The sequence below is a fragment of the Domibacillus iocasae genome (assembly GCF_001750285.1).
Taxonomy (GTDB): domain Bacteria; phylum Bacillota; class Bacilli; order Bacillales; family Domibacillaceae; genus Domibacillus; species Domibacillus iocasae.
Map to the genome: position 1 here is coordinate 171,219 of NZ_MAMP01000012.1, position 115,343 is coordinate 286,561.

The 115,343-nt window shown below is 42.8% G+C and carries 113 protein-coding genes, 1 pseudogene and 2 other annotated features (2 of these 116 cut by a window edge); of the genes and pseudogenes, 37 read left to right on the forward strand and 77 right to left on the reverse strand.

Going from position 1 to position 115,343, the window contains the following annotated elements:
- On the forward strand, window positions 1-295 hold the final stretch of the coding sequence (gene nagE / locus BA724_RS05370; protein WP_069937635.1) for an N-acetylglucosamine-specific PTS transporter subunit IIBC. The gene continues 1,148 nt to the left of window position 1, outside the view; the window shows 295 of its 1,443 coding nt (coding positions 1,149-1,443); its start codon lies beyond the left edge, outside the window; its stop codon occupies window positions 293-295.
- A 305-nt stretch (window positions 296-600) separates the two neighbouring features.
- Here the strand turns inward: nagE and BA724_RS05375 are convergent, their stop codons facing one another.
- Complete coding sequence (locus BA724_RS05375; protein WP_141719887.1) at window positions 601-1,782, reverse strand: SAM-dependent methyltransferase; 1,182 nt, start codon at window positions 1,780-1,782, stop codon at window positions 601-603.
- A gap of 380 nt (window positions 1,783-2,162) precedes the next feature.
- Here BA724_RS05375 and BA724_RS05380 point away from each other — a divergent pair, with 380 nt between their 5' ends.
- A complete protein-coding gene (locus tag BA724_RS05380) occupies window positions 2,163-2,729 on the forward strand; it encodes a DUF2238 domain-containing protein (protein ID WP_069937637.1) in 567 nt (188 codons plus the stop codon).
- Window positions 2,730-2,753: 24 nt separating this feature from the next.
- A complete protein-coding gene (locus BA724_RS05385) occupies window positions 2,754-3,338 on the forward strand; it encodes a DUF2238 domain-containing protein (RefSeq protein ID WP_069937638.1) in 585 nt (194 codons plus the stop codon).
- A gap of 110 nt (window positions 3,339-3,448) precedes the next feature.
- Here BA724_RS05385 and BA724_RS05390 read toward each other — a convergent pair whose 3' ends face one another.
- The 5 genes from BA724_RS05390 to BA724_RS05410 form a co-directional block, all read right to left on the reverse strand.
- Entirely contained in the window at window positions 3,449-4,570 is a 1,122-nt protein-coding gene (locus BA724_RS05390; protein WP_069937639.1) for an NADH-dependent flavin oxidoreductase, read from the reverse strand.
- A 108-nt stretch (window positions 4,571-4,678) separates the two neighbouring features.
- On the reverse strand, window positions 4,679-5,701 hold the full coding sequence (locus tag BA724_RS05395; RefSeq protein ID WP_069937640.1) for an LLM class flavin-dependent oxidoreductase: 1,023 nt from the start codon (window positions 5,699-5,701) through the stop codon (window positions 4,679-4,681).
- Window positions 5,702-5,924: 223 nt separating this feature from the next.
- On the reverse strand, window positions 5,925-6,938 hold the full coding sequence (locus tag BA724_RS05400; protein WP_069937641.1) for an LLM class flavin-dependent oxidoreductase: 1,014 nt from the start codon (window positions 6,936-6,938) through the stop codon (window positions 5,925-5,927).
- A 63-nt stretch (window positions 6,939-7,001) separates the two neighbouring features.
- Window positions 7,002-7,967 carry a TIGR03571 family LLM class oxidoreductase gene (locus BA724_RS05405; protein WP_069937642.1) on the reverse strand — a complete coding sequence of 322 codons (966 nt, stop codon included), beginning with the start codon at window positions 7,965-7,967 and terminating at the stop codon, window positions 7,002-7,004.
- A gap of 22 nt (window positions 7,968-7,989) precedes the next feature.
- Entirely contained in the window at window positions 7,990-8,310 is a 321-nt protein-coding gene (locus BA724_RS05410) for an ArsR/SmtB family transcription factor (protein WP_069937862.1), read from the reverse strand.
- Between the two features lie 242 nt (window positions 8,311-8,552).
- Here BA724_RS05410 and BA724_RS05415 point away from each other — a divergent pair, with 242 nt between their 5' ends.
- On the forward strand, window positions 8,553-10,268 hold the full coding sequence (locus tag BA724_RS05415; RefSeq protein WP_069937643.1) for a methyl-accepting chemotaxis protein: 1,716 nt from the start codon (window positions 8,553-8,555) through the stop codon (window positions 10,266-10,268).
- Window positions 10,269-10,505: 237 nt separating this feature from the next.
- Here the strand turns inward: BA724_RS05415 and BA724_RS05420 are convergent, their stop codons facing one another.
- Window positions 10,506-12,128: an ABC-F family ATP-binding cassette domain-containing protein gene (locus BA724_RS05420; protein ID WP_069937644.1), complete on the reverse strand. Its 1,623-nt coding sequence runs from the start codon at window positions 12,126-12,128 to the stop codon at window positions 10,506-10,508.
- Window positions 12,129-12,323: 195 nt separating this feature from the next.
- On the opposite strand from BA724_RS05420, the gene BA724_RS05425 reads away from it, so the two are divergent.
- The 8 genes from BA724_RS05425 to BA724_RS18525 all read left to right on the forward strand — a co-directional run bounded on the left by BA724_RS05425 (window position 12,324) and on the right by BA724_RS18525 (window position 18,223).
- A complete protein-coding gene (locus tag BA724_RS05425; RefSeq protein WP_069937645.1) occupies window positions 12,324-13,040 on the forward strand; it encodes a phosphoadenylyl-sulfate reductase in 717 nt (238 codons plus the stop codon).
- A gap of 63 nt (window positions 13,041-13,103) precedes the next feature.
- On the forward strand, window positions 13,104-14,243 hold the full coding sequence (gene sat / locus BA724_RS05430) for a sulfate adenylyltransferase (RefSeq protein WP_069937646.1): 1,140 nt from the start codon (window positions 13,104-13,106) through the stop codon (window positions 14,241-14,243).
- 13 nt (window positions 14,244-14,256) lie between these two features.
- Entirely contained in the window at window positions 14,257-14,856 is a 600-nt protein-coding gene (cysC, locus tag BA724_RS05435) for an adenylyl-sulfate kinase (RefSeq protein WP_069937647.1), read from the forward strand.
- 31 nt (window positions 14,857-14,887) lie between these two features.
- On the forward strand, window positions 14,888-15,661 hold the full coding sequence (gene cobA / locus BA724_RS05440; RefSeq protein ID WP_069937648.1) for a uroporphyrinogen-III C-methyltransferase: 774 nt from the start codon (window positions 14,888-14,890) through the stop codon (window positions 15,659-15,661).
- On the forward strand, window positions 15,658-16,407 hold the full coding sequence (locus BA724_RS05445) for a sirohydrochlorin chelatase (protein WP_069937649.1): 750 nt from the start codon (window positions 15,658-15,660) through the stop codon (window positions 16,405-16,407). Before cobA ends, BA724_RS05445 begins: the two co-directional genes overlap by 4 nt.
- Window positions 16,392-17,012, forward strand: coding sequence for a precorrin-2 dehydrogenase/sirohydrochlorin ferrochelatase family protein (locus tag BA724_RS05450; RefSeq protein ID WP_069937650.1), 621 nt, complete (start codon window positions 16,392-16,394; stop codon window positions 17,010-17,012). The genes BA724_RS05445 and BA724_RS05450 overlap by 16 nt, the downstream gene beginning before the upstream one ends.
- 18 nt (window positions 17,013-17,030) lie before the next feature.
- Window positions 17,031-17,933: a sulfite exporter TauE/SafE family protein gene (locus BA724_RS05455; RefSeq protein WP_069937651.1), complete on the forward strand. Its 903-nt coding sequence runs from the start codon at window positions 17,031-17,033 to the stop codon at window positions 17,931-17,933.
- Between the two features lie 122 nt (window positions 17,934-18,055).
- Window positions 18,056-18,223 (forward strand): hypothetical protein, encoded by a 168-nt coding sequence (locus tag BA724_RS18525; protein WP_169818506.1) that lies wholly within the window; start codon window positions 18,056-18,058, stop codon window positions 18,221-18,223.
- A 126-nt stretch (window positions 18,224-18,349) separates the two neighbouring features.
- On the opposite strand, the gene BA724_RS18990 is transcribed toward BA724_RS18525, so the two are convergent.
- A complete protein-coding gene (locus BA724_RS18990) occupies window positions 18,350-18,481 on the reverse strand; it encodes a hypothetical protein (RefSeq protein WP_281181992.1) in 132 nt (43 codons plus the stop codon).
- A 321-nt stretch (window positions 18,482-18,802) separates the two neighbouring features.
- On the opposite strand from BA724_RS18990, the gene BA724_RS05460 reads away from it, so the two are divergent.
- Complete coding sequence (locus BA724_RS05460; protein ID WP_069937652.1) at window positions 18,803-19,138, forward strand: site-specific integrase; 336 nt, start codon at window positions 18,803-18,805, stop codon at window positions 19,136-19,138.
- Between the two features lie 412 nt (window positions 19,139-19,550).
- Here BA724_RS05460 and BA724_RS18530 read toward each other — a convergent pair whose 3' ends face one another.
- Window positions 19,551-19,715 (reverse strand): hypothetical protein, encoded by a 165-nt coding sequence (locus BA724_RS18530; RefSeq protein WP_169818507.1) that lies wholly within the window; start codon window positions 19,713-19,715, stop codon window positions 19,551-19,553.
- A 201-nt stretch (window positions 19,716-19,916) separates the two neighbouring features.
- Here BA724_RS18530 and BA724_RS05465 point away from each other — a divergent pair, with 201 nt between their 5' ends.
- Entirely contained in the window at window positions 19,917-20,231 is a 315-nt protein-coding gene (locus BA724_RS05465) for a hypothetical protein (RefSeq protein ID WP_069937653.1), read from the forward strand.
- 710 nt (window positions 20,232-20,941) lie between these two features.
- Entirely contained in the window at window positions 20,942-22,708 is a 1,767-nt protein-coding gene (locus BA724_RS05470) for a methyl-accepting chemotaxis protein (protein WP_069937654.1), read from the forward strand.
- A gap of 20 nt (window positions 22,709-22,728) precedes the next feature.
- Here BA724_RS05470 and BA724_RS05475 read toward each other — a convergent pair whose 3' ends face one another.
- The 5 genes from BA724_RS05475 to BA724_RS05485 form a co-directional block, all read right to left on the reverse strand.
- Window positions 22,729-23,106 carry a DnaJ family domain-containing protein gene (locus BA724_RS05475; protein WP_069937655.1) on the reverse strand — a complete coding sequence of 126 codons (378 nt, stop codon included), beginning with the start codon at window positions 23,104-23,106 and terminating at the stop codon, window positions 22,729-22,731.
- Between the two features lie 627 nt (window positions 23,107-23,733).
- Window positions 23,734-23,928 (reverse strand): hypothetical protein, encoded by a 195-nt coding sequence (locus BA724_RS18995; protein ID WP_281181993.1) that lies wholly within the window; start codon window positions 23,926-23,928, stop codon window positions 23,734-23,736.
- Between the two features lie 28 nt (window positions 23,929-23,956).
- Window positions 23,957-24,109, reverse strand: a complete 153-nt coding sequence (locus tag BA724_RS19000; protein WP_281181994.1) for a hypothetical protein — start codon at window positions 24,107-24,109, stop codon at window positions 23,957-23,959.
- 83 nt (window positions 24,110-24,192) lie between these two features.
- Window positions 24,193-25,224: an FUSC family protein gene (locus BA724_RS05480; protein WP_069937656.1), complete on the reverse strand. Its 1,032-nt coding sequence runs from the start codon at window positions 25,222-25,224 to the stop codon at window positions 24,193-24,195.
- A 95-nt stretch (window positions 25,225-25,319) separates the two neighbouring features.
- Window positions 25,320-26,000: a type 1 glutamine amidotransferase domain-containing protein gene (locus tag BA724_RS05485; RefSeq protein ID WP_069937657.1), complete on the reverse strand. Its 681-nt coding sequence runs from the start codon at window positions 25,998-26,000 to the stop codon at window positions 25,320-25,322.
- A 303-nt stretch (window positions 26,001-26,303) separates the two neighbouring features.
- Here BA724_RS05485 and qoxA point away from each other — a divergent pair, with 303 nt between their 5' ends.
- Genes qoxA through qoxD form a run of 4 tightly spaced genes read left to right on the forward strand, consistent with a single transcriptional unit; the run spans window position 26,304 to window position 30,091 of the window.
- A complete protein-coding gene (gene qoxA, locus BA724_RS05490) occupies window positions 26,304-27,230 on the forward strand; it encodes a cytochrome aa3 quinol oxidase subunit II (protein WP_069937658.1) in 927 nt (308 codons plus the stop codon).
- Window positions 27,231-27,261: 31 nt separating this feature from the next.
- Window positions 27,262-29,208 carry a cytochrome aa3 quinol oxidase subunit I gene (gene qoxB, locus BA724_RS05495; protein ID WP_069937659.1) on the forward strand — a complete coding sequence of 649 codons (1,947 nt, stop codon included), beginning with the start codon at window positions 27,262-27,264 and terminating at the stop codon, window positions 29,206-29,208.
- Window positions 29,205-29,807, forward strand: coding sequence for a cytochrome aa3 quinol oxidase subunit III (gene qoxC, locus BA724_RS05500; protein WP_069937660.1), 603 nt, complete (start codon window positions 29,205-29,207; stop codon window positions 29,805-29,807). Before qoxB ends, qoxC begins: the two co-directional genes overlap by 4 nt.
- Window positions 29,807-30,091, forward strand: coding sequence for a cytochrome aa3 quinol oxidase subunit IV (gene qoxD / locus BA724_RS05505; RefSeq protein WP_069937661.1), 285 nt, complete (start codon window positions 29,807-29,809; stop codon window positions 30,089-30,091). The genes qoxC and qoxD overlap by 1 nt, the downstream gene beginning before the upstream one ends.
- A 34-nt stretch (window positions 30,092-30,125) precedes the next feature.
- Here the strand turns inward: qoxD and BA724_RS05510 are convergent, their stop codons facing one another.
- The 4 genes from BA724_RS05510 to BA724_RS05525 all read right to left on the reverse strand — a co-directional run bounded on the left by BA724_RS05510 (window position 30,126) and on the right by BA724_RS05525 (window position 33,405).
- Window positions 30,126-30,362 carry a hypothetical protein gene (locus BA724_RS05510; protein ID WP_069937662.1) on the reverse strand — a complete coding sequence of 79 codons (237 nt, stop codon included), beginning with the start codon at window positions 30,360-30,362 and terminating at the stop codon, window positions 30,126-30,128.
- A gap of 138 nt (window positions 30,363-30,500) precedes the next feature.
- The gene (locus tag BA724_RS05515) at window positions 30,501-31,133 is read right to left on the reverse strand and encodes an MOSC domain-containing protein (protein WP_069937663.1); all 633 of its coding nucleotides are present in this window, start codon (window positions 31,131-31,133) and stop codon (window positions 30,501-30,503) included.
- Between the two features lie 288 nt (window positions 31,134-31,421).
- On the reverse strand, window positions 31,422-31,994 hold the full coding sequence (locus tag BA724_RS05520) for a spore coat protein (protein WP_069937664.1): 573 nt from the start codon (window positions 31,992-31,994) through the stop codon (window positions 31,422-31,424).
- 448 nt (window positions 31,995-32,442) lie between these two features.
- Window positions 32,443-33,405 (reverse strand): cation diffusion facilitator family transporter, encoded by a 963-nt coding sequence (locus BA724_RS05525; protein ID WP_069937665.1) that lies wholly within the window; start codon window positions 33,403-33,405, stop codon window positions 32,443-32,445.
- 161 nt (window positions 33,406-33,566) lie between these two features.
- On the opposite strand from BA724_RS05525, the gene BA724_RS05530 reads away from it, so the two are divergent.
- Complete coding sequence (locus BA724_RS05530) at window positions 33,567-33,935, forward strand: heme-copper oxidase family protein (protein ID WP_069937666.1); 369 nt, start codon at window positions 33,567-33,569, stop codon at window positions 33,933-33,935.
- Window positions 33,936-34,226: 291 nt separating this feature from the next.
- Here the strand turns inward: BA724_RS05530 and BA724_RS19005 are convergent, their stop codons facing one another.
- Window positions 34,227-34,361, reverse strand: coding sequence for a hypothetical protein (locus BA724_RS19005; protein WP_281181995.1), 135 nt, complete (start codon window positions 34,359-34,361; stop codon window positions 34,227-34,229).
- Window positions 34,362-34,523: 162 nt separating this feature from the next.
- On the opposite strand from BA724_RS19005, the gene BA724_RS05535 reads away from it, so the two are divergent.
- Window positions 34,524-35,375, forward strand: coding sequence for an STAS domain-containing protein (locus tag BA724_RS05535; RefSeq protein WP_069937667.1), 852 nt, complete (start codon window positions 34,524-34,526; stop codon window positions 35,373-35,375).
- A 198-nt stretch (window positions 35,376-35,573) separates the two neighbouring features.
- Here BA724_RS05535 and BA724_RS05540 read toward each other — a convergent pair whose 3' ends face one another.
- From BA724_RS05540 to fdhF, 8 genes and pseudogenes are all read right to left on the reverse strand, one after another.
- Window positions 35,574-36,836: a glycoside hydrolase family 18 protein gene (locus BA724_RS05540; protein ID WP_069937668.1), complete on the reverse strand. Its 1,263-nt coding sequence runs from the start codon at window positions 36,834-36,836 to the stop codon at window positions 35,574-35,576.
- Window positions 36,837-37,498: 662 nt separating this feature from the next.
- Window positions 37,499-38,434: an acetamidase/formamidase family protein gene (locus tag BA724_RS05545; protein WP_069937669.1), complete on the reverse strand. Its 936-nt coding sequence runs from the start codon at window positions 38,432-38,434 to the stop codon at window positions 37,499-37,501.
- 658 nt (window positions 38,435-39,092) lie between these two features.
- A pseudogene (locus BA724_RS05555) lies at window positions 39,093-39,880 on the reverse strand (glucose 1-dehydrogenase).
- A gap of 21 nt (window positions 39,881-39,901) precedes the next feature.
- Entirely contained in the window at window positions 39,902-40,762 is an 861-nt protein-coding gene (locus tag BA724_RS05560) for a GRP family sugar transporter (RefSeq protein ID WP_069937671.1), read from the reverse strand.
- Between the two features lie 599 nt (window positions 40,763-41,361).
- On the reverse strand, window positions 41,362-41,847 hold the full coding sequence (locus tag BA724_RS05565; RefSeq protein WP_069937672.1) for a hypothetical protein: 486 nt from the start codon (window positions 41,845-41,847) through the stop codon (window positions 41,362-41,364).
- A gap of 30 nt (window positions 41,848-41,877) precedes the next feature.
- Entirely contained in the window at window positions 41,878-42,936 is a 1,059-nt protein-coding gene (locus tag BA724_RS05570) for a P-loop NTPase (protein ID WP_083256086.1), read from the reverse strand.
- Between the two features lie 70 nt (window positions 42,937-43,006).
- Entirely contained in the window at window positions 43,007-43,480 is a 474-nt protein-coding gene (locus tag BA724_RS05575; RefSeq protein ID WP_069937673.1) for a helical membrane plugin domain-containing protein, read from the reverse strand.
- A 17-nt stretch (window positions 43,481-43,497) separates the two neighbouring features.
- Complete coding sequence (fdhF, locus tag BA724_RS05580; RefSeq protein WP_069937674.1) at window positions 43,498-46,434, reverse strand: formate dehydrogenase subunit alpha; 2,937 nt, start codon at window positions 46,432-46,434, stop codon at window positions 43,498-43,500.
- Window positions 46,435-46,719: 285 nt separating this feature from the next.
- On the opposite strand from fdhF, the gene BA724_RS05585 reads away from it, so the two are divergent.
- Together BA724_RS05585 and BA724_RS05590 are read left to right on the forward strand one after the other, a co-directional pair.
- On the forward strand, window positions 46,720-47,061 hold the full coding sequence (locus BA724_RS05585; RefSeq protein WP_211272213.1) for a Na-translocating system protein MpsC family protein: 342 nt from the start codon (window positions 46,720-46,722) through the stop codon (window positions 47,059-47,061).
- 260 nt (window positions 47,062-47,321) lie between these two features.
- Complete coding sequence (locus tag BA724_RS05590; protein ID WP_069937676.1) at window positions 47,322-48,131, forward strand: formate/nitrite transporter family protein; 810 nt, start codon at window positions 47,322-47,324, stop codon at window positions 48,129-48,131.
- 341 nt (window positions 48,132-48,472) lie between these two features.
- Here BA724_RS05590 and BA724_RS05595 read toward each other — a convergent pair whose 3' ends face one another.
- Window positions 48,473-48,667 carry a hypothetical protein gene (locus BA724_RS05595; protein ID WP_069937677.1) on the reverse strand — a complete coding sequence of 65 codons (195 nt, stop codon included), beginning with the start codon at window positions 48,665-48,667 and terminating at the stop codon, window positions 48,473-48,475.
- 201 nt (window positions 48,668-48,868) lie between these two features.
- Between BA724_RS05595 and BA724_RS05600 the strand changes: the two genes are divergently transcribed.
- Entirely contained in the window at window positions 48,869-49,573 is a 705-nt protein-coding gene (locus tag BA724_RS05600) for a hypothetical protein (protein WP_211272214.1), read from the forward strand.
- Window positions 49,574-49,616: 43 nt separating this feature from the next.
- Here the strand turns inward: BA724_RS05600 and BA724_RS05605 are convergent, their stop codons facing one another.
- Window positions 49,617-51,497, reverse strand: a complete 1,881-nt coding sequence (locus BA724_RS05605) for an ABC-F family ATP-binding cassette domain-containing protein (protein WP_069937678.1) — start codon at window positions 51,495-51,497, stop codon at window positions 49,617-49,619.
- A 74-nt stretch (window positions 51,498-51,571) separates the two neighbouring features.
- On the opposite strand from BA724_RS05605, the gene BA724_RS05610 reads away from it, so the two are divergent.
- Complete coding sequence (locus BA724_RS05610; protein ID WP_069937679.1) at window positions 51,572-52,135, forward strand: SLOG family protein; 564 nt, start codon at window positions 51,572-51,574, stop codon at window positions 52,133-52,135.
- An 89-nt stretch (window positions 52,136-52,224) separates the two neighbouring features.
- Complete coding sequence (locus BA724_RS05615) at window positions 52,225-52,647, forward strand: hypothetical protein (protein WP_069937680.1); 423 nt, start codon at window positions 52,225-52,227, stop codon at window positions 52,645-52,647.
- A gap of 35 nt (window positions 52,648-52,682) precedes the next feature.
- On the opposite strand, the gene purT is transcribed toward BA724_RS05615, so the two are convergent.
- Window positions 52,683-53,849, reverse strand: a complete 1,167-nt coding sequence (purT, locus tag BA724_RS05620) for a formate-dependent phosphoribosylglycinamide formyltransferase (RefSeq protein WP_069937681.1) — start codon at window positions 53,847-53,849, stop codon at window positions 52,683-52,685.
- Window positions 53,850-54,150: 301 nt separating this feature from the next.
- Here purT and BA724_RS05625 point away from each other — a divergent pair, with 301 nt between their 5' ends.
- A complete protein-coding gene (locus BA724_RS05625; protein ID WP_169818508.1) occupies window positions 54,151-54,957 on the forward strand; it encodes a CHAD domain-containing protein in 807 nt (268 codons plus the stop codon).
- Window positions 54,958-55,292: 335 nt separating this feature from the next.
- Here the strand turns inward: BA724_RS05625 and BA724_RS05630 are convergent, their stop codons facing one another.
- The 7 genes from BA724_RS05630 to BA724_RS05660 all read right to left on the reverse strand — a co-directional run bounded on the left by BA724_RS05630 (window position 55,293) and on the right by BA724_RS05660 (window position 66,299).
- Window positions 55,293-57,434: a sensor domain-containing protein gene (locus BA724_RS05630; protein WP_083256087.1), complete on the reverse strand. Its 2,142-nt coding sequence runs from the start codon at window positions 57,432-57,434 to the stop codon at window positions 55,293-55,295.
- A 27-nt stretch (window positions 57,435-57,461) separates the two neighbouring features.
- Complete coding sequence (locus BA724_RS05635) at window positions 57,462-59,003, reverse strand: sensor domain-containing diguanylate cyclase (protein WP_245676154.1); 1,542 nt, start codon at window positions 59,001-59,003, stop codon at window positions 57,462-57,464.
- Between the two features lie 395 nt (window positions 59,004-59,398).
- Window positions 59,399-60,058: a response regulator transcription factor gene (locus tag BA724_RS05640; RefSeq protein WP_069937683.1), complete on the reverse strand. Its 660-nt coding sequence runs from the start codon at window positions 60,056-60,058 to the stop codon at window positions 59,399-59,401.
- Window positions 60,059-60,071: 13 nt separating this feature from the next.
- Window positions 60,072-62,408, reverse strand: coding sequence for a sensor histidine kinase (locus BA724_RS05645; protein WP_425388995.1), 2,337 nt, complete (start codon window positions 62,406-62,408; stop codon window positions 60,072-60,074).
- Between the two features lie 357 nt (window positions 62,409-62,765).
- The gene (gene opuFB, locus BA724_RS05650; RefSeq protein WP_069937684.1) at window positions 62,766-64,283 is read right to left on the reverse strand and encodes an osmoprotectant update ABC transporter permease/substrate-binding subunit OpuFB; all 1,518 of its coding nucleotides are present in this window, start codon (window positions 64,281-64,283) and stop codon (window positions 62,766-62,768) included.
- Entirely contained in the window at window positions 64,280-65,215 is a 936-nt protein-coding gene (locus BA724_RS05655) for an ABC transporter ATP-binding protein (RefSeq protein ID WP_069937685.1), read from the reverse strand. Before BA724_RS05655 ends, opuFB begins: the two co-directional genes overlap by 4 nt.
- A 268-nt stretch (window positions 65,216-65,483) precedes the next feature.
- The gene (locus BA724_RS05660; RefSeq protein WP_069937686.1) at window positions 65,484-66,299 is read right to left on the reverse strand and encodes a TerC family protein; all 816 of its coding nucleotides are present in this window, start codon (window positions 66,297-66,299) and stop codon (window positions 65,484-65,486) included.
- 527 nt (window positions 66,300-66,826) lie between these two features.
- On the opposite strand from BA724_RS05660, the gene BA724_RS05665 reads away from it, so the two are divergent.
- Entirely contained in the window at window positions 66,827-67,876 is a 1,050-nt protein-coding gene (locus tag BA724_RS05665; RefSeq protein WP_069937687.1) for a tetraprenyl-beta-curcumene synthase family protein, read from the forward strand.
- A 189-nt stretch (window positions 67,877-68,065) separates the two neighbouring features.
- Here BA724_RS05665 and BA724_RS18535 read toward each other — a convergent pair whose 3' ends face one another.
- From BA724_RS18535 to BA724_RS05680, 4 genes are read right to left on the reverse strand one after another with little or no spacing between them, the layout of a single operon-like run.
- Window positions 68,066-68,236: an SDR family oxidoreductase gene (locus tag BA724_RS18535; RefSeq protein ID WP_169818509.1), complete on the reverse strand. Its 171-nt coding sequence runs from the start codon at window positions 68,234-68,236 to the stop codon at window positions 68,066-68,068.
- A 28-nt stretch (window positions 68,237-68,264) separates the two neighbouring features.
- Window positions 68,265-68,501 carry a universal stress protein gene (locus tag BA724_RS19210; RefSeq protein WP_083256090.1) on the reverse strand — a complete coding sequence of 79 codons (237 nt, stop codon included), beginning with the start codon at window positions 68,499-68,501 and terminating at the stop codon, window positions 68,265-68,267.
- A gap of 16 nt (window positions 68,502-68,517) precedes the next feature.
- On the reverse strand, window positions 68,518-69,840 hold the full coding sequence (locus BA724_RS05675) for an FAD-dependent oxidoreductase (protein ID WP_069937689.1): 1,323 nt from the start codon (window positions 69,838-69,840) through the stop codon (window positions 68,518-68,520).
- On the reverse strand, window positions 69,837-70,118 hold the full coding sequence (locus tag BA724_RS05680; protein WP_069937690.1) for a GNAT family N-acetyltransferase: 282 nt from the start codon (window positions 70,116-70,118) through the stop codon (window positions 69,837-69,839). The genes BA724_RS05675 and BA724_RS05680 overlap by 4 nt, the downstream gene beginning before the upstream one ends.
- 150 nt (window positions 70,119-70,268) lie before the next feature.
- On the opposite strand from BA724_RS05680, the gene trhA reads away from it, so the two are divergent.
- On the forward strand, window positions 70,269-70,922 hold the full coding sequence (gene trhA, locus BA724_RS05685; protein WP_069937691.1) for a PAQR family membrane homeostasis protein TrhA: 654 nt from the start codon (window positions 70,269-70,271) through the stop codon (window positions 70,920-70,922).
- A 30-nt stretch (window positions 70,923-70,952) separates the two neighbouring features.
- Here the strand turns inward: trhA and BA724_RS05690 are convergent, their stop codons facing one another.
- From BA724_RS05690 to BA724_RS05705, 4 genes are all read right to left on the reverse strand, one after another.
- Complete coding sequence (locus BA724_RS05690; RefSeq protein ID WP_069937868.1) at window positions 70,953-71,903, reverse strand: tripartite tricarboxylate transporter substrate-binding protein; 951 nt, start codon at window positions 71,901-71,903, stop codon at window positions 70,953-70,955.
- Window positions 71,903-72,583 (reverse strand): response regulator, encoded by a 681-nt coding sequence (locus tag BA724_RS05695; protein ID WP_069937692.1) that lies wholly within the window; start codon window positions 72,581-72,583, stop codon window positions 71,903-71,905. The genes BA724_RS05690 and BA724_RS05695 overlap by 1 nt, the downstream gene beginning before the upstream one ends.
- 19 nt (window positions 72,584-72,602) lie before the next feature.
- The gene (locus BA724_RS05700; protein WP_169818510.1) at window positions 72,603-73,865 is read right to left on the reverse strand and encodes a sensor histidine kinase; all 1,263 of its coding nucleotides are present in this window, start codon (window positions 73,863-73,865) and stop codon (window positions 72,603-72,605) included.
- Between the two features lie 98 nt (window positions 73,866-73,963).
- Complete coding sequence (locus tag BA724_RS05705) at window positions 73,964-75,289, reverse strand: CitMHS family transporter (protein WP_069937869.1); 1,326 nt, start codon at window positions 75,287-75,289, stop codon at window positions 73,964-73,966.
- 262 nt (window positions 75,290-75,551) lie between these two features.
- Between BA724_RS05705 and BA724_RS05710 the strand changes: the two genes are divergently transcribed.
- Window positions 75,552-75,818 (forward strand): hypothetical protein, encoded by a 267-nt coding sequence (locus BA724_RS05710; RefSeq protein ID WP_069937694.1) that lies wholly within the window; start codon window positions 75,552-75,554, stop codon window positions 75,816-75,818.
- Window positions 75,819-75,910: 92 nt separating this feature from the next.
- Here the strand turns inward: BA724_RS05710 and BA724_RS05715 are convergent, their stop codons facing one another.
- From BA724_RS05715 to BA724_RS05735, 5 genes are all read right to left on the reverse strand, one after another.
- Window positions 75,911-76,270: a replication termination protein gene (locus tag BA724_RS05715; protein WP_069937695.1), complete on the reverse strand. Its 360-nt coding sequence runs from the start codon at window positions 76,268-76,270 to the stop codon at window positions 75,911-75,913.
- 111 nt (window positions 76,271-76,381) lie between these two features.
- Window positions 76,382-77,821: a phospholipase D family protein gene (locus tag BA724_RS05720; protein ID WP_069937696.1), complete on the reverse strand. Its 1,440-nt coding sequence runs from the start codon at window positions 77,819-77,821 to the stop codon at window positions 76,382-76,384.
- 74 nt (window positions 77,822-77,895) lie between these two features.
- Window positions 77,896-78,960 carry an acetyl-CoA C-acyltransferase gene (locus BA724_RS05725; RefSeq protein WP_069937697.1) on the reverse strand — a complete coding sequence of 355 codons (1,065 nt, stop codon included), beginning with the start codon at window positions 78,958-78,960 and terminating at the stop codon, window positions 77,896-77,898.
- Window positions 78,957-80,360: an AMP-binding protein gene (locus tag BA724_RS05730; RefSeq protein WP_069937698.1), complete on the reverse strand. Its 1,404-nt coding sequence runs from the start codon at window positions 80,358-80,360 to the stop codon at window positions 78,957-78,959. The genes BA724_RS05725 and BA724_RS05730 overlap by 4 nt, the downstream gene beginning before the upstream one ends.
- 31 nt (window positions 80,361-80,391) lie before the next feature.
- Window positions 80,392-80,946, reverse strand: coding sequence for a biotin transporter BioY (locus BA724_RS05735; RefSeq protein ID WP_069937699.1), 555 nt, complete (start codon window positions 80,944-80,946; stop codon window positions 80,392-80,394).
- 164 nt (window positions 80,947-81,110) lie between these two features.
- Between BA724_RS05735 and BA724_RS05740 the strand changes: the two genes are divergently transcribed.
- Entirely contained in the window at window positions 81,111-82,274 is a 1,164-nt protein-coding gene (locus tag BA724_RS05740) for an aminotransferase class I/II-fold pyridoxal phosphate-dependent enzyme (RefSeq protein ID WP_069937700.1), read from the forward strand.
- 25 nt (window positions 82,275-82,299) lie between these two features.
- A complete protein-coding gene (locus tag BA724_RS05745) occupies window positions 82,300-83,646 on the forward strand; it encodes a TrkH family potassium uptake protein (RefSeq protein WP_069937870.1) in 1,347 nt (448 codons plus the stop codon).
- A gap of 30 nt (window positions 83,647-83,676) precedes the next feature.
- Here the strand turns inward: BA724_RS05745 and BA724_RS05750 are convergent, their stop codons facing one another.
- The 6 genes from BA724_RS05750 to bioB all read right to left on the reverse strand — a co-directional run bounded on the left by BA724_RS05750 (window position 83,677) and on the right by bioB (window position 87,549).
- Complete coding sequence (locus BA724_RS05750) at window positions 83,677-84,504, reverse strand: formate/nitrite transporter family protein (RefSeq protein ID WP_069937701.1); 828 nt, start codon at window positions 84,502-84,504, stop codon at window positions 83,677-83,679.
- Window positions 84,505-84,695: 191 nt separating this feature from the next.
- Window positions 84,696-85,367, reverse strand: a complete 672-nt coding sequence (locus BA724_RS05755; RefSeq protein WP_069937702.1) for an LrgB family protein — start codon at window positions 85,365-85,367, stop codon at window positions 84,696-84,698.
- The gene (locus BA724_RS05760) at window positions 85,364-85,732 is read right to left on the reverse strand and encodes a CidA/LrgA family protein (RefSeq protein WP_069937703.1); all 369 of its coding nucleotides are present in this window, start codon (window positions 85,730-85,732) and stop codon (window positions 85,364-85,366) included. Before BA724_RS05760 ends, BA724_RS05755 begins: the two co-directional genes overlap by 4 nt.
- Before the next feature lie 5 nt (window positions 85,733-85,737).
- A complete protein-coding gene (locus tag BA724_RS05765; RefSeq protein WP_069937704.1) occupies window positions 85,738-86,091 on the reverse strand; it encodes a MaoC family dehydratase in 354 nt (117 codons plus the stop codon).
- Window positions 86,084-86,479 carry an FAS1-like dehydratase domain-containing protein gene (locus tag BA724_RS05770; RefSeq protein ID WP_069937705.1) on the reverse strand — a complete coding sequence of 132 codons (396 nt, stop codon included), beginning with the start codon at window positions 86,477-86,479 and terminating at the stop codon, window positions 86,084-86,086. The genes BA724_RS05765 and BA724_RS05770 overlap by 8 nt, the downstream gene beginning before the upstream one ends.
- A 74-nt stretch (window positions 86,480-86,553) precedes the next feature.
- Window positions 86,554-87,549 carry a biotin synthase BioB gene (bioB, locus tag BA724_RS05775; RefSeq protein WP_069937706.1) on the reverse strand — a complete coding sequence of 332 codons (996 nt, stop codon included), beginning with the start codon at window positions 87,547-87,549 and terminating at the stop codon, window positions 86,554-86,556.
- A gap of 170 nt (window positions 87,550-87,719) precedes the next feature.
- On the opposite strand from bioB, the gene yidC reads away from it, so the two are divergent.
- The 3 genes from yidC to BA724_RS05790 all read left to right on the forward strand — a co-directional run bounded on the left by yidC (window position 87,720) and on the right by BA724_RS05790 (window position 90,453).
- A complete protein-coding gene (gene yidC, locus BA724_RS05780; protein ID WP_069937707.1) occupies window positions 87,720-88,484 on the forward strand; it encodes a membrane protein insertase YidC in 765 nt (254 codons plus the stop codon).
- Window positions 88,485-88,631: 147 nt separating this feature from the next.
- Complete coding sequence (locus tag BA724_RS05785) at window positions 88,632-89,321, forward strand: 5-bromo-4-chloroindolyl phosphate hydrolysis family protein (RefSeq protein WP_069937708.1); 690 nt, start codon at window positions 88,632-88,634, stop codon at window positions 89,319-89,321.
- Window positions 89,269-90,453, forward strand: coding sequence for a toxic anion resistance protein (locus tag BA724_RS05790; protein ID WP_069937709.1), 1,185 nt, complete (start codon window positions 89,269-89,271; stop codon window positions 90,451-90,453). Before BA724_RS05785 ends, BA724_RS05790 begins: the two co-directional genes overlap by 53 nt.
- Window positions 90,454-90,494: 41 nt before the next feature.
- Here the strand turns inward: BA724_RS05790 and brnQ are convergent, their stop codons facing one another.
- The 7 genes from brnQ to BA724_RS05825 all read right to left on the reverse strand — a co-directional run bounded on the left by brnQ (window position 90,495) and on the right by BA724_RS05825 (window position 96,759).
- Window positions 90,495-91,778: a branched-chain amino acid transport system II carrier protein gene (gene brnQ / locus BA724_RS05795; RefSeq protein WP_069937710.1), complete on the reverse strand. Its 1,284-nt coding sequence runs from the start codon at window positions 91,776-91,778 to the stop codon at window positions 90,495-90,497.
- Window positions 91,779-91,793: 15 nt separating this feature from the next.
- Complete coding sequence (locus tag BA724_RS05800) at window positions 91,794-93,683, reverse strand: cobaltochelatase CobT-related protein (RefSeq protein WP_083256092.1); 1,890 nt, start codon at window positions 93,681-93,683, stop codon at window positions 91,794-91,796.
- Window position 93,684: 1 nt separating this feature from the next.
- Window positions 93,685-94,554, reverse strand: coding sequence for an ATP-binding protein (locus BA724_RS05805; RefSeq protein WP_069937711.1), 870 nt, complete (start codon window positions 94,552-94,554; stop codon window positions 93,685-93,687).
- A gap of 96 nt (window positions 94,555-94,650) precedes the next feature.
- The gene (locus tag BA724_RS05810; RefSeq protein WP_069937712.1) at window positions 94,651-95,073 is read right to left on the reverse strand and encodes a Rok-like winged helix domain-containing protein; all 423 of its coding nucleotides are present in this window, start codon (window positions 95,071-95,073) and stop codon (window positions 94,651-94,653) included.
- Window positions 95,074-95,104: 31 nt separating this feature from the next.
- A complete protein-coding gene (locus BA724_RS05815) occupies window positions 95,105-95,314 on the reverse strand; it encodes a DUF6501 family protein (RefSeq protein WP_069937713.1) in 210 nt (69 codons plus the stop codon).
- A complete protein-coding gene (locus BA724_RS05820) occupies window positions 95,311-96,165 on the reverse strand; it encodes an NAD(P)H-hydrate dehydratase (RefSeq protein ID WP_069937714.1) in 855 nt (284 codons plus the stop codon). The genes BA724_RS05815 and BA724_RS05820 overlap by 4 nt, the downstream gene beginning before the upstream one ends.
- 93 nt (window positions 96,166-96,258) lie before the next feature.
- Entirely contained in the window at window positions 96,259-96,759 is a 501-nt protein-coding gene (locus BA724_RS05825) for an NAD(P)H-hydrate epimerase (protein WP_069937715.1), read from the reverse strand.
- Between the two features lie 186 nt (window positions 96,760-96,945).
- Between BA724_RS05825 and sda the strand changes: the two genes are divergently transcribed.
- Window positions 96,946-97,083 carry a sporulation histidine kinase inhibitor Sda gene (sda, locus tag BA724_RS05830; protein ID WP_069937716.1) on the forward strand — a complete coding sequence of 46 codons (138 nt, stop codon included), beginning with the start codon at window positions 96,946-96,948 and terminating at the stop codon, window positions 97,081-97,083.
- A gap of 38 nt (window positions 97,084-97,121) precedes the next feature.
- Here sda and odhB read toward each other — a convergent pair whose 3' ends face one another.
- Both odhB and BA724_RS05840 read right to left on the reverse strand, forming a co-directional pair.
- Window positions 97,122-98,375, reverse strand: a complete 1,254-nt coding sequence (gene odhB, locus BA724_RS05835; RefSeq protein WP_069937717.1) for a 2-oxoglutarate dehydrogenase complex dihydrolipoyllysine-residue succinyltransferase — start codon at window positions 98,373-98,375, stop codon at window positions 97,122-97,124.
- A gap of 83 nt (window positions 98,376-98,458) precedes the next feature.
- A complete protein-coding gene (locus tag BA724_RS05840; RefSeq protein ID WP_069937718.1) occupies window positions 98,459-101,278 on the reverse strand; it encodes a 2-oxoglutarate dehydrogenase E1 component in 2,820 nt (939 codons plus the stop codon).
- A 784-nt stretch (window positions 101,279-102,062) separates the two neighbouring features.
- Here BA724_RS05840 and BA724_RS05845 point away from each other — a divergent pair.
- On the forward strand, window positions 102,063-102,851 hold the full coding sequence (locus BA724_RS05845; RefSeq protein WP_069937719.1) for an ABC transporter ATP-binding protein: 789 nt from the start codon (window positions 102,063-102,065) through the stop codon (window positions 102,849-102,851).
- A gap of 185 nt (window positions 102,852-103,036) precedes the next feature.
- On the opposite strand, the gene trpA is transcribed toward BA724_RS05845, so the two are convergent.
- The 12 genes from trpA to BA724_RS05910 all read right to left on the reverse strand — a co-directional run.
- Complete coding sequence (gene trpA / locus BA724_RS05850; RefSeq protein WP_069937720.1) at window positions 103,037-103,801, reverse strand: tryptophan synthase subunit alpha; 765 nt, start codon at window positions 103,799-103,801, stop codon at window positions 103,037-103,039.
- Complete coding sequence (gene trpB / locus BA724_RS05855) at window positions 103,798-105,009, reverse strand: tryptophan synthase subunit beta (protein ID WP_069937721.1); 1,212 nt, start codon at window positions 105,007-105,009, stop codon at window positions 103,798-103,800. The genes trpA and trpB overlap by 4 nt, the downstream gene beginning before the upstream one ends.
- Window positions 105,006-105,620 carry a phosphoribosylanthranilate isomerase gene (locus BA724_RS05860; protein WP_069937722.1) on the reverse strand — a complete coding sequence of 205 codons (615 nt, stop codon included), beginning with the start codon at window positions 105,618-105,620 and terminating at the stop codon, window positions 105,006-105,008. The genes trpB and BA724_RS05860 overlap by 4 nt, the downstream gene beginning before the upstream one ends.
- Entirely contained in the window at window positions 105,621-106,391 is a 771-nt protein-coding gene (gene trpC, locus BA724_RS05865; protein ID WP_069937723.1) for an indole-3-glycerol phosphate synthase TrpC, read from the reverse strand.
- Window positions 106,388-108,004, reverse strand: a complete 1,617-nt coding sequence (locus tag BA724_RS17900; protein ID WP_083256095.1) for a bifunctional anthranilate synthase component II/anthranilate phosphoribosyltransferase — start codon at window positions 108,002-108,004, stop codon at window positions 106,388-106,390. The genes trpC and BA724_RS17900 overlap by 4 nt, the downstream gene beginning before the upstream one ends.
- Entirely contained in the window at window positions 108,001-109,395 is a 1,395-nt protein-coding gene (trpE, locus tag BA724_RS05875; protein WP_245676156.1) for an anthranilate synthase component I, read from the reverse strand. Before trpE ends, BA724_RS17900 begins: the two co-directional genes overlap by 4 nt.
- A 51-nt stretch (window positions 109,396-109,446) precedes the next feature.
- Window positions 109,447-109,653 (reverse strand) — a binding site (T-box leader).
- Between the two features lie 25 nt (window positions 109,654-109,678).
- Window positions 109,679-109,912: a binding site (T-box leader), on the reverse strand.
- 40 nt (window positions 109,913-109,952) lie between these two features.
- Entirely contained in the window at window positions 109,953-110,621 is a 669-nt protein-coding gene (locus BA724_RS05885; protein WP_069937725.1) for a GNAT family N-acetyltransferase, read from the reverse strand.
- Window positions 110,618-111,487: a carbon-nitrogen hydrolase family protein gene (locus tag BA724_RS05890; protein ID WP_069937726.1), complete on the reverse strand. Its 870-nt coding sequence runs from the start codon at window positions 111,485-111,487 to the stop codon at window positions 110,618-110,620. Before BA724_RS05890 ends, BA724_RS05885 begins: the two co-directional genes overlap by 4 nt.
- 335 nt (window positions 111,488-111,822) lie before the next feature.
- Window positions 111,823-112,713 (reverse strand): homoserine kinase, encoded by an 891-nt coding sequence (gene thrB / locus BA724_RS05895; RefSeq protein WP_069937727.1) that lies wholly within the window; start codon window positions 112,711-112,713, stop codon window positions 111,823-111,825.
- The gene (gene thrC / locus BA724_RS05900) at window positions 112,710-113,774 is read right to left on the reverse strand and encodes a threonine synthase (RefSeq protein ID WP_069937728.1); all 1,065 of its coding nucleotides are present in this window, start codon (window positions 113,772-113,774) and stop codon (window positions 112,710-112,712) included. Before thrC ends, thrB begins: the two co-directional genes overlap by 4 nt.
- Window positions 113,775-113,776: 2 nt before the next feature.
- On the reverse strand, window positions 113,777-115,075 hold the full coding sequence (locus BA724_RS05905) for a homoserine dehydrogenase (protein WP_069937729.1): 1,299 nt from the start codon (window positions 115,073-115,075) through the stop codon (window positions 113,777-113,779).
- A 179-nt stretch (window positions 115,076-115,254) separates the two neighbouring features.
- Window positions 115,255-115,343, reverse strand: the final stretch of a protein-coding gene (locus tag BA724_RS05910; protein WP_069937730.1) for a pectate lyase family protein. The gene runs 1,402 nt beyond the window's last position; only the last 89 of its 1,491 coding nucleotides appear in the window; its start codon lies beyond the right edge, outside the window; the stop codon is at window positions 115,255-115,257.

Sequence of the window (115,343 nt, forward strand, 5' to 3'; positions counted from 1 at the left end):
AGAAGATGAACCAATCGATGCGGTCGTGGCTGACACGGAGTCAGCCAGTGAGTTTGAACACATGGCCAAGGTTATTTATGACGGACTTGGCGGCGATGCCAATGTTACATCCGTTGATAACTGTGTAACAAGGCTGCGTGTGGAAGTAAAAGAAATGGACATGGTTGATCAATCAAAAATAAAATCAACGGGTGTGCCGGGCATTCATATTGTCGGTCCACAGAGCATTCAAGTGATCGTCGGAACAAAGGTCCAATTTGTCGCGGATGAAATTGCCCGTATCCGTAAAAAATAAAGGGCCTTGTCTTGGCCTTTATTTCCTGAAAAAATGTCGAGTTCCTCAAAATACAAGACACCGTTCGAATGAATGAACGGTGTCTTCTTTTCATTTTCCCAAATCCGTGTCCGGGGAAAATGTTTATGGAATTGATGTCTTGCTTCTTTCATGATGATTTTATAGTAAGAGCCATTTGGGTAGCGATAATGATTAACTGGCTGAGCAACGGGCGGTTTTCTAAGTTCATCCACAAACTTTGGAATGGTATTTGGATCTGATGGGTTCACGCTATTACTCAAGAGATCTAATGGTGTAGAAGAAGGTTATAAAAGATATAGATAATCCCTTGTGGTCGGTAATTCATTATTCACTCCTTTGCTGATAAGGAATTGATACAAATCTGAGTTTCCGATATGAAAATTGGCTGCGCAGGCATTTAAATAAAGACGCCACATGCGGATAAAACGATCATCGAATTTTTTTTCGACTTTATCGATATTCTTTTCAAAATTCATAATCCAGTGTTGAAGTGTCCGATAATAATGCAAACGGAGGCTTTCAATGTCGATGATTCGAAAATTATGAAGTGACATGTGATTGATCAGTTCTCTTACGGAAGGGATATATCCGCCGGGAAAAATGTATTTACCCAAAAATGTATTTACCTCTGTCTCAAATAGGCCCGTAATACAGTGAATCAGCGCGACGCCTTTTTCTTTTAAAAGCTTATCAACTTCATCCATAAAAATGGGGATATTTGCTTGTCCAACATGTTCAAGCATGCCAACACTGACGATCCTGTCAAACATCATTTTTTCTTTACTTAATTCACGATAATCGACTAAACGCACTTCTACTTGGCCGACAAGTCCATTTTCCTCAATACGCTTTTTTGTTTCCAGGTATTGCTCCTCGCTCAATGTAATCCCCACGGCCTTCACCTGATAGAATTTAGCCGCTTCGATAATCAAATATCCCCATCCGCATCCAATATCGAGTAATGTCTGGCTGGGTTTTAGATTTAATTTCTTTAATGTATGGTGAATTTTGTTCATTTGAGCTTCATATAAGGTGTCTTCTTTTGTTTTAAAATAAGCGCATGAGTAACTCATCGTCTCATCAAGCCATAAACGATAAAAATCATTACCTAAATCATAATGATAAGAAATGTCTTCTTTTGACTTCTTCACCGTGTTTGATTTGATTTTGGATATCTTTCCAAGGACTTTATGCTGGTGTAAGAAACTATCTTTATTACTGAAAATAGATTCAATAATTTTCTCTATGTTCCCCTCTATGACCAATTCACCGGACATGTAAGCTTCAGCAAGTGTCAACGTCGTGTCGCTTACTAATTTTTTTGTATTCAGCGGTTTTTTAAAAATCAGTCGAAAGGCAGGCTCCCCTTTATTGAAAGCTTTTTCTTCTCCGTCCCAGAAAGTAACAAGAAACGAGTCGTTAGAGGCTTTTTCTAAAATTTTTTTGTAAATGGGCTTTTCTAGGATTGCAGCCATATTTCATCTCCCTATTTTTTTGGAATTTTCAAAATTAAAACTCCGCATTAGGTTAAGTTAATTTTTCCCTTCAATAATAAGCTGATCGATCAAATAACTGGAGATTAATGTATTTTGGTTTAGTATGGGCTGTTATAAGTAAAATCATACATATTGGAAAGGTGTTTTAAAGTAATAGATAGTTATATGCAATCGATGTTTTAAAAAGAACACACTGTTAAGATACTATTCGCGCTTTCATTATTTTTTAGCGCCCAACATTTGGTTTATGCCGGATTTCATGCTTCATCATTCCCTGATTTCCTTTCTTATGATTGCCTCTTTTTTAGAAGGGACATAATGAGTATGAAATTTATAAATGAGGTGATGGGTTGAAACGTAAATTAATCATAATTCTAGGCGCGATATTTGTTCTGCTAATGACTGTTGCGTTGATCATTCATATCATGCATGATAATGAATCCGGCCGACGTGTAGCAATTGGGGGAATTACTGTCAGTGCTTTGCCCATGCTACTGTTATTTTTGAAAAATAATCCGTTTAATATTCCTATCATCATTGGTTATTATGTTTTCCTTTTTTGTGCCACTTTTTTGGGCGCCACTTTGCATTTTTACGTCACGTTCAAATGGTGGGATATGGCCCTTCATTTTTATGCGGGACTCTTCGCAGGGTTTATTGGGATTGCGCTTTATAAGCTTTTCATCCCGCCAGAGGTACGAAAAGTTGTGTCACGCTGGATTCTTTTTCTTTTTGTCCTTTCGCTCGGAACATTTGCGAATGCCCTTTGGGAGATCTATGAATTTGCAGGAGACCAGACGGTTACCCGCACTATGCAAAAAGGCGGAAATACAGATACTATGGGTGACCTGCTTTTTGGAATAGCAGGGGGTCTTCTGGCAGCAATTTATGCAAGCAGTCAAAAACAAAAGGTATGAGAAATAAGAGGGGAAGGCGAACAGATGAAAAGTAAAATAGTTATTTTCCTTAGTGTTGCATACGTTCTTTTCATGGCTGTATTAGCTTTTTTTTACTACACGGATGGTGATCATAAAAAGGCGCTTGTTGCAGCAAGCGGCGTTGTATGTGGAGCAATTCCTCTCATTTTGGCCCTTTTTATCAGGCTTCAATTTAATTTGCCCCTTATCATTTTTTATTTTATATTTCTCATGAGTTCACAATATTTCGGATCGATTTTAGGGTGGTATGGGCTTGGCTGGTGGGATTTCTTTTTGCACGTCATGAGCGGAGTCCTTCTTGCATTTGCAGGCATTGCCTTGTGTGAGCGCTTCGTTCATAGAAGAGCGGGCAAGGAGATCTCATCTTGGTTTGTCTTTCTATTTACTCTTTCTTTTGCTGTATTAGGCGGCGTTGTGTGGGAGATTTATGAATTTAGCATGGATCAATTTTTCGGAATGACTTTGCAAGGCGGCGGGAATAAAGATACCATGCTGGATTTAATAGCAGATACGCTTGGAGGAATCATTATTGCGTTACAGGCTGGTCGTTTGAATACGTCTAAAGACGAGGAAATGCAGGGGGGATAAGGGCATAACAGCGGCATATTTACTCCGTTTATTAGAGACAGGTAATGGTAAATTAATAAAGAAAAAACCCGAAATTTTGGCTCAAAAGGCCAAAATTTCGGGTTTTTCAATTACACGACCGGAATCCAGCCCGGGATACTTTGATAGTACTCCATCATTTCATCCGAAAGGACCAATTCTTTTTGATCTTTTTTCGGTAAAGTGGTACGAATTGTTTCTTCCTGACCTTTCTCTACCTTTTGTACCCACTGAGGTTCCATAATTAAGGCGCGGCCTAACGCAATTAATGGTACGCCCGTATCCATTGCTGCAATTACATCCTTTGGTGTGTGCAGCATGCCGACACCGATTACTGGAACACGGTCTCCTACACGTTCTTGAATCATTACGACACGAGATGTTTTGTCATTTGTATCACGGATGGATCCATTCCAAAACGCGCCAACGGAAATGTGGAGGTAATCCAATTGTTGATCAGCTAACTTATCCACTAATACCAATGTATCTTCCATGGTGATACCGGGATTTTCTCTTTCTTCAGGGGACAAACGGTAACCAACAATAAAAGGTTGTTCAGCGTGGTCAGCAACGGCTTTTTTCACTGCCTCTACAACTGCCAGCGGGAAAGCCAAACGCTTTTCAAGTGTGCCTCCCCATTTATCTGTTCTTCGGTTTGAATGCGGGGAAAAGAACTGCTGAAGCAAGTAAGTATTCGCTCCGTGAATTTCAACTCCATCAAATCCCGCTTCAATGGCTCTGCGAGTCGTTTCTCCAAAGGCTTGCACCATTTCCGTAATTTCTTCAGCTGTCATTTCACGAGGGACCATAGCGTCATCACGTTCTGCTGCTACTGCACTCGGGCTAATGGGCTGGCCATCCGGTAAAAGTTCAGGCGGACACATTCTCCCGCCATGAAAAATTTGCAAAATGGCTTTAGCGCCTTCTTCTTGAATGGTTGTTGCTAATCGTTTTAGACTCGGGATCAATTCGTCGGAATCGGCTCCAAATTCACCCGGGAATCCTTGGCCGTTTCTTTTTACATACGTGCAGGCAGTGATAACAGTACCAACGCCCCCAGAACGCGCGCGATAATAAGCGAGCTCTTCATCTGACACTTCTCCGTTATCGCAGGCAGCAGTATTCGTCATCGGTGCCATCACTATACGATTTTTAATTTCGACTCCAGAAGGGAAGGTAAAGGGTTTAAAAGCTGGTTCATATTTAGAATTCATTGTTAAACCTCCTTTTGGTATAGTGTGCTGCACACGTTTTCCACATATAAACAACGTGTGCAGCGTACTTAATTAATGAATAATCCAGTTGTTGCAAGTTGGTGTTTTTTATTTTGTAATATCGGCCACAATTTCATAAGAACGAAGACGTGCCTGATGATCAAAAATTTGACCGATGACCATCATTTCGTCCGCTTGGGTATCATCTAAAAACGCCTGCATTTTTTCTTTCACGGTTTCGGGGCTGCCAACGATGGAAGAGCCCAATTGATGCTGCAAAGCGTCGATTTGATATTTGCTCCAATGATCTTCCAAATTTTCTACAGGCGGCTGCAACGGCACTTCATTCCCTTGGCTTAAGTTAAGAAATTGCTGCTGCAGTGTAGTAGCCAAAAGCTGCGCTTCCGCGTCCGTGTCTGCGGCAATAACGTTAACTCCAACCATTGCATGCGGTTTGTCGAGCACATTCGAAGGCTGGAAGGAACGGCGGTATAAATCCAGAGCCCCCAGTGTGTTGTTTGGAGAGAAGTGGCTGGCAAAGGCAAATGGCAGACCGAGCTGACCGGCCAGCTGTGCGCTGAATCCGCTTGAACCGAGCAGCCAGACTGGAATATTCAGGCCTTCTCCAGGAATAGCTCGTACATGCATTTTCCCTGCCGCCAGAGACGGGTCAAAATAGGCGAGAAGTTCCATCAATTGTTCCGGAAAATCCTCACCATTACTTCCAAGGTTACGCCGTAAAGCCTGTGCGGTACGCTGGTCAGTGCCCGGTGCACGGCCAAGGCCGAGATCGATACGTCCTGGAAACAGTGATTCGAGTGTCCCAAACTGCTCGGCGATGACGAGGGAAGCATGATTTGGCAGCATAATGCCGCCAGAACCCACCCTGATTTTTGATGTGCCGGCTGCCACATGACCGATTACGACAGAAGTGGCCGAACTGGCAATGAAGGGCATATTGTGATGCTCAGCGAGCCAGTACCGGTTAAAGCCCCATTTTTCAGCATGCTGGGCAAGATCCAGCGTGTTTTGAAACGAAATGGCGGGAGTACCACCGACTACAATCGGCGAAAGATCCAATACTGAATATTTAATATCGCGTAGTTGTTTTGTGTTTTTAGAGCCAGACATAGTTTCAACTTCTTTCTATTTATAATACAAGCTAAAGGAAATTTTTTTGTCTTTTTAATTATTGTCCTGTAGAATACGTTCTTTTATTTTTCTTAAACAGTTTCATGCAACAATCAAGTAGTGGCCTGTAAACAATTTTGAGAATAGATGCGGAGCATTCATGATACGCATCTTTTAAATCGAAAGAGAACTTTTTAACTTCTTTGCCGCTGCGTTCAACCTTTTAGTGGTTGGCAGCTTCAGCCAAAATTTCATAAGAGCGCAGCCGGGCCTGATGATCAAAAATTTCGGTGTGGGCCATTATTTCGTCTGGTTCCGTTTTTTCAATCAGCTCTGCTAGTTGTTGTTTAATGCCCGATGGATCCCCGATGAGGGACGTAAAAAGCTGTTCTTCTACTGCTATGCGCTCACGCTCACTCCAAATGGTCTCCATGTTGTCCACAGGAGGCTGCAATGGTGCCGGCTGTCCACGGGTTAATAATAAAAATTTTTGATACATGGAGGTAGCAAGCCTCTGCGCTTCTTTCTCCTCATCTGCTGCAACTACTTGAACAGATAAAAGTACATATGGTTTATCAAGCATTTCGGACGGGCGGAAATGCTCCCGGTAAACGGCCAGTGCTTCCATCATATTGCCTGGAGCAAAATGGCCGGCAAAAGAAAACGGCAGCCCAAGTTTCCCGGCCAATTGGGCGCTGTAAAGCCCTGAGCCCAGCAGCCAAATCGGCACTTCCGAATTTTCGCCAGGAATCGCATGGAATGTATGTGATCCATTAGTCATTGCTGTTCCTGAACCGTATAAGTAAGCAGTAAGCTCTTGAAGCCGCTCTGCAAATTCTGGTTCTCCGGCAGCGCGGGGACGCAACACTTGGGCTGTGTAGGCATCGGTGCCTGGCGCGCGGCCTAAGCCAAGATCAATCCGGCCGGGAAAAAAGGCTTCCAGCGTCCCGAATTGTTCGGCCACCGATAATGGAGAGTAATGAGAAAGCAGCATCGCACCGGAACCAATACGCATTTTTTCGGTTACAGATGCGACTCTTCCAATGACAACCGGTGAAGCAGAACTGGCCATTCCCACCCAATTGTGATGCTCAGCCAGCCAAAACCGCTTGTATCCCCATTTTTCTGCTTTCTTAGCTAAATCAAGGGTGTTCTGAAGGGACAGCTCAGCAGAACCTCCTGCTATAATGGGAGAAGGATCAAGCACAGAAAGCGGTGTTTTTACTAAATCAGCCATAATTAACGTTATCCTTTCCTAAAACATATATAAATTTCTACACGTCATCTTTTTTTCTTACTTTTACTCTTTTTCAGCAGGGTTATGTGTAGGGAAGTAAGGTAAAACATACTCACCAAGCTCTTGAATAATATCTTCAGCCGGACGCTGCGCAAAGTATAAAACGAACGCCAGATGATTAACGCCTATTGCCTGAAACTCATGAAGCAGTTCGATTAAATAGTTGCGTCCAAGATGGAAACCCAGTGGGATTTTCATCGGTTGTTTATCGGGATTTTCCGATAAGTCGATAAACAAAGTTTGCGTAAAAGGCTTAAACACTCCTGGTGCTTTTACATCTGCCAGTCCGCGATAGTCCTGTACCAGCCTTGCTTGCTGTTTTATGTCTCTAGGGTATTGAATCCACCCGTCACCATGTTCGGCAATCCACTCAATCGACTGGCTGCTGAAGCCGGTCGGCATAATCGGAATAGAAGAGTAAGGCTTTGGAAACATTCTCATCTCTCTGCCGTCAATGACGCCTGAACCGGAATGGATAGTCGGGCTGTTCTCATGGAGCAGCCGGTCAAGCGTATCATAATTCTTATTAAAGAGGACGCCGCTTTTTTCTTTTGATACACCAAGAGCGAAGAAATCTTTTTCCCGGTCGCCAGAAGCGACCCCCATGATAAGACGTTCAGGAAACAATCGATCAATGGAGACGGCTTCCTTTGCGACTCGTACAGGATGGCGAAGAGGAAGGACGACGCTTGCTGTACCTAATGCAATTTGTTTTGTTTGTGCAGCCAGATACGTTAAATAAATCCAGATATCATACATTTGGCCATTATCATCAATCATAAGGTTCTGCATCGTCACATCCCGCAGCCAAAGTGCTGAAAATCCAAAGTCTTCAATTTTACGGGCCAGATTCAATTGATTTTCCATAATAGGCATCTTGCTCATTTTTGCAGTCGGCAGGACAAAGCCAAGTGTCATTTTGTTCTTTTGGTACATTCTTTGATAGGCTCGGTGTTCTAACAAGCTCATTTGGTTCCTCCTTCGCCATGTATCACAAGTTTAAACCGATATAGTGGTAGAATTGCTTAATCATTTCTTCGTTTCTTCGGTAATACGTCCATTGCCCAATTCTTTTCGATTCCAGCAGCCCGCTCTGCAGAAGGATGGATAAGTATTGGGAAGTTGTGGACTGAGAGGTGCCTGTTTTTTTATGAATATCGCTCACACAAACGCCGCCTTCAAAATCTGCCTCTTTAATCACATGTGCCTGCGCTGAAAAGTTTGTTTCCGCATCTTTAAGCATTTGGAGGATATTTAATCTTGTCTGATTAGAAAGTGCTTTAAAAATTTCAACTGCTTTTTCGTCATTCATCGCATGTAATTCCTGTTTCAAAATTGTCAGCACCCTTCTTTCTTCAGTATGTCCAGAGATTTTAAACTAACCATATGATAATATTTACATATCGGTAAATAACGATATGCCGATATTATGCCTGTTTTACCAAAATGTCAAATAGTATGAACTTTTTATGTACAGCCAAATAAATGCTAACAATGATGCTAAATTTGTCGATAAATAAATATGATAACAAAAAAAGAATGAGGTGCACAATTTTGAATTGGTTTTACAATTTAAAAACGTCGGTGAAATTAGTATCAGCGTTTGCAATTATGGCGATTATTGTCGGGTTAGTGGGTATTTTTGGTTTAACAAACTTAGGGAAAGTGAATGAACAGCTTACTTTCATGTATGATGAGCGGGTTGTCCCAATCAGTGATTTAGGGAGTACTGAAACGAATTATCAGCGTATTCGTGTTAATATTCGCGATATGGTGTTTGTAGCTAAAACACCAGAGGAAAAGAAAGAGTTGGAGGATAGGTTGAAGGAAATCCAAGCGGAAATTGATACCAGTATTGAAAAATTTGAAAATACATATGTGGTAGAATCTGAACAGCAGCTGCTTGATCAATTACATCCCGCATTAGAAGAATACTATGGCTATTTAGACGAAGCAAAAGGGTATGCTTATGCTAATGACACCGAAGCTTATCTTACATTAGCGCCTGCATTTAAAGCAGCTGGTGATAAAGTACAGGATATTCTAAAGGAGTTAATTCAATTAAATATTGAGCTTGGTCAAAAATCAAAGGCAGAAGCGGACGCATTAGCAAATTCTGCTCGTACAATAACAATAATAGTCATTGTTTTGGCGGTATTATTTAGTGTTGGATTCGGATATTCCATCGCTCGAATCATTTCAAAACCATTAAAGAATGTTGTGGCATTAGTGGAGAATGTTTCCAAAGGTGATTTAACTAAAACAACAGACATTCATACAAAAGATGAAGTGGGACTATTAGCAGTTTCAGTCAACAACATGATCATGAGTTTAAGACAAACAGTAGGAAGTATTATTGTATCATCTGAAAATGTGGCTGCATCCTCACAAGAAATTTCAGCTACGACCGAGGAAATCGCAGGCAGTGCCTCTAATCAAGCCAATGACGCGCAGACCATCACAGAATTGTTCCGGGACATTGCCAATAGCACAGAAAGTCAAGCCAATGATGCCCGTGTAATGAAAGAACAATTTAATGAGTTAAACGAGGCCATTAATTCCATCTCGAAAAGCGCAGAAGAAACATCAAATCTTTCAGAAGGAATGCTTCAGGTCTCAAATGAGGCAGGGAAAATTGTTAAAACATCTATGAATGGCATGAATCAAGTAAGTGCTCAAATGAGCCTTCTTGAGGAAGATGCAGAGAAAATTGGTCAGATTATCACCGTTATTAGCGGAATCGCGAATCAAACGAACCTATTAGCCCTAAATGCGGCGATTGAAGCGGCACGTGCAGGAGAGCAAGGGAAAGGATTTGCCGTAGTAGCAGATGAAGTTCGAAAATTAGCAGAACAGAGCAGTACGGCGACAAAAGAGATAACGGATATTATTAAAGAAATTCAAAGTAATACGAAACAAAGTGTTGTATACGTGAATGACGGGGTAAGTGCAACGAATGAGACGGAGAAAGCATTCGACTATATTTCTGAGATGGTTCGCGAGTCCGTTACAAAGATAAATGAAATTGCAGCAGCTAGTGAACAGCAGTCTGCACAGTCAAGTGAAGTAATGCGTTCTATTGAGAACATTGCAGCAGCCAGTGAGCAGCAGTCTGCTCAAACAGGGAATGTAATGCGTGCAATCGAAAGTATTGCCGGTGCAAGTGAAGAAGCAGCTGCAGCCAGTGAAGAAACGGCGGCAACAACCCAATCCCTTGCAAGTCTTGCCGAGGATTTGAATCAAACCGTGTCCGGTTTCAAACTACAATAAACGTACAGATCATTTTCTTGATTTGGTTTTAATTAATCGTCAGAAACACTCACCATGTCTGAAAACTTCTAGATATGAGGGCGTTTTTAAAATGAAAAATAGCTGCCGACAAAGTCGGCAGCCTGAAGCGGTCCCTTTGTAAGGGACCGCTATATATTTGTGCAGTTTTGAAGCTGCATTCTTAGCTTTTGTTCCTTCATTCGACCAGCTTGTGTGGCCGGTCATCTTGCGCTTTTCTTATGAGGCGTACATCGCTTTTACTTTTTTCTGAAGTTCCGCATCATCTAAATATTCATCGTATGTGACGGATTTGTCCACAATACCGTTTGGCGTAATGTCAATAATACGGTTGGCTGTTGATTGAACGAACTGATGGTCATGGGATGCGAAAATCATGGCGCCTTTAAAATTGATCAAGCCGTTATTAAGCGCGGTGATCGACTCCAAGTCCAAATGGTTCGTTGGCTCGTCCAAAAGCAGTATGTTTGAGCCGGACAGCATCATTTTTGACAGCATGCAGCGGACTTTTTCGCCTCCGGATAACACACTCGCTTTTTTCAATGCTTCTTCTCCAGAGAACAGCATCCGGCCAAGAAAACCGCGCAGGAAGCTTTCGCTTTCATCCGCCGGTGAAAATTGACGAAGCCATTCAACGAGCGTCATGTCTGATCCATCAAAATACTCCGAGTTATCTTTCGGGAAGTAAGCCTGTGTTGTTGTAACGCCCCATTTGTACGAGCCTTCGTCTGGTTCCATTTCGCCTGCTAAAATTTTAAAGAGTGCTGTTTTTGCGCCTTCGTTTGTTCCGACAAGGGCAATTTTGTCATTATTGTTCATAATAAAGCTGACGTTATCAAGCACTTTTACGCCGTCAATTGTTTTTGTTAAACCATCTACACGCAATACATCATTGCCGATTTCGCGTTCCGGTGTAAATTGTACATATGGATAGCGGCGGGATGACGGCTTAATATCATCAAGCGAAATTTTATCAAGTGACTTTTTCCGTGATGTCGCTTGTTTAGACTTTGATGCGTTAGCGCTAAAACGAGCGATAAACGCCTGGAGCTCTTTAATTTTTTCTTCTTTTTTCTTATTAGCATCCGACTGCAGCCTTTGCGCCAGCTGGCTTGATTCATACCAGAAATCATAGTTGCCTGCATAAACTTGAATTTTGCCAAAGTCAAGATCTGCTATGTGCGTGCATACCTTATTAAGAAAGTGACGGTCATGGGACACGACAATAACGGTATTTTCAAAGTTGATCAAAAATTCTTCCAGCCAGCGGATTGCCTGAATGTCAAGGTGGTTGGTCGGCTCATCAAGCAAGAGAACATCCGGTTTGCCAAACAGCGCTTGTGCAAGAAGCACTTTCACTTTGTCAGAACCATCCAAGTCCGCCATTAATTTATCATGCATTGCATCTGAAATGCCAAGACCTGAAAGCAAAATTGCTGCTTCCGACTCCGCTTCCCAGCCGTTCATTTCCGCAAATTCACCTTCAAGCTCAGCAGCGCGCATGCCGTCTTCATCTGTGAAGTCTGCTTTCATATAAATGGCGTCTTTTTCTTTCATCACTTCATATAAACGCGCATGGCCCATAATAACAGTTTCCATGACGCTGTACTCTTCATATTCAAAGTGATTTTGCTTTAACACAGCAAGGCGTGCATCTTTTGGCATTGATACATGGCCTGTCTGAGGCTCCAAGTCGCCAGCGAGAATTTTAACAAACGTTGATTTTCCTGCACCGTTTGCGCCAATCAAGCCGTAGCAGTTCCCAGGTGTGAATTTCAAATTAATATCTTCAAACAATTTTTTGTCGCCAAAGCGCAGGCTGACATCTTGTACTGTAATCAAATGTTTTTTCCTCCCAAAATAAATTCATCGCATCTGATTATATCATCCCTGCGGTAAAAAAAGAACAGACAGACAATTGAAAACGGAACCAAATCTTTTTTTAATCCCGAGTAAGCAAATAGGATTGACTTTGCATTATTTTCTGATAAACTAAACTCATTCATAAAGAAGAGAGAATGAAAGAGGTGGGCATGAATGATTACGTTTGAATCGTGGAATGAGCTTCAAAATCAAGTTCCTGATTTTCCAGCGGATTCAGAAACAAAGGGTGCACTCGAAACATTACAATGGGCATATGATACTTATGGAGAGAAATTAGTATATGCCTGTAGTTTCGGAATCGAAGGCATCGTATTAATCGATTTAATTGCACAGGTAAAACCAGATGCAGAAATCGTTTTTCTTGATACACATTATCATTTTAAAGAAACATACGAAACGATTGATAAAGTAAAAGCACGCTATCCGCAGCTGAATATTCGTATGCAGCAGCCGGAGATGACAATTGAGGAACAGGCTGCACAATTCGGGCCAGACTTGTTTGCGACAAACCCGAATAAGTGCTGTGAAATTCGCAAGATTATTCCTCTTCAAAAAGCATTGGCGCCATCAACGGCCTGGATCTCAGGGCTGCGCCGCGAGCAATCGGAATCAAGAGCCAATACAAACTATTTAAATCTTGATAACCGGTTTGAAAAAATTAAAGTGTGCCCGCTTATTCACTGGACGTGGAAAGAAGTATGGCGCTATGTGACAAAACATGAACTTGACTACAATGTGCTGCATGACCAAGGATACCCAAGCATTGGCTGTGCACCATGTACGAAACCAGCATTTTCAATGGACGATATTCGTTCCGGCCGCTGGAGCGGTTCTGGAAAAACAGAATGCGGTCTTCATACAACATCTTAATTTTTTTTCACACTAAAACCAAGTATTTAGATAAGATTTCATTACTATCGGAGGTATATTCTTATGACAAACATTGCTGCCCACGGAGGCCAACTTATTAACCAGTACAATCCAGATCTTGACTTGACTGGCATTATGAAAGAAGTAGAACTGGACGCAACAGCATTAAGTGATCTTGAATTAATCGCAACAGGCGCGTTCAGCCCGCTTACCGGCTTTTTAACTCAAAACGATTATGACAGTGTTGTAAAAGACATGCGCCTTGCGAATGGTACCGTTTGGAGCATTCCGATTACTCTTCCGGTTAAAGATGCGTCAGGCTACGATAAAGGCGATACAGTATTGTTAAAGCAAAACGGCACGGTTTATGGTGTATTAAAGATTGAAGACATTTACGAGCCGGACCAGCAGCTTGAAGCACAAAACGTATATAAAACAACAGAAGATGCACACCCGGGCGTGAAAAAAGTATATAGCCGCGGACCTGTTTATCTTGGCGGTCCGATTACACTTGTGAAACGCATTGAACGCGAACAATTTGCGGAATTCTATTTTGATCCATCTGAAACACGCCGTATTTTCCAAGAAAACGGCTGGAACAAAATTGTCGGTTTCCAAACGCGGAATCCTGTTCACCGTGCGCACGAGTACATTCAAAAATCAGCGCTTGAAATTGTCGATGCGCTTCTTTTAAACCCGCTTGTTGGTGAAACGAAGTCCGATGATATTCCAGCAGATATCCGTATGGAAAGCTATCAAGTGCTTCTTCGTGATTACTACCCGGCAGATCGCGTGAAACTAGCAGTATTCCCAGCGGCGATGCGTTATGCAGGTCCACGTGAAGCAATTTTTCATGCGCTTGTCCGTAAAAATTATGGCTGTACGCATTTCATCGTAGGTCGTGACCATGCAGGTGTTGGCGATTACTACGGCACATACGAAGCACAGGAAATTTTCTCAAACTTTACAGCAGAAGAAATCGGTATTACGCTTTTATTCTTTGAACATAGCTTCTTCTGCAAAAAATGCGGCAACATGGCGTCATCGAAAACATGCCCGCATACGAAAGAAGACCATGTTATTCTTTCCGGTACAAAAGTGCGTGAAATGCTTCGCGCAGGTGATATTCCGCCAGCAGAATTCAGCCGTAAAGAAGTTGTTGAAGTATTAATCCGTGGCATGAAACAAACTGCGAACGCATAAGGAGAGAATCGACATGACAAACAACAATATTGTGTGGCATGAACAGTCACTAACAAAAGAAGAGCGTCGTCAAAAAAACAAACACCACAGCGCGGTTTTATGGTTTACCGGGCTGTCGGGTTCCGGCAAGTCAACGGTCGCAAACGCTGCGGCCCGCCGCTTGTTTGACCTTGGCGTAAGCACATATGTATTAGATGGCGATAACGTCCGCCACGGCTTAAATAAAGACCTCGGATTTTCCGATGAAGCACGCAAAGAAAACATCCGCCGTATCGGTGAAGTGGCGAAATTGTTTGTAGATGGCGGCCAGCTTGTTTTCACTGCGTTTATTTCTCCATTCCGTGAAGATCGTGACACCGTCCGTGCGCTGCTCGGAAAAGATGAATTTATCGAAGTATTTGTAGAGTGTCCGATTGAAAAATGTGAAGCACGTGATCCAAAAGGCTTGTATAAAAAAGCAAGAGCAGGTGAAATTCCTGAGTTCACCGGCATCTCTTCTCCATACGAAGCACCGGAAAAGCCAGAATTGATTGTCAACACGGATCAATACTCCGTTGAAGAGTGCGTCGATCAAATTATCGGTTATTTAAAAGAAAAAAACATGCTACAATAGAGAGAAATGTACGATGAACGGAGGTGGCACGATGGGCAAAATATGGCTTGTCGGTGCAGGTCCGGGAGACCCGGATTTAATTACGGTTAAAGGGTTAAAGGCGATACAGGAAGCAGATGTCATTTTATATGATCGTTTGATCAGTATGGAGCTTCTCGAGCATGCAAAAGAAGGAACAGAACTTCTTTTTTGCGGAAAGCTGCCGGATCGTCATTTTGTTCAGCAGGAGAACATTAATGAACTTCTTGTTGAGCATGCGAAGCAAGGGAAACAGGTTGTCCGGTTAAAAGGCGGCGATCCTTATGTTTTCGGGCGAGGTGGCGAGGAAGCGGCATTTGCTGTGCAAAATGGCATTGAGTTTGAAGTTGTACCAGGTATAACATCTGGTATTGCAGCTCCTGCTTATGCTGGCATCCCTGTTACCCACCGTGATCACGGAGCGTCTTTTGCTATCGTGACAGGCCACCGTAAAGAAGGCGCAGGAGAAGAAATGAAATGGGCTTCCTTAGCAAAAGGAATCGATACGATCGCTATTTACATGGGCGTGAAAAACCTTCCTTATATTCAAGAACAGCTTCTGAAGTATGGAAAGTCTCCTGAAACGCCCGCGGCCCTTATTCATTGGGGAACGACAGCAAAACAGCAAACGGTCACAGGTACGCTTTTGGATATACATGATGTCGCACAAAAAGAAGGTATTACAAACCCAAGTATGATTGTAATCGGTGAGGTCGTGAAAATGCGCAGTGAGCTTCAATGGTTTAAAGAAAACACATTGAATGTCTCAGGAGGTGCAAAAGGATGAAAGCCGTACTTTACATTTGCCACGGAACGCGTGTAAAAGAAGGCGCGAAGCAGGCAGCTGATTTCATTAAAAAAACGATGCCGCTTGTTGATGCACCCATCCAGGAAATTTGCTACCTTGAATTGTCTCAACCATCTATTGAAGAAGGTTTGCGCGCCTGTATTGAAAGAGGAGCAACGGATATCATTGCGATTCCGTTTCTTCTTTTAACAGCAGGTCATGCAAAGGAAGACATTCCGACTGAATTGTCTCATGCCGCAAAACAATTTCCGGATGCCGTGATTCGATACGGTGAGCCGCTCGGTGTGCATGAACAAATTATTGATGTTCTGATTGACCGAATGAAAGAAGCAGCAACGATTCAGTCGGATGCGACCGTTCTACTTGTAGGCCGCGGTAGCAGCGATCCAGCGACCAAAGAAGATTTCAGCCGCATTCTTCACCTTTTTAAAGAAAAAACCAAGTTAACTGATGTGTATATTGGATATATGGCCGCCTGTGAACCTGCTTTTGAAGATGCGCTTGGGCAAGTGGCTGCATCAAATCCGAAACAGCTGTTTATTGTTCCGTATTTGCTGTTTACCGGCGTATTGACAAAATCAATGGATAGAGCCATCAAAAAGCTTGAATTGGATGGAGACGTCCATTTATGCAGGCATCTTGGCTACACCCCGGTGATCGGACATATATTAGCAGAGCGTGTGGAAGAAGCCGCACAGTCGGAGCCCGTATGTTTCCCATTATGATTGATTTAAGCGATCAAAAAGTCGTGATTGCCGGCGGCGGATCGATCGCATTTCATAAAGTTGAAAACCTGCTTCGCTTCGGCATCCGGCCGCACATTGTCAGCCCAAAATGCCATCCGGCCATTGAACAGCTGGCGGCTGATGGGAAAATTTTTATTCACCGTAAAAAAGTCGAGTGGACTGATCTTGAAGACGCGTTTTTAATTATGCTCGTCACGGACGACAAAGAGGTTAATGCCCAAATGGCGAAGCTTGCTGTTTTGCACGGAAAACTTGTCGTGCATGCGGAGCATAATGACCTTGGCAACGCGCAGATCCCCGCTGTATTAATTCGTGGCAAGCTGATGATCAGTGTGTCGACTGGCGGGGCAAGCCCGACATTGTCGACAAAAATACGGAACCAGCTTGAGCATGAATTTGATGAGCGGTATGAAGACTATTTGGATTTTTTATTTGATGCACGACAATACATTAAGAGTCACATTCATGATCGGCCAGAGCGGAGAATTTGGCTTAAAAAAGCGGTGGAAACCCGCTACTTAGAATATCCGGAGGAGCGGGAATACTATATGACAGAACTCTTTTCACGCTATCCCGCTTTTTAGACAACAGGAGGAACCAATATGGAACGTTTTTTAATTCTTGCACTCGTCGGGCTCGCTGCCCAGCTCGTTGACGGGTCGCTTGGAATGGGCTATGGCCTCACATCGACAACACTGTTGCTGACCGCAGGGATTGCGCCGGCCATTGCATCCGCTTCTGTTCATATGGCAGAAGTCGTTACAACGGCAGCATCCGGTATCAGCCACCGCAAGTTCGGCAATGTAGATAAAGCGATGCTGAGAAAACTCATTGTGCCGGGTGCAATTGGTGCATTCGCCGGCGCGACATTTTTGAGCAACCTGACGGGAGATTATGTACGCCTATACATTTCTGGATTCCTGCTTTGTCTCGGATTGTTTATTCTTGGACGCTTTCTTTTCTTAAAAGATGCAAGGAAACAAAAGCCAAAACCGCCAACGAACAGATTCTTTATTCCGTTAGGCTTTGTAGGCGGCTTTTTTGACGCCAGTGGCGGCGGCGGATGGGGACCGATTGCAACGCCTGCTTTACTCTCCCAAAAAGGCATGCAGCCGCGTATGGTAATCGGAACTGTTGCAGCCAGTGAATTTGCCGTTGCAACTGCTGCCACAATCGGCTTTATGATTTCACTTGGCCCGGACAAAATTAACTGGCTTTGGGCGGGTGCGATTATGCTTGGCGGTGTTATCGCCGCGCCATTTGCGGCATGGATAGTCAAAAGCCTGCCGACACGTGTATTAGCTGTCATCGTTAGTGGCATGCTTATTATGACTAATTTAAATGCTGTTCTAAATTACACAAGCATTTCAAATTCTGTGGAAACCGCGATCTTTATTGCACTAGTAATTATTTGGATTCCGCTCACAGGGTATGTAGTGCGAAAAGAAAAACGCATTGCGCAAAAAGAAAAGCAAGAAATGAATACAGTGAAAAGAACATCTTAAAGGCGGGGCCCATATAAATTGGGTCACGTCTTTTTTATCGCCAATTGGTTAAAATTAGCTTCTTTATTGCAGCTTCCGATACGTAAGCGCATGTTTAAGTTTGCCGGACTTTAACCGAGTATATGGCCAGCCATAATATAAAACCAGTAGTTGTAGGAGGTCTCACTGTTGAATTGTACACGTTGAACTACTACACAACGCACAATATTGATTTTATTTCCAGCGGGTGGGAGCAATTTGATAAGCTGCTGACAGAAGAACTCGGATTCAGCAGAACATCACGTGAGTAGTATCACGAAAACTTGAACTGGCCATTGAAATACCTTCCAGCCATTTGAAAGGCAGCGAAGAAAAAATCATTGAAATTGAATTAAAAAGCGGCTGCAGCATTTTTGTTATCGCTGTGGAAGATATTATTATTCACCGTCTGGAATCGGTTCTCGTGTCAAACGTTCAATTTCCCGAAGATCACGAAGATTATCAATAGGCGTACCGAATGTTTTTGCTTCATAAAGATGACTTAATTGATCATAGGTATTTAAAATCAAAAACAATCAATTGGATTGAAAAATGTTACTCATAAGCAAGTGAATTTTTTCTCTTTTTTCTCACTATTACAAGTATACTAAACTAATGAGAAAAAATATATTTAACTTTCTATAATAAATATTATGTTAACTTCGAAAGAAATTTGTTAAATCAGGCTTCATCCTCTCAACTCCCCATAATAATTGATATCGTTAACCTGTATTTCGCAAGTTAACGATAATTTGAGTGTTATCTCCTGTTTACATAACAGCCTGGCTTGTTTCAATAATCTGCTTATTTTTGCCGATAACCATCCACCATTTCTCAAGGAGGTTTTGTATTTGAACTTTCATCATGCCATCGATGAGTTTTTATTGTATTTACAGGTCGAAAAAAACTATGCAGCCAATACGCTGACCGGCTACGCATACGACTTAAAATCACTGGAACAATTTCTTCTTGCACATAACCGGCCGCTAGATGTATCACAGCTGCAGACATCGACGATCCGCCGCTTTATTCAGGATCAGGTCTTACAGCATAAAATAAGCCCTAAAACGGTACACCGGCGTATTTCCTGCCTTCATTCCTTTTCAAATTTTTGTCTTCATGAAAAACTTATTGAAACCGTATATATTCATCCATCTACATTAATCATCAATGCGTTCATTATATAATCTGAATCTTTTCCCTCTTTCAAGTGAATAGATACTAATTCTGCGAACCATTCATCCTTAACTGCTTGTTTAATGGCTTGTTTATCAATCAAAAAAATCTCTGTTCATCCAGAATTTTTTTGATTGATGTTCTCACTTCAGTGGAATCCCTGGGTTTAAAGTATTCTCTGATGATCATAAAATAAACATCATGTAAACTTCTAGATACTCAATGCTTTCCAGTTTTCCGCTTATCTTTTCCGGTAAAGTTTGTCCAAGCTGACCAATCACATTATCAATTAAATCACGATAAACTCGACATTCAACACACTCGATATAACCCAATTGTGTCTATCTTTTAAGGGGTTCTCTATCTCTGGAAGTTATTCAGATCAGTCTATTAAAACGGAAATCTCTTTCTTTTTTCATCTGCTTAAAATCCCCAAAGCCCTTTTATATAGATAAAAGCAATATAGACAACAAAACAAATGATTCCCCCAAAAGCCAATTTAACAATTCCGCTTACGATCCATTTAAATATACCTACTGCCAATAAAATCCCTGCTATCACGATAACTATTGCTATTATTTGTTCCAATGTTATTTCTCCCTCTAATCAGACTCCCTCCAATTTTATCGTACGCCAGCGAGGTTAGCTATAAATTGTGAGGGTAATATTTCAATCGATTATCCTGAAACATTTTCCATTTTTTCCATTTAACTTTACAATTTATCTGAAAATTAATATAATTTTAATTATAACTGGTCAGATCATTTATTCTAACAATGAGGTGATAATATGTTATATCTATATGAAATTAAGAAATTATATGACGACATTGATAATTTTAAGGTAAGTCCCTTAGAGACAATTGAAATCCTTCACATTAGAAGTGAAATGAATGAAGTTCAGCATCTTATGACTGAAAAAGAAAAGAAAGAACTCGAAAAGTGTGACTGCAAAATGCTTGCACATGCTGAGGCTTTATTACACCATCTTCAGGCAGCTTATGATTTTGCCGATACAAAGCGGCCAGTTGAAGAATGGTGGTGGCATTTAGGCGAAGTATCTCGCGGAGAGTTAACTGTTGCCCTCGAAATTAAATCCATTTAGCAGTTAAACCAACAATAAAATCACTAAGAATAAATCCTTGGCGCTTTATCTATGATGCTATTTTGGATAAAGCAGACTCCATGAAACAATATGAATACAAAGCAGCTTTGAATGTTATCTCCTGTTACCGTAACAACCCGGCTTTTTTTGATATCCTTTTTATTTTTGCGGATAACCATTCCCTATCTCTGAAAGAAGTTTTGGGTTTAAACTTTCATCATGCTGTTTTAAACTAATTTTTTCAGTAACATAAAACGGATCAGCGGTGGGCTCTTCCTTTTAAGGAAAGCTGACTAGAACTACTATTACGACTCAGCACGTTCCTTCCAACAACGTAAACGTAGTTGGAGAGGATTGTACTTTATACCAATCCCTAACGGCCGAGCTTTCGCGCACTCGGTCTTTTTTAATATATCGCTTAGGTATGTTGAAAAGATAAAAAAGAATGGCTTTTTCCCTCCAACCAATGGTCTTTCCTCTATTTCACACTTGTGAATGAAACAATGTGTCATATAAAAATCCTCATTCCATTAAAAAGCATAAACCTGATATAAGGAAAAGTTCACAGAAAATTTGATTTTTAAGGACTTTTCTACTAATTACCTCATTGTTGAATGACCGAATAGTCTGTATAATCCTAAAGGTAAATTAATAAAAGAGAATGCTAAAACGTATATTTAGTTTTAGTTAAAGGAGAAAATTGATTAAAAATGAAGCTGCAAACTCTTAAAGGGAAATTAGTTATCTTGTGCCTTTGTATATTAATAATTCCGGCTATGATTGTAGGTTTAAGTTCCTATAATCTTTCCAAAAATGAATTGGATCAATCCGGGGAAGCACAGCTCAAAAGCCAGGTGAAGATGACCATTGCGATGATTAATCTGCTTAATGAAGAAGTCGAAGCAGGCAATTTAACACTCGAAGAAGCACAAGAAAAACTCCGCCAGGAAATACTTGGTGAAAAAGACGCGGAGAATAAACGTCCTGTCAATACAGACTATACGGTTGGCGAAACCGGCTATGTGTTTGCCGTGAATGAGGACGCTGTTTCTGTTATGAACCCTGCAAATGAAGGAAATAGTATTATTGACCTTAAATCAGAAGACGGTGTTATGGTTGGAGAATCGTTTCTTGAAATAGGAGCAAGCGGCGGCGGTTATGTTACATATAAATATCCACTTCCAAACTCAGACAAAGTAGAAACAAAAGTAGTTTATGTCGAAATGGACCCTCATTGGGGGTGGATTGTAGGAACAGGAGCATACGTAACAGAATTTAGTGAAGGCGCAAATAACATCTTGCTGTTTTTATCCATTATTATGGTTGCAGCTGTCCTAATCGGCGCTTTTGCCGTTAATTATTTTTCAAACCGGCTGATAAAACCAATCATCCATATTGGAAAAGAATTAAACAAAGTAGCTGATGGGGATTTTACAGGCGAAAAAGTTGCTGTCCATTCCAAAGATGAGATTGGTCAGCTGGCTTTAGATTTCAATCATATGACGAATAATATGAAAAAATTAATTCAGCATGTCGCCATATCGGCCGAACAAGTAGCAGCCTCTTCTGAACAATTAACAGCTGGTGCAGACCAAACAACAGCCGCGACAGAACATGTGGCTTCTGCGATTCAAGAAATTGCGAGCACGGCGGAAGCCTCAACAGACAAACTGCAAAGAAATTCTAATTCATTAGACGAGGTATTGACAGGTGTTACACGAATTGCAGAAAGGTCCACAGCAGTGGCAGAGATAGCAAGAGAAACAGCATCTGAAGCGGAAGAAGGCGGTCATTCCGTTGAAAATAACCTAACTCAAATGAGATTTATTCATGAATCGGTTAGTGCGTCCAATAAAGTCATTGAATCCCTTTCCGAACGTTCAAAAGAAATAGGCAAAATTTTGGATGTGATAAGCGGCATAGCTGATCAAACGAATCTGCTGGCGTTGAATGCGGCTATAGAAGCAGCCCGTGCAGGCGAGCAGGGAAAAGGATTTGCCGTTGTTGCTGACGAAGTGAGAAAATTGGCGGAACAGTCGCAGTCCTCTACAAAATTAATTGCCGACTTGATCAACCATATTCAAAAAGATATGGAAAACTCTGTGAAAATTATGGGCGATGTTATGCAAAATGCGGAACAAGGTGTCGAAGTATCCATTGAAACGTCAACAAAGTTTCATCAAATTATAGAGAGAACAAGAAACATTACACCGCAAATAGAAGAAATTACCGCTACCGTACAGCAAATATCAACAAATGTAGAAGAAGTATCCCTTTCGGCCAATGAAATATCAAATCTTGCACAAGAAAATGCGTCCAGCTCAGAAGAAGTTGCAGCTTCAACCGAGGAACAGCTTGCTTCCATGGAAGAAATCAATACGTCCGCAAAAGCGTTAGCAGCAATGGCTGAAGAATTAAAAGAAGTAACCCATAAGTTTAAGCTGACGGGCAGTGCCATTCCCGATAATGAAATGTAAATTAAAAAATCAATCAATGCTTATTTACCAAAAAGCTTTTTCTCAATTCTCTGCTCATAATTTTTAAAAATGCTTGAATTTGTATTGATTCTTTTTTTCGACAGCATTTGATTGTAGCGAAGTAATTTTTCATCCAGCTGCTGTTTTAAGTCACGCTTTTGTTCAGGGTCTACACAGTCATTTATAAGCCGCTCGAGATTGCGCATGTCCTGGCGAAGATTTGCATCTTCTGGTGTAAATCCTGCGTTTTTCATCATTCTAACCGGCATGCGCAGCTCTGGCGGCAAATGTTCGAGTTCATCCTTTGGCAGCGGCTTGCCGGCCCCAGGTAAATTGTCAAACATGCCTTCTTCAAGCGCTTTTTTGATTCGCTCTTCTGCAATACGAAATGAGTCCATGTCAACCACTCCATTTTAATATTGTTGGTCCTTATCATAGCAAAACTCTTTTCGTTTTCAAAATGGCTTCAATCGGGTATAATGACAGTAGATCAGCATACATTAAAAAAGCCTTTTCGATGTGTCCAGCATCGAAAAGGCGATTACAATAGCTGGTTTCCATTACGGGAATCGGCGTCACAACAGGCTAAAACCGCCCGGGCTCGCTAAAACCTCAAGGGCGGTTTTAATCTTTTTTCTGGAATGACAGAATTGAAATAACCAGCCCCGTAAACGCTACGGTAAACATAAGCGATTCAAATACAGTCATACGGCCTCACCTCCATTCCTGCAAAGACATGCTTTGACAGTGGAGTGAGCCGACCACCCTTGAGAAACCTTTGCTATTGCTTTTTCATTATAACACATGCCCGAATGTCAGTTCGAGATATTTGTAGAATAAATGTAAAAAAGCATCCTTTTTCACAGAAGGATGCTTTTTTACATTTAGCCAAGTCATATTTTCTTTTGTATTTTTACCTGTTTCAAAATGCTGGTGCCAGTATTCATTTAGCTTATGTATCTGGAGTAGATACTAATGGCAGAGTTTTTAATTATATTAAAGGATTTCGGAAAGAAGAAATTTTGTTAATTTCGCAAAATAATATAAATTAGATAGACGATATAAGCGGATGCGAGTACCATCCCTTCTCTCTTGCCGATTTTAAAGTTCGTTCTCGAGAAAATCAGTAGCAGAACCGTTAAAGCAATCATAATTATTACATCAGTAAACACTTTGTCATTTATGGCAAGCGGAGAAATAACAGAGGATGCACCAAGCACAAATAGAATATTAAAAATGTTGCTCCCATTAACATTTCCAAGAGCGACTGTCAGTATTATTCCCTTCTAATGCGGCAATAATACTGACAGTCGCTTCAGGAGAGCTTGTTCCAAATGCAACAATTGTTAAACCGATTAAAATAGGCGGTACACGGAGCAAGCCAAGCAATATTTGACGCACCCTCTACAAAAAGATCCGCCCCTTTGATTAATAATGCGAATCCGACAATTAACAATAAATAGGTCATGCAAATCCCCTCTTTCTTACTTTTTTGTTGCTTTACAATATTGATCGATTAATTGGTCAAGCCGCTGCAGATGAAACGTATATTCAACAATAGAAGCGGCAATGATCAATAACCGGAATTTTTTATCTTTGTTTTGCGTGTAAATGTCCAGCGCCCGCTCAAAAAATGCTGCGCTTTCCTTCATTTCGTTTAGTTCATGATCATTTTCTTTCTGTCTTATTTTCCCCTCATATTTTAAAAACAAATATTCATGGTATTTTATTAATTTTTCAATATGAGCGTCAAACAAGTAATCTTCTTCATCACTGGCCCCGCTTTGAAAATAGTGCTCTTCAATATTCTCTAATATTTCTTCCCCCTGCTGCAGGGTTTTGAGCATTTGTTTAAACACAACGATTTCCCGTACATCAAGCGGTTTTAATTTAGCCAGCTTTGTCCGTTCTTCATCGAAAATTTTATACTGATCTTCTAATTTTTGAATATCCTGCTGAAGCTGTTTACTTTGCCCACGGAAAGACGTTTCGGTGAGTTCATTAGACACAGCTGTACGCAGCAGCAAAGACATATTTTGAAAAACGGACGTCGCTTTTTCAAGATAACTCTTCTTATAGTTTGGCGGGAATATAAGCAGGTTGACAACCAAAGCAGACCCAATCCCGACCAGGATAATAAAAAAGCGATTGAGTATAAAATCGATATCTTCATTGCCTGGAGCGCTCATAATGGCCAGTACAGTAACAAGCGTCAGCGGGATTGTGCTTTCCATTTTCATTTTTAAGCTTAATGAAATCACCAGCATCATTAACAGCCCAATGATAATCGGATTGTCCCCTAAAAGGTAAATAGAAAAAAGGGCTACTGCAGCACCCATTGTATTGGTCACAACCTGATCCAGCAGCTGTCTCCAAGAACGGTAAATGGATGGCTGAATCGTAAAAACAGCTGCCACTGCCGCAAAAACAGCTGGCTCAAGGTTTAAGAAAAAACATATGTATAGAGATAGTGTTACGGCAATGCCTGTTTTAAAGACGCGCGGACCTAACGTCATCTTTCATTCCTCCTGTTTTGCTTTTTAATACAAATAAAGACACTTTCACTTGATTTTAGTGAAAGTGTCCAAATAAAGAAAGACATTTGTCCCGCTTATTTACCTTTTTTTAAAGCATTCACCAGTTCTTCACCCATTAATTCAGAGGAAAATGGATCACGGCTCGTGACGATTTGGTCGCCGGCCCATACAGCATGCGCTTTTTTCTCAAGGCTGCCTTTGTCGTACTGCGCCGTTTTAGTCAACTCATCTTCCAAGCTGAACGGTAAAATATCGAGAAGCCCTTCCGGCTCAATTTCATTCGGGTAACCGGTCACCGTTTTGCCCGCAATAATGCTTTTCCCATCTGGCCGTTTTGTCCAAATAAGTGGCGCCGGTCCGTGGCATTCCGCTGCCACAATACCTTTATTGTCATAAATGGTATTGATCAGCTTATGAAGGGATTCATCTTTTGCTAAGTCATACATTGCTCCGTGCCCGCCTACAATCAGAACCGCATCATATTTACCCGCGTTTACTTCTGATAATTTTAACGTATCGTCTGCACGTCCGGACTCGTACATCGCTTTATACTTGCCTTCTGGATCGTAATCCTCTTGCAGGCTCACTTGATCGAGCACTGGTTTGCCGCCAAGAGGCGATGCGAGATCAACAGTATGCCCTGCTTGTTCCAGCAGTACAAGCGGTGCAAAAAGTTCCTCTGCCCACCAGCCGGTTTCGTAATTATTTTTTTCATCTTTATGACCACTTGATAAAATTGCAATAATTTTCGCCATACAAAGCACTCCTTTTTATCATTTCTTTTTATAGATTACCCTGTTCCGCATGAGATAATCATAGAGACATATTTTTCAGAAAAGAGCCATCCAGAATTTCCCCTTTTCGGCAAAGGCTCGAAAACTGTTGAATTTTTTGTGACACTCCCGCTAAAGGATTGTTTTTTACTCCTAATAGGATTAGCATAAGAGAAGGCGAAAAGATCGTTGTAATTCTTGTTTATCTACCTTAAACTGCTCAATTGTGAATATATTAACAATCTTTTCGCTTTACTAGGTAACTACATAAGAAAGGGGTATAGCATGAAAAAGAAATGGCTGTTACTGTCAGCAATTTTCACTATCGCTACAGTGCTTGCAGGGTGTGAAAACCGGCTTATGATACTTGATCCAAAAGGACCACAAGCCAAAACGTTATCTGACACGATCATTTTGTCCATCATTGTGATGGCTGGTATTTTATTTGTCGTTTATGTGTTATATGCGTTCATGCTCGTTAAATACCGGGCTTCAAAAATGGGAGATGATTATGAACCTCCTCATGAACATGGCAGCAAAACGCTTGAAATTATTTGGACGGTTATTCCGATCATTATCGTTGTGTTTTTGTCTGTTGTGACTGTCCAGACGACGAGCGAAGTTGAAAGCAAGCCATTAGGCTATGAAGACCAGGAACCGCTCGTTATTTATGCATCGTCATCGAACTGGAAGTGGCACTTCAGCTATCCAGAAGAAGGCATTGAAACCGTGAACTATGTGAATATGCCTGTGGATCGTCCGGTTGAATTCCGACTTTATTCATACGGACCGATTACAAGTTTCTGGATTCCACAGCTTGCCGGTCAAAAATATGCAATGAGCGCCCATGTAACCAAAATTAATATGGCTGCAGATGTGCCTGGTTCATTTATGGGCCGGAACTCGAACTTTAATGGTCAAGGATATGCACAAATGGAATTTGAAGCGCAGGCGATGACTCCGGCTGACTATGAAGAATGGGTGAATGATGTAAAAACAACAGCTCCTGAACTATCAGAGGCAGAATTTGATGAACTTCTTGAAACAGACTTTGTTGGACGTCAAACCTATTCATCAACACATTTAGAATTTAGTCCGGCTCCTGAAGGCCAACATCATGGAGCACCTGTTTCAGATGAGGAAGAGATGAAAACAGCTCCTTCTTCAGAGACTGATCACTTCAATCATAAGGATGCAGAAGAAGCAGAATAAGATTTAGAAATCTGAAAGGAGTTAACAACGTATGAAATGGGACGAATTTTTCGTTTTCACCGGCGATCCGATGTTATTTGCTGCTATGATCAGCATTATTGTCGGCGCTATCTCCATTGTTGTGGGGCTTACCTATTTCAAAAAATGGGCTTACCTATGGCGTGAATGGCTCACAACCGTCGACCATAAAAAAATTGGCGTTATGTATATATTAGTAGCGCTTATCATGCTGTTCCGCGGCGGCGTTGATGCCCTTTTAATGCGCGGTCAGACCGCTATGCCGGAAAATGGGCTGCTTAATGCCCAGCATTACAATGAAATTTTTACAACGCATGGCGTTATTATGATTCTTTTCATGGCGATGCCGTTTATTATCGGATTAATGAACGTAATTATTCCGTTGCAAATTGGCGCGCGCGACGTAGCGTTCCCGCGCTTGAACTCAGTAAGCTTCTGGCTGTTTGCAGCCGGTGCGGGACTGTTTAACATCTCGTTTATTATTGGAGGATCACCGGATGCCGGCTGGTCTGCTTATTTCCCGCTTGCCAGTCTTGAATTCAGCCCGACTGTCGGGAATAACTATTACGCACTTTCCTTGCAAATTGCCGGTCTTGGTACATTGATGACAGGTATTAACTTTGTTGTGACAATCTTAAAAATGCGCGCACCTGGTATGACATGGATGAAAATGCCGATGTTTACATGGTCGGTATTAATCACAAACGTTATTATCGTGTTCGCATTCCCTGTTTTGACTGTGGCGCTTGCCCTAATGACAATGGACCGCCAGTTTGGCACCAAATTTTTCGCGATGCAGGACGGTGGAATGGACATGCTTTGGGCGAACCTGTTCTGGGTTTGGGGACATCCTGAAGTATATATTGTTATTCTTCCTGCTTTCGGTATTTTCAGTGAAATTATTTCCACTTTTGCCCGTAAAAACTTATACGGGTATAAGTCGATGGTTGTCAGTATGGTTGCGATTTCCCTTCTTTCTTTCGTTGTTTGGGCGCACCATTTCTACACAATGGGCCACGGCGTTATGGTCAACAGCATATTCTCTATTTCAACGATGGCGATTGCTGTACCGACCGGGGTGAAAATATTTAACTGGCTGCTTACCTTGCATAAAGGGAAAATTTCCTTTACAACACCAATGCTGTATTCTCTTGCGTTTATTCCGATTTTCACAATCGGTGGGGTTACAGGTGTTATGCTTGCGATGGCGAGTGCCGATTATCAATACCACAATACAATGTTCCTTGTAGCGCATTTCCACTACGTATTAATTCCAGGAACAGTATTTGCGGTTATTGCCGGATTCCATTTCTGGTTCCCGAAAGTATTCGGTTTCCGCTTAAACGAAAAGCTTGGAAAACTTGGATTTTGGTTTATCACAATCAGCTTTAATGTGGCGTTTTTCCCGCTGTTCATTCTTGGACTAAACGGAATGACACGCCGTATGTATACGTACTCTGAAAGCACTGGCTACGGCCCTCTTAATATGCTTTCATTCATTGGCGCCGTTGGTCTTGGGATCGGCTTTATCATTCTCGTCTACAACATTTACTGGAGCATCCGCTACAGCCCGCGCGATGAGGATGGAGATCCATGGGATGCGCGTTCTCTTGAATGGGCTACACACAGCCCTGTGCCGGTATACAACTTTGCACGTGTACCGAAAATTAATGAACTCGATGCGTTCTGGTTTGCGAAGAAAAATAACCGGATGCTTAGCGATGACCCTTATGAGCCAATTCATATGCCGAGCAACAGCGGTATGCCATTCCTAATGAGCGGCGCCTTTTTTGCCGCAGGCTTCTGCGCTGTTTTCAGCTGGTGGATTCCGGCTATCATATTCACGATTGCCATTTTTGTTTTCATGGCACTCCGTTCGTTTGAACAAGATCATGGCTATTACATTTCAGTGGAAGAAATTGAACGGACAGAACGGGAACTTGGAGGTGACAAGAAGTGAAAATAGATGAATCATTGCCACTCGAGTACAGCACCGAAGAAAACCGGCTGAAAATTCTCGGCTTCTGGATCTTTTTAGGTGCTGAGATCGCCTTGTTTTCAACATTATTTGCGGTTTACTTTACACTTGAAAACCGCTTTGGCACTGGACCAAGCGCGCAGGAAATCTTCCATATGCCGCCGGTTATGATTGAAACAATTTTACTTCTGACAAGTAGTTTTACTATCGGTCTTGGGATTCATGCTATGCGGCTTGGACTGAAAAAAGCGATGATGACGTTCTTTGTCATTACACTTATGCTCGGTCTTGGCTTCCTCGGCGTTGAAATTTATGAGTTTGTAACGTATGTGAATGAAGGTGCAACGATCCAAACAAGCGCGTTTCTTTCAGCCTTGATGACACTGCTTGGCACACACGGTTTGCACGTAACATTCGGTCTTTTCTGGGGAACAGCGATCCTGCTTCAAGTAAGAAAACGCGGACTGACACCGGAAACAGCTAATAAATCGTTTATCTTCTCACTTTACTGGCATTTCCTTGACGTCGTCTGGATTTTCATTTTCAGCTTCGTTTATTTGAAAGGACTGATGGTACTATGATGAAGCAATTGTTTCCGAAGCAGCACGTTATGGGCTTTATGTTCTCTCTTGTCCTGTCTGTCGTTGCATTATCGGTTCTCACTTTTGATATGTCATACAAAATGGGAATGGCTATTTTAATTGTTACAGCGATTGCTCAGGCAAGCGTGCAGCTTCTTCTCTTCATGCATATCGGCGAATCAGAAGATAAAAAAACATTGTATACGAATATCATCTACGCCCTGTTTGTCGGTGTAGTGACGATCCTTGGAACATTACTTACGATGATCTGGGGTTACCAATAAAAATCCGGGGCGGGTTATTCCGCTCCGGGTTTTTTTATTGGTTTATATTCTGCCGTCTTGCACTAAGATTTTCGATTAACACAAACATTAAACCAATACCGAACACCCACATGGAGCTGACAAGAATGGTCGCTCCAACAATCGACATCATAAACCCTTCGTTGAGACCGCTTGCAAATAAACTAATAATAAAGATACTTGCTCCAATGATACATCCGGCACCCGAAAAGTATTTAATAAATGATAGCACTTTCAATTGTTCTGTTGTCATTCTTAATCAGCTCCTTCTTACTTTCTATTTTACCCATATTCACAAAATTGTCAAACTTATTTCATATTATCGTCAAAATTTATTCATGGAATGATCACAAAAAAACAGGGAGCTTTATTTCCCCCTGGTCATTTTATATTACTGTAACCGTATACGAAGTGGTTTTTTCCAGCTTTCGGCTAATTCTTCTAACTGACTCAGCATGTGAACATCTTCCCGATCAGCGTTTTTATTATTCATGATGGTGTTTGCTTTACTTATCGTTATTTTGGCTGGATGGATCTCTGTCCGCTTCAGCTCACTGGTGATTTTAACTTTTCCTTCTGTTAAAACACGGAAATAAAAACCTGTATAACCTGTCTCTTCTACTAGAAGAGCAAGTTTCGGTTCATGATGAAGCGCGGCGAGTTTAAAGCATGGCTGACGCGGCTGGCTGATTTGCACAATCGATTCTCCCAATTGAAACACATCACCGACATGGACATCTGTTTCAAGCACTCCTGCGGCCGTTACATTTTCACCAAAAGCAGCAGGCGGCAGCGGCCGATTAAATGTTTCTTCCCAATATGCATAATGCTCAAGTGCATACACACAAACGGCTTTGTCCTCCCCGCCATGATGAATAAGGTCCGCTTGTCCATCTCCAATGAACCCAATGTTGGACAAATAAAGTGAGGTTTGAACCGGTCTTTTTTTAATACCTGATAAAACCGTTTTCTTTTTATATGACAGCTCAGCCGGCTTGCCAATATTTAATGAAACTAACTTCATGTTTTCCTCCTTAAATGCGATCAGATATCAATTTTTAAGATACGCTGCCGCTCGCTCTCACCGTACTTAGGCATGCGAATATCACCGCAGGATATCCGGAAACACCAAGAAAATATTATATTTTATGTATTGGTCAGCCATTCGTTCTTTTAACTATCTCCTGTAAATAATATCATACAAAAAATAATGTTCGTTCAGCCTCGCTTTACGAAAAATCCTCTGTAGTAACAGCTTTTTTCTTTTATGGTACAAAAAAACCGCCCTAATACGCAAGGGCGGTTTTCAATCTTATTGAGGGATAGTTTGAGTTGCCGGTGCATAGCATTGCTGCATCATCTGCATATCTGCTTCAGAAAGCTGCGGCACCTGGTAATATCGGTGCTTGTTTTGATAAATTGAAATTTCATATGCCATTTCAATGCAGTTCGGCACAGAGTCTGCTAAAACTCGGCGAACAACCGGGTTTGTCGCTTCTAGTGCAGCATATGTTTTTAACGCTGCACCGGATTTATGCGCACCGAGCATAAATCCGGAGATGATTTCGTCATTGATTTCCGTTTCTGTTTGTATAGGCTTTGTCGGCTGTTTTGCTTCAAGACCGTATATAAATTCGTTGTCTTGTTTCATCATATAGCTTTTTGTGGGAAAAGCAGGGTCCTTTCCAGACTTGAAACAATCGACCGTTGTATTATACTCCTGCACCATAAATGCATACTGGCGATTTAAAATGTCCAAAAGTTCCGGATCCTGTACTTTTGAGCGCAGCATTGTATATTTATTTAATGCGCCAACTGAACATGATAACACTTCATGAACATCAAGTACTTCATGTGCCCCATGATTAAATTGTGGTGAAGTCATTCAAAATCGCCTCCTGAATAAAATATGTTGCCTGTATAGTGTGCGGCACAGCCTTCATTTTATTCAAAAATTAATGAGGCAATCCAACTGCTTGAAAACACATGATTGCGGCCGTTTTGTCCAAAATTAGAAATAAAAAATGTTTTCTTATTTACAAAGCGATTGGATCTTTAAATAATGTTGAAACCTTTTTTGCCGGCATTAAAAAATACTCCTTAATCGCTAAAATACAAGATTGAGATCCAGCGCATAGTGAATATTTTATGAATTATTTATAATTCGCGCCTGCCCGGCAGAAATCATCTCATCAGAAGGGATGCAGCCTGGGAAAAATAAACGGTGCGTGTGCATAAAGTGAAATTCCTCTCAAGCAAAACTTGCTTTTCATTATAGGTCATATCCGCCTTTTTGACTGGAAAAACCAGATGGCAGCCGCCATACGGTTCTTTTATAATGGTTTGGGAGAGGAAGTCCAGCTTGTCGCTCCATCATCTTCAATAATGCCAAGGGTTACATCGCTTATTTCCGGTTGATTGAGAAGGCGGTTTTTCACCCTGAATTTAATATCATCTGCATCCGCAAGAGTTAATCCTTTACGAAGCTCTACGATGCCATCTACATGATACGAACGCCCCTCCTGCATAATTCGCAGCGAATGGATATCCACAGCATCCGTATCCTCTAAAATAACCTGTCCCACTTTTATTTCCACTTCAATCGGCGCCGCAACACCAATGAGACCAATCATATTGTCGTAACCGACCCGGAACGCGACAAAAATCATAAGTAAGCCGATTAGAATTGTGATCGCTCCATCTGCCGCTAAAATACCGAATTCAGCAAGACTGATCCCGATAAATGCAAGTACAGCTCCAGCTGTCGCTACTAAATCCTCATAAAATACAAGTCGTGTGGCTGGCGAAGCCTTGCCGACATTTTTAAATGCCTGAGCGACAATATTCCCTTTTTTCTCCACGCGCGCTTCATGCAAGATCTCTTTCATTGCCTTAAATAAAATAAATCCATCAATAATAAACGCGGCCAGCAATACCAATGCATTTAATAAAAAATCGGTTGATTCTTCCGGATGCTGAAGTAATTTCCATCCTTTTAAAATCGTTTCATATGCCATAATCGATACAACAATGACCGCTATCATACAAAAAATATTGACGACGCGGCCGAATCCGGTCGGAAACCGCTTAGACGGCTTCATTTCAGCGAGCGAGCTTCCAAAGAAAACAAATCCTTGGTTAATGGCATCCGCAAGTGAATGCATTGCTGACGCAAACATCGTTCCGCTCCCGCTGAATGCAGCGGCAAAAAATTTTAAAATTGCGAGAATCGTGTTACCAAGTGCCGCAATGCCGGATGATGTATTTCCCTTTTTCAATAATTGAACAATCGCCATAGGCTCCCTCCTTTATTAATTATACATCCCTATACCCAACAGCATGGTCATTTACTCTCCAACAGAAATATTGACAGAAAGAAAGCGCTTAAGGTTCTTTCTTCCAATACGCTTACTATAATAAACAAAGAATAAATATGATGATATAGGGAGGGGAATTGATGGAAAAGCTGTATTTGAAGATTGCTGTTTGTTATTTTGTTGCGGGCGTCTTGCTTGGAATGACAATGGGCATCATTCATGATTTCAGGTTAACTTCCGTACATGCCCACATTAATTTGCTTGGATGGGTTTCAATGGCGCTTTTTGGTCTTATTTATCATTTTTATCCCGCTGCCGCCCAGACAAAGCTGGCACGAATTCATTTCTGGCTCCACAATATCGGCCTGCCGATCATGATGATGGCAATCGGCTTTCAAATTTGGACAGGTGACGCTGCTTTTATGCCGGCAGCGATTATTGGCTCTCTTTTAATTGTGATAGGAGTTTTATTATTTGCCATAAATCTGTTCAAACAAATGCCTAGATAAAGAAGCCTTTTATTAACCCTTAATCTGTATTTATTATCCTTTAACAAAAATCGTGGCCTTTCTTTTGGAATAACAGAAGTGATTTCAAAACACAGGTCACATTCTACTTGCATTAAAAAACCTTGTGCGTCAGTTCAAAAAGCACAGGGTTTTTGAATTTATAATTTGTTTATCAATGTTAATCATATTGACCAGGAGTAGTGCTACCCGCCGAAAGAACGCATTTTCAATATTTTTTCTCATCTAATATAACCAAAAAGATAACCCCCGTCACACAAAGTGCCGAGGGTCTTAATTCACTATATGATGTGCTGGATTATGCAGCCGGCCGGTAACATCTTCTTCGAACGGTACATTTTCTTTTTTCGTCTTAATGGCCCGCTTATAAAAAAGTAAAATAATAACAGCTGTGATGGCTGTCCCCACATAATAGCATCGTCAGCAGCAGTTCAACCATTTTCATGACCCATATCTCTCTATTATACATTTTCATCTACTTCTACGTTTAAAATTTTTGTGCGGCCTGTTCTCATGATATGATAGTCCAATGATCTGAAATTTGCTGACGAAAGAAGCGTGGACGTTTATATGAATACAACATACACAAGACAAAACAATACCCAATTTCGAGATATTGAAGAAGCGGCCATTCGAGTGCTTCAATTAATGGCGGAATTCGTTGACATAAATACATTGTTTATCGCGCGGAATGACGGAAAAACAAATCGCATGATAAAAGTGTTTAACAAAGAAGATATACTGGTATCTGAAGGAGAAGAACTTCCTTTTTACGAAAGCTATTGCAGCTTAAGTGTAAAGCATGGAGACAGAATCCTCATTATTCCTGATTTAAGTATGGATGAAAAAACAAAAGAAATGAATGTAACGAAACATTTAGGAGGCGGTACGTTTATCGCCATTCCCATTAATTATGAAGATGGCGAAAACTATGGAACGATTTGTGGACTGGATACGAAAAAACACTCTTTTACTGATGAACAAATATCGCTTTTTGAAACGATGTCTTCCTTGTTAACGTATGTACTTGAACTTGATTATTCACATCAGCAGCTTTATCAAACAGCAGCACCCGTTGTGCCGATTACAAGCGGCGTCGCGATCCTGCCAGTTGTTGGTGACATCGATGAACGTCGGGCGGAAGGCATCATTGAAACAGCTCTATTTAAAAGCCCGGAGCTTGGAATCAATCACCTCATCATTGATTTATCCGGTATTATGTACATAAATGAAACCGTGATCGCATCGCTCTTGAAAATCGTCACAATCTTAAAACTCATTGGCGTGACTCCAATATTAACGGGGTTTCGGCCGGATCTTGCCATGAAAGCCGTTCAGATGAATGCGGAGTTGGGTACTATTTTAATCGTGGCCAACTTGGAGCAAGCGCTGAATCATATTGGATTTGAGCTTAAAAAGTAAACAGGTCTGCCGTAAAATGGCAGACCTGTTTTTATTTTTAAGAAACATCTGGTTTAAGAGATGGTTTTTTCTTTCAGCCAACAAGCGGCTTGTATAGTAAACAATGATAACAAAAACAGATGAGCAGTTAGGAAAGTTTACTGACTATTCGCTAAAGTAACATTATTATACAAAATTACAAAACAGTACTAATCCAATTTATATCTTTCTAATAGTGAAAAATTTTCTTAAAAGCCAAGGTCCCTGTGCAAATCCCAGTGTTAATTGCCAGGCCCCAAGTCCTTGTAAACCATACTCACGGATTAATATCATTTTTGAGCTGATGCTTCTTGCATCTTCAAACCATACTTCATGTGTTACTCTCTTTTCATCTGTATATCGGAAATATGGAGACTCAAATTCCTTTGAATATTGGATCGGCGACTGATACATCATGGCAGTTCTTATCGCATTTTGATTTGAAATAGCTGTAGCGATCCTCTCTTGACTGTACGGAATGATCCAATTATATCCGTACAAAGGTATTCCTAATATAATTTTTCTGCGCGGAACACTTCTGATCGCAAATTCAACTGTCGTTCTTACTTCCGTAATTGGGGCGACAGGCCCCGGTTCGCTGCCAGCATGATGCCAATCATAAGCCATGATAAACATAAAATCCACTACTGACCCAATTCCGCCATAATCATACCCTCTTAACCAAGGAATATCCTCGCTTGTTTTTGGTGGAACAGCTATTGTAACGACAAATCCTGTTGGTCTCAAACGTTGACTCAATTGACGCAAGAATCCGGTAAAAAGATCTCTGTCTTCTTCCAAAACACCCTCAAAATCAATATTAACTCCCCCATACCCTTTTCTTGAAATTAAAGAGGAAATATTATTGACAAGATTTGTTCTGCTTGCAGGATTATTCAAAACTTCATGAACAAGGTCAGGACTAAAGCCTTGATGGGTCAAATTGGTGATAGTCGCTATCGGAGTAACTCGCTGTCTCCATGTGGTTTGAATCGCAACCGCATCATTTAAATCATTGACGATGTCTCCATTATTTGCAAAATGATACTCAAAAAGAGAGATAAATGAGGAGTAAGGGGCAAATTCAGTAATTAATCTTCGGTCCTGTTCTGGGCTTCGAATGACATAAAAGCTCAAGGTGCTTGCGAGAAAGTTCGAAATATCGGGAATCCGTATTCGCATACCTGGTTGTAAAGTAGTCTCGCTAACAGAGGGATTTGCATTCCTGAGTTGTGCTAAAGTGACATACGCTTTCTTTGCAATTTTAAAAAGAGTATCCCCGGGTTGAACAATATACGTATATAAAGGAACAAGCAGAGCTTGGCCGGGAACAATGTTCGTTTTTTCAAGACCATTTGCCGATTGTAACTGATCAATAGAAGTTTTGTACATGTTGCTTATTCTAAATAAGGATTCGCCTGGTTGAACTTCATGTATAAACATACTTGTCCTCCATTCACACTATTTACAATTTTAACAAATAAAATGAAATTCATATGAAATTGGAGTTTACACAAGGAACATGATTAGATACTAAATTTTAAATACCCTGTATGTATATGAATGAATTTTACATATATTACCCAGTCAAATCTTCGCTGACATTTAGAACTAACATTTCTTGCCTATCCTCGTTTGCCTAAATGTTATAACCATAATTACAAAAAAGCATATTTCACAAAATTTCGAGGCGAATGATTAGGGTACCCATAGGTGTTCAAAAAACTCCGGAATAATAGCTGAATTTCTTCATCCGCTCCATTACGCCTATTGCTGCAACATTGACACCTTCATTATTATAATCCATTTTTATCCATAAAACCCACTTCATGATGGTGCTGTATTAGTCGGAATAATCAAATTATTGATCATACGAAATTCATAATATGCAAAAAAATGCTCAGCATCTGCCATAATCATCTGATTGTCATTCTTAAAGGCATAATGAAACTGCTCATCGTGAGAAAGCAAGAAAAAAAGCGTATCAGCACCGGTTAAGATACCAATACACTAAACTATAAAATCAATTAATCTTTTTTCTTTAACTTGATATGAGTAGTTTTTAATACTCTATCCATATCCTGATCCTGTTTATCTGTGCAATATTAGTGTTCAAAGACTGCCAGCGGGAGGACCGCGCTGACTACGTAATGTCCTGCGTCGACTATTTCTGATATTTTAAGGTCAACGCATAAACTGGAAAGCACGTAGGCATCTATTTTGGACATTTTGTATGTTTCTGAAATGTGGTCCACCATCCCGCGTAGAGCATCCTGTGACGCTTTAAACAGATCTGACCCAACACCTGTCGTACCATAGAAGCCAGCATGATTTACTTTCGGTGTCAAAGCGCCTTTTGTTTGAAACTGTGGAGCTGGAATCGACTTTCCTTTAATTAACGTAAATCTTAGACTTGAAGACATCGGACATTCCAGTGCCGACACACATACTTCCCCATCTCCTTGAGCAGCATGACCGTCACCACAGCTAAAAAGAGCGCCAATTTCTTGTACGGGAAGATACAATGTCGTACCGATCATAAGCTGCCTTGTATCCAAGTTACCCCCAAATGTTCCTGGAGGCATGATTGGAACATTATCCGCATTCTTAGGGCAAACGCCCATTGTGCCTAAAAAAGGTTCAATCGGTACTTTAATATCATCTCGGAAATGAATATACTCGCCGTCCGACAAATCAAATGTGCGCAGATACGCATCCGGAAATTCTTCTGCTAATAGACCGAGTCCTGGAAGTACAGCAGTCCATCCCCAGCCTTTTGTTTTGAGATCCAGAATTTCAACCGCCAGTGTATCTCCAGGCTCCGCTCCCTCTATGTATACCGGCCCTGCGAGTGGATATACACGGTTCCAGTCAAGTGCAGCGATCGCTTCTGTGGTCGAATCAATAGTGAATTGTCCATCTGTCACTTCTCTCGTTTCAAAAATCACTGTATCGCCACTTTGAATGGTTAAGACAGGTTCATTGTTCGCATTCCATGTAAAATGTACAATATCGTTTGGGAAATAATGAGTTTTTGACATAAGTTATTACTCCTTTATTCAATACAGTTTATATACTTTTTAATAAATGATAATTTTTATACTATCTCAATATTTGAAATTGATCAAATTGAAACTGTTATGGCTTCTACTTGATTTAAAGATTGATAATGACAAATTAAGTTTACTCACTCTCCGAATAATGAGAGAAAATCACGTTTGTAAGCTTTACAGGTCATTATTCAACCCCTAAAAGCAGCAAACAAAAAAAGCCATCCTCAACGACGGCTCTTCCAGCCTGCAGACATCATCTTCAAAGTGAAGACTTTGTCTACAAGCTGAGGCCTGCCGTAAAATGGCAGACCTGCTTTTATATTTAAGAAACGTCTGGTTCATCCGATTTTTCGTTTCTACCTGCATCATTCCCATAAGTTCACCTTCTTCATTGTAAAAAATAGTGGTAAACTTCCGGTGAAAAAGTGTGATTGCATGGAAAGATAAATAAAGAACACCGTACCTTGCGCCAATATCCTTCTTTTTTCCGGTTATTTTGTGTATTGGATAATTAAATTAGTCTAGAATACTGACGTAAAACGTAAAGTCTCATTCAAGTATCATTGAACACGGCTTCGAGTTGTATATATTGTTTGAACATCTTTACACTTTTGAATCGTATGCAAAAGTCAGCTATCTATTCAATTTATCCTCGGCCGGCTTGAAAGCCCGGATATTTTGTCATTCCTCCGTCAGCAAATAGCGTATAATCCCTGTTACATAACTCGATTCTGAAGAAGCAAGCCATGCGGCAACCGCCGCAATTTCTTCCGGCTTGCCGATATACCCCATCGGGATCAATGATTCAACATCAGCTTTTGCTTTCGGATCAGAAAATTTCTCGGCATTAATCGGCGTATCAATAGCACCTGGACCAATGCTGTTAATACGGATTCCTTTTGGCGCGTATTCTAACGCAAGCGTCTCAGTCAGCATCTTGACGCCCCCTTTGCTTGCTGCATAATGGACAAAGTGCGGCCAGGGAATGACTTCATGAACACTGGACATATTGATGACAGTCCCTTTTATATGGTGATCGAGCATATAAGCGATCGACTCCCGGCACCCTAAAAACACGCCAGTCAAATTCGTTTCGATAACTTTATTCCAATCCTCTGTCGATAATTTTTCAGAAGGCACCTCATTTTCAATTCCCGCGTTATTAATCATAATGTCAAAGGTACCAAATGCCTCAACCGTTTTGGTGATCAGATTTTTAACATCCTGTTCTTTGGAAACATCCCCTTGCACGTTAATTGCTTCGCCTCCTGCAGCCTGAACTTCTTTTGCCACTTTTTCTCCGTCCGCTTCATTTTTGAAGTAGTTCACGACGACCTTCGCTTTTTCCTGTCCAAAACGGATGGCCATCGCCCGGCCAAGTCCGGAAGAAGCACCGGTAATAACAACTACTTTTCCCTCTAAGTCTCTATACATTCTCATCACTCCATATTTGAGTTATTTTTTAGTGAAGCCAATCATCACACCGCCCGCAATAATTAAGATGCTTCCAATAACAACAAAGAGAAGCTGTTTTTTTGTCTTCTTTTCCCCCAGCAGAAAAATACCGCCAAACGTTGAAATAACGATACCTGTTTGTGATAAAGAGAAGCTCGTCGCGACCCCTATGCGAGGCAGAGATAGGAGCAGGCCCAAGTTCCCGATCCCCCAAATCAAGCCGGAAAGAATATTCCGGACAGCATACTTGTTAAACGGTTTATGCTTAAAGGTAAGAATGATAGCACCGCCAAACATCCCAATCGCCTGGGGCAGAATGGCCGTCCAGCCATCAATGTTAAACCAGCGGATGATCACGACATAACCAAGATATCCCGCCGTCGAAAAAAGCAGAAGCATAATCCCTTTTCGCCTTTTAACGGATCTGGAGTCTTTGTTGACTTCACCTCCTGTTACTGAGGTGAGAATCACTCCTACAATAATGAGAATAATGGAGACACTGCCCAGCAAAATGGCTGTGGCTGTCGTCCACTCTTTAAAAACAATTACGCCAAAAAGAGTGGTCGCAGCTAGCTGCATGCCTGTTGAAATAGGGACCGTTTTGGATACCCCGAGGTATGGTACGCTGCCAAGCTGGTTCTGCTGGCCCACCGCCCAAAAAAGGCCGGAAATGATACCGGCTATCCAGGCGGTCGTATTGATAAAGGGATGGGTCCATACATAAACGCCGGCTGCGAATATAAGCGCGCCAATCGTTATGCCCAGCGTCTGGCTGTAAGAGTCTCCCCCTAATTTAACGCTTACAAGCACGATACTTCCCCAGGCAATGGCAGGAATGAGTGCAATTAAAATAGTTGTCATATGAAGTCCCTCTGTTTATCGTTTGTTGGACATTCTTTTGTGTTGTTCACTTCTTTTCAAACAAAATATAGCTTTTGTTTGAAGGGAGAAAATTATGTATCGTTTCTCTTCTATAGAAAAGCCTGTTTGAAAACACTAAATACCATGCTTCAGGAATATTTCGGTCCTATTTATAAGACGTACTCGTTTCGAGGTATTAAAAAAGTGCCCTGTAAAAGTTTGCATAGCAGCTTTTACAGGGCACCTCTTCTATATAAGTTGAATTAAAATTTCTGCTTTCTCAGCTTCCTATCGTGAAAGAGCACCTTTTTAAAAAGCAGCGTAATGGGCTGCAGGCTGCGCTTTCCTGACCAGTCATCGCGCTTTGCACGCCCGTTTCAGCTTGTCCCGTGGAAAGCGGAGCCGCGCGAATGCCGTCCTTACATGACTGGGGCTAAGTGCCGCTGCCTGATCTTTTTCTCAACGGTTAAGTGTAAATTCTATTGTTCAACTTATATATTTCATATTTCCTGCCTTTATTATAAAAAGATCTAACCATCTGTTCTTTATCTGTAACGGCGTTTTTTGCACATTCTATATTACAGCAATTATGCTGTCATTTACTTCATATTTCCTGCAATCATTTGCAGTGCTGATTCATTTCGCAGCAATGGAAACGGTCCGCTCCGTTTTTGAATTACTTGGAGCACATCCATTCTTTGCTCCTCTGGAATCGTATCAAACAGCTCGTCGAAAGCCGGCGCCAGAATGCGCGGATCCATAAATAAAAACAGTCGTTTCCATTCATTCCGCTTTATGAATTGCTGGAGGCTTATGTGGGTCTGATGGATCTTGATTTTCATTTTTGTTAATTCCAGCTCGTCAAGGGTCAGCACTTCCGGCAGCTCAACAAAGACCATTTCTTTGTAATAAACAAATGGAGCACTGTCTCCCTTCGGATTAAAGAATAAATCCGACAAAGAAATCCTTAAGTAATCCACAGCTTCTTGTAGCATCTGTTCATCAGGAAAAGAAAGCGCCGGAAATGTTTCACGTACGTGATCCGGCACCTGATGCAGGGGAAAAAGCTTTTCTTTCCGTATCATCGTTATTCTCCTTCCTAGGATTGATAGCTTTTATTGTGACTGTTTATAAGTGAAATCAATTGTTTCTGCCAGCAGTTCAAACGCCTCGCTGGCCGGACTGTCTTCATCGGCAATGGATGTTGTAAAACCTTGATCAACCGGCTGGAATGGAACGCGGGCAATCACGTTGGTCTCCAGCCGTTCCGCTAATTGATCACCGCCTCCTTGTCCGAATAAGTACCGCTTTGTTCCGTCTCTTTCCTCAATGTAAGACATGTTCTCGACAACACCTGCGATTTCGTGCTTCGTATGCCTTGCCATAACACCGGCACGTGTCGCTACATAAGAAGCGGCCTGGTGAGGGGTTGTCACGACGATTTCTTTCGCTTGCGGAATCATAGCGGCCACGTCGATTGCAACATCCCCCGTTCCTGGAGGAAGATCCAGAAGTAGATAATCCAGCTCTCCCCAGTGCGTGTTTACTAAGAAATTTCGGATCCATTTATTTAGCATTGGCCCCCGCCACATAACAGGCCCGTTATCAGGCGAGAAAAAGCCCATTGACATAACTGATACACCATGGCTCATTAATGGAATAGCTGTTTGGTCAATCATCACCGGCTTTTCCGTAATGCCCATCATTACCGGAATACTAAACCCATAAATATCAGCATCGATAATGCCTACTTTTTTGCCAAGTTTCGCAAGAGAAACAGCCAGGTTAATCGTCACCGTTGATTTGCCTACGCCGCCTTTTCCGCTTGTAACTGCAAGAAACGTAACACCGGAGTCCGGTTTTAACAAAGCGGGCATCCCGCTTTCTGTTGTTTCCGCCTGACGCAGTGTGGCAGATAATGCTTTCCGCTCTTCATCTGTCATACTCCCAAATGAAAGCTGAATATCCGTCAAACCGATTTCACGCAAGGCAGACTCAATGTCTTCCTGAATTTTTGCTTTTAACGGACAGCCCTGTATGGTCAAAATTACATCCAAGCTGATTGAGTTCCCATTAATCTTTATATTGCGAACCATGTTCAAGTCCACAACAGACCGATGCAGCTCAGGGTCCTGAACATGCTGAAGGGCTTTTAATACTTGTTCTGTCGTCATCCTAATCACTCCTATTTAGTCACACAATAACGGGAAGGCAGATGTATTCTCTGCCTTCCCGTCTAAACATTTATTCTTTTAATCCTTTTCCAATTCCTTTTAAGAAGTGAAGACCGAAATTGATGGCCCGATTAATATCAGGATCTTTCAGTGCTTTCACCAGATCAAACATACCGACTTTCTGGTCTTGCTTTTCTTTTGCATCTTCCAAACCAATGGCAACGCCTGTTAACAATTTCTTTGTTTGCTCTGGATCAACGGCAGTTAAAACGCCGGCCGCCGCCATCGCGTTGTTGATTAAAGAGGTCATTTCTTTTCGGCCTACCTGTCCTAATGCAACCTCTGCAATATTTTCCTTCGCTTTCAGCATCGATTCTGCCGCTTCAAGGATCCCACTGTCATGAAGTTCACGGACAATGGCCATTGTTTTTTGAAGGGCTTCTTCATTTTCTGTTAAACTGTCTGTCAGTTTATTGAGCGACTGATGCTTTATTTCTTCTTCGTTCCATTCACGTTTTTTTAACGTAGTAATCGGACTTGCCATTTTTTCACCTCCAATGTTTAGTCAACCAATGAAATATATCCAGGGCGTTTCCACTTGCGTTCTGCCTCTACCCCATTTTGAGGATGGCGTTCTTTCGTTCTTGGACTTGTTTTTGGCAGTGGATTTTCCCCGCTAACGCTCAGTACTTCCATCCGTACCTTCGTTTGTTTATAAGCTGGTGTATGAGTAATAATATCAAATCCATTCCCAGTAAGAAGGTTAACCGCACTTTCATGACTGTTTGAGTGCATAGGCACATATATTTCTTTCCCGTAAACACGATCCGACACCAATACATTCAGCTTAATCTGACCGTAAGGAGATAAAAGGCGAACGAGTGAACCACTTTCCACGCCTCGCTCTTTAGCGAGTTCCGGTGATACCTCTACGAAAACTTTTGGCAGCTTTTTGTTCATGCCGTTTGATTTGTTTGTCATGTTTCCTTCGTGGAACTGTTCAAGTAGACGGCCATTATTAAGAGTTAAATCAAATTCAGCCGGGTATTCTACCGGAGGAACATAATCAAACAAGGCAAAGCGCGCTTTTTTGTCCGGGAAATTAAATCCATCTGTAAATAAAAGCGGTGTATCTTTTCCGTCTGGTGAACCCCAGTTAAAGCTGTTCCATCCTTCTAATACATCATAATCACACTGGCTGAAGAATGGCGTTAAGCTCGCCATTTCCGCAAAAATTTCACTCGGGTGAGAATAATTCCACTCATAGCCAAACCGCTTCGCTATTTGCATCAGAATCCACCAGTCCTGCTTGCTGTTGCCAGTTGGCTCAAGAGCCTGGTACAAACGCTGTACGCGGCGCTCTGTATTTGTAAACGTCCCGTCTTTTTCTAATGATGGAACACCTGGCAAAATCACATCCGCAAATTGTGCAGTCGTCGTAAAGAAAATTTCTTGAACAACTAAAAAGTCAAGCTTCGCCAGCATATCCTGGGTATGATTAGAATCCGCATCTACCCATGCCATATCTTCACCGGCAATATACATAGCCTTTAACTTGCCTTCATTAATTGCTTCAAGCATTTCAATGTTATCAAGCCCGGGCTTCGGTGAAATATTTACGCCGTATGCTTTTTCGAATTTAGCACGAATTTCATCGTTTGTAACAGGCTGGTATCCAGGGAAGATATTCGGCATAGTTCCCATATCAGCAGCGCCCTGAACATTGTTATGGCCACGAAGCGGATACGCACCAGCACCTGGGCGGCCCATGTTTCCTGTCACAAGAAGCAAGTTCGCAATAGCAGCTGATGTATACGAACCGGCATTGTTTTGTGTGACACCCATGCCCCAGCAAATTGCTGTTCCGTCAGCATCACGAATCATTTCCGCCATTTGAATTAATGTTTCTTTTGGGATATTTGTTTCTTTTTCCGCAAATTCAAGCGTAAAACGCTCAAGACCTTTTACGTAATCATCAAAGAAATGTACTTTTTCATCGACAAATGCCTGGTCATGCCAGCCTTGATCGATCATATACTTTGCCACAGCCGCAATCCACACATAATCTGTCCCTTGTTTTGGACGGATGAACATGTCAGCGCGATCCGCCATTTCATGTCTGCGCAAATCGACCGTAATTAACTTTTGACCGTGCAGCTTATGCGCGCGTTTAATACGCGTCGCAAGCACTGGATGTCCTTCCGCAGGCGCACAGCCGACTAAAATGACAAGACCTGCAGCCGCAATATCTTTAATTGTTCCAGAATCACCGCCAATGCCTCCTGTTTGCTGCAACCCCCATGATGCTGGTGACTGGCAGTAGCGTGAGCAGTTATCGACGTTATTTGTTTCAAATACCTGACGTGCCATTTTTTGCATCAAGTAATTTTCTTCATTCGTGATTTTTGAAGAAGAGATAAAGCCAAGAGCATCGCTGCCGAACTGCTCTTTAATGCCGCCAAGCTTGCTTGCAACAAGATCAAGTGCTTCATCCCATGTTGCTTCCACAAATTCATCGCCTTGACGGATTAAAGGAGAGGTAATGCGTTCTTCGCTATTGACGTAATCCCAGCCGAATTTCCCTTTCACGCATGTTGAAATCGCATTAACAGGCGCTTTTGAGCTTGGCTGAACTTTAAGGATTTTACGGCCTTTTGTCCATACTTCAAACGAGCATCCTACACCGCAGAAAGTACAAACCGTTTTGGTTTTTTTCGTTCTTGTCTCACGCATAGCTGCTTCAATTTCGGATACTGCAAAAATACCGCTGTATCCAGGCTCAACATCTTTTACCAAGTCAATCATAGGTTCTAATAGATTTGGTTCAATTTTTGTCATGAAGCCGGCTTCACCGAGCATTGATTTTTCCATTAATGCGTTACAAGGGCAAACCGTGACACACTGTCCGCAGCTCACACATGAAGAATCATTAATCGTTGTGCCTGCATCCCAAATAACGCGCGGGCGTTCTGCTTCCCAATCGATCGAAAGCGTTTCATTTACTTGCAAGTTCTGGCATACTTCCACACACTGACCACACGCTATACATTGGTTTGGATCATAGCGGTAAAACGGGTGAGACATGTCGACTTCTGTCGGATCTACTTTCGGTTCAAATGGATATTTCTGATGCTCAATGCCCATCATTTCAACTGTATTGTGAAGCGTACAGTTTCCGTTGTTGTTGTCACATACTGTACAGTACAGCATATGATTTTCTAGCAGCCGGTCCATTCCTTCTGTCTGTGCAGCTTTTGCCCGATCAGATGAAAGTGAAATATTCATTCCAGCTGAAACATTTGTTGCGCAAGACCGGACAAGCTTTCCGTCTACTTCTACAATACATGTATCACACGTTTGAATCGGGTCCACTTCCGGGACATAACACACCTGCGGAAGCGCAAGGCCTGCCTGGTTCACCGCTTCTAAGATCGTTGTGCCGGATTGCACGTCATACTGTTGTTCATTTAAATAAATCTTTATGTAGTTCTGATTCATTATCCTGTTCCCCTCTTTATTCGGGAATGAAAAATCCAGCACAACAAACACCCAAAGGGTGTCAGTGGTGCTGGATTAACCAATTAGCATACCCTACTAATCTGCCATTCCGCCATAAAATCATTCAATAGAGCCTTAACAAGAAATTATTAAGAATTCCATTCATATCTTTATTATTCCAGAGCCAATTATACGCCTCTTGTTTAAAAAGGCAAGATGGAAAAAAAAAAATTTTCGTTTTTTATATTTCACCGTATAATAGTTCCGTAGAGGGGATGAAAGATCATGAAAAAAGAAGCGGCATTCAATGATATTATTCGAAAAGTGAGAAGAGATTTATTTGGAAAAGGGCCTGAAAGGATTTACACACATTTCATCGAAGATATGGCCATTACAAAAATGTACGGCAACTTGACGACTCCTGAAAAATTTATTTCTCGAACAAGAGAAGGACAACATACGGTTCATAATGCACGAACGCTTATGATACAGGAATTATACAAAGAAAACATACCAGAAGGGCTAGAGGAACTGGTCGGAGCTAAATTGGTTCATTTGTTTAATGATATAAAGGTGGAAGAAGATATGGCGGTTTCTGTTTTTATTTTTGATAAACCGATTATTTAATAATTTTAAAATTTTTTTATATTTGTTCACATCCTTGACAAAAAATAAGGGAGAATGGTAGGATATGTTTTGCCTTTGCGAGTTTTAAATGAATAAAAATGTAGGTGCTGCATTTTATTTATGAGAACATCGCTATTTGCACGACTGATGATGATTCTATAGCAACTGTGTAGAAAAATTAACCAGCGCAAACAACACTTTTTTTAAAAAAGTGCTTGCTTTGTGCTGTTTTTTTGTATTTTACTATGGAGGGATTATGTATGTCTGTTTATTCGCCACAAGAAATTGCTGGACTGGTTTCTGAATCAGGAGAAAAGAAAGCGAAATCATCTCTTTCAACACTTTTGATTCTTGGATTTTTAGGAGGAGCCTTTGTTGCATTGGGATTTTTGTTATACATCCGTGTAACAGGAAATATGCCGGAAGAATGGGGATCCTTCTCCAGCTTTTTAGGAGCGGCTATTTTTCCCGTCGGCCTGATTTTAGTTGTTTTAGCCGGCGGTGAGCTTGTAACAGGAAATATGATGAGCGTGACGATGGCGTGGCTTTCTAAAAAAATTACGTTTTTACACATCATGCGAAATTGGTTTATTGTTACAATCGCTAACTTCATCGGTGCTGTTTTTGTTGCTTATTTTTTCGGTCATATAGTTGGTTTAACCGAAAGCGGTCCCTATTTGGCTAAAACCGTTGCAGTCGCCCAAGCGAAATTAGATGAAGGTTTCCTCGAAGCGTTTATTTCGGCGATCGGATGCAACTGGCTTGTCTGCCTTGCCATTTGGCTGGCACTCGGAAGCAAAGATTTTACAGGTAAGATCCTTGGTATCTGGTTTCCGATCATGGCGTTTGTCGCGATTGGTTTCCAGCACGTAGTAGCGAATATGTTCGTTATCCCGGCGGCTATTTTTGCCGGCCAGGCCACTTGGGCAGAATATGCGCCTAACTTTGCTGCTGTATTTCTTGGAAATGTGGTCGGAGGTGCTGTTTTCGTTGCATTGCTTTACTTTATTGCCTATAAACCATCATTCCGTCTGAAAGATGCAACACAAAATCGGACTAAATCTGCTTAATGAAATAAAAAGCCGGCTCAAAGGTTCGTTTCCTTAAACTTTTGAGCCGGTCTTTTTCCTCTCTCTGGAAATTTAAATGTACTCCCGCTGTCTCTTGTTATATAAACAGCATTTACTTTCCTTATTTTCACTTATTAAAACAAAAAGATCCGCTCCAAAAAGTCACTTAATGTAAACGGATACAAAATAACTTGTTTGTGTATGCTAAAAATGACTCTTCAGCCGTAGGCATTGTTTTAAATCATTTGCAGTAAGTAAATAAATGAGGACGCAGAACAGGATGCTTTATTGGAATGTACATTCTCTGCTTATAATAAAGCAGCCTAGTCTGTCCTATTATTTTAAGCATGTTTCTGGCTGGATGCTGTTTCATTCATCATTTGTTGTGCCCGTCCAATGTAATGAACACCCTGCATCAGCTGTGAAGCATCGCAAATCAAATGAACGAGTGTCTCTTTCTTCGTCCAGGCAATCAAATCGTTTGCAAGGATGGGCTTTTGACATGTGCTGCAGCACCAGTTGATGTTTCGATTCATTCTTTCACTCACCTTTTTTTCTTTTATCATACCGTGCAAAAAAAGAAAAACATGTCAAACGAAAACCGATTTTTTTGACATGTTTTGTCGCCCTCATCTTCTATGCTTATGGAATAAATGCATCACGTACCTCTTCATACCCCTTTACATATGATAGAGGGTGACGATTTTTTAATTTTGTACGGCGGAGGAGAAAAAAGCATGTATTCATACTGGAATTCGTATCATGAAGGAAATCCCGGGTTTTTTGGTGTTTTGCCCTATGAGGCTGTTCCTGTACAGGCTCAGACATATGGATTAGGACAGCGCTGGATTGTGCAGGAAGGCGCCTGGCGCGGCGTATGGACACGGCGCGGAAACAGCAACGTGTTTGATGGAAGGTGGACTCAGTCAGGCCAAAGGGATATTACAGCAGTCCTCACCATTTATACATCCGGACCATTTATTTTTATTCTTCGGCGAAACAGCAGTGACGGAAATAATTGTAATTACACAGGAAACTTTGGAGCAGATGGGAGAACCGCAAGCGGTCAAAACATCTGCAACCGTGGCGGCGGAGCGTGGAGTGCGGTCATTGAACGACGTGGCCAGCCGCAGCCACCGCAGCCGCAAGACCGGTTAGGCAGAAGATGGAATGTACAAGAAGATGGCTGGACCGGCGTATGGACGCGGCGTGGAAACAGCAACGTGTTTGATGGAAGATGGACACAGCCTGGACAAAGAGATATAACAGCCGTTTTGTCCATTTACCTGCAAGGGAATAATGTTCGGATTGAAAGACGGAACAGCAGCGATGGAAACAATTGTGAGTACAGAGGCACCCTATCCAATGACGGCAGAACTGCCTCGGGTCAATACACCTGTGATCGGGGAGGCGGCAGCTGGCGTGCAACGATCTTAAGGTAAATGCATGTAAAAAAGGCTTCCGGTTTTCTGGAAGCCTTCTCTTTTATTCTTCAGCTTTTTCGGCTAGATACTCCCAACGCTCCAGCATATGATCGAGTTTTTCTTTCAACTCAGTTTCTTCTGCCATCAGGCTGTTCAATTTTTCAAAGTCGCTGCCGGCCGTTGCCATTTCGGCAGCGATCTCTTCTAATCGCCCTTCTACCGCTTCCATGTCGTCTTCAATTGTTTCCCACTCTCGTGTTTCCGAGTATGACATTTTCTTTTTCCGTTCTGGACGAGGCGGTGCTGCTGCGGCTGTTTTCGGTTTTTCTTCTAAAGCAGGAGACTCCTGTTTTTCTTCAAGAAAGTCTGAATAGCTGCCATAATAAAAGTCAACTGCACCGTTTCCGTTAAAGACAAGCAGCTGACGGCATGCTTTATCAAGGAAATACCGGTCATGGGATACTGTCACGACCACACCTGGGAAGTGTTCCAAATATTCTTCTAAAATGGTCAGTGTCTGCGTGTCCAAGTCATTGGTCGGCTCATCCAAAAGCAAAACATTTGGAGCTGACATTAAAATATTCAATAAATAAAGACGCCGTTTCTCCCCGCCAGACAGCTTGCGAATGAGTGTACCGTGTGAATGCATTGGGAATAAAAATTTCTCCAGCATTTGCGCAGCGGAAATAAAGCTGCCGTCTTTTAATTGAATGGATTCCGCTGTTTCGCGAATGTATTCAATCATGCGCATATTCTCATCCATGTCTTCGTTTTCTTGTGTGTAATAACCGATTTTCACAGTCTGCCCTTGGTTCAGCTCTCCTGCATCAACAGATTCGCGGCCTGCGATAATATTTAAAAGGGTCGATTTTCCGCTGCCGTTGCGGCCGACAATACCAATCCGGTCACCGCGTTTAAAAAGAAAGGAAAACCCCGCTAAAATGGACAGGCTGCCAAATGATTTTTGAACGTTTTTTAATTCCAATACCTTTTTACCGAGGCGTGCGCCGCCCAGATCCATTTCAAGCGATTCGTTACTCGTTTTGTTTTTCACATCGGCATCAAGTGTTTCAAAGCGCTGAATGCGGGCTTTTTGTTTTGTTGTCCGCGCTTTGGCGCCTTTTCGCATCCAGGCGAGTTCCTTTTTAAACAAGCTTTCTTTTTTGTTTTGTTCAAGCGATTCATTTCCTTCTCTAATCGCCTTCGACTCCAGGAAATCCGCATAGTTCCCTTTATACTCATACAATTTCCCACGCTCAAGCTCCCAAATTTTATCAGCCACTGCGTCAAGGAAGTACCGGTCATGTGTGACAAACAAAACCGCTTTTTGTGCTTTTTTTAAGTACTCTTGCAGCCACTTAATACTGTCATAATCAAGATGGTTGGTCGGCTCATCCAAGATAAGCAGATCCGATGTTTCAATAAGTGTTTTCGCCAGCGCCGCCCGCTTTTTCTGCCCGCCGGACAGTTCAGACAGCTTGCGGGTGAAATCAGGCAAACCAAGTTTCGTTAAGATTGTTTTTGCTTCTGCGCTCGTATCCCATGCGTTAAGGTCGTCCATTCGCTGTTGACGGGTCATCAATTCCTGCTGAACCTTTTCGTCTCCCGGTCTTTCCTGCAGCTTCAATAATGCCATTTCATATTCCTTAATAGTGGTAAAAACCGGCGAATTGCTTGCATACATATAATCAATAATGGATAAGTTTTCATCAAAATCCGGGTTTTGAGACAAATATGAAATCGAATAATCATTTGGATGATCTTTTTTCCCCGCATCGTAGTCATCGAGCCCGGCAATTACATTTAACAGTGTGGATTTTCCGGTACCATTAATGCCAAGAACACCAATTTTATCTCCCTCTGTAATTGAAAACGAAATATCGTGAAAAAGTGTTTTTTCACCTAATGTTTTTGTTAAGTCTTCTATAGTAAAAACGTTCATTGTGTTCTCCTTCTCTTTCTGGTCTTTTTTCATTTTACCATTGTTCCATGTATAATGGACGCGAGGTGGTTCAATTGGTCAAAACGATTTTGTTTTCAGGCTATAAAAGCCATGAACTTGGCATATGGGATCAAAAGCATCCTGGGATTTCGATTATTAAAAATGCAATCGAGCAGCGGATACGTGCGCTGCTCGATGAAGGTCTTCAATGGGTGATTATTGGCGGGCAGCCCGGCGTTGAATTATGGGGTGCAGAGGTCGTGTTTTCCTTACAAGAAGAGTTTCCCGACTTAAAGCTTGGCGTGCTTACGCCTTTTTTGGAACAGGAGAAAAATTGGAAAGAAGAAAGGCAGGAATATTATAACAGCATCATTGATCAGGCGGATTTCGTTGATGCGGTTTCCAAAAAACCATATATTGGGCCTTGGCAGTTTAAAGCAAGAGATGAATTTTCACTAGACAATACGGATGCACTTTTGCTTGTGTACGACGAAGAAAAAGAAGGGTCACCTAAATTTCTGAAAGCAGCTGCAGATAAGCGGACCGAAAATGGGGATTACCCCATTTTCATCGTTTCCATGTATGATTTACAGGCAGCGGCGGAAGAATTACAAGAAAAAGAGCGGTCGGACTGGTGATTATGCAGTTCGATCCCTTGAACAAATACAGTCTTTTAGCATATAATACAAATAATGAAAACGCTTACTTAACAAAGGGGGTTCCAAATATGATTGAATATAAGAACTTGTCTCTTCACCTGTCAAAGGATCAGTTAAAAAGCATCGTCCATGATCTGGCACAGCAGCATTATTTAATTTTTTGGGGCTTTGACCGCGGAACAATGATTTTAAATATTTATCACGCTGCAGCGAATAATCAATTTGCGTTCGTCCGGCATCGCAGCACGATGGAGCTTATTTATGCCAAAATTGTCGATGATGATGTGTTAATCCGGCTAAACCGTACCATTCAATTTACAGATCAGGCAGTCCAGCATGAAAAGAAAAAGACGGCTCTTTCAAAAGAAGTGCGCTACAAAGAACTCGATTATTATTTAAGTGAACTTCACGATTATATGAAACAGGGCGATATGGAAAAAATAGCGGAAACAAAAGCAATTTTAGCTTCGCTTACAACGGATGCATCATAAAACAGGCTGTCTGGGTTTCCAGACAGCCTGTTTTTTTAATTATATTCTACAGAAATAGCAGATACCGCTTCTTCCGCTCGCTGCCGTGCTTTTTCTACCTTGTCTGCCGCGTTTAATACAACTGCCATACGGCGGCCGGCTTTTGTTTCCGGTTTTCCGAAAACACGCACTTGTGTATCAGGCGTTTCCAGTGCTTTTTCGACTCCGCTGACCGTATAAGAAGAGTGTTCTTCCCACGCTTTAACTGTACGGCTTGCGCCAGGTGAAAAAAGACGGATTGCTGGAATTGGGTATCCAAGAATGGCCCGGATATGAATGGCGAATTCGGACAAGTCCTGCGTCACCATGGTCACCATACCGGTATCATGCGGACGCGGTGATACTTCACTGAAGTAAATGCCGTCAGATGTAATAAAAAGCTCCACCCCAAATAGACCATATCCACCGAGTGAGTCGGTAATTTTCTTCGCAATATCTTCCGCTTCCGCGATATGTGCCTCTGTCATATTATGCGGCTGCCATGATTCGATGTAGTCCCCGTCCTGCTGAATATGGCCAATCGGCGCGCAGTAAGACGTGCCGGATACAGAACGAACCGTCAGCAGTGTAATCTCGGATTCAAATGCAATAAATTCTTCCACGATGACGCGTGTTTTTTTCGCACGGCCGCCTTCCATCGCAGCATTCCATGACAATTCCACCTCATCAAACGAGCGGCAGACACTTTGCCCTTTTCCAGACGAGCTCATGATCGGTTTAACCACACATGGTGTGCCGATTTTTTGGACGGCTTCTTTCAGCTCTTCAAGTGTATCGGCGAACTCATATTTCGCTGTCGGGAGTCCTAATGTTTCGCTCGCTAGGCGCCGGATGCCTTCCCGGTCCATCGTTAAATTCGTCGCTTTTGCTGTTGGTACAACATTAAAGCCTTCTTTCTCAAGTTCAATGAGTGTTTCGGTCGCAATTGCTTCAATTTCCGGGATAATGTAATCGGGTTTTTCCTGTTCAATCAGCGCGCGCAATGCAGGACCATCAAGCATATTAATGACATGAGAAGAATGTGCCACCTGCATCGCTGGTGCGTTTTCATAACGGTCCACTGCAATCGTCTTCACCCCGAGCCGCTGCGCTTCTAACACGACCTCTTTGCCGAGCTCACCGGACCCGAGCATCATGATTGTTTTTGATTGTAATCCACTCATTTACGTATTCTCCTTAATATTCGTTTTTTTGTTTTATTTTATCTTCTACGGTTATTCGCACCCATTATAACATGCAAATAGCGAACATAAGAAGGTGAAAACGCAAAATTATTCGTCAAAAATGAGAAAAGTTATCTTTTTGAAAAAACGGGAAAACAGAAATAACGACTTGAAAGCAGGTGACGAGCTGATGACAATTGAAAGGAAATCCTGTCTCTTTTGCCAACAAGAACAATCTTTGCTCCCCATAAAACAAGAATATATTTGTGATGAGTGCCTGAATGAAGGAAATGGTGAACGGATGACGCAATGGGAAGCATCGCTTCAAAAACGAATGAACGATTATAAACACTTTTGTAAGCGCTGTATAAAGGTAAGTGATCCGGAAGACATCCATCAGGCACGTGTAACTGGCCGCAAACTAAAATCAATTCTTCAATTTTTAGGAGTAAAGAAAAAACATCCTGTTCTTGTTAGAATAAAGCGCATTCATAAATTACTGAATATCATCCGGGAAGCAGATGTCTTCATTGAGGCGTTTGAAAAGCGGGAAAAGAAAAATAAAGCTTATAAAGAAATGGTGAAAAAAGTAACAAAAAAACGCAGGAGCTTTCAAAAAGAGCTTCAGTCACAAATGCCTTCCATTATGAATGCAGACTTATTTCATGATTGGGAGCAATTTTTATCGAAAGAGTTAGCTTTCTATGTTCTGACGCTTGAAAAAGATAAAAGACTGAATGAATATGAACAGCGTTTTTCCTATAAAATTGATACCTATCATAAAGCGGTTAAAACGTATGGGAAACAACATTCGAAATCAATCGAGGCGCTGCATAAAGTCCGCATTCAATCAAAATCCCTGCGGTATATTTATAAGGAATTAAGCGATATGATGGATCAAAATTTCAATTCGGAAAAAGAGTACTATAAAAAAATACAAACTCAATTTGGAGCTATAAACGATGTGCAGGATTGGCTGAGTAAAGTGAAACAATATAAAAACAAGCTGAATGCTTCACAAAAAGACATTGGCCACGTGAAGAAAAAACTAAAAATCCAATTAAAAGAGATGATTGAAAACGTCGATTTGCCCCGCCCTAACAATTAAAATACCGTAATAAGTTTATTTTAAAAAAGGATGTTATTCACTAGACAATTGCCTTTTTCTATTCTATTAAATGTAATTCAAAAAGCTGCTTGTTTACAAGCAGCTTCCAGAGTGTAGACCAATAAGACATTCTTGTGTATCTTTTTGTTCACTGTGGAGCGCGGGATTTAGATGATTTTATATGGGAGTCGATAGATAGGGCGGCGGGCAGGCTCACGCACTGCCCGCGGAAAGCGAAGTCCTCTTTGCTGCTTCACCTATCGGCCCTTTTAAAAAAAGACTGACGACTTTGTCGACAGTCTCAATTTGCTTGTAAACAATCAGCTTTCTGGGATTCACCGTTGGTTAAACGGCAGTGAATGAGCAGGCAAAGGACGGTTAAAAAAGTAGCCCTGCCCTTCATCGCAGTTTTCTTTTTTTAAATACTCCAGCTGGATTTCATCTTCAATCCCTTCCCCAACCACATTCATTTCCAGGCTATGGGCTAATGATATAATCGCAGATGTAATTCTTTTCCCATTCAAGTCATTGTTAATATCATCAATAAAACTGCGGTCTATTTTCACTTTATCAAATGGATATTGCCGTAAATAGCTCAAAGAGGTGTAGCCTGTTCCAAAATCATCAATAGATATCGAAATATCAGCTTCTTTTAATTTTAAAAGGCTTTCTTTTATGAACCCTACATCATCCATCAAAATACTTTCCGTTACCTCAAGCTCCAGCCATTTTGATTCTAGGTTTGTTTCTTCTAATATAGTTAACACCTCATCAACAAATTCCGCCTGCTGCAGTTGTTTCGTCGAGATATTAACGGCTATTTTAAAAGGAGGAATTCCTGAATCCTGCCACTTTTTACTTTGACGACAGGCGGCTCGAAGCACCCACGTTCCAATACCGATAATCTGGCGGCTTTCCTCGGCAATGGGGATAAAATCATTTGGCGGGATCAGCCCGAACTCCGGATGATTCCATCGAATTAACGCTTCCAGCGCTGTCAGTTTTCCTGTTTTTAAATCCATAATCGGCTGATAGTATAATTCCAGCTCATTATTTAAAACAGCATTCTTTAAATCGCGTTCAATGGCAAGTTTATAGGAGGCATTTAAATCCATTTCTTCCGTATAGATTGTATAGCTGTTTCTTTTATATTTTTTCGTATAATACATCGCTGTATCGGCATGTCTGATCAACTCTTGAGCATTATTCTCTTCTTTTCCGCTGCTAAAAGCCAGCCCGATACTTATGGCCACAGTGATTGAATGCCCGGCAACATCAAAGGGCTCTTTCATGATCTGATTAATATGTTCAGCCAATTTAATCGCTTCTTCCTGAGAAACCTCTGACAGAAGAATGGTGAATTCGTCTCCAGCCAGCCGGCTGATCGTATCCGTTTTTCGGAGATTTTGCTTTAGCCTTTCTGCGAACATTTTCAATAGTTCATCGCCAATATGATGGCCTAATGAGTCATTAATAAGCTTGAAACGATCAATATCGAGAAACAAAACGGCAAATGAAGGCCGGTCCTCATCTGAAAAACAAACCATTTGGCTGAGACGATCTTCAAATAGCTTCCGATTAGGCAATTTTGTCAAGGTATCATAAAAAGCGAGCTGTTCCATTTGCTGGTCCAGAAGAATTTTTTGCGTAATATCTCTTGCGATCCCATATGTACCGATAATTTCTTCATTTATTTTCATCGGAAAATGAGTGGCATTTAAGTGGATTTTCTCGCCATTTTTTTTCATAATAGTGATATCAGAACTGCTTGCTACTCCCTTCTTTGCTTTTTCAAAATGGATAATGGCTTTTGGCAAATCCTCTGGGATAACGAGAGGGGCGAAAGATATTTCCAGCAATTCATTTGCTGAATAGCCGGTGATTGTTTCACTGGCAGGATTCGCATGAATAAATTTTCCGTCGTCATCAAAAGTAAAAATAGCATCAGGACTATTATGAAAGAGGGACTCGTAGCGTTCATTGCTTTCCTGAAGCAGATTTTCAGCGACCACTCGTTCTGTAATATCAATAACAGTTCCAAATAATGTAACATCCCCATCGATCTCTGCCACTGTAGAATGAATTTCTGTATAAATTAAACTGCCGTCCTTTTTAAGCTTACGAATTCTGTAGCATCCCTCACTTTTTTCTTTTAATTTTCTTTTTTCAATCTTTTTCTGTATCATCGGAAAATCATCTGGATGGATAATTTTATCTAATGGCACTTCCCCGTTCGTTAATTCTGACTTTGTATAACCTAAAAGGTTCGCATAATAGGTATTAACGTATGAATACGTTTCATCACCTAATATGTACATTCCTACTGAAGCATTTTCAATCAGCGTATGAAACATGGTCTGATAAAAAGAAAATTCAGCGTGGTTTTTTTCATTATGATCCGTTAATTGAGTAATAAAATCACGCAAATAATGATCGTCTTTCGTTAATGGGTGAGGCGTTTCATTCAATTCTTTCATCCATCACATCTCCTGAGAACTATTTTCTCAATCTGCATAAATCGTTGTTTTGTTTCGGCCATATGCTTTTGATTGATAAAGAGCAAAGTCCGCTTTTTCTATCACTTCAGTTGATTGTCCGGCGTCTTCCGGATAAACAGCTATTCCAAGAGAGATCGTAATAGCTTCTCCTGTAGGACTTTTACTTGTTTCGATTTCACTTCTTAAGCGTTCTGCTAAATTGGCCGCTGTTTCAATGTTTCCAGTCTTGACAAGAATCCCAAATTCTTCTCCACCAAATCGGAAACATACATCTTCTACTCTAGAAAAATTCTGCATAATGGACGCTGTAAACACTAAAACCTCATCCCCTTTTACATGTCCGAATGTATCATTCACCTTTTTAAAATGATCAATATCCAGCAAAATGAGGCAAAAAGGAAGTTGGCTTTCAATCCATCCTTGCATGACCTGTTCGAATGTCTTGCGGTTTGCTATCCCTGTTAATCCATCGATTCGATTCTCACTATTCAACTGTTCAAAATGATTATGGATATGATGGGCAAGCTGGCGCACTTCATATACTCTCGAACGAATGATTGGCCGGTCAAGAGGAGCAGTTTTATTGTCTGCAATCGCATCTTCTGAAAATTTAGCCAGCTGATGAAGAGGCTTTGAAATGATGAAAGAAACCCCAAATGCTATCAGCAAAATAAAAAGAAGAAATGGCAGCCCTTGCATAATCATTGAAACAATTAATTTATTCAACGGTTCTTTTAATACTGAAACTGGCGTTTGGGAAACAATGCCCCATCCGCTGCGTGCTTCATAAGAATACCCCGTAAAATATTTTTCTCCCAATGAATTTTCCGCTTGCTCATACCCCTTATTTCCCGCTACCACCTTTTGAATAATAGTATTTTCGGATACCAGTTCATTGACACGTTTTTTATTTGGATGAAAGATGATATGACCATGGCTGTCGACTACATACACATAGGAACCGTCTCCATAAAAGTGTTCATTCAGCATAGTGCTTAACACATTATCTTCCTCCAAATAAATCGTTCCGCCCACAAATCCTTTATATACTCCTTCTTTATCAAACACAGGAGAAGAAATGAGGAGAATAAGCCGTTCTGATGTCGCCAAATAAGGGTTTGAGATATATGGCTTCTTCAACTTGACAGCCTCGATCGATACTTCTGAGGTTAATTGGGTCCCCGCTTTTAAACCTGTATCAGCTGGACTGATATGCTGAATCACCCGGTTTGAATCAACAAAAAAAATGGAGTTAAAATAGTCTTTATTCGCTTGTTGCAGCCAGTTTACTTCTTCCTGGGTAAATGTATGATCTTGAACGATACTTGCAATAAAATTTATTTTCTCCTGCATTCCGGTTAGTAACATATTAGTTTCTGATGAAATTTTTTTTGCATATTGATAGTTGTTCTCCAAATGATTTAATGCCAATGAGTTTCGTGTTGAACTAAAAGCCGAATAACCGCCTACTATTGCTGTTAACAACGCAGAAACCAGCACTAATACACCAATCATGAACCGAAGCGTCAGTCCTTTATATCTTTTCACCTTTCACCCATCCCTGTTATAGAATTAAAAACAGCAGATTTCCTGCAAAGTTAACTCAATTGCTATCATACATTCGATTTTTTTTATTTTTAAATATGACAAATCAACTTACTTTAAAAACCAGGGTAGAATAACCCAGTTCTTCTGCGAGTTCAACAAGAGAATGAGCCGTGGCTACAGTTTCCTTTTAATAAGCTGATTTAATTATATGTTGAAACAGGACTTTCGTAACCGAAAATCATTGGCGGGATGGCGCAATTCTTTTTGCGGTACCACGCAGTTTTTGTCGATTTTTGAAGAATGATAAAAAGCGGTTAAAAATCCCGCACCACCAAGCTGGCGTACGGGAGAGCATGCTGTTAAAAGCTATATCTGTTTTGAAGGCCCCATGAATGTTAAAGCGAGGAAATGTCCTGGTCAGAGAATAGTCCGGTTTCCTTAGCCTTCATTGCTGCCTCAATGCGCGATTTCACATTTAATTTTTGGAAAATATTCGTTAAGCTGTATTCTAATGAACGTTGGCTCATTAATAAACTATCCGCAATTTCTTTATTGCTCTTTCCTTTGGATATTTCTCTTAATATCTTATATTCTTTGTTACTTATCGCCTGCACATCAATTTCTTTTTTTACATCCGACACATGAAGTGTGGTTCTTCTCAGTTGTTTTACCAAAGAAAGCGGCAAAATTACTTCACCTTTCAAAGCACACCGAACAGTTCTGACAAGCTGTTCTTTATTCACTGTTTTCTGCACGAAGCCGGATACACCAGATTCAATTAGCAGGTTAAAATGGTTTTTAAATTCAAAGCCGCTATAAATTAAGATGACTGCATTTGGCTTCAGGGTTAATACTTGCTTTGTAAGGTCAATTCCATTAATGTCCGGCATATGCAAATCGAATAACATAATGTCAAATTGCTGCGTACTTGCCATCTCGAGTGCTTGATTGCCCGAATACGCCAAAGACACTTTTATATCCTCTTCCTGTTCCAGGAGCATTTTTGTACCTTCCATAACGGTTGGATGATCGTCAACCAGTAAAATCTTAATCATGATCGAACCCTCCCTAGGTAAGATTTATGTGGTTCCCCTCTAAAAGCGCTGGCAGTGAAATGCTAATGGTCAGCCCTTTATTAGGAAGTGAGTGGAAATCAATTTTCCCGTCCATACTGCGTACTCGCTCTTGCACTCCGTATACCCCCATGCTATTAAAGGAGTCTTCTATCTCTTTTATATCCATTCCGATTCCATCATCTCGGTAGACCAATTTAATTCGATCGGGATAGCTCGCAAGTGTGATGTGAACTTCTGCTGCACCGGAATGCTTCGTGGCGTTTGCTAAAAGCTCTTGGACGATACGATACAAGCCAATTAACAGATCGTCCGTCAGCGTATGATAAAACTGGGCCTTATCAAACTGAATAGAATAATTAGCCCGCAATTGAGTAAATTCAAATAACGCCTCCAAGGATGAGACGAGTCCTTCCTCTTTAAGCATAGGCGGCCGCAATTCATTGCACGTTATGCGTATTTGATAAATCACATCTAATAAGCCCTGCCCAATTTGCTGTAGCTGTTCCCGCACCTGTGGGGGAATAAGTGGATCTGTCGATAGATGATTAAGCTTCCGATACCAGATAATCTGCTCTTGCAGCGCAGAATCATGCAAATCTTGAGATAAATGCTTTCTTTCATTTTCAGACAATTTAAATAATAGACGCAAAAGCCAAGCGGGAGCCATTTGATTAGAGGTGATCGTATCCAGCTCCTTCGTTAAATCTTCAATCAGCCGGAAATTGTCATATAAAACGTTAATATACCGGCTTACCGTCTTAAGCCACACTTTCTTTGATGGGAACGTTAAAGATTCAGGTTTTCCCCCAATGTAAAGCAAATAGTTTTTCCCGCTATTTTCACCAATTTTTAATAAGTAGCCGTTTAATGTTTCGATAAGTTCGTTTACTGGAAGATTACTTATCGGAAGTGTTCCAATATCCTCCTGCAGTTCTTGTTGTAGATCGGAATTGCCGCTTTTTGTTATAAATGTCTTATCCTCCTGTACTTCAATGACACTGACATGTTTTATTTTAATCACGTTCTGCACTTCTTTTACAAACCGACGATTAAGTTCAGATACCTTCATAATTCCAAAAAGATCATGTGAAAATCGGTCCAGGCTTTTCTGAAGGCGGGAATACCTTTCTTCACTTTCTCGGATCTTTTGTTCCGCGCGATTCCGTTCTTCTTCCATTTTTTTTTGTTTTGTTACATCCCGAATTAGCGAGAAACCAGCGTTTTTGCCCATGTATGAAATAGGCGTAACGATAGCCTCTACATCTATAACCGTTTGGTCTTTGCGGATCATTTTAAGTTCAAGAAGAGACGTACCGGTTTGCTGCTCGTATACTCCTTTCAAGTGGGAATTCGCCATTTTTTGAAAATCGGGGTGAATAAAATCAAAGATAGACCGTCCTATAATATCTTCTGCACTTGAAGCACCAATAAATACAAGAGCAGCTGAATTAATATAAATACATTTATAATCATAATGGAAAATAATCGCTTCCGGTGAAAGTTCAACAAGAAGGCGGTTCAGCTTTTCACTTTCTTTTAATTCCTTTTCAATCCATTCTTGTTCTGTCACGTCCCTGGCGACCGCTACAATGCTTTCAACTTCTCCATCATTGCTTATAATGGGCATCGCCATGCATTCTACAAATACAGAATACCCTTCCGCATGAACAAATCGAAATTGAAAACGCTGTTTAATTTTTTTGTCCGTTAAGATAGAAAATATTTCTTGAACATAACCAAGATCTTCTGGATGAACAAAATGAAATAGTGAAGCACCTTCTACATCTTCACTATAAGATCCTCTTCCTTTTCTAAAAGCATAACGTATCGTTCCATCTGTTTCTAAGACGCCGTTTAAATCAGCTATGTTTTCAACAATGAATCGATTTTTGGCCTCGCTCTCGACAAGTGCTGTTTCCATCTCTTTTCTTGAGGTGATATCAATAACAACTCCATCTAAACGGATGATCTTTCCAGACGGATCCATTGTTGGCGTAATCCTATTTTGAATCCATAGGATATGGCCATCGGCATGAATGATTCGATATTCACTAATACGCGAAATACCATTTCTATTATCTCCTGATGAGGCTTCGAAAATAGGTACATCATCAGGATGAATGATTGTTTTCCAAGATTCCCGATCTATAAATTGTTCCGATGGATACCCTGTAATCTTCTTCATCCCTTTTGACGTATAAGGTATTTTTTGAGACCGCTCATCATAGCACCAAACCGCTATATCAATATTATTGAAAACAGTTTGCAATTGTTGTTTACTCTTCAACAGCTCCTCGTTAAGCATGCCCAGCCTTTTTTGATTTTCCAAACTTCTCATTCTCCACATCATTGTTATCCCTATTAAAAATAATATACATATTGCAAAGTAGCCAAATTCGCTCATAGCACAATAATTCCGTCCAATCTTTAGTAGATTTAAATATATCGGTTTAATGTTATAACATAGCGAAAAAGTAAAGCTATGTTTTTTCTTATTTATAAAGTTGGTAAATATTTCTGAAAGTGTCTTTCTTGGCAATTGTCCGTAGTAGAGTATTTAGCGAATGACCGATGAGTTCGTGCAGATTAAAATGTGTTTATAAACAAAAAAGCTGCGCCAGGATTGCCAGGCGCAGCTTTTCATTCTGTACTGTATCCTTGCATTTTTTTAATCAGTATTTACTGTTTACTCCTGCAGGAGACCTTCTTTTTCTAAAAATTCACGTGCTGTTGCTTCAACACTTTTATTTTCCGCATTGACTTGATAGTTCATCGCACGCATTTCATCGTCGGTAATTTTGCCGGCGAGCTTATTCAAAGATTCAACCAGCTCTGGGTATTCTTCTGCCGTCTCCTCCATTAAAAGAGGCGCGCCCTGGTATGGCGGGAATAAGTTTTGATCATCTTCTAAAACGGTTAAGTCATACACTTGCAGCTCACTATCTGTTGAATATGCATCAATGAGGTTGATGTCTCCGCTTTGAAGCGCCTGATAGCGCAGCTTCGGCTCCATTGTGAGGACAGATGGGAAATCAATGCCGTACGATTCTTGAATGCCGAGATAACCATCTTCTCTGTCTGAAAATTCAAGTGTAAAGCCAGCCTTAATCTGGCTTTCAATTTGCTTTACATCTGTAATCGTCTGAATGTCATTTTGCTCTGCTAAAGCGGTTGGAATCGCAAGCGCATATGTGTTATTGTATTGCATCGGCTCAAGCAGGGTCATGTCAAATTGCTCGCTCATGCCGTCTCTCGCCTGTTCATACACAGCTCGGGAATCAGTGCTTTCAGCCGTTTCTTTTAAAAATTCCGAAATAGCAGTTCCCGTAAATTCCGGATACAGATCAATGCTGCCAGAATCAAGCGCGTTAAAGACAAATGACGTTTTGCCAAGTCCCGGCTTTAATTCAACCGAAAGATCCGTGTCCTGCTCAATCAACAATTTATACATGTTGATTAAAATCTCCGGCTCCGTGCCAAGTTTTGCTCCAATGACAATTTCTTTATCCTGCCTTCCGAAAAACGGTCCTACGATGACAAGCAGTGAGACAGCAAGCAAAATGCCAAGCATCGCCCCCGCTTTTTTAAAGGAAAGAGTCTCAAATCGGCGTAATAGAATATCAAACGAAATCGCCAGCAGCGCAGCCGGAATCGCTCCAAGAACGATAAGCGCTGTATTGTTGCGGTCAATACCAAGTAAAATAATATCACCAAGACCGCCGGCGCCGATTAGGGCGGCAAGTGTCGCCGTACCGACAATCAGCACCATGGCTGTTCGAATTCCCGCCATAATCACCGGCATTGCCAGTGGCAGCTCCACCTTCATAAGCCGGCGTTTTTGGTTCATCCCCATTCCCCGTGCCGCTTCAATTAAAGAAGGATCAACTTCTTTAATACCTGTGTATGTATTACGCAAAATCGGCAGCAATGCATAGACCACAAGCGCGATAATAGCGGGAACCTTTCCAATGCCAAAAAGAGGAATAAGCAAGCCGAGCAGCGCCAAAGATGGGATTGTCTGCATGACGGCTGTGATCCCAATAATGCTTTCTGCCACTTTTTGTTTTCTCGTTAAATAAATACCGAGTGGAATCGCGATTAAAACCGCGAAAAAAAGAGCAATAAATGAAATTTGAATATGTTCAAGAAGTGCTGCGAGTAATTCTTCTTTCCGCTCGGAAAAAACGGTCGTCAGTCCATTCATGCCCGTACCTCCCCGGCAAGAAACTGAATAATGGTCTCCCTCGTCACAGAGCCAATGAGCTGTCCATTTTCTTCGATGATTAGGACGTCCGTTTCCGCTAACAGCTGGAGCGCTTCGCTAATCGGTGCGCCTGCAGAAATCGTCCGTCCTTCTTTTAGTCCAATTGGAAATTGCACCGCTACTTCTTTTACTTTTCTGCCTTCTATCCGGTCATGCGAACCAATAAAGCTTTTCACAAAATCATTCGCCGGGTGTTCGATAATTTCTTCGGGCGTACCGATCTGGACAACCTTGCCATCTTTCATTACACAAAGACGGTCACCGAGCTTGATGGCTTCTTTCATGTCATGTGTCACGAACACAATTGTTTTTTGAATTTTACGCTGCAGCTCTAAAAGGTCATCCTGCAACTTTTCCCGGCTGATCGGGTCAAGCGCACTAAAGGGTTCATCCATTAAAATCACTTCCGGGTCGGCTGCAAGCGCCCGGATAACGCCTATTCGCTGCTGCTGTCCGCCCGAGAGCTCAGACGGTTTCCGGTTTCGATAAACGGATGGATCAAGGCCGACCATCTCAAGCAGCTCATCGACACGGCGGCTGATTTTCGATCGGTTCCACTTGCGCATCTCTGGAACGACCGCAATGTTTTCAGCAATCGTCATATGCGGAAAAAGGGCGATTTGCTGCAGGACGTAGCCAATGTTCCAGCGCAGCTCGTGAATATCAAACTCACTGATTTTTTTGCCGTCAATACGCAGCGTGCCGTCAGAAATTGGAATGAGCCGGTTAATCATTTTCAGCGTCGTCGTTTTCCCACAGCCGCTTGGTCCAATTAAGACGAAAAATTCTCCTTTTTTAATGATCAAATCGAGCTGCTGAACCGCTTGGGTGCCATCCGGGTATTTCTTTTCCACCTGGTCAAACTGAATCATACTACCACACTCCATTCCTATCCTTTACCCTTTTGAAATTTTAAGTCAAAAAGAACCACCTTATTTGAGTGGCTGCCATCAAGTCAATAATAGAACAAATTCTAAACGAAGTGGAATTATAAGTCGGAATAAGCCTAATAAAAAAATCAGCTTATAGACTCAGCCCGTATAGTCGGCAGTCTATAAGCTTTTTGAAGAATCAGTATTAATCTTTTTCGTTTGTTTATACTAATCAAGTATGAACTTTTAAGGAATAGTTGTTTTTCTTTTACTTTTTTAGCACGTTGCTTTCTTTTAATACTTCTTCGTTTTCTTCTTTTTCCTTCAAATCATTAGGCTGTTTATCTTTCGAAAGGAACCAGCCTCCTACGCCGATCAGGAGAAGGACGGACCAGAAAATCATTTTCCATGTTGTTCCTTTTCCGAAGTCTTCAGATATAATGGCCAGCTCTGGATGAGATAAGGCATAAACACCGAGTTTTACCCCTACCCATGCAACAACGAGAAATGCCGCTGTTTCGAGACCTGGCTTCCGGTCCAGCAAAATAACAAAATACCCAGCTGCAAATCTCATAATAACGAGTCCAATGATTCCTCCAGCAAGTACAATGGCAAAATGACCGCCATCAAGCCCGCCGATTGTCGGCAGGTTTGTCCCCGGAAGAGTAATGGCTAATGCCACAGCAGCCAGAATCGCATCAACGGCAAATGCAATGTCCGCCAGCTCCACCTTGATGACAGTCATCCAAAAACCAGAACCCTTTTTGTCCTTTTCTTCTTTCTTTAAATGGCTTTTCAACACAAACTTCTTTACTAAATGATAGATAGCAATACCAAACAAATACAGGGCACCAATTGCCTGTACCTGCCAAATGTGAACCAAATACGAAATAATAAACAAGGAGCCAAACCTAAAAACAAACGCTCCCGCAAGCCCATAGAATAGGGCTTTCTTTCTTTGCTCGGGCGGTAAATGTTTAACCATGGTCGCAATAACAAGCGCGTTATCCGCAGCTAATATTCCCTCCAGCCCGATTAAAATGATCAGAACCCAGCCGTACTCTAATAATAAGGCAATATCCATAAAACCAACTCCTTGTACATAGTGAATACCTCTTTTATCGGTAATGAAAAAGGTATCTTTAGCTGTTTGACCTTATTCTAAAGAAAATAAACATAAGTGGCAGGAAATTTTTTATGATAAAAAACACCGATTTATTTATGAACCCAAAATAAATCGGTATTTTTCCGTTTACAGATTGAGTTTTATTTCATCATTTGAATTCTATGAACTGAATTTCATAATTGCCTTAAGAGTTGTACCCTTTTTAGAATCAGTAATAGCTTCATTTATGGTATCTAACGTATAATATTTAATTAATTTAATACTCCTTGTTTATACAGCTCCAAATGTAACGGCTGCTTTTGATTGCATAATAATAGTACCTCCCAGTTAATGAAAAACAATGCATAACTAAGATAACCGTCTTAAGATTTTTTCATACACTCTTTTCTAACCCCTACTTGTCATTCCGCTGTATGGATTTTAAAAGAAGGAGTATCTTCTATAAAGTCGAATAAGTTAATAATTTAGTTTAGGAGGGTATGCACTTGAAAGTACCAACGAAACCATGGACATTGTTGTATAAAATACAACAGGAGGTACTTCCGGACACTCGTCATTATTTAAGCGAGTGGAAGGTGAAGGCAGACAAAATCCCGGATGACGAATTACGAAAACAAGCCCTTTCTAGCATTAAAGAAAAGACTTTCCACTGTGAAGGCGGGGCTGTTTATGGACTGCTTGCTGGACAAGAGCGAAAAAACATTATTCGATTTATTGTAGCTTATCAAACGATCAGTGATTACTTGGATAATCTTTGTGATAGGAGTACCTCTTTGGAAGAAAGGGATTTCCGGATGCTTCATCAGTCTATGCAGCACGCCTTAACCCCTGGAGAAGAACCGGTAAATTATTATCGATATCGGCAAAATCAAGATGATGGCGGGTATTTAGCTTCTCTTGTGTTAACCTGTCAAAATATTTTAAAAGACCTTCCTGGATTTCGAAGTGCTCAAGATTCAATGCATCAATTAGCAAGGTATTATTGTGACTTACAGGTTTTCAAACATGTCGAAAAAAATAAACGTGTTGAATTATTAGAAAATTGGTTTGCGCGGCACAAGCAGGAAGTACCTCCAATGACTTGGTATGAATTTTCAGCCTGTGCAGGTTCTACATTAGGCATTTTTTGTTTGGCTGCCTACACGTCAAATTCTTTAAAAACCGAAGAAGTGAACATAATAAAAAATGGATATTTCCCTTGGGTTCAGGGGTTTCATATTATGCTGGATTATTTCATTGATCAAGAAGAGGATCGGAAAGAGAATGATTTGAATTTTATCTTCTACTACGAAAATGAAGAAAAGATGGTACAAAGAATCAAATATTTCAAAGAAAAAGCCGAGTTAAGTATTCGCAATTTGCCGGATTGGAAATTTCATCAACTTATTAACAAAGGTCTTATCGCCATTTATCTAGCTGATAAGAAAGTTCAAGAAGATAAGAAACTAAAGCGAACCTCCAAACGATTTATCCGCTTTGGCGGTTTATCTACTCTATTTTTCTATCTAAATAAACGTGTGTATCGCCAAGCGTAAGCGGTAAGCGGAAATAGTTTTGCTCATGAACCGTGAACGCCCGCTGTTCAATCACGCCTGTATTCAAAATAAAAGGCAGCTCTACGTGGTGTAAAGCTGCCGAATAACTCTTTTTTAATAATTTTGATTCTTCAAATGATAAGAGATCTCTGCATATAAATCATGCTTGATATCGCTTAATCTCCTTCATTACACCAAGTGAGCGCCGCCATCAATGAGAACAACAGAGCCTTGTGTAAATCCATTTTTGGCCAAGTAAACATATGATTCTGCAATGTCTTCAGAGGTTGCGACACGTCCTGCCGGCAGCTGCTGTGCGATCCCTGTAAACAACAATTCTCCACGCTGTTCTGCCGGCATAATGACTGGCACTCTCGAGGACAAACTTCTACAGGTTATTAAGTCCCCTGCTTCCGAGAATGACCAGATCCGTTTTTTGGTCATTTGTGCATTTCAAAATGGCCGGTCCCGGATCGCCATCTTTCATAAGAACGGTATAGGCAACATCTTTTTCCTTAAAAAGCGCTTCGTGACGGCCCAGCTTTTCTTGGCGTTCCCGTTGGACATCAGCTAATCGTTCTGTTCGGAGTGCGCTCTCTCTTGACCTGCTGGGGACGAATAAAATGGTGACAGTCTATTATTTAGGTTGCCCGACGCGCCGCTTGCTGGATCGGATCCCAAACGCCATTAACGGGCGGCGAGTAACTTAAATCCAGATCTTCTAATTCTTCAATGGTCATCTCGTTGAACAGCGCCGCCGCCAGCACATCAATTCGCTTTTCAGCCCCGTTTTTACCAATCGCCTGCCCCCCAAGCAATCGACCGGAATCAGGGTTATAAATGAGTTTCACATGTAAAGGGAAAGCGGTCGGATAATAGCCTGCTTTATCTTTCGTTTCAATGGCAGACGTTTTATATGGAATGCCCGCTTCCTGCACGTCTTCTTCCGTTAAGCCGGTGGAAGCGGCAATCAAATTGAAAAATTTCATGACCGATGTACCGGTGATTCCTTTAAACGAACGCTGTTTCCCACACATATTTAACCCGGCAATTCTTCCTTGTTTATTGGCCGTTGTGCCGAGCGGAATATAATCCGGCCTTTGTTTGACGAGATGAAAATGCGTCGCACAGTCACCGGCAGCGTAAATACCTGGACTAGAGGTTTCGAGCCGATCATTTACGATAATGGCGCCATTTTGGAGCATGTTCATGCCCGTTTTCTTTAAAAAAGCCGTATTAGGATGGATGCCAACCGATGCAACAACTAAATCTGCTTTATGTGTATTGACGTCTGTTATCACACGCCCGTCCTCAATCGCTTTTACCTGCTCATTCATTGACAGAATAATCCCATGACGCTCCGCTTCCTGGTGAAGGCGTTCAGATATATCCGGATCAAACATCGTGGCGATATGCCCGCTTCTTTGAATGATCCGAATCCGCTTGCCGAGCCGGTGAATGTTTTCTGCTATTTCAAGCCCAATGTAGCCCGCTCCGATAATGACAACATCCTTCACAGTGTCCTTTTGCAGGCCTTGAATGAGGCGCTCCGTATCCGGAATTGTTTTGACAACATGAATCATGTCACTACCCGTTCCCTGCCATGTCGGCAGAATGGGACTTGCACCCGTTGCGATCAGCAGCCGGTCATAGGAAAGGGTAAAAGATTTTCCTGTTTCATGGTTTTTACCGAACACCGTTCGTGTAGATGGATTGACAGCCGTTGCCTCATGCAGAATGCGGGCGTCAATGCCATATTTAGATCTGAATGTCTCTACACGCCGGGCAATTACGTCGTCCGTCGATTTAATAAGCCCGCCGACAACATAAGGAAGCCCGCATTGGCCGTATGAGTAAATGTGTCCTTTTTCAAGCACGGTAATGTCTGCCTGGCTGTCGTTATGAACGATTTGCATCGCCGCGCTCATCCCGGCTGCATCGCCACCGATAATGACGTATTTCATTTTGCTAATGCGTTTACATCATCATATTTACTGCCTCTCGAAAATTTAGCGACGACATATGAGCAGCTAGGAAGAATTTTCAAGTTTTTTTCTCTTGCATAATCAGCAAGTGCATCAAGTAATTGCCCGGCTACACCGCCGCCGCGAAGTTCATCTGATACATACGTATGATTGGCATTGATTGTTCCATCACCGGCGGGCGCATATGTAATTTCTGCTATGCGCCGACCGTCTTTCTCCATATAAAAGATACCTTCTTCGTGTTTAATCGGTTCCATTGTTAAAAAACCCCTTTCATTATTTCTCTTTATCAGTATACCCTCTTAAACGGGGTGCATTAACCTTTTTAACGTGTGAAACAAGAATAATGAGAACTAAGTATGCTACAATACGGGTATGATTTGATTGAATGAAAGGATCGTTTGTGTATGAAAAAAGATTCCACCACTCATGTTTTTTCTAAAGGCGAAGAAATTGCAAATTCGATTACCCACGGAATTGGCGCTCTACTTAGTATTGCTGCACTTGTGTTATTAATCGTATTTTCTGCCATACACGGAACAGGCTGGCATTTAGCGGGATTTATGATTTTTGGCATCACGATGGTGCTGCTTTATTTGTCCTCCACGCTCGTGCACAGTTTTCCACAAGGGAAAGTGAAAGATTTGTTTGAAATCTTTGATCATGCATCCATTTATTTGTTTATAGCGGGAACATATACGCCATTTTTATTTATCGCGGTACAGGGAACGCTCGGCTGGACGTTATTTGGGCTCGTTTGGGGAATGGCCATCGCCGGCACCGTCTTTAAATGTTTTTTTGTGAAACGATTTGTTGGCTTTTCGACCCTCTTGTACGTTGTAATGGGCTGGCTGATTGTTTTTGCATGGGGACCTCTCACAGAAACGTTATCACCTGCGGCGCTTTCTTTTCTCGTAACTGGCGGGATTTTATATACGGCTGGAGCAGTTTTTTACGTCTGGCGCGCCTTTCCGTATCATCATATGATTTGGCATTTGTTTGTTATGGCCGGCAGCATTTTTCACTTTTTTGCTGTACTCGGTCTGCTTCCTGATGCATAAAAGGCTGTCTCATTAAACCGAGACAGCCTTTTATTTTTGATTCATGATGTAGCGGTATTTTTTCTGGTCCGCTTCCAGCAGTTTTTCGGTATCTTCACTATTTCGGTAAAAGGACGTCCAATGGTTTTTTTCTAATTCTTCTGCCCAATAAGGCGATGATTGAACAGCCGTCAAAAGGGACACCCATTGCTTTTTTTCCCGTGCGCTCATTTCACCAGACCCTATCACGCCGCGCCAATGTGGAAAAACGACATCGATACCATGTTCTTTCCATGTTGGTACGTCAGGCAGATGAATGAGCCGCTCCGGCGATGAAATGGTGATAATCCGAATATTCCCTTCTGCTGCAAAGGCTTCTGACTGGGAAGATGAAAGAGAAGCTGCAGCAATCTCCCCTTCTTTGAGGGCGGTCAAAAGTTCGTCACCATTTGAATAGCGAAAAAAACGAAGCGATGCAGCGGGAATTCCTGTAGCACGAGCTGCTTCGGTAAACGCAATTTGATCATCATTTCCAAATTGTGGTTCAATGCCAACTGGATACAAGTCCGGCTGTTTTTTCAGCTGTTGCATAAAGTCGTTGACGGATTGAAACGGCGAATCATCCATAACAATTACGGTCTGCCACTCACTTGCCATCGTCGCGAGTGGAGTGAATTCCTGATAGTTAAGGGTACTATGACCAAGCAGGTTATTGGTTAATAAGAGGCTTGATGTCATCGCAATTGTATAAGGATCTGCTTTTTTTAATTCTGCCCATCCATTGTCACCCCCGTCGCCTTCTTCATAGACGATCCGCACCTCCTGCTCCGTCAGCTTTTCTTTTTCCACAACCGTTTTGATGGACTGTGCAAGAGCATCCCATCCTCCATCCGGAGAACCCGGTACAATAAAAGTAAGTTCCTGCTGCGAAAGCGATGTGTTAGATGGTGTGCAGCCAATGATTAAGAGGACGGCAAGTAAGAGAAGTATGGATCTTTTCATCATTTAACGTTAAAATAGCGGCGTTCCGGCCGTCCGACTATGCCATATTCATGTTCGACCCGGCACTTGCCGATGGTCACCAAATATTCAAGGTAACGGCGTGCCGTTGTACGGGAAGCGCCAATTTCTGCGCCCATTTCTTCAATGGAAATGCCGCTCTCAACCTCTTGAAGAACACCTGATATCCTATTTAATGTAACACCGTCAATGCCGGTCGGAAGCTGAGCGGCCTGTATAGCTGGCTCCTGCACCGTTCCGGCGAAATACGCATCCACCACATCTTGTGTTACATGGTCTGTTGCCGCTAAAAGATGTTTTTTCTTTTCATATTCCTCCATCACAGACTTGAATTTCTCCATTGATACGGGTTTTACTAAATAATGAAATACACCGTAGCGGAGCGCTTCTTGCAGCATGTGTTTTTCAGAAGCAGCTGTAATCATAATAATATCCGTTTTAGGAAAACGTTCTTTTAATACAGGTAAAAGCTCTGTGCCAAGCATGTCCGGCATGTAAATATCGAGCAGCAGCAAATCCGTTTCCGTTTTATCCAGCAGTGCAACCGTATCAGCTGCATTGAGTGCTTTTCCAACGAAAGTAAAGCCGTCTAATTGATCCAGAAATTGTTCTTGTATACTGGCAATACGAAAGTCGTCTTCTGCGATCGCAACACGAATCATGAGTATCCATCCCTTTTTGTCAGTCTTCTTTCGGTATGTAAATCGTAAAAATGGTTCCAGCGGGTTCATTTGGTATCACTTCTATTATGCCATGAAATGATTCTACGGCTTCTTTTACATTATGGAGCCCAAATCCCCGTCCTTCTCCTTTTGTGGAATAGCCTTTTTCAAATAAAAGCCCGAGTGTCTGATCATCGATGCCCATCCCATTATCCGTTACTTCGATAATGAGCGTTGGGCTCGCGTCGGTAATAAGAAATGTAACATGCGGCGTGCGCGTCTGTTTAACCGCTTCAAAAGCGTTATCAATTAAGTTGCTGATGACCGTCAGCAGTGAGTGGCCGTCTACATGGTCAGGAAGTGCCGACAATGTGCTTTCTCGCTCGATGATAAACAATACTTTTTTCTCGGAAGCTTTGGCCGTTTTCCCTAATAAAACAGCTTGAATGAGGTCATCCTGAATTTGCTTGAATACAATCTGATTTTGAAGTGAAACGCTATCCGCTTCTTTTTGAATAAAATCAAGCGCTGCTGCATTCCGCCCGAGCTGCAAAAGACCAGACAAAACGTACAGCTTATTCATAAACTCATGTGTCTGAGCACGTAATTCATCAGAATAGAGCCGTATTTCATCAATCGTTTTTTTATACATAGCGGCAATTTTAGACGGCTCAAAACCGAGTGTGTCAGCTAATATGCTTTTTGTCAGCCAGAGCCCGCCGGCTACCCCGGCTAAAAGAGCAAAAGCAGCTGCAAGTAAGATGTCCCCGGTTTGAGCGGCGGTTTTCTTTGCAATTGACTTTTTTGAAAATTCAACAGAAACGGTGCCAATCACTTCCGTGTAGGTATCTGTTGTTTTCATAATAGGCGCTTTTCCAATAATGGCTTGTCCATCTGTGCCTGTTTCTTCTACTGTATACGTGCCGCCATAAAGAAGCGAGCGTCTATCAGACTCCCGAAGCGGTTCGGCACGGCCATAGGTGGACAGGATGATGCCGTTTCGTCCTGCAATGGAAATGGACTGCGCTTCCGTCCGCTCTTGTATGTGCTCAAGTACAGGCAATAACATTTTGTCCGCACGCTGTTCCACTAAATAGGCGGTTGTCTCCGGCATAAACGAAATGGTCTGCGCCGTTTGAAGAGAAAGCTGATGCACCTGCTCCGCCGTTTCTCCCATTTGAATGGCATAAAAAACAGCAGACATGCCGGCAATAATAAAAAAAAGCAATGAAAAAACAAGCATAAAAATTTTCGTCCGGAGTGAGACTGTTTTCGTTTTCATGGAGGCTCCAATCTGCTTTTGATCAAATTGTACGAAACATTTGGTCAGATGAAAAGAAAAAATCCCGGATTTGAGAAAAATCCGGGCTGTGCTGTACATTACAATGAAATAACACCAAACAATACAGCAGCAATCGTCATCACAATAGATGTTCCAACGGTCCAAAGAATCGTAAAACGCTGATATTGTCCAAAATCAACCTTTGCCATCCCGACAAGCAAATAAGTTGATGCTACAAGCGGGCTAAGTAAATGAACCGGCTGACCGAGCAATGACGCACGGCCAAGTTCGATAGGACTGATACCGTATGCTGAAGCGGCTTCGGCAATAATAGGCAGAACCCCAAAATAATACGCGTCGTTGGACATGAAAAACGTAAACGGCATGCTTGTAATAGCAGTAATGACCGGCAAGTGCGGCCCCATTGAATCTGGAATGATTGCAACAAGGCTATTGGCCATCGCATCGACCATTTCCGTTCCGGATAGAATACCCGTAAAAATACCCGCTGCGAATACAAGTGATACAACTGCCAGCACATTTCCCGCATGTGCTGCAATCCGTTCTTTTTGGTGCATAACATTTGGGTAATTCACGGTGATCGCAATCGCAAACGCAAGCATAAACAAAATTGGAAGCGGCATAACACCTAAAATAAGCATCGCCATAAGGACAATTGTTAACGTAAAGTTAACCCAAATAAGCTTCGGCCGTTTCCATTTTGCTTCTTCCTCTGAAACAGCGGCTGTGCCAAAAAACGTCAAATAGCTTTTTTCTTCTCCCGGCTGCCCGAGCTCTTCCATTGAAAGGATACCAAGACGCTTCCGTTCCTGTTTGCCCATCCAATACGCAGACAAGATTACCCATACAGCCCCTGCAAGCATAACCGGAATCAATGGGTTAAACAACTCCTGCATATCCAGGCTTAATGCACTTGCTGCGCGGGCAGTCGGACCGCCCCACGGTGTCAAATTTGTCACACCAACCGCCATTAACGCGACAGCCGGCAGAATAAGCGGATTCATTTTCAAGCGCTGATACAGTGGCAGCATGGCAGAAATCGTAATCATGTACGTCGTCGTGCCATCTCCGTCAAGGGAAACAATCATTGCCAGCACGGCGGTGCCAACGACTATTTTCATTGGATCGCCTTTAACCGCTTTCAAAATCTTGCCGACGACTGGATCAAAAAGTCCTGCATCAATCATAATCCCAAAATACAAAATGGCAAACATAAGCATAACGCCGGTTGGCGCAAGTTCTGTAATCCCGGCCAGTGCCATATCACCGAGGCTGGAACCAAATCCGGCAAACACAGCAAATGCAGCCGGTACAATCATTAGGGCGATTAACGCAGATAACTTTCCGCTCATAATTAAATACATAAATACAGCTACCATGGAAAAACCAAGAATGGCGAGCATTGTCATTGTAACACACTCCTTTTCGCTTTTTGAAAACGCTTTATTATTGAATAATTTAATTAATTTAACTGAAAAGGTATATAAAACAAAAATTAAAAAAATATTAACAATAAAAGTTTTTGTGTTCATAAAAACTAATTCATACTTTCACCCTTTTCAGTACAAAAAATTTTAGCAATTTACACAATTCCCTCAGCTGTTTATTTGTTTACGGGAAGGGTAGAAATCTACTAAATCAATTTAAAAAAAGGAGGAAACAGCGTTGGATCTCAATTTTAAAAAGAAGCTGCTCGCCAGCGGAATGGCAGCCGTATTAACGCTTGGCGGCTTGTCTGCCTGTGGTGAAAGTGAAGAACCGGAAGAACAGCAGGATGGCCAGCTGGATGAAGAAAACGAACCCGATCAAGATAACGAGGATCAAAATGATCAGCTTGATGATCAAATTGAGCAGGATGACAGCATTAATGACGGTGTTGATATGCAGGATGGAGAAAAAGATAATAAATTAAATGAAGAAGAAAAGGAATAATTTGTTCTCAAAGCGCTTGCCTAGTACTGTTATTAAGAAAACATGAACAAGAAAGACAGCTTCTGTTTATTCAGAAGCTGTCTTTCTTGTTTTTAATAAACATCCTCCAGCGCTTTTCGTAATAGCGACATGCTGCGGTCGAGATCTGTTTTTACTTGTTTTTTATAGAGTTTCGCTTTTTCATAGTCAGCAAATTGGTAAATAACAATTTCTTTATACTTTGCGCCTTCCTGTACCTTTTTCTGGCGCATTAAAATCCCATCATCAATCAATTCATGAAGTGACCGGTATATTTCCGAATGATTCGGTTCGTATCCAAATGGTTTAAAAGACGCTTTTAATTCATCCATCGCTTGCATGCCGTACATTTTATGTTCTTCAACAAAACGGATCATATAAAGCTTTAAAAAAGCACGCTGTTTAATTAAAAATTTGCCTTCACCTCTGGGCATCCTTTTACAACTCCTTTTCTTATTAGTTTAGTTGCTTGTTTTAAATTTGTCAAATTTGAATTTTGCACATACTGTATTGTGATTAAAAAGAAGCAGCCAGAGCCGCTTCGATTAAAATGTTGTAAAATGCAGTAGTTTTTGAAAGGTGTAGATCATTCGTTTGCCTAGCGATATGTCGTCATCGTGTTTTTCATAGTTATCAGTATAAAGAGCGCCTTTATTTTCCCATAACATATGGACATAATCGTTTACCTCACGAATGATACGGCTGTCATTTTCCGCTCTTATTTTCACATTGGTTTCCGGGTTGTAATTGTTTAAATTTCGTGACGTATGATTGGCGGATCCACTGATGATCACGGATTCATTCTGATGCTTTACGTACATCATTTTCGGATGGAACTGTTCCGGTGAATGGGCAAACCAGCGTATTTCTACTTTGTTGTCTGTGTCTTCCCGCAGTTCAGCTGCCATCGGGATATTCGGCAGGCCTGTTTTTTTGCGTCCGAATGAATTTTTGTTTGTATCAAGAATGAGCTTTACGTCCACCCCGCGATCTGCCGCATCGGTCAGTCCTTCAATAATAGTCCGGTCGGCTAAATAAAACATCGTCAGCCAAATTTCATCGCCTTTTTTTGCTGCTTCAATTTCATCGTGGACCGCCTCTTGAATTTTCCCTTCTGTTACAAGCTGGACATGAACATCCCCTTCATTTTGATGCGGGTCAACGGAATCTGGAAAATTGATTTCACGCCGAGTGTCCGCAGCCGCTTTTTCACTTTTAAGCATGTCTTCAACGAGCGCTCCTTTTACTTCAAACGCCACGTTGGCAAAATAATAGCTCGCATCATGCGGATTTGCCGAGCTGATCAGTGTTGTTTGTTCCGTCGTAATCGTTTTCCGGTGATTGGCTTTTACATTAAAGAGTTTTAGATATGAACGCACTGTCATATCCGGCGCCATGTCGGAAAATACGTTTGGCAGCCATCCATTTTGGCTGTCGCCCCACCATGTAAACAGCATCCGATAAAATCCGCTGTAGACCGGTGTCGGGTCCCTAAACGCATCCATATTCGTTTCCACTACCTCGATACCTGCCTTTTTCATTTGCTCAAATTCCGGCACGGAATGAGATCGGTATGATGAATTCACCTCATCTGTGATGAAAATAATGGGCATATCCGGGTTTGCTTCTTTTTTAGCCAGTAATGCATCTGTTATTGCTCGAACATTCGCCGGATATTCTTTCTTTTTTTCATGGTACGAATTGAATAAAAAATAATCGAGAACAATAAATCGTTCTGCTTCGTTTATAATTTCGAGCGTTCTTGTGAAAATTTCCTCACGAAAAAATTTCTCACCATTTTTTTCACCTGAGAGATTATAGAAAAAATCGACGTCTTCTTCCTTAACCATATATTCATTGCTTTCATACGAAATGTTTTCTGGCAGCGGCCGGTAGACGTTATATAGCATAATCATGACATATAAAGACAAAAAAAGGATGGCGAATAAGCGCCTCCTCCCCCATTTATCCAATCTTTTTTTCATAACGGATCCCCCATTCTCTCTATTTCTTTTATCATACCCATGCCTGTAGGGGGAAAAACCAGCTGAAATATTTTTCAAACACGTTCAAACAGCATCGCAACGCCAATTCCACCGGCACTTCCGACTGCGGCAATCCCATACGCTTCTTTGCGCTGCTGCATACCGTAAAAAAGCCGCAGTACGAGCATCGCGCCTGATGCGCCATATGGATGACCTAACGCAAGTCCTCCTCCGTCCGGATTTAATTTTCGGAACGGAATGTTCAGTTTTCGGGCCGCATAGACCATTTTTACCGCAAACGCCTCATTTATTTCCCATACGTCAATATGTGAGGAGGATAAGCCGGTTTTTTGAAGCAGTTTTTCAATTGCCGGAACAGGTGTTGCAGCCGGAAAGTTGGGATCGGCACCGGCCACAGCACTTGCAACTACTTTTAAGCCCGGTGCTTTGACAGATGTCATTGTCACGGCACATGCCGCATCGTTAAAGGCTGATGCATTCAAGGGAGTCACAGTGCCCCCTTTTTTAAAAGAGGCTTTCGCACGCGGCGCCATTTTTTCAATCGGACGTTTTTTCAGGGCTGCTTCATCCTTCGTATGGCCGGCAATCGGCACAATTTCATCAACAAACCGCTGTTTTTTTATCGATTCTCCGTATCTTTTATAGCTTAAAACCGCGTAATCATCCTGTTCTTTCCGGGAGATATGTTCCCGTTCAGCGAGCCATTCTGCTGCGATGCCCATTTCAGGATCGCCAATCAATTCCGGGGAAAAGACGGCTTTTTCCGGACGGGGTGATGTGCTGGAACTTTCACATCCGCCTGCAATGATGGATTGTGCTTCTCCGGATTGAATAAGCGCAGCACCAAGCCGGATCGCTTCTAAACCGGACGAACATTGCCGGTCAATCGTCAAGCCGGGAACCGCTTCAGGAAGTCCAGCTATTAATGAAGACAAGCGGGCAATATTCCCGCCTGGACCGGTCACATTGCCGAGAATCACTTCATCCGGCAGGTGTTTTATTGGTTTTGTTAAAGCCGCGATGACAGGAGCGGCAAGTTCAGCCGGCTCAATATGCGCAAAAATGCCATCTTTTACGCCAACGGGCGTCCGGCGCGCATCCGTGATGTAAACGGTCATTGAAGCGCCTCCTTTGCTTTCTTTTGTACTTCTTTGCGGGCAATTTTCCCGCTTGATGTAAGCGGCAGTTCATTCACTTGAATCCAGCGTCTCGGCATTTTTTGAACCGACAATGCTTGCTTTGCAAACGCTCGTAATGCTGTTGTGGAGGCCTTTCCTTTATAAAAACAAACAATCCGTTCACCAAGCCATGGGTCCGGGATGGACGTTATAGCGGCCAATTCAACGCCCGGGCATTTAACAAGGATGCGTTCTATTTCTTCCGGGTACACGTTAACGCCGCCGGTAATGATCATAAACTGCTCCCGGCCAACGATGTATAAATAGCCTTCTTCGTCTAAATAGCCAGCATCCCCAACTGTATAAAATTCATCTTCCCCAAGATCCAGCTGGCATAATCCCTGTTTCACATAACCGCTGAACAGCATCGGACTTTTCACAAAAACGGTGCCGATCTGATGAGCAGGAAGGCTTTTTCCGTTGGAACGGATGTCAATCTTCACGCCTGTACTCGGCTTTCCGGAAGAAGCAGGGCGCTTTTTGTAATCATTCGGCGTCATATAAGAAACAAAGCTCAGCTCGGATGCGCCGTAAAACTCGTAAAGAGGCGCTTTTGGATACGAATTCATCCACTGCTGCTTTCTTTCAGCTGTCCATCCGGCACCGGATAAGAAAACGAGCCCCGCAGAAGCAAGCCCTCCTTGCTGATCGATGGCTTCAAGCATCGTCGGCACCGCATAAAAAACGAACGATTCGGTTGTATTTAATGCTTCGATCACACTTTGCGGCAAAAATTTATCCATCAATACAATCGGCTGTCCGCTAAAAAGCGCAAAAGCCATGCCATATAAAAAAAGAGAATGATGAATAGGACCGGCAATGACCGCCGTTTCCTGACCGGTCAATGGAAAATCAGCCAATCCCGCTTCAAAGCTTTTCAGCCAGGAAAACTGATTTCGGGCAAATTGCTTTGGCGTGCCGCTTGACCCAGAAGTGAAGCCGGAATAAAATATCGCTTCGGAATCCGGATGGCAATAGGAAGAAGGCGCTGTTTTTTGAATAAGCCCGCCGATTTGACTTAGATCGTCTTCTCCAATAAACAGCGCCGGTTTTGCCAGTTGAAGCCGCTCGGCTCGTTCTGCATGGGTCATTCGTGGATCAAGCGGCATAAAAGTAAAGCCGGCCCGGACTGCGCCGCAAAACAAAGCAAGTGTTTCCCACCGATTTTGTGCCGTTAGCGCGACGATATCTCCAGGCTGGCCCTGTAAAAGAAGCCATGCTGCTGCCCGCTTCGTTATGTCTTCCCATCTGCTGCATGTAAAAACCTCATTTTTTGTATGTACACAAATAGACTCCGGGCACGTTTGTGCCCGGAGCGATTGTGTGGATGTCATGTTCATTATCGATCCCCCCACAGTACTATAACAAATTTTAAGCAGCGCGGCGAAAAGATGGCACGGCCTGCAGTGCTGTCCGCAGTTTCGGGACAAGAACAGCGGCAGCAGCCGACTTTAAAACATCTCCCGGAATAAACGCCATGCTAGCAATCGTCACTTCTTTTAATCCAACACCTGTAACAAAGGATTGAACCGGTATGCCGATTGCGTATAGAACTGCGACACCGCCCACAAGATTGGCAGCGAACGTCCGACGTGCTGTCAGCTTAGCGGCACGTTGGGTTAACAAGCCAATAACAAAGGCTCCTGCAATCCAAGAAATCAAAAAGCCGGCACTTGGTCCCGCAAACACAGCAAGACCGCCGCGCCCTCCGGCAAGAAGCGGTGCTCCTGCTGCGACTGTAAGGAGAAAGATAATTTGGCTGAGTGCCCCGAGACGCGCGCCGAGTACACCGCCGGCAATCATGACCCCAATTGTTTGAAAGGAAATCGGCACCGGTGTAAAAGAGAGCGGAATAGGCGGCAAGAAGCCTAAAACGCCCATAATAGCCGCAAACATGGCTGCCTGCATCCAGTGAATTGTTTTCATATATGTATTCCTCCAATAAATCGTTTTTTTTATTGTAAAGGTCTTTTCGTTTTATTGTCAACTGAATTTAATTTAAGTTAACAAATAACGCAACATACTTTTTTCGGCCGGTATGGTAAAATAGTGCCCATACATATATATTTCCACGCAATGAGGTGCTTGTTTTGACGATTGAACCTTCTATAAAAATGGCTGCGTTTGGCCCATCCATTTTTAGTGATTTAAAAACGTATACGGATGAAAAAAAACAAAAAGGAAAAACACTGATTGATTTAAGTCTCGGCAGTCCGGACTTGCCTCCGGACGAGCGAATCCGGGCTCTTTTAGCCAATGAAAGTGCGAAACTGGAAGCATACGGCTATACACTTGGTGGAACAGAACTTTTTTATAAATCCGTTGCCGACTACTATAAAAGACGTTCTGGGGTAAACCTAAATCCAAAGACAGAAATCGTTCAGACGATGGGCTCTCAGGAAGGGCTCGTTCATCTTCCGCTTGCATTTTGCAACCCCGGTGACATTGTTCTGACGACCAATCCGGCTTACGTGGCTTATGAAGCAGGTATTACGCTTGCAGGAGCTGTCCCGTATTACATGCCGCTTCTGCCTGCAAATCGATTTTTGCCGGATTTGTCCGCCATCCCGGACGATGTGGCGAAAAAAGCGAAATTGATGCTCTTAAATTTACCAGGCAATCCGGTACCAGCGATGCCGGATGACGCGTTTTTTGAACAGGTCATCGCATTCACTAAAAAGCATCAAATTATTGTGCTTCACGATGCAGCGTATTCGGAATTTTATTTTACAGGTGAAAAGCCGTTTAGTTTTCTTGCTATCCCCGGGGCGATGGACGTCGGAATGGAAATAAACTCTCTATCGAAAAGTTTCAGCCTTGCTGGTGCACGAGTTGCCTACCTCGCCGGGAATGCCGGCATGATCGCTGTTTTAAAACAATTGAAATCAAACCTCGACTACGGGGTATTTGATCCGATACAAAAAGCGGCGGCTTTTGCTCTTGATCAGGCGGAAGAAATTACAGACAAGCTTCGCGCTGAATTTCGCGCACGTGCCGAGGCCCTCTCGACAGGGCTTCAGAATATTGGCTGGCCTGTTGAGCGTCCAAACAGCGGGATGTTTTTATGGGCGAAAATTCCGCGCGGAGAAGATGACCGGGCGTTTGTGTTTCAAGCCATTGACGAGTCTGGTGTCGTGATGGTTCCCGGCAGCGCGTTTGGCACAGCGGGCAAAGGCTATGTGCGGATTGCACTTGTTCAGCCTGTTCCCATACTAAAGCAAGCGGCAAAAGAGCTAAAAAAGGTGATTTCATGAATGGGGTATGGCAATAATGGTAAAAATGAAATTAAAACGAACACTCCGTCTGTCTCCCTTTCAAGTTATCGTGCTTCTTTATTTGATAGGCGCTGTTTTTTCAAGCATTTTATTGCTGCTGCCAGTTGCCCATAAGCCAGGTGTTGAAATTGCGTTTATTGATGCAGTTTTTGTCGCTGTTAGTGCTCTTAGTGTCACCGGCCTCACCCCTGTCAGCACGGTTGACACCTTTAGCACGACCGGCTATTTTTTTATTTTGCTGATTTTGCAGGTCGGCGGTGTTGGTATTATGACATTTAGTTCGATGGTTTGGCTGCTGTTCGGCAAACGAATCGGCATGCGGGAACGGCAGCTCATTATGGCTGATCAAAATCGGACGAATTTAAATGGGCTTGTCAGGTTAATGCGTGAAATTTTCCTGCTTATTTTGGCGATTGAAGCCGTCGGTGCCATTGTACTCGGCATTTATTTCACACAATATTATCCGACACTCGGCGAAGCATTTCTGCATGGTCTGTTTGCATCAGTCAGTGCGACCACTAATGGAGGGTTTGATATTACCGGTGCCTCGCTTATTCCATATGCGAACGATTATTTCGTCCAGTTTGTTCACATGGTGCTGATTATTCTTGGAGCAATCGGATTTCCTGTGCTGATTGAAGTAAAAGATTTTCTTACCTATCGCGGTTCACGCAAGTTTACATTCAGCTTGTTCACAAAATTAACGGTGACGATGTACGTTCTTTTAGCCGCAGTTGGTACTGCAGGGCTGCTTTTGTTTGAACGGCATAACTTTTTGATCGATAAAACATGGCATGAATCGTTTTTTTATGCGGCTTTTCAGTCGATTGCATCCAGGAGCGGGGGGTTAACGACACTGGATTTAAATGATTTTTCAACGCCATCGCTTCTTCTGCTGTCGATGCTTATGTTTATTGGCGCTTCCCCGTCCAGTGTCGGAGGCGGCTTACGGACGACAACCGTTGCCATTGCGGCATTGAGTGTGTTTACATTTGCACGCGGAAAAAATACGATTAAAGTGTTTCAGCGGGAAGTGCACCCGATTGATGTACACCGGTCATTTGTCGTTGTTGCCACCGGGTCATTTATATGGTGTATGTCGATTATGATGCTTTCTTATCTAGAGCCTGAGGTGGCACTGCTGCCGATCATTTATGAAGCATCTTCTGCATTCGGAACGACTGGATCTTCTTTGGGCATTACCGGCCTTATTGGGGTACCGGCGAAAATCATTTTAATCGGGCTTATGTTTATTGGCCGTGTCGGCTTATTCTCCCTTTTGTTCCTTATTCGCGGCAAAGAAATAAAAGATTCCTACCATTACCCGAAAGAACGAATTTTAATTGGCTAAAAAAGTAAAAGCCGTCTTTATCGACGGCTTTTACTTTTTTAGCAGCTTAATGGAAATTCGTTCTTTTGCTTCTTCCGGTGCGGGTTTGTCCGCCGGTTTAGCTAAATACATATAAACCATGCCGACAAATACACTGCCTCCAATGATATTTCCGATTGTCACGGGAAGTAAATTATGAACGGCATTCGCAACGGAGATCACCTCTGGATGCGGCACTGCGAGCGCCAGGCTGAACAATACCATGTTGGCAATGCTATGTTCAAAGCCGGCTACCACAAAGGTCATGACGAACAAAAGCATCGTCACAATTTTTGCCATATCGCCCTTCATCTGCATCGGAATCCAAACCGCGAGACAGACAATCCAGTTACATAAAATCGCTTTAAAAAATAATTCAGATGCCGGGCAATGCATTTTGTGTGAAACGACATCCATTAAGTATTGAGAGTTGGCCGGATCGTTATAAATGCCGGCTACGCCAATAAATAAAGCAAAGAACACCGCACCTAATAAATTTCCTGTATAGCAGACGGCTAAAACAGCCAGCGAATCTTTCCATGTTGTTTTGCCGCTTATGGTACTCATCGTAAAATACATCGTATTGCCAGTAAACAGCTCTGCACTTCCATATATAATCAAGACGAGCGCAATGCCAAAAAATGCGCCGAGCATAAGCGCTGTTGCAGGCGATCCCGCATCGAAAAAGGGTTCAGCAAGTTTAAAAGAAAGCATAATAGCAAAACCGATGAAAAAGCTGGCCAGCATCGCTTTGATGATGTACTGCATGGGATTATTTTTTAAAATCGCTGATTTTTTAACCGCCCACGTATTTATTTCTTCGTATGCTTCTTTGTTCATGTTATTCACTCACCATTCGAGTTAGTTTGTGAAATATTTCACAATTTATTTATACTTTTATTATACGCTCTCTTTTCATAAAGTCTACAGAAAAGTTGTCACAACTTTTTGTCCGTATTTAAAGCGTTATCACTGTTTTATTCATATAAAAAGAGACGGCCTATTATAAGCCATCTCTTTTTATAATCTTATTATAACAGCGGGAAAAACCAGGGCAGGACAAACGATGTAATAATCGATGCAAATCCCATGGCGGCACTTGAGACTGCCCCTTGCAGCGGACCCTCTAGTACCGCCTGGCTTGTGCCGATCCCGTGCGATACCGTTCCGATGCCAAGTCCCCGAGAGAACGGATCTTTTATACGAAAGATATTCAGCAAAAACGGGCCAAATACAGCACCAAATATGCCCGCTACCATCACAAACGCTGCAGCAAGCGCCGGGTCGCCGCCAATAATGATCGCTGCTTCAATTGCAACGGGCGTTGTCACAGCTTTTACCGCCGCGGTTGCTTGAATCGTTTCAGATAAACCGAATGCGGCTGACAGCCATACAGCAGACGCAATTGTGGACATCGTACCGATCACAAGACCTACCACAGCTGGCACAAGCCTTTCAAAGAGAACCTGCCGATTGTGGTAAAGCGGCACCGCAAGCGCGACCGTTGCGGGACCAAGCAAAAATGTCATAATGTCTTTTGCGGGTGTATAAGCTTCATAGGAAACATTAAGGGCAAGAAGAATGGCAATCACAACCGCCGTTGCCGTAAAAACAGGTGTTGTAAAAGGAGATGGACACCGCATTGAAATAACTCTGGCTCCCAAGTAAACCGTAACGGTCAACAAAATATAAAGGATCGTCACTGTTTTGACCTCCTTTTAGATGATAAGATCGTTGACAGTCCGGCCGTTATCAAAAGCCCAATGATTGAACTACCTGCAATCATCAGGAAAAGAGCCAGCCCGTCTGACCGGATTAAGTCTCCATACGCCATCAAGCCCACTGCGATTGGAATAAAAAAGAACGCTAAATGCTTGTTTAAAAAAGCCGCGCCTGACCCAATAAAGCGGTCCGGTATGATCCCTGTTAACAGCAGCAAAAGTAAAATGATCATGCCAAATACACTTGCCGGGATGGGAATGTTCAGGGTAGACACCGTCCAAACCGACAGCTGGTAAAGAGCAGTTAAGCAGGCAATTTGAATAAAGAAAAGAATCGATTTTTTCATTGTGCTTACCGTTTAACCGTAAAGATGCCTTTCATCTTCACTTCACCGGCTTCATTTTCAATGATTACACTGCCTTTTCCCGCTTCTTCATTTATCCAGCTGCCTTTTATAGCAAGAGGCTCATCAGGGTATGTCATCGCCTGGAATCGGGCGTCATAAGACGTGAGCGGCTCGGCACACCATTCATCGATCGCCCGGCTGCCGAGCGCCATAACAAGCATGCCGTGTGCAATACAGCCCGGCAGCCCGGCTTTTATAGCATATTCGGCATCGGTATGAATCGGATTATGATCTCCCGATGCGTGTGCATAGGACTCTATATCTTCTTGTTTGATCGTCCATTGAATCAGATTAAACATGGCGGTCTCCTTTCTGCTCGATCAGAACAGAACGGGAAATAATAGTTGTTTCGTTTTCTTTTATGTAGGTTGTTTCAAGCTTTGCGAACGTCATGTTTTTTTTCGTTGTTTTTCCGGTTATGTAAATAATGGCTTCAATTTGATCCCCAGGGTAAACTGGTTTTATATATTCGTACGATTGGCTGCCATGCAGTACACAGGCGGGGTCATAATGAAGCAGTTCAGTTAATTTATAAAATGACATACCTCCCTGAAAGTCCATAACTGTCGCAAAGGTTGGCGGGATCTCCCGGATGGAATCGCTTGCAAAAACAGCTTGTTTAAAAGTATTTACCTCTTTTTCTTCAATTTTGTAAACATACCGGTACAATTCCACTTTCTCTTTCATTGTCTCACCCTTTCTTTTGATGATTTTATCATACAATCAACAAAAAAGGACCCCTTGAAAAGAGGCCGTTTTTGTTAACAGACAGGTTCCTGTTCGTGTGCATGTTCCACGATAAATCCCATGTCTTCAATCATTTTATGATCAGCGGTCGTTTCCTGGCCGGCTGTTGTTAAATAGTTTCCGAGAAAAATCGAATTGGCGGCATATAAACCGAGCGGCTGTACCGAACGCAAATTCACTTCCCGTCCGCCGGAAATACGGATTTCTTTTGATGGGTTAATATAACGGAACAAAGCAAGTACTTTTAAGCAAAAAGAAGGTGTAAGCGGTTTTGCGTGCTCAAGTTTTGTACCAGGAATCGCATGTAAAAAATTAACCGGGATCGAATCAGCATCCAGTTCACGCAGGCTGAAGGCCATATTGACAATATCTCCATTTGTTTCGCCCATTCCGATGATGACACCTGAACACGGCGACATGCCGCTTTCTTTGACGCGCCCGACCGTTTCAGTCCGGTCATCGTATGTATGTGTTGTTGTAATTTCACTATGGTGCTCTTTTGACGTATTAATATTATGGTTATACCGGTCCACCCCGGCTTCCTTCAGCTGCGCTGCTTGTTCCGGCTTTAAGATGCCAAGACACGCACAAATGCGCATTTGGTATTTTTCTTTAATTTCTTTTACGGCCCCTGTGACTGTTTCAATTTCTTTTTTAGACGGACCTCTTCCGCTTGCGACGATACAATATGTATTGGCACCAAGTGAATGTGCTTTTTCCGCACCCGCCACGATTTGTTCCCGGTCCATCATCCGATATTTTTCGATTGGGGCGCTTGATTTTGATGATTGTGAGCAATAGCCGCAATCTTCAGGGCATAGCCCTGATTTTGTGTTGATGATCATATTAAGCTTCACTTTTTTTCCGTAATAATGGCGGCGGATTTGAAAAGCGCCATCGAGCAGCTTTAGCAAATCGTCCTCCGGGCATTCTAGTATCTGGATGGCTTCCGCTTCAGATAGTTTGTATCCATTTAAAACCTGCCCGGCTAATTGAGTCCATGTTGACATAGGTCATCTCTCCTTTTTTCCAGATTAAAGGGTAATCAATTCTTTTGTCAACTTATTTTTTGTTTAAGTTAACAATAATCCTCTCGTGCATTCGTTGTTTTCAAAGAAAAAAAGGAGTATACTTTTTGTGTCTAAAGGAACTAGCCTGCTAGCAGGCGCAGGAGGAACGAATGTTGAAAAAACAATTATTACTGGCGCTCACTTTATTATCCACAGTCTTGCTTTCTGGCTGTCAGAGCGCCGAAACAGAAGGTCATTTTTTTCATGATTATTTGGTGAATCCATTTGTTGAACTCATTCACTGGCTTGGGGAAATGCTTGGCAGCTATGGTCTTGCGATCATTGTGATTACGATTGCTGTCCGTCTTATTCTAATGCCCCTTATGCTTAATTCCATGAAAAAGCAGGCTGTCATGCGTCAGAAAATGGACGTTGTCAAGCCGCAGATGACGGATATTCAAGTCCGGTTAAAAGCGGCGAAAAATCCGGAAGAGCAGCGGAAGATTCAAATGGAAATGATGAGTCTTTACAAAGAAAACGGCATTAACCCAATGGCGATGGGCTGTCTGCCGATGCTTCTGCAAATGCCGGTCTGGATGGGGCTTTATTATGCCATTACTATTTCAGAAGATATAAAAACGCACGAATTTTTATGGTTCCAGCTTGGTCAGCCTGATATCGCGATGGCCATCATTGCCGGCATTATGTACTACGTTCAATTTAAGCTGTCGATGCAGACGATGCCGCTGGAACAGCAGCAGCAAATGAAATTTGTCGGCCTGCTGTCGCCATTGATGATTTTGATTTTCTCCTTTAATGCACCGGCTGCTTTGCCAATCTACTGGAGTGTCAGCGGACTCATTTTAATTTTTCAATCGTGGATCGGTCGCAAATATTATCAGAATCACCCGCCTGTCGAAGAAACGGTGAAGTGATTTATTCCCCTTTTTTTAAAAAGGGGTTTTTTAACAGAAAAAACGTAAACACTGTAAAATATGAAACTTTTTTGCCTGCTTGTCCGTATAAAAGAATATAATACGCTCAAAATGCAGAGCGAAATGATAAAATGGAGTGGATGAACAATGCGATATTCTTTCTACTGGTTTCGCCGCCTTGCTGTTTCATTCGGAGTAGCACTTCTGGCAGTCACACTGTTTGACGGATTTTTGGCGTATGGGGTGTTTGCAGCTGTTTTTGCAGGGACATTCATGCTGTACACTAATTTCAGCAACAGACGGATCCAGAAAAAACACGGGTTAAATCGAAAAGAATATTACTATATACTGGATCAGCTGAAAGAAGCGAAAATGAAGCTGTCCCGGTTGCAGAATTTGTTTTTAAAAGTGCGAAGCCTGCGCTCACTAAAGCAGATGATTGAGCTGAACAGCCTTGTGAAGCGGATTTACTCTGTTGTAAAAAAAGAGCCTAAGCGCTTTTATGAGATTGAACCTTTTTTCTACTCGCACCTTGACTCAGTCGTGGAACTTGCTGAAAAATCGGCTCTTCTCTCAAGCAAAAAAGTAAAAGATCCAAACATGAAAAAATCACTGCTGGAAACGACCGAAACACTCGGCGATCTCTCGCAGACACTTGAAGCCGACTTGCGGCAGGTGCTCGCCCGTGATATTGAGCATTTAACGATTGAACTTGATGTTGCCAAGCAGCACACGAACCGTAAAAAACAACTCATTGAACCTGCCCAGGAAGGAGAAAAACAAGATGAACAACGAATTACAGCCCCAACAGGCACCCGTTACGGGCGCAAAAAATGATGATTTATTAGATGATTTGCTTTCCAATCCATTTGGGGACATGCCTTCCGCACCAAGTGCGGCTGCGACACCGTCCGCCCAGTCGAAGCGGCTTGTCGACGCGCTTCCAGCTGAACACCGGCAAAAAGCAGAGCAAATAGCTGCTCAAATCGACGCCGGCAACCAGCAGGCGGTTTTTTCATTCGGAACGGCCGCGCAGACCAAGCTGTCTGATTTCTCTCATCATATGCTTGATCATGTCCAGCGCAAGGACATTGGACCAATTGGTGATATTTTAAATGATTTAATGAAAAATTTAAAAAATGTGGACCCGGATGAATTACGCGATGAAAAGCGAAATATGTTTTCGCGCATGTTTGGCAAAGTATCCGATTCCGTTCAGGAAGTCATGACACGTTACCAGAAAGTCGGCGCACAAATTGACCGGATTGGTGTAAAGCTTGAACATTCAAAACGTGGCCTTGTCGAAGATATCCGGATGCTTGAACAATTATATGAAAAAAACAAAGAATATTTCCTGGCACTGAATATTTACATTGCGGCCGGTGAATTAAAGCTTGAAGAAATTGAAACGAAGACCATTCCTGAGCTGCGCCAAAAAGCGGAGCGGACCGGTGATCAAATGGATTTCCAGGATGTCAACGATATGATCGCATTCGCCGACCGACTTGAAAAACGGCTGCATGATTTAAAACTAAGCCGCCAGATTACCATTCAAAGCGCTCCGCAAATCCGCTTAATTCAAAATACAAACCAGGCGCTTGCTGAAAAAATCCAGTCATCGATTTTAACAGCAGTCCCGCTTTGGAAAAATCAAATTGCGATTGCTTTAACGCTTGTACGCCAGCAAAAAGCGGTGAAGGCTCAAAAAGAAGTGTCAAAAACGACCAATGACCTCCTATTAAAAAATTCAGAAATGCTGAAGGTCAACTCCATTGAAACTGCCCGAGAAAACGAGCGTGGGCTTGTGGATATTGATACGTTAAAGAAAACGCAGGAAAACTTAATTACAACGCTCGAAGAAACGATCCGCATCCAGCAGGATGGCCGAGTCAAACGAAAAGCAGCCGAAGAAGAATTGATTGTGATGGAAGACGATTTAAAACAACGGCTTTTGCGCTTAAAACAATAAACATAAAAAACGGGCTGTTCCGAAATGGAACAGCCCGTTTTTTATGTTGCTTTTATCAATCTTCCAATCAAAGCTCCTGCCGCAGCCGGGACAATCCAGCCAAGACCACTTTCAAAAAACGGCACCCAGCCAATCCAATGGGCAAATGCTTCTGTTTCCAGCCCTAGTGCCACAGCGCCGCCATGCAAGCTGTATACAGTCGTCAGCAGCACCGCCCCGATGTACATGGGACGGGACTGCCCAATAAGCGGCTGCAGCAAAGACAACATAATGAGCACAATCGCAAAAGGATACAGCATCACCAATACTGGCACCGAAAACGAAATAATCATTGTTAAACCCAGATTGGCAATGAGCAAGCTAATCAGAGTAAATAGGAGTACATACTTTTTATAGGAAAGTTTCGGCCATTTTTCTTCAAAGAACTGCGCACAAGCCGATGTCAGCCCAATACAAGTCGTTAAGCAAGCCAGCGCCACGATGACGCCGAGCAGCATATTACCGAATGAGCCAAATAGGGCGGCGGACGCAGCAGTTAAAATAGAGGCCCCATTTTCAAATTGATCGGCGCCTGGCATATGAACACCAATCCAGCCGATAGCCACATACACGATGGCAAGCCCTGCTGCTGCGATTAGTCCGGCCGTGGCAGTATAGCGCACAATTTGGGCCTGATTTGTAATGCCTTTGTTGCGCAGCGATGTGATAACGACAATGCCGAATGCAAGTGCCGCAATCGTATCCATCGTTAAATACCCTTCAATAAAGCCCGCTGTAAACGACGCATCTGCATATTTGACCGCTGGCTCTCCTGCCGGTGCATCAAACTGAAAAAATGCGACGATACAAAGTGCAGCAATCGCCAATAGCAGCACCGGGGTTAAAAACTGACCGACCGTATCCACAAGCTTTGATGGATTCAAGCTCAGTACGTATACAATGGCAAAAAAGAGAGCCGTAAACAAAAATAAGTGAATTGCCGAAGTACCGTTAAAAAACGGCGCAACACCCATTTCATAAGCCACACTCGCGCCGCGCGGAATGCCGAAAAAGGGCCCGATGGCCAAATAAATAAGCAAGGCAAATCCGAGGCCGAACAAGGGATGTACCCGGCTGCCAATCGACGTAATCCCGTCTTTAGATAATGCAATGGCAAGCACAGCCAAAAACGGGAGGCTGACACCAGTTATAACAAATCCGGTAATAGCGGGCAGAAAATCTTTCCCCGCCTCCATGCCAAGATAGGGCGGGAAAATCAAATTTCCGGCGCCAAAAAAAAGAGCAAATAACATTAGCCCGATGAGAACAATATCGGTTTTTTTCAAGGTGAAACGTCCTTTCTAAATGCTGTCAAACAGTAATTTTTTTAAGATTGGCGTCAAAACGTGCGGGAGTTCAGATACATCCGGCGCCATAATAGAGCCATGCCCGTAAATGGTTTTCATCGTCTGCTGGCGTGCTTCATCAAGCGCTTCATCTCCAATAAACAGGTTAAACACTGTCATGCCTTTTTTGCGCGCTGCCATTACCGCTTCATGGGTGTCGAGTACACCGTTTTTATCATAATCGGCGGCGGATGGCTCTCCATCAGAAAAGACGATCAGGAATTTTCGCTCTTCACTGCGGCGCTCCATTTTTTCAATCGCCAGGCGAAGCGCAAATCCGTCGCGATTGTCTTCCTCCGGCCGAAGCTGCATAATCGCGTATCCTGCTTCCTTCTGATGTGATGTATGAAATGGCACAGCCGTTAAAAAATGATTTGGCTTTATGTCTTTGGAAAGAGATGACGTATCTTCCCAAAAGCCAGTAATCTCATGTGGCACGCGAAGCGAAGCAAGTGTTTCATGAAACAGTACCGCACTTTTTTTCACGTCGTCCATTTTATCATACATAGACGCAGAACTATCAATTAATAAGTAAAAAGCTGCGTTAATTTCACGAGACGGCTCCTGCTTTTTGTAAAAAAGGCGCGGATTGTCATCCGTAAAGTACCGTGTCAGCTTTCGTCCGAGACGGCCGGTTAATAAATCCGTCCGCGGACTTGTTTTTTTCTTTTCAATGGATTTTTCAATCATGCGTTTTAATGTATGGACAACCGGTGCTGTTTCATCTTTTAACAGACGATACTGTTCCTGCTCATCATCAGTTGGGCGATGAGGCTTTTCCTGAATGACTTTCGCACCAATATTTTCTTGCCCATAACGAGTTTCGTCTGCTTTTGATTCCGCATCCCGCCGTTCAGCCAGCAAACGGCTGTACTGCTCACGTGATGATTTTTTTGATTTTCCCTGCACCGAAGCAAGCGCTGCATCGCCTTCGTCTCCTTCACGGGCAGTATTCCCTATCATTGGCGTTTTGGCCCCTTGATCAAGATCAAACTGCATGAATGTGCCGCGCGTTTCTTCGGATTCACGATGCCAGGTAGAAAACTGCTCATCAAATTGTTCATGTTCGTCTTCTTCCTGCTCATCATCGTTTGCAAGCGGATCTTGTCGTCTGCCGGGATCCACTGCGGCTTCTTCTTCGATCGGCACCTGCCGGTAATCCGGCAAATGACTATACGTATTCACCATTTCCCGCACGTCTAATTCTTCGAGCACGTCTGCTATATCCGTTACAATTTTCACGACATCTTTTGTTGTACGCGCATCAAATAACGCTCTCGCCGTTCGGTCGATAAATGGAACTGCCCCGTCAATACCAGGATGAATGTCGGGCCAATCAAAAGGAGCATCTGCCTGCCAAAGGACAAATAGAGCATTGTAAACTGCATCGGTAAAAAATCCTTTGGAGCGGTTAACCAATAGCTGCCCTTCATGATAGCGCCTCATCACCTGCCTGCGAATGCGAAACGCTTTTTTCGTTCCAGGACGCAATTGAACACAAAGCGGCTCAAGCCGGATATCTTCTGCTACGGCAAGCAGTTGCCTGGAAAATCCATCCTTATAGCGTTGCATAAACGATTGGATCGCTTCCTCATCTGTCCACCGAGCTGTTCCAAGCACGCGCAAATAAATATCTGTTTTCATTCCGGCTACTTCTTCCTGACGCGAGCGGTGATGCCAAAAATGACTGACATATAAAACCGCCGGTTCTTCTTGAAAGTAAGCAAGCGGTCCAAATTCCACTTTTAAATCAGTTTTCTGAGACAATGCGGCCGCGAGATCAGACAGTTCCATCCAAAAAGCAGAGTTGACCGTTTCATCATTAAACTGAATGAACCGTTCCACGTTACGCGAACCACGTTTCCGCCGTGTTTAATACAGCGGCTTTTTCGCGCTCATCATCAAGCTTGCCGGCAATGGCACTTTCAATCGCACGCAGCGGCGGGATATACAGCGCCAGATCACATGCATCAACAAGGGCGCGGATGGATGAGGCTTCTTCCGGCAGACGGCCGCTTTCTACAAGGGTTGTTAAGTCGCGTGATAATGAAACAAATTGGCGGAGCAGCGTTCCATCTTGTAAAATAGACTGCTGCTTCAATACTTCAAACAAGACATCCCCTGAAATGTACGGAATGTCAAAAATAATAAACCGATTCTTGAGTGCTTCATTCATGGGAGCGGTGCCCGCATACCCTTCATTGACAGCAGCGATCACGCTAAATGTCGGCTGAGCTTGAACGACTTCTCCCGTAAAGGGGTTGGTAATTTGGCGGCGATAGTCCAGTACGCCATTTAAAATCGGCAGCGTTTCCGGTTTTGCCATATTAATTTCATCAATATATAATAAGTGGCCGTTCTTCATTGCTTGAATGACCGGCCCTTCAACGAAGTCAATATGTGTTTTTCCATCCGTTTCGACAATCGTTTTAAAGCCGAGCATCGCTTCTGCATCGAGGTCAACAGAGCAGTTGATGCTGTGAACCGGCTGGCCAAAGTAGGCAGCGAGCGATTCAGACAATTTTGTTTTTCCAGAGCCAGTCGGACCTTTCAACAAAATGTTTTTGCCGAGCGCGAGCGAAATGACCGTGTCTGTCACTAAATCTTTATTTTGGGCAATATATGCAGTTGCTTTCACACCATCATATTGTGAAAATTGCGCTTTTCGTTTTTCTACAATGGAATGAATTTGTTCTGGCAGTGCTGTAATGTTCAAAAAAATCTTCCTTTCCAATCACTTTTGCACATTTCATCATACACCTGTAAAGGTATACAACGCAAAAAAAGCGGGCTGATTTACCCGCTTTTCTGCTTACATGTCATATTCATAAATGTAAAGACCACGTCCAAGCTTGCGAACATGCGAATTGTCACGCTCAAGACCATTCATAAACGTTGTCATATTCGCAATTTTTTTCCCAGACTGCTGCTCCACATATCGCTGCAATTCAACACCGCGAATGGGTGTGTTTTGTTCTTTTAAAATGCGGATCGTTGTATCACGAAGCTCTGTTAACCCTTCACTCCGACGTCCTCTCCGTACTTTTGGAGGTGCTCCGACAGTTGTAATGGCGGCTACCTCGAAATGCTGCTCTTCTTCTGTTGTTGCCCCGTCTAATTCCTGTAGCCGGGCGAAAATCGTTTCCCGTTCTTTCTTAAATTCCTGCATCACGCGAATTTCTGCATCTGCTAGCTGGTCAAGCCTGATTTTCAACGCCATTCTTTCATCAAACACTATTTTCGCCCCCCTGTAGCCACAAACTTATTTATCCATTTTTTTCTTGAAAATAATCCTTATAAAAACCTGACACACGGCCTTTGTTATCGACGACAAAATAAAATTCATCTGTTTCATTTTTCACATCATACACTTGCCCTTTGGTCAGGACATTTTCCACCATATATTTTTCTGCATTTGTATGAACACATGTGATCTGTTTGAGTGTTTTCGTTTCGTTCCAGTTTAAGTAAATCATTGTCTTGTCTCCTTCACTACCTTGTTTATTGCATCCGGGATCAAGCCATGAATGCCAAATGGGCGCATCGCTTGAGCCGGGTACATCTGGTTCCATATGTCTGCACATTTCCCGTGCAAATAAACAGCGTCCGCGACAGCTGTTTTCAGATGAGAATTGTGCATAATCAATGCTAAAATGATACCCGTTAGTGTATCACCGCTTCCGCCTTTTGACAACCCTTCGTTGCCCGTTACATTTATATAGCCGCTTCCATCCGCAAACGCAATAACGGTATATTCACCTTTTAACACAACCGTAACCTGATGTTCGACCGCATAGGTAGACGCTTCCTGCAGCCGGTTTTGTTGAATATGCCCAATCGATTTCCCTGTCATACGGGCAAATTCACCTGGATGCGGCGTTAAAATGACCGGACAGCCGGCTCCTTGCCAGCTTCTCGAATGAAGCGCACCAGCATCTAAAATGACCGGCCGATTTTGTTGCAGCAGGAGCTGAACGATCGATTTCATTTCATCATCTTCAGCCCGTCCACACCCGGCGGCAATGGCCTGAAATGCATGATCAACGTCAACCCCTGCGCTAAAATTATACATTGCTTCCGGAACATGTGAGGCGATTACCGGAACCGCTTCTTTTTCAGTTTGAATCGTTATTTTCCCGGCACCACACGATACCGCTCCGAGCGCAGCAAGTGCAGCACTGCCAGGCATCATACCTGTTCCCGCAATCAGAAGTCCGTGGCCAAACGTGCCTTTATGGGCATTGTGTCCGTTGTAATGAAAAGAATCCGATTTTTGTGAGGGCTCATATACGGTCCAATTGGATGTATGCGGGAGCCCGATATTCACAATATGTGATTCTCCGTAACAAGCAGCGGCTGGATACAAAAAACGTGACGGTTTATATCCATGTAATATGTATGTTTTGTCTGCTTGAACGACCTACTCATCGCAATCCCCGCTATCCGATGCCACACCGGTTGGCAAATCGATCGAAATGCGATGTGTTTTTTGCGCATTGATCCAATCTGTACATTGTTTAACGGCTGCGGATAATAATGGCAGTCTCGTTCCAACACCTAACAGGGCATCAATGATAACAGTCGCTGAAACATCAGGTTGAGCCGTTTTATATGAATAACCGAGTGTCTCATAATAGCGCAGGTGGCTGTTCGACGGTCCTGTTTTCGGCAGCCCGAGAGGAAAGTAAAGGCAGCATTTCGCTCCAGCTTGTTTTAAATAGCGGGCCAGCACAATGCCATCTCCGCCATTATTTCCTTTTCCCGATACAACCAAAAAAGAATGATCGTTTACATTATACGAGGCAGCAATTTTTCTGAATAAACCGGCGCCAGCCATTTCCATTAAAGTAAAAGAAGACATGCCATTTTTTTCAGCTTTTTGATCCACTTTCTTTATTTCACTGCTCTTATAAATATACAACATAATGCCTCCTTTTACATGATTATATGTAAATATTTTAAAAGATAATCATATGTTCTGGGAATATTATAACATTTTTATTTGTTTTTCTATTATCATTTGCCTTTTATAAGATAGATAGTATAATTAGCAGAAAATAAAGAGAATTCCTCTTTATTTGAACACCAAATCAAAGGAGGTCATAAGATGAAAATTATGAGTGACGAGATGCTGGTGGCGGCTTACAGGGATGCATTGAAACATGACAAGAATAAGTCTGAAATCGAAACATTGAAAACAGAAGTACACAAACGGGGACTCTCCCCAAAACTTGAAAAAGAGTAACAAAAAAATCCCGCAGCGCCTGCTGCGGGATTTTTTTGTTATCCTTCAAGAAGAAGATCTTCTGGATTTTCAATTAATTCTTTAACCATTTTCAAGAAACTAACCGCTTCTTTCCCGTCAATAATCCGGTGGTCATATGAAAGAGCCACATACATCATCGGCCGAATTTCTACGTTGTCACCAATGGCAACTGGACGTTTTTGAATGGTATGCATGCCGAGAATGCCGACTTGCGAACCGTTCAAAATAGGCGTTGACAAAAGTGATCCGAACACCCCGCCATTCGTAATTGTAAACGAGCCGCCCTGCAAGTCTGCAAGCGCTAATTTGTTATCACGAGCTTTCAACGCCATTTCCATAATAGAACCTTCGATTTCAGAGAAGTTTTTGCGGTCACAATCGCGAACGACCGGCACAACTAAACCGTCATCTGTTGATACTGCCACACCAATATCGTAAAACTTTTTCAGTACGACTTCATCACCATCAATTTCCGCGTTCACGTATGGATATTTTTTCAATCCGGCCACGACCGCTTTTGTGAAAAACGACATAAAGCCGAGACGTACATCATGATCGTCAAAGAACTTGTCTTTTTTCCGTTTGCGAAGATCCATAATATTTGTCATATCAATTTCATTAAACGTTGTCAGCATCGCGGCAGTCTGCTGAACTTCAACAAGACGCTTTGCAATCGTCTGACGTCGGCGGCTCATGCGCTCACGCTCAACCGGCTTGCTATTGTCCTGCGCTTTAGGTGCAGAAGCTGCCTTTTGTGGTACCGCTTGCTGTGGTGCTTTTTGTGATGTAGCCGGTGTATTTTGATGTGCGTCAACATCCTGCACACGAACGCGTCCAAGTGGATCTGCTGTTTTCACTGCGCTTAAGTCGATGCCTTTTTCACGGGCATGTTTGCGGGCTGCAGGTGAAGCGACTGTACGGCTTCCTGCTTCTTCTTGCGGCTGTGCCGGTTCAGGCTGCACTTCTTTTTCTTCTGCTTTTGGCGCTGTCTGCTGGGCTGGCGCTTCTTCTTTCGCTGCAGGTGCGGATGGTGAACCACCTGCTGCAACAACTGCAATGACCTGGCCGACTTCAACCGTGTCGCCTTCTGCCGCTTGCAATTCCGTAATCGTTCCTGCTTCTTCTGAAATCACTTCCACGTTTACTTTATCCGTCTCAAGTTCAACGATATATTCGCCTTTTTCAACGTAGTCACCCGGCTGTTTCAGCCATTGTGCAATTGTGCCTTCTGTAATTGATTCTGCCAGTTCAGGAACTCTAATTTCAGCCACTGTAAAATCCTCCTCGTTGTTTTCCATTGTCATTTTCAATATGTACAGGCCAGCACTACTTTTTTAGGCAGTGCCGGTTTTTATTACTGTTCCTTTGTTAAAACCATCCGTAAAATACGCGCCTGTTCTTTTTTGTGTACAATCGCATCGCCTTCAGAAGGACTTGAACGGCGACGGCGGCCGACGTAACGAACTGTTGCGCCTTCAGGAGCGGTGTCACGCAATCTCGGATCCATATACGTCCATGCCCCCATGTTTTGCGGTTCTTCTTGAAGCCAAATAATTTCTTTCACATTTGGGAATCTTTCAAGAACGGCGGTAATTTCTTCTTTCGGAAATGGATACAACTCTTCAATCCGAAGTACGTGCAGCCAGTCAAGGTTGTCTTCCGATTTATCAATTTGCTCTGCCAGATCAATGGACACTTTGCCACTGCAAAGAACAAGACGTTCTACTTGCTTCGGGTTGCTGCCCGTTCTTGGCTCTTCCACAATAATGTTAAAGTTGCCATCTGAGAACTCAGATGCTTTAGACGCTGCCAGTGGATGACGAAGCAGGCTTTTTGGTGTCATGATCACAAGCGGACGAACTTCTTCTTTTTTCAAAATTGACGCTTGCCGGCGCAAAATGTGGAAATATTGCGACGTTGATGACAAGTTTGCGACCGTCCAGTTGTTTTCTGCTGCTGATTGGAGGAAACGCTCCATGCGCCCACTTGAATGCTCTGGACCTTGACCTTCGTATCCATGCGGCAACAGCAGCACAAGACCTGATTTTTGACCCCATTTCGCCCGGCCAGATGAGACAAACTGGTCAAACATCACTTGTGCCATGTTAGCGAAATCACCGAACTGCGCTTCCCATAAAACGAGTGTTTCCGGCGAGAAGACATTATAGCCATATTCAAAGCCGACCACAGCCGTTTCGGTCAGCGGCGAGTTAATAACATCAAATGAAGCCGACACATTGCTCAAACCGTGTAAAGGGTTATATTCTCTCCCATCATTTTCATCGTGCAAAACGATGTTTCGATGGGCAAATGTTCCACGTTGTGAATCTTGACCGGTTAGTCTGATTGGCGTGCCTTCTTTTAAGATAGAAGCAAAGGCAAGTGTTTCAGCATGTCCCCAATCAATTTGACCGTCTTCTTCAAACAGCTGTTCACGGCGTCTTAAAATGCGCTCCAGCTTTTTAAACGGCTGGAAACCTTCCGGCCATTGAAGAAGCTCATGATTGATCACTTTTAGATCCTCTTCGCTTACACCTGTTTTATTGCATGGAAGATCTTGTTCCACCACTTCCGGCGGATTCATGATAATGTCAGGATTGTCGTCTTTTTTTGGAACCGTTTCAAAAAGTTCTTTTAATTTTTGTTCGTTTTCTTTGTATACTTCATTAGCAAAGCCCGCTTCAATGACGCCACGGTCCGCCAATTTTTCTGCATACAATTCACGAACGGTTTTATGCTTGTGAATAATGTTGTACATGTTCGGATTGGTCGTCATCGGCTCATCCATTTCATTATGGCCAAAGCGACGATAGCCGATTAAATCAATAACAAAGTCCTTCCCGAAACGTGTCCGGTAGTTAACTGCCATAAAAGCAGCCGCTACACATGCTTCTGGATCATCAGCATTCACGTGAACGATCGGCACTTCAAATCCTTTAGCCACATCCGACGCATAGCGAGTTGAACGCGAATCATAGGTTTCTGTTGTAAAGCCGATCATGTTATTGGCAATAATATGAATCGAACCACCTGTTTTATAGCCGTTAATCTGGCTCATATTGAACGTTTCCCCAACAATGCCCTGGCCAGGGAAAGCAGCATCACCATGAATAATGATTGACATTGCTTTGGACACATCAAGTTCCGGCTTACCTTTTTTCGTCCGGTTTTCCTGCGCTGCACGCGTATAACCAGCGACAATCGGGCTGACAACCTCGAGGTGACTCGGGTTGTTCGCAAGGGTAATGCGCGCTGTCTGTGTATCTTCCTCTTTATAGCTGCGGTCTGCGCCAAGGTGGTATTTCACATCTCCTGTCCAGCCGTAGTAGTTCATTTTCATAGAACCTAGCGGAAGCATTTTTTTGTTTGGTGCATGCGCAAATTCCGCAAAAATCATTTCATATGGCTTGCCGAGAATGTGAGCAAGCACATTTAAACGTCCACGGTGAGCCATCCCAATGTTAATCGTTTGCGAACCTTTTACCGCTGAATGATGCACAAGCTCATCTAAAAGCGGCACCATCGCATCCAATCCTTCAATAGAGAAACGCTTTTGGCCAACAAATGTTTTGTGAATGAACTTTTCGAATCCTTCTACCTGCGTGAGGCGTTTCAGCAGTTTTTTCTTGTCGCTGTCTGAAAACGTCGGGTAATAATCCGTTGATTCAATTTGCTGGCGAAGCCATTGTTTTTCTTCGAGGTCATGTACTTGCGCAAATTCGAATGCTACTTTGTCCGTGTACACTTTTTTCAAATGCATGATCGCGTCATAACCGTTTTGTACGTGCGTTGGCGCACCAGGGCAAATATACTCCACCGGAATTTGGCGCAGATCCGCTTCCGTCAATTCGTACGTTTCAAGATCAATCCGGCGCGTGTCTTTTTTGCTGTCATCGAGCGGGTCGATGTCCGCTGCCAAATGACCGTAAATGCGAATGCTGTCTGCAAGCTTAACTGCACGAAACAGCTTATCAAGGTCGCCTGCTGAAGCCGTATGCTGTGATGCATTTCCTGTTAAGGATTCAGGGGGTCCCCACTGATCAAATAACTGACGCAGTTCCTGATCGACTGCATCCGGGTCGGTCAAGTATTGTTCGTACACTTCCATTACATACCCAAGGTTCGGTCCCGAAAAGTTTTTCCATGGGTTCCCTTGGCCACTTTGCATGTTCATTCTGAAAAACCTCCACCTATTGCCCATTTGATTTTCGTGTATACGTTCGCTGTTAACAAAATATGTACAAATAAATCTAAAAACGCTTTCAGAACAGCTTTACCACTCTGAATGCGATTTAAACAAAAAAGGCAGCTGTCGACTTTAAAGTTCCAGTCATTTGGATGTTGCCTTTTTCAAGTACAATCTTACTACTGTTCTTTGGAAAAACCAATGCTTTTTTGCAAAATTGTTTAATAAATTTTAAGTTTTATTGAAAACGCTCCAATCAGCGCCGTTATGCGGTTTGTTTTGACTAAAAACGATAAAAAAGCGTTATAGAACCACCCCTTCTCATTAGTGAAACATTATGCTGAAACGGTTCTATTTCCGGCATCTGATTCATGCCGAAAAGGCATTTTGAATTGTTTTTGAAATACCTTTTTGAGATTAGTGTCTCAAACAAATTGGTTGCAATTTGATTCTTCTGCTTTTTCTAAATACGGAATTACTTGACGTGATTACATACACTAATTTGTTTTTTGTCATACCTGACTTTCTCCAAATTTTAAAAAAGCATTTCTTGTTTTAATGGCATCACGGATATAATAAGGCAGTCCATAGTTTTCTTAATAAACATGTTCGCCCTGTTTAAAAGAGCACTCTTATCAAGACGGCTGATGCAGCAGCATTTATTGTTCCTCCGACAATGACAATTTCCTTTGCTCTGTATTCTCCTCTCTTATACCTATAAAACTATTTTCTATATTTTTTTCTGTTAAAATGAGGAAGGGAGTGATGAGGCATGAATGAGTTAATTTCATATAAAAACGTGCGGTTTGTTCGGGAAAAGAACGTCATTTTAGAGGATGTAAACTGGGCTGTGAATGCTGGAGAGCATTGGGCCATTCTCGGATTAAACGGCTCAGGCAAATCGACCATGCTGAATATGATGGGGGGTTACGAATTCCCGACAAGCGGCACAATTTACGTATTCGAACACGAATATGGACGCTACAATTGGGAATATGTGAAGAAACGGCTCGGCTTTGTTGGGAATACGCTAAATCGTTTTTTAGAAACACTCAATATGGAAACGGCACGGGAAATTGTGGTGAGCGGCCGTTTTAATTCAATCGGCATTTATGAGCAGACAGAAGCGGACGATTGGAAAAAAGCAGATGACCTGCTCGCTTCATTTCGCCTGTCATATTTAGCGGACAAGCCGTACCGGTTTATGTCACAGGGAGAGCAGCGGCGCGTGTTAATTGCGCGTGCGTTTATGGCTGAACCGAATGCGATGATTTTAGATGAACCGTGTTCTGGCTTGGATGTACGGGCGCGGGAAGAATTATTGGCGTCGCTTGAAGTGCAGGCCGCAAAGAGCAGTACGTCTCTTTTATATGTCACCCATCATATCGAAGAAATTTTTCCGGCGGTCACGCATGTGGCTGTGTTGAAAGAGGGGAAAATGCTCGCTTCCGGAAAGAAAAAAACGGTACTAACAAACGAAATATTATCAGATGCGTTCAGCCTTTCTGTTGAAGTGGAGTGGCGGGATGAAAGGTGCTGGCTGAAAGTCATCGCGAAATAAGCAGAACTCCCCTAATTCGCTTTGAAGCGGATCAGGGGAGTTCTTTGTGTAACATGTTTTATAGATGTGTTCAACAGGCAGCTGTTATGACCGCTTAAAACGATTTATGTACAGCAGATCGCACTTCTATCCACCTAGCATTTAGCATCATTTGTGTCCATTCAACTCACATCATGCCCACCCTCTTATGGGATGAGCTGCTTAATTTCGCTTCCTTTGCCTTCATGCAGCAGCTGGACGATTTTACTGCCGACAATCACACCGCCGCATGCCGCGCCGAGTGTTTCCGCCTGCTCTTTTGATGAAACCCCGAATCCGGCCAAGACGGGTACCGGACTTTGTTCGGCAATACGGGACAAATGCGCGCTCAGGTCGCCGGCGAACCCGGCACGGGCACCGGTAATACCGTTGACCGTTACCGCATAAACAAATCCTTCTGCGTCTTTCACCGTTTCGGCGATCCGCTCGTCCGAGCTTGTCAGCGTGACAAAGCGGATCATAGCAATATCGCGCTTTGCGAGAGGCTCTTTAAATTCCTCTTCTTCCTCCATCGGCACATCCGGAATAATGACCCCGGACACACCGGCTTTTTCGCATAAATCCGCAAAGTGATCGGCCCCCACTTTAAAAACGGGATTCGCATATGTCATAATGACAATCGGCACACTGATTTCATCTTTAAAAGAAGCGAGTTCTTCTAAAATTTGTGTCAAGGTTACTTTTTCTTTTAACGCCCGCTTGCCGGCTTCCTGGATCACCGGACCGTCCGCGACTGGATCGGAAAACGGAATGCCCATTTCAATGACCGTTACACCCGATTTTTCTAAAAGTAAAATCGTTTCTTTCAATCTGTGAAGACCGCCATCGCCTGCCATAATGTAAGCAGTAAAAGCTTTTTTACCTTCTCTCTCTACTTTTTGAAAGGCTTCTGCCATTTTGAACTTTGTCATGCCTTTTTGCCCTCTCTTTCAAACCGCTCTTTAACTTGCGCGACGTCTTTGTCGCCACGGCCTGATAAGCAGATGGCAATAATTTCGTCTTTTTTCATCTTTGGCGCAAGCTTCAGCGCGTATGCAATCGCGTGAGAGCTTTCAAGTGCCGGAATGATGCCTTCTGTTTTCGTCAATGCTTTAAAGCCTTCAAGCGCTTCTTCATCGGTAATATGCTCATAAATGACGCGTCCGGAATCTTTTAAAAAGCTGTGTTCCGGCCCGACACCTGGATAATCAAGGCCTGCTGAAATCGAGTGTGCTTCCTGGATTTGTCCGGCTTCATCCTGCAGCAAATACATTTTACTGCCATGAAGGACACCGACGCTGCCCATCGTCATCGATGCCGCGTGCTTATCTGTATCAACACCACTTCCCGATGCTTCAACCCCGTACATTTTAACCGATTCATCTTCAATAAACGGATAAAACATGCCCATTGCGTTGCTGCCCCCGCCGATGCAGGCAATAACCGCGTCAGGAAGACGGCCTTCCTTTTGCAACAGCTGGTTTTTCGTTTCCTGGCCGATTACCGCCTGGAAATCGCGGACGATTTGCGGGAACGGATGCGGACCGAGCACTGAGCCCATAATGTAATGTGTATCTTCTACGTTCGTTACCCAGTATCGGAGCGCTTCGTTAACCGCATCTTTTAACGTGCCGCTTCCTTGAGAGACACTTTCAACACGGGCGCCTAAAAGCTCCATCCGAAACACATTTAATTCCTGGCGGCGAATGTCTTCTTCCCCCATGAAAATGACGCAGTCTAAATTGAGAAGTGCACAAACTGTCGCCGTCGCCACACCGTGCTGTCCGGCGCCTGTTTCCGCGACCACTTTTTTCTTGCCCATCCGGACCGCCAGAAGAGCCTGACCAATGGTATTGTTAATTTTATGAGCACCTGTGTGATTCAAATCTTCCCGTTTTAAATAGATTTTTGCGCCTCCTGCTGCCGCTGTTAAATTTTCCGCAAAATAGAGTGGGTTTTCTCGGCCGACATAATCGGTTAAATAGTGATTCAGCTCCGATAAAAACGCTTCGTCCTTCATAGCAGATTGATATGACTCTTCTAATTCTTTCACCGCACGCATCAATGATTCTGGTACGTAGCGCCCGCCGTATTGGCCATAATGCCCTTTTTCGTCTGGCTGATTATATACGTTGTTCATGCTTTATTTGCCCCTTTCGCACGCTGTACAAATTGAAAAATTTTCACTTCATCCTTTCGCCCATCTGTTTCGACTCCGCTTGAAATATCCACCGCAAACGGTCCGACTGATTGGACGGCTTCTTTTATATTATCAGGATGCAGACCTCCTGCCAAAATTAAGCGGCTTTTATCTACATCCGGATCATCAAGAATAGACCAGTCAAACGCCCGGCCGCTGCCCCCCCGGTATTGTGCAGGCGGGCTGTCTATTAAGATGTAATCTGCCGGAAATGCGAACATCTCTTTAAAGGTTAATCCGTCTTTCACAGAAAAAGCTTTAATAACCGGTACTGGCATTTTTTGAGAAAATTCAGCTGACTCATCACCGTGCAGCTGAATGTAGTCAAGTCCGACTTCCGCCGCAATTGACCGAATCGCCTCTTCTGTTTCATTGACAAATACGCCGACTTTTTTCACATCCGGCCCTACAGCTTCCGCGAGCTGGCGGGCAAATTCAGCAGGAATTTTCCGGCTGCTTCGGGCGAATACGAATCCGATCATATCTGCCCCGGCTTCCCGTGCCCAGCTTGCCGCTTCAAAGGACATAATTCCGCAAATTTTTACCTTCATTTATAAGTCCACTTTCAGGGAACGGACCGCGTCTGCAACGTTACCTGCTCTCATTAATGTTTCGCCGACGAGCAATGCTCGTGCCCCCGCTTCTCTCATACGGATCGCGTCATCCGTCGACTGAATGCCGCTTTCTGAAACGAAAAAGGCGTTTTCTCTGCCGTATGAACGAAGCAGCCGTTCTGTTACAGCAAGATCAATCTCAAATGTTTTTAAATTGCGGTTGTTAATGCCAATAATGTTAGCTTCAAGCTTCAGCGCACGTTCCATTTCCGCCTCATCATGCACTTCTACAAGCACGTCCAAACCTTTTTCTTTCGCATGAATATACAGACGCTTTATATTGTCATCATTCAGTGCCGCTGCGATGAGTAAAATAATGTCACCGCCACAGGCATATGCCCGGTCAATTTGAACCGGATCAATAATAAAATCTTTATTTAAAACTGGAATGTCGATGTTTGATTTCACTGCTTTTAAGTCATCCATCGTTCCTTTAAAAAACGGCGTATCCGTTAAAACAGACACAGCATCCGCTCCATTTTCCGCATAGATCGATGCCTGCTCGACTGGATTCACGCCAAGGTTAATGTCCCCTTTAGATGGAGATGCCCGCTTTACTTCTGCAATAAGCGCCATCGTTTTCGATGCCGCAACCCGGTCGTAGAACGATACTGGCTTCCGGTCTGCCGTGTATGATAAACCGGACGTTTTCAGCATGGACACTTCTTCTTTTTTCTTCTCAATAATGTTATCTAAAATCGTCGTCATCCGAGCACCGCCTCTTTCTTTCGTGATTTGGAATAGTCAACAAGGTAGTTCAGCTTTAACAGCGCCGCTCCTGAATCGATGCTTTCCCGCGCCATTTCAACGCCTTCTTTCACCGTTTTTGCTTTTCCATTCGCGAACAGGCCAATCCCTGCATTCAGAAGGACGGTGTCACGGCAGGCACCGTGTTCTTCTCCTTCTAAAATCCGCTTTAAAATTTCGGCGTTTTCAATTGCTTCGCCGCCTTTAATATCATCAAGTGAGTATTCAGGCAGTCCCACAGATTCAGGCGTAATGATCATTTTTTCAATTTGGCCGTTCTCCAGCACGACAAGATGGTTTTCACCGGCAAGTGACGCTTCATCCATGTAGCCGGCTCCGTTCAGCACGACTGCGCGCTTGCGGCCAAGCCGATTTAAGACATCAGCCATCATTTCAAGCATATCGCGGCGGTAAATACCGAGCAGCTGCGTCTCAAGCTGAACGGGATTTGTCAGCGGTCCAATCAGATTGAAGATTGTCGGGATTTTCAAATCGCGGCGCACTTTCATGATCCGTTTCATTTTCGGATGAACGTGCGGTGCAAATAGGAATGTAATACCGTTTTCATCCAGCAGCTTGTCGGTTTCCCCCCCAACAAAGTCGAGCGACACCCCCAAATGCTCAAGAACATCGGCGCTGCCGGTTTTACTTGAAACACTCCGATTGCCGTGTTTCGCTACCTTAACACCGGCGCCGGCTAAAACAAACGCGGAAGTCGTTGAAATATTAAAACTTTGCGAGCCGTCTCCCCCTGTACCGCAGTTGTCCATCACATTTTTCCATTCGGTCCGGGTGGAGACCGCATTTTGACGCAGCACATGAACAAGTGCCGCAATTTCATCGACTGTTTCTCCTTTTGCTTTCAACGCCATTAAAAATGCAGCAATTTCACTGTCAGACACGTCTTCCTGCAAAATTTCCTCAACAGCATCCGTCATTTCATCAAATGAAAGCGACTGGCCTTCAGACAATTTCAGCAAATATTTTTTCATATTTTTTTCTTTTCGATATGAGCGGAAAAATTCTGCGATCAGTTCATCACCAATTTGTGTGCCGATCGATTCTGGGTGAAATTGCAGGCCAAACACTGGATATTCTTTATGGCGAAGAGCCATAATCTCATTATCATCTGTTGACTCTGCAATCACTTCGAGCTTCGGGCTGAGTGTGTTACGGTCTGCGACAAGCGAATGGTAGCGCATCACGGGCACCGGCCCCTGTACAGCTGAAAACAACCCTTTTCCTTCATGGCGCACCATCGACAGTTTGCCATGTTTAATTGTTTTCGCCTGAATAATCTCTGTGCCAAACGCGGCTGCAATCGCCTGGTGGCCAAGGCATATGCCTAAGATCGGAATACGGTGGTAAAACGCATGCACCACTTCGATGGAAACTCCTGCTTCTTCCGGTGTACCTGGTCCCGGCGAAATAACAATCGCTTCCGGCTCTAATGCTTCAATTTCATCAATTGTAATTTCGTCATTTCGAACGACACGGACGTTTTTGCCGAGTCCACTGATTTGCTGGTACAGGTTATATGTGAAAGAGTCATAGTTATCAATTAATAAAATCATTTTTGCACCTCCAGCAATGCTTTTGCTTTATGCATTGTTTCTTCATATTCTGTTTCCGGCACGGAGTCGTATACAATGCCGGCGCCCGCTTGGACGTGCGCTTTGCCGTCTTTTATGACCATTGTGCGGATGGCGAGCGCAAAGTCCATACTGCCGGTTGACGATAAGTACCCGACCGCACCGGAGTACACGCCGCGTTTCACCGGCTCCAGGTCATTAATAATCTGCATGGCCCGAATTTTTGGAGCACCCGATACAGTTCCCGCTGGCAGGCAGGCTGTGAGTGCATCAAGCGGGTGGTAATCTTCTTTTAATTGGCCTGACACTTCTGATACGATATGCATCACGTGCTTGTATTTTTCAATTTTCATATATTTATCAAGCGTGACGGAGCCGATTTCAGAAATTTTGCCTACATCATTGCGGCCAAGGTCGACAAGCATCCGGTGCTCAGCAATTTCTTTTTCATCCGCCAGCAGCTCTTCAGATAACGTTGTGTCTTCTTCCGGCGACTTGCCGCGTGGGCGCGTTCCGGCGATCGGGTTTGTTGTTACCGTCCGTTCGCTCACCTTCACAAGACTTTCTGGTGACGTGCCAAGTACCGTGTAGCCGTCGAAATCAATGTAGAACATATAAGGCGATGGATTTGACGTCCGCAGGCGGCGGTAAAGCGTGAACGGGTCGCCTTCAAATGGAGATGAAAGACGCTGCGATAAAACCACTTGGAATATATCACCGCGAACGATATGTTCCTTCGCTTTTTCGACCATTTGGCAAAAGGTGTTCCGCTCTAGTTTTGAGCTGAAAGCCAGCACATTCGTTTCATTTACGGCATATGGTTTTTGCTCCGCATGAATGTCGTCGTATACTTTTTGAATCGCTGCTTCCATCTCCACTTCAGTTCGTCCGCCAAACAAGTCAATAGCCGCAATGGTGACGCGCTGTGTTAAATGATCGTATACAACGAACGTATCGTAAAACATCATGTGAACATCCGGCATGCCAAGTTCGTCTGTGAGCGGCTCACCGATTTTTTCTTCAAAAAAGACGGTATCATAGCCGATGTAGCCGGCTGCCCCGCCGAAAAACGGGAATGGGTAATCCTGCTGTTCAGATGCAGGCATAATTTCTTTTAATTTGTCCATGAATTTACTTGAGCCGGTTTCTTTCGCTCCATTCTTTTTCGTCAGCGTATAGCCGCTTGCATCCGCCGTAAATTCAGCAATCGGATCGATCGCAATAAACGAATAACGTCCACTTTCTTCATGTTTGGCCGAGGATTCAAACAGCATTTTTTTCGACCCGGTGAGCAAGTGGTAAATGGAGATCGGCGTAATCATATCGCCTTCTATTTCTTTTAATTTATATGTTGCGTTTTGTTGTAAAATCATTGTCAGTTCCCCTTTCAGTGCATAAAAAAACTCCATAGATGATCATCATCTATGGAGGACGGTTTCCCGCGGTGCCACCTCTCGTTGAAGCATATGCTTCCCCTTAAATCCGGATAACGGCCAGATGCCGGGCGCTCTACTTCACGTTCAAGCGGCCACTCACGAACCCATTCAAGCAGATGCTTCGTACCGGTTTCCACCATCCCGGCTCTCTTTGACGCGCGTATCCACTTTACTTTTTCCGATCAACGTATTTTTATATACAAAAAGGCCCCCTCATCAACAAAAGGACGGGGAGCCGTGGTACCACCTTTATTGGCCGCAACATCGCAGCCCACTTTAACAGCAGAAGAATCATCTGCCTGTCTCTTGTAACGTAAGACGTACGCCGGAGCCTACTCAATAGTTCGGTCCGGAGCTCAGAAGCCCATTCGCACTGTTTCCTGCACCGGCTCGCACCAACCGCCGGCTCTCTTTAGCATTTCACATTGCTACTTTTCTTCTTCAACGCTAGTTTATTTGACTGATTATTATCATAATACAATCAATTTAAAATTTCAACTATTTTTAAATGGATTTTTCCATTCCATAAGAGCAGCATAGTTTTTCGATTCCGCGTCTTCCAAATAATCCTGCATAACATCGACCGGCACACGGCCGGCACGCATCAAAAACGTAATCACCGGGTCGCTTATTTCGCCTTCTGTTACTTTTTGAATATATTGCTCTGGTGTCAGCTTATTTGCATACTTATAGTACCCCGGCATACGTCCGCCGCCAAGCAGCCGGTCGAGGTTCAGATGGACGACCGTTTCATACATCGCCTGCACCATTTTTTTAGCAAGTCCTAATTTCCTGAATGCCGGTTTCACACAAATGTCAACTACATACAGCGTGTTTCCATTCGGGTCATGTGTACGAATGAAGCCGTTATCAGTGATTTCTTCCCATGAATGGGTATTGCCCGTTTCATACTGCACAATAAGTGTTGTGATCGACCCAGCAATTTCACCATTTATTTCTATGCAAAGCGCTCCTTCCGGAAAAAGCTTCACATGGTGATCAAGCTGATTTTTATCCCATAAAAGCTCTTGCGGGAATGGGGGAGGGAATGCGGCTTTTTGCACATTTATCAACCCGTCGAAGTCCTGCTCTGTATAATTGCGGACAATGGCTTTGACCGGCTTTTCACCTTGAAACGCAAAATACTCCTGGTAATAGGTCACTCATGCTCCCACCAATCCGGATATAAGTCTGTCCGCCGGTCGCGCCATGTGGTCACGGAACCTTTTTTACGCACTTCATAAAGAAGTGCTAAATCGAGGTCTGCTGTAATAATCATGTCGTCATTCATGATCCCTTCTGCCACAATACCGGCCGGTGGAAATGGAATATCATTAGGCGAAATGACAACCGCCTGCCCGACATTAGCGCGCATCAAATCCACAGTTGGCAGTGAGCCGACTGTTCCGGTGCCAACTACATAAATTTGGTTCTCCACAGCGCGCGCGTGGCTTGTATAGCGGACACGATGAAAGCCGTGCCGGTCGTCTGTACAGGACGGGCAAAAAATAACGTCGGCGCCTTTTGCTCTTGCCATCCGGACCACTTCGGGAAATTCAATGTCGTAGCACGTGAGGATTGCAATCGTGCCTTTTTCTGTTTCAAAAATGCGGAACGTTTCTCCCTGCTGCATATTCCAGCCCTCTACTTCAGCAGGGGTAATATGCAGCTTCGATTGCATTTGATACGAGCCGTCCGGATAAAACAAATACGCTGTATTTTGAATACCGCCTTTCCATTCGGTTACGTGTGTACCACCGATAATATGAACATCATATTCTTTTGCAAAATTAGAAAATAGCCGTTCATACCGCTCTGTAAACAACGGCAGATCTGTGATCTTTAACGCCTCTCCTGTTTTTTCATCACCGATCGAGAGAAGCTGCGTTGTGAAAAACTCCGGGAATAAAATAAATTCCGCTTCAAACTCCATCGCTGTTTTTATATAATGCTCGCATTGTTTTGCGAACTCATCAAATGAACTGATTGTGTGCAAATGATACTGCACGGCTGAAACTCTTATTTTCACTGTCTTCGCTCCCTTCATTCTTTCTAAGGTAGTGGATATGAGCAATTTTTGCAAGAAAAAAAGACGGCTCACAGACCGTCTTTTAAATAGCGTCCTGCATCTAGCAAGACATTCGGATGCAATTCAAACTCATAAGAGGGGGTAATGAGAATGAATCTCAATTTCAATTATAATCAGTTTACTGGAAAAGTCAACTCGTTTGTGTACATTTTTAAAATTTGCGTACACTTATGAAAGTACATGGTTCCAATTTGCCTTTTTTCTATTCATTTACAGTTGATTATATCTACTCACACAATAGAAAAAAAAACCGGCAGATTGCTCTGCCGGTTCACTTATTGCCACACTGGACCATTTGCTTCTACATTAAGCTGCAATATATCGCAATCAGCAAACTGATTGCGGAATGCGGCAGCGATCTCTTCACCTTTGCGGCGCGGCGCAAGTGTCAACACCGTTGGACCAGCGCCGCTGATAACGGTTGAGTAGGCGCCCAGTTCATGTGCTAGTTCACGTGCCGGAGCAAATTCTTTAATAAGCGCTGCCCGGTATGGCTCATGGAACACATCCCGCTCCATCATGCGCCCAGCTGTTTCATAGTCATGCTTCATGAATGCCGCAACGAGCATATTGGATACAGCACTGGCTAAAACCGCGTCTTTCCGGTCAAATGAATCAGGAAGCACATTACGTGCGTCTTCTGTTTTCAGCTCATACGGCGGAACGATCGCAATTAAGTCGACATCCGGCGTTGGCAGTGTCAACAGTTCAGCCGTTTTGCCTAAAGACACACCACATACCATGCCGCCAAATAAAGATGCACCAATGTTGTCCGGGTGCCCTTCGAACTGATCGCCGATGTTTAATTTTTCCACATCTGTTAAGTGAAGATCCGCAAACCGGTCGGCAATTTCAATGCCGGCTGCGATTGCCGCAGCACTGCTGCCGAGCCCGCGTGCAAGCGGAATATCGCTTTTTAGCACCGCTTCAACCGGAGGCATATCTACACCACGCAGCGCGGCGGTTTTTTTTGCGACAGCCGCGATTAAATGGCGGTCATCTTTTGGAAGGCCGGCGAGCAGCGCAGATTCGTGAGAAAACGCCCACTCCTCCGCCCGCTTCACGTCAACTGTTAAATAAAGACTAAAGGCAAGGCCGATCGAGTCAAATCCTGGCCCTAAATTGGCCGTTGAAGCCGGCACTTTTAAGGAGCCAGAAGACATCATGCCTCAACCACTCCACGAATAAAGTCAAACACCGCTTCTTCACTGTTTGGCAGAACCGTCGGCTTTTTCTCGATTTGCGCAATCGCTGTCTGTGGATCTTTTAAGCCGTTTCCAGTTAATACAGCAACAATGTTTGCACCCTGCTCAATTTCGCCTGATTTTACGTGCTTGATGATACCGGCGATCGAAGCATTAGAAGCCGGCTCTGCAAAAATACCTTCTTCACGTGTCATCATTTCGTATGCTTCTAAAATTTCAGCGTCTGTTACGAAGTCAATTTTACCGCCAGACTCATCACGAGCGGCCTCTGCAAACTTCCAGCTTGCCGGGTTTCCGATACGGATCGCTGTTGCCACTGTTTCAGGATCTGCGATTGGCGCGCCCTGCACGATAGCTGCGGCCCCTTCTGCTTCAAAGCCATGCATACGCGGAAGGCCTGTACCGAATTTTTCGTTGTATTCTTTAAACCCTTTCCAGTACGCGGTAATGTTGCCGGCGTTTCCTACTGGAATCGCTAAAATGTCTGGTGCTTGTCCAAGCTGGTCGCACACCTCAAATGCAGCTGTTTTTTGGCCTTCAATACGGTATGGGTTAACCGAGTTCACAAGTGTAATCGGTGATTTTTCACTGATGTTGCGTACCATTGTTAAGGCTTCATCAAAGTTTCCTTCAATAGCTACAATTTCCGCTCCGTACATCATTGCCTGGGCAAGTTTCCCCATTGCGATTTTGCCATCCGGAATAACGACAATTGTTTTCATACCGGCACGCGAAGCGTACGCTGCTGCAGCAGCTGATGTATTTCCAGTTGATGCACAAATGACCGTGTTGCTGCCTTCTTCTTTCGCTTTTGCCACAGCCATAACCATACCGCGGTCTTTAAAGGATCCGGTTGGATTGGCCCCCTCCACTTTCACATGAATGTTCACGCCTAATTTTTTTGAAATGTTAACAAGCGGAATAAGCGGTGTATTTCCTTCCATTAATGAAAGCGCGGGTGTGTTTTCGTTAACTGGTAAAAATTCTTTGTATTGGTGTAATAAACCTTCCCATTTAGCCATGATTATGCTCCTTCTCCTTCAACGCGGTAGAAACTTTCGATTGAATGAACGACCGCCAGATCTTTAATTTGTTCTTGCATTTGTGTGTAGTTTTTCATCGATGCTTTATGAGTGACAATGACAATTTCAGCCACACCTTCTTCTTCAAGCGGCAGCTGAAGAATTTTTTCAAAGCTGATGCCGTTGGATGAAAACAGCTTCGTCAGTTCCGAAAATGCACCCACTTCATCACGGACGTGCAGACGGATAAAATGTTTCGCAAATTTTTCTTCTGGTGTTTTCAGCTGCTTTTCAAATTGTGGCACAGTGATACTTTTTCCGTTCACGCCAAGGCGCATATTTGTAATAACAGCAACAAGATCGCTAACGATGGATGTAGCCGTTGGCAGACCGCCGGCACCTGGACCGTAAAACATCGTTTCACCGACTGCTTCACCGTATACATACACCGCATTGTATTCGTCATTAACAGCCGCAAGCGGATGATCGTTAGATAAAAATGTTGGCTGTACACTTACTTCGGCGCCGCCATTTTGCTGGTCTGCGTAGCCGATCAATTTCATTGTGTACCCAAGTGTTTGACCATGCTTTAAATCGCTGTCAGACACATTTGAAATACCGTCGACGTTCACATCTTCAAGCTCAATGTCCATTGAAAAAGCAAGACGCGCCAAAATCGCCATTTTACGCGCGGCATCCAGTCCCTCTACATCAGATGTCGGATCCGCTTCCGCAAAACCAAGGTCCTGTGCTTCTTTAAGAGCTGTTTCGTATGACATGCCTTCTTTATTCATTTTTGTAAGAATAAAGTTAGTCGTCCCATTGACGATCCCCATCATTGTTCTAATTTTGTCGGATGCAAGCCCGTCTGCCAAGCCACGAATGATCGGAATGCCGCCGGCGACACTTGCTTCGTAATAAAAGTCACAGCCGTTTTCAGACGCTGCTTTTAACAGTTCCGAACCATAGAGCGCAACAAGGTCTTTGTTTGCTGTTACAACATGTTTTTTCTGATGAAACGCGGCAAGCAATAATTTCTTTGTTTCATCAATTCCGCCCATCACTTCTACGATTACATCGACGTCCGGATCGTTAATCACATCATATGGATCAAGCGTAAGTGCTTCTTTCGGCAGTTCGACTTCTCGTTTTTTATCTACGTTTTTCACAAGCACTTTCGTCACATCAACAGAACAGCCGACACGGTGGGCAAGCTGTTCCTGATGATCTTGAACCATCTTTACAACGCCTGTTCCCACAGTTCCAAGACCGAGTAACCCTACTTTTACGTTGTCCTTCATCCTAAACGTCACCTCAACTATGTATTTTTCTGATGTACATTTGTTTTTACATAGTAGACATTATATCGATCTTTCATGCGGAATACAACCTTATATTTTTGCAAAATACGATCAAATCATTTTTTTGCGAAAATAATATTTTCATACAATTCTTATAATAAAGAAAAGAACCGCTCCTTTCAAGCGGTTGTCGTATTTTCCGAGGAAGCGTTTATGACGTCTTTTGCAATAAAAAGCGGGGTTTTTCCACAGTTGGCAAAGGAAGCGT

Bases quoted from the DNA above. Each gene is read 5' to 3' on its own strand.
- BA724_RS05700 (WP_169818510.1), bottom strand. From the start codon at position 73,865: ATGAAAACGAAAACAGTCTCACTCCGGACGAAAATTTTTATGCTTGTT.
- trpA (WP_069937720.1), bottom strand. From the start codon at position 103,801: ATGACAAAGTTCAAAATGGCAGAAGCCTTTCAAAAAGTAGAGAGAGAA.
- BA724_RS05515 (WP_069937663.1), bottom strand. From the start codon at position 31,133: ATGAAGTTAGTTTCATTAAATATTGGCAAGCCGGCTGAGCTGTCATAT.
- BA724_RS05390 (WP_069937639.1), bottom strand. From the start codon at position 4,570: ATGAATTCTAAATATGAACCAGCTTTTAAACCCTTTACCTTCCCTTCT.
- BA724_RS05470 (WP_069937654.1), top strand. From the start codon at position 20,942: ATGAAGCTGCAAACTCTTAAAGGGAAATTAGTTATCTTGTGCCTTTGT.
- BA724_RS05680 (WP_069937690.1), bottom strand. From the start codon at position 70,118: ATGGAACCGATTAAACACGAAGAAGGTATCTTTTATATGGAGAAAGAC.
- BA724_RS05720 (WP_069937696.1), bottom strand. From the start codon at position 77,821: ATGAAAAAAAGATTGGATAAATGGGGGAGGAGGCGCTTATTCGCCATC.
- BA724_RS05615 (WP_069937680.1), top strand. From the start codon at position 52,225: ATGATTGAATATAAGAACTTGTCTCTTCACCTGTCAAAGGATCAGTTA.
- BA724_RS18525 (WP_169818506.1), top strand. From the start codon at position 18,056: ATGGCCAGCCATAATATAAAACCAGTAGTTGTAGGAGGTCTCACTGTT.
- BA724_RS05395 (WP_069937640.1), bottom strand. From the start codon at position 5,701: ATGTCTGGCTCTAAAAACACAAAACAACTACGCGATATTAAATATTCA.
- BA724_RS05475 (WP_069937655.1), bottom strand. From the start codon at position 23,106: ATGGACTCATTTCGTATTGCAGAAGAGCGAATCAAAAAAGCGCTTGAA.
- BA724_RS05540 (WP_069937668.1), bottom strand. From the start codon at position 36,836: ATGTTTATACATGAAGTTCAACCAGGCGAATCCTTATTTAGAATAAGC.
- BA724_RS05840 (WP_069937718.1), bottom strand. From the start codon at position 101,278: ATGAACATGCAAAGTGGCCAAGGGAACCCATGGAAAAACTTTTCGGGA.
- BA724_RS05410 (WP_069937862.1), bottom strand. From the start codon at position 8,310: ATGAATGACGAAAAAGCAGTTGAAATTTTTAAAGCACTTTCTAATCAG.
- BA724_RS05860 (WP_069937722.1), bottom strand. From the start codon at position 105,620: ATGAAGGTAAAAATTTGCGGAATTATGTCCTTTGAAGCGGCAAGCTGG.
- fdhF (WP_069937674.1), bottom strand. From the start codon at position 46,434: ATGAATCAGAACTACATAAAGATTTATTTAAATGAACAACAGTATGAC.
- opuFB (WP_069937684.1), bottom strand. From the start codon at position 64,283: ATGAATGGACTGACGACCGTTTTTTCCGAGCGGAAAGAAGAATTACTC.
- trhA (WP_069937691.1), top strand. From the start codon at position 70,269: ATGAAAAAAGATTCCACCACTCATGTTTTTTCTAAAGGCGAAGAAATT.
- BA724_RS05385 (WP_069937638.1), top strand. From the start codon at position 2,754: ATGAAAAGTAAAATAGTTATTTTCCTTAGTGTTGCATACGTTCTTTTC.
- bioB (WP_069937706.1), bottom strand. From the start codon at position 87,549: ATGTCAACATGGACTCAATTAGCCGGGCAGGTTTTAAATGGATACAAA.
- sat (WP_069937646.1), top strand. From the start codon at position 13,104: ATGACAAACATTGCTGCCCACGGAGGCCAACTTATTAACCAGTACAAT.
- trpB (WP_069937721.1), bottom strand. From the start codon at position 105,009: ATGAACAACGTATATAATCAGCCAGACGAAAAAGGGCATTATGGCCAA.
- BA724_RS05790 (WP_069937709.1), top strand. From the start codon at position 89,269: ATGAACAACGAATTACAGCCCCAACAGGCACCCGTTACGGGCGCAAAA.
- thrC (WP_069937728.1), bottom strand. From the start codon at position 113,774: ATGGCTAAATGGGAAGGTTTATTACACCAATACAAAGAATTTTTACCA.
- BA724_RS05760 (WP_069937703.1), bottom strand. From the start codon at position 85,732: ATGAAAAAATCGATTCTTTTCTTTATTCAAATTGCCTGCTTAACTGCT.
- BA724_RS05405 (WP_069937642.1), bottom strand. From the start codon at position 7,967: ATGAGCTTGTTAGAACACCGAGCCTATCAAAGAATGTACCAAAAGAAC.
- BA724_RS05625 (WP_169818508.1), top strand. From the start codon at position 54,151: ATGACGCAATGGGAAGCATCGCTTCAAAAACGAATGAACGATTATAAA.
- BA724_RS05660 (WP_069937686.1), bottom strand. From the start codon at position 66,299: ATGGATATTGCCTTATTATTAGAGTACGGCTGGGTTCTGATCATTTTA.
- BA724_RS05525 (WP_069937665.1), bottom strand. From the start codon at position 33,405: ATGGCGATTGTTCAATTATTGAAAAAGGGAAATACATCATCCGGCATT.
- cobA (WP_069937648.1), top strand. From the start codon at position 14,888: ATGGGCAAAATATGGCTTGTCGGTGCAGGTCCGGGAGACCCGGATTTA.
- trpE (WP_245676156.1), bottom strand. From the start codon at position 109,395: ATGATTTTACAACAAAACGCAACATATAAATTAAAAGAAATAGAAGGC.
- BA724_RS05545 (WP_069937669.1), bottom strand. From the start codon at position 38,434: ATGTCAAAAACTCATTATTTCCCAAACGATATTGTACATTTTACATGG.
- qoxD (WP_069937661.1), top strand. From the start codon at position 29,807: ATGAAGCAATTGTTTCCGAAGCAGCACGTTATGGGCTTTATGTTCTCT.
- BA724_RS05770 (WP_069937705.1), bottom strand. From the start codon at position 86,479: ATGAAAGAGAAAGTGGAATTGTACCGGTATGTTTACAAAATTGAAGAA.
- BA724_RS05480 (WP_069937656.1), bottom strand. From the start codon at position 25,224: ATGACGTTAGGTCCGCGCGTCTTTAAAACAGGCATTGCCGTAACACTA.
- BA724_RS05695 (WP_069937692.1), bottom strand. From the start codon at position 72,583: ATGATTCGTGTTGCGATCGCAGAAGACGACTTTCGTATTGCCAGTATA.
- BA724_RS05560 (WP_069937671.1), bottom strand. From the start codon at position 40,762: ATGACAACTATTTTAATTGCACTCATTCCTGCCATTGCCTGGGGAAGT.
- BA724_RS05465 (WP_069937653.1), top strand. From the start codon at position 19,917: ATGTTATATCTATATGAAATTAAGAAATTATATGACGACATTGATAAT.
- BA724_RS05675 (WP_069937689.1), bottom strand. From the start codon at position 69,840: ATGAAATACGTCATTATCGGTGGCGATGCAGCCGGGATGAGCGCGGCG.
- BA724_RS05765 (WP_069937704.1), bottom strand. From the start codon at position 86,091: ATGTTTAATCTGATTCAATGGACGATCAAACAAGAAGATATAGAGTCC.
- BA724_RS05510 (WP_069937662.1), bottom strand. From the start codon at position 30,362: ATGACAACAGAACAATTGAAAGTGCTATCATTTATTAAATACTTTTCG.
- BA724_RS05640 (WP_069937683.1), bottom strand. From the start codon at position 60,058: ATGATTAAGATTTTACTGGTTGACGATCATCCAACCGTTATGGAAGGT.
- sda (WP_069937716.1), top strand. From the start codon at position 96,946: ATGAAAATTATGAGTGACGAGATGCTGGTGGCGGCTTACAGGGATGCA.
- BA724_RS05785 (WP_069937708.1), top strand. From the start codon at position 88,632: ATGCGATATTCTTTCTACTGGTTTCGCCGCCTTGCTGTTTCATTCGGA.
- BA724_RS05705 (WP_069937869.1), bottom strand. From the start codon at position 75,289: ATGCTCGCCATTCTTGGTTTTTCCATGGTAGCTGTATTTATGTATTTA.
- BA724_RS05575 (WP_069937673.1), bottom strand. From the start codon at position 43,480: ATGGCAAGTCCGATTACTACGTTAAAAAAACGTGAATGGAACGAAGAA.
- qoxA (WP_069937658.1), top strand. From the start codon at position 26,304: ATGAAAAAGAAATGGCTGTTACTGTCAGCAATTTTCACTATCGCTACA.
- BA724_RS05725 (WP_069937697.1), bottom strand. From the start codon at position 78,960: ATGACCGTTTACATCACGGATGCGCGCCGGACGCCCGTTGGCGTAAAA.
- BA724_RS05735 (WP_069937699.1), bottom strand. From the start codon at position 80,946: ATGAAAACAATTCACTGGATGCAGGCAGCCATGTTTGCGGCTATTATG.
- BA724_RS17900 (WP_083256095.1), bottom strand. From the start codon at position 108,004: ATGATTTTATTAATTGATAACTATGACTCTTTCACATATAACCTGTAC.
- BA724_RS05425 (WP_069937645.1), top strand. From the start codon at position 12,324: ATGATTACGTTTGAATCGTGGAATGAGCTTCAAAATCAAGTTCCTGAT.
- BA724_RS05400 (WP_069937641.1), bottom strand. From the start codon at position 6,938: ATGGCTGATTTAGTAAAAACACCGCTTTCTGTGCTTGATCCTTCTCCC.
- BA724_RS05815 (WP_069937713.1), bottom strand. From the start codon at position 95,314: ATGATTTACTTAAACTGGAACGAAACGAAAACACTCAAACAGATCACA.
- BA724_RS05530 (WP_069937666.1), top strand. From the start codon at position 33,567: ATGGAAAAGCTGTATTTGAAGATTGCTGTTTGTTATTTTGTTGCGGGC.
- BA724_RS05745 (WP_069937870.1), top strand. From the start codon at position 82,300: ATGAAATTAAAACGAACACTCCGTCTGTCTCCCTTTCAAGTTATCGTG.
- yidC (WP_069937707.1), top strand. From the start codon at position 87,720: ATGTTGAAAAAACAATTATTACTGGCGCTCACTTTATTATCCACAGTC.
- BA724_RS05450 (WP_069937650.1), top strand. From the start codon at position 16,392: ATGTTTCCCATTATGATTGATTTAAGCGATCAAAAAGTCGTGATTGCC.
- BA724_RS05485 (WP_069937657.1), bottom strand. From the start codon at position 26,000: ATGGCGAAAATTATTGCAATTTTATCAAGTGGTCATAAAGATGAAAAA.
- BA724_RS05630 (WP_083256087.1), bottom strand. From the start codon at position 57,434: ATGAAAGAATTGAATGAAACGCCTCACCCATTAACGAAAGACGATCAT.
- BA724_RS18535 (WP_169818509.1), bottom strand. From the start codon at position 68,236: ATGCCGGCAGAACAGCGTGGAGAATTGTTGTTTACAGGGATCGCACAG.
- BA724_RS05445 (WP_069937649.1), top strand. From the start codon at position 15,658: ATGAAAGCCGTACTTTACATTTGCCACGGAACGCGTGTAAAAGAAGGC.
- trpC (WP_069937723.1), bottom strand. From the start codon at position 106,391: ATGACGACGATTTTAGATAACATTATTGAGAAGAAAAAAGAAGAAGTG.
- BA724_RS05590 (WP_069937676.1), top strand. From the start codon at position 47,322: ATGTCTGTTTATTCGCCACAAGAAATTGCTGGACTGGTTTCTGAATCA.
- BA724_RS05570 (WP_083256086.1), bottom strand. From the start codon at position 42,936: ATGACGACAGAACAAGTATTAAAAGCCCTTCAGCATGTTCAGGACCCT.
- BA724_RS05455 (WP_069937651.1), top strand. From the start codon at position 17,031: ATGGAACGTTTTTTAATTCTTGCACTCGTCGGGCTCGCTGCCCAGCTC.
- BA724_RS05715 (WP_069937695.1), bottom strand. From the start codon at position 76,270: ATGCCCAGAGGTGAAGGCAAATTTTTAATTAAACAGCGTGCTTTTTTA.
- BA724_RS05565 (WP_069937672.1), bottom strand. From the start codon at position 41,847: ATGATACGGAAAGAAAAGCTTTTTCCCCTGCATCAGGTGCCGGATCAC.
- BA724_RS05600 (WP_211272214.1), top strand. From the start codon at position 48,869: ATGTATTCATACTGGAATTCGTATCATGAAGGAAATCCCGGGTTTTTT.
- BA724_RS05605 (WP_069937678.1), bottom strand. From the start codon at position 51,497: ATGAACGTTTTTACTATAGAAGACTTAACAAAAACATTAGGTGAAAAA.
- BA724_RS05585 (WP_211272213.1), top strand. From the start codon at position 46,720: ATGAAAAAAGAAGCGGCATTCAATGATATTATTCGAAAAGTGAGAAGA.
- BA724_RS05905 (WP_069937729.1), bottom strand. From the start codon at position 115,075: ATGAAGGACAACGTAAAAGTAGGGTTACTCGGTCTTGGAACTGTGGGA.
- BA724_RS05690 (WP_069937868.1), bottom strand. From the start codon at position 71,903: ATGAAAAGATCCATACTTCTCTTACTTGCCGTCCTCTTAATCATTGGC.
- BA724_RS05730 (WP_069937698.1), bottom strand. From the start codon at position 80,360: ATGAACATGACATCCACACAATCGCTCCGGGCACAAACGTGCCCGGAG.
- BA724_RS05520 (WP_069937664.1), bottom strand. From the start codon at position 31,994: ATGACTTCACCACAATTTAATCATGGGGCACATGAAGTACTTGATGTT.
- cysC (WP_069937647.1), top strand. From the start codon at position 14,257: ATGACAAACAACAATATTGTGTGGCATGAACAGTCACTAACAAAAGAA.
- thrB (WP_069937727.1), bottom strand. From the start codon at position 112,713: ATGATGTCTTCTGGCTCCTTAAAAGTGCCGGCTTCAACGGCCAATTTA.
- BA724_RS05595 (WP_069937677.1), bottom strand. From the start codon at position 48,667: ATGAATCGAAACATCAACTGGTGCTGCAGCACATGTCAAAAGCCCATC.
- BA724_RS05535 (WP_069937667.1), top strand. From the start codon at position 34,524: ATGAATACAACATACACAAGACAAAACAATACCCAATTTCGAGATATT.
- BA724_RS05655 (WP_069937685.1), bottom strand. From the start codon at position 65,215: ATGATTCAGTTTGACCAGGTGGAAAAGAAATACCCGGATGGCACCCAA.
- BA724_RS05845 (WP_069937719.1), top strand. From the start codon at position 102,063: ATGAATGAGTTAATTTCATATAAAAACGTGCGGTTTGTTCGGGAAAAG.
- BA724_RS05750 (WP_069937701.1), bottom strand. From the start codon at position 84,504: ATGAACAAAGAAGCATACGAAGAAATAAATACGTGGGCGGTTAAAAAA.
- qoxB (WP_069937659.1), top strand. From the start codon at position 27,262: ATGAAATGGGACGAATTTTTCGTTTTCACCGGCGATCCGATGTTATTT.
- purT (WP_069937681.1), bottom strand. From the start codon at position 53,849: ATGAGTGGATTACAATCAAAAACAATCATGATGCTCGGGTCCGGTGAG.